Below are 111,988 nucleotides of genomic sequence, written 5' to 3'. Positions count from 1 at the left end.
CGACCCCTCTGCCCCGGCTACGGGACAGATCCTTTGCGAGTTCTTCCGTGACCGCCAGATTGCGATCACGCCCGACCAGGCCGCCAATCTTTATGCGGCGATCTCTACGGATACCGGTTCCTTTCAATACGCAGGCACGGGCCCGCGCACCTTCCAGGCCGCAATGGAGCTCGTCGCCGCCGGAGTGAACGTCGCGCAAATCTCGCGTGACATGTATGAGAACCAGCCCCGCCGCCGTCTGGAGCTGCTGCGCCACGCGCTGAACGGCGCGGAGTTTTCCTGCGAGGGGCGCGTCGCCTGTTTTTCCCTCACCCTGGCCGATGTCGACCGCCTCGGCGTATTGCCCGAGGACAACGAGGGCATCATCGATCACCTGCGCTCCGTCGAGGGCGTGATCGCGGCAGTTTTCTTCGAGGAACTGCCCGAGGCCAAGGTACGCGTGAGCGCAAGGTCCAAGGACCCGAGCGTCGACGTGTGCAAAATCTGCGCCCTTTTCAAGGGGGGCGGTCACCCTCTCGCCGCTGGCGCGCGCGTGCGCGGCGGACTCGAGGAAGTCAAAGAACGTTTTTTAGAAGCTGTTTGTCATGAAATCCGCAACCGAAATTGACGGCGTTCTCCTGGTCGACAAGGCCCAGGGAATGACGTCGCACGACGTTGTTGCCATCGCCCGCCGTGTCCTGAACACAAAGAAGGTGGGCCACTGCGGCACGCTCGACCCGATGGCCACCGGCCTGCTCATCATCACGGTGGGCCGAGGCACCAAGATCCAGGACCTCCTCATGAGCGAGGACAAGGAATACTACGGCACACTCAAGCTGGGCGAGACCACGAACAGCCAGGACGCCGAGGGCGAAACGATCGAAACGCGCCCGGTGCCGGATCTTTCGCGTTTCGACATCGACGAGGCGTTTGCCAAGTTCCGCGGCGATTTCTACCAGACGCCGCCCATGGTGAGCGCGATCAAGAAGGACGGCGTGCCGCTCTACAAGCTCGCCCGCCAGGGCAAGGAGGTCGAGCGCGAGCCGCGGTTCGTGCGCGTCTACGCCTATGCGGTCAATGAAGTGCGCCTGCCGGAGATCGACTTCCGCGTCGTGTGCAGCAAGGGTTTTTATGTCCGCACCTACGCTCACGACATCGGCGAAAGCCTCGGCTGCGGAGCGCACCTCTCAGGTCTGCGCCGCACCAAGTCGGGCCGCTTCGTGGTCGACGGAGCGGTGACGGTCGACGAACTCAAGACGCTGCCGCGCGAGGAGCTGTATTCCCGCATCCTCACGCTGCCCCAGGTCTCGCGTCTGCGCGGGGCCTGATCGAGAAACCCACCTGATCTAGACCATGCGCCTCCTGCATTCCGTCGACGAACTGAGCGGAGTGCCGGGGCCGCATTGCATCGCGATCGGCGCGTTTGACGGCATCCATCTCGGCCATCAGGCCCTGATCGGACAGATGCTCAGCCGCGCACGAACGTTGCGCGCGACTCCGGTGGTATTGACTTTCGACCCCCACCCGAGCCGCATTCTGCGCCCGGACCACGCCCCTCGCCTGCTCACCTCGACGCCGCACAAGCTGCGCCTCATCGAGTCGCTGGGCTGCCCGAATATCCTGCTCATCCCCTTCAACTCCGCCTTCGCTGCGCAGGACCCGGAGGTTTTCGTGGATGACCTTGCCCGTCATGGACTCGCGCTCGTCTGCGTGGGGCGCGACTGGGCTTTTGGCCGCAACCGCTCGGGCAATGTCGCTCTGTTGCGTCAGCTGGGTGCGAAACTCGGGTTTGAGACAGTGGAAATCCCGCCAGTCTCCGTCGGTACGGAAATGGTGAGCAGCACGCGCATCCGCCGCGCCGTGGAGGAGGGGGACTTCGATACGGCCAAGCTCCTGCTCGGACGTGACTATACCATCCTTGGCACGGTCGAGCACGGGGCAAACCTCGGAGAGCGCATCGGCTTTCCCACCGCCAATCTCTCGGCTCACAACGAGCAGTTCCCGCCCAATGGCGTCTATGCCGTGCGCATCCTGCGGCAGGGCCGGTGGCTCGACGGCGTGGCCAATATCGGCGTGCGCCCCACGGTGGATCAGGCAGGCCAGCGCAAGCTGGAGGTGCACATCTTTGACTTCACGGAGGACTGCTACGGCGAGGACGTGGAGGTGCGCTTCGAGCACTTCCTGCGACCGGAGAAGAAATTCGATTCCCTGGACGAACTCGTGGCGCAAATCCGAAGCGATTCTGCCCGGGCTCGCGAGTTGCTTGCCTGCCATCCGTAGGATCGGCGTCCCGCCGATCTGCGCGCAGAGCAAACTCAACCAGATCGGACGCGATTCCGGGGTATTAGTTCCTAACTCGCAGGCCAGCGTGACGCCGGCCCTACGGGGAAAGCAGCGCGGCGCGCATCGCCTCGATCGGTGCGGGACGATTGAACCAGATCTCGAACGATAGTGCACCTTGATGCAGGAGCATCGACATGCCATTGGCCGTGCGGGCTCCGGCGGCCTGCGCATCCTCAAGCAGACGGCTGCGGCCTGCGGCGTAGACAGTATCGTAAACAAGCAGGTTGGCCGTGAGCAGGTGCGCAGGAATGACCGGCGGGTCGCTGCGCTTCATGCCGACGGAGGTGGCGTTGATCACGAGATCGACCTGTTCGATTTGCGAACGCAGCGCGGACTCGTCCAAAGAAATGGCCTGGATGCGCTCGGCGGGGCCGATGAGTCGGTCCGAGCGAAAATACGGGGAAAGCTCCGTGGCGAGTTCGCGCGCTTTTTCGACCGTGCGGTTGGCGAGCACAAGACGCTCGCAGCCCTCGCGAGCGCATTGCACCGCGATGGCACGGCCCGCTCCCCCGCCCGCTCCGAGCAGGAGCACGCGCAGGTCGCGCAGGTCGACAAAAAACTCCTCGCGCAGCGCACGCACCAGACCCGGGCCGTCGGTGTTGAAACCCAGCAGCTTTCCACCATCGACGACTACCGTATTGACCGCGCCCGACTGGCGGGCGTACTCATCCGCCTCGTCCACTGTGGCGAGCGCGATGGCCTTGTGCGGAATGGTGACATTGGTTCCGAGGAATCCGGCAGCCGGAAGGGCGCGGAAGGCCTCGGCTGCCTGGTCGGGCGTGACATGGATCTTCACATATTGCGCGGCGATGCCGCAGGCCTTGAGGGCTGCATTGTGAAAGCCGGGTGACTTCGAGTGAGCGACGGGATCGCCAAAGACGGACAGGCGCGCTGGCGGTTCCAGCTTTTGCAATGCGCCGGACTGGAGATCGGAAAGGGTGTAAATGTCTTGCGTCACGGTAGGATTCCCAAGGAGAGCGGGTAGTATTCCCTACCGGGGAACGGTCGACAACCCCCGTTTCAAATACGCCGAATCGTCGTCTCCTTCTGGAAACGCTTTTCGTCGGGATCGAGGTAGTCGAGAGTGTAATGGAGACCGCGGCTCTCGCGGCGCTTCATCGCACAATCCACGATGAGCGAGGCCACATCGACGAGGTTGCGGAGCTCCAATACCTCCTCGGTGATGGTGAAGTTCCAGTAAAACTCCTGAATTTCCGCGTGGAGATTGCGCAGGCGGGCGGCAGCTCGCTGAAGGCGCTTCGTCGTGCGCACGATGCCGACGTAATCCCACATGAGGCGGCGAATCTCATCCCAATTGTGATAGACGACGACCATCTCGTCGACATCCTGCACCTGGCCGGGCCGCCACTCAGGGAGATTGAAATCGACGCGCTTCGGGCGGGGCCGTTTGGTCTTTTCGTAGGCGCGATGAGCGAGAACGAGTCCCTCGAGGAGCGAATTGCTTGCGAGGCGATTGGCTCCATGGAGTCCAGTGCAGGCAACCTCCCCAATGGCATAAAGTCCGCGCACGGAGGTCTCGCCGTAGAGGTCCGTCTTCACTCCGCCGCATTGGTAATGCGCCGCCGGGACGACCGGGATCGGCTGTTTGGTAATGTCGATGCCGAACTTCAGGCAGGTCTCGTAAATCTTGGGGAAACGGTGCTGGATGAAATCCGCGGGCTTGTGCGTGATATCGAGGTATACGCATTTGCTGCCCGTGCGCTTCATCTCGGCGTCGATGGCGCGAGCCACGATGTCGCGGGGAGCGAGCTCCTTGCGGGCATGGTGGCGCTCCATGAACCGGCGGCCCTTTTCATCGCGCAGGATCGCGCCCTCGCCACGCACGGCCTCGGAAATCAGGAAGGACTTCGCCTCAGGATGATACAGGCAGGTGGGGTGAAACTGGACGAACTCCATGTTCGCGATCATCGCGCCCGCGCGCCAGGCCATGGCCACGCCGTCGCCAGTGGCGACATCAGGATTCGTCGTGTAGAGGTAGACCTTTCCGCATCCTCCGGTGGCGAGCACCGTCACGTCGCTACGGAATGTATGCACCTGCCCGGTCTTTTCATCGAGGACATAGACGCCCACGCAGGCATTCTGCATGGCGTAGCCGAGCTTGCCGGTGGTGATGAAATCCACCGCCATGTGGTGCTCGAAGACGGTGATATTCGGATGATCGTGGATGCGGGCGACGAGCGTGTTCTCGATCTGCCAGCCGGTGGAATCCTGGAAATGGAGCACGCGGCGCTTGGAGTGGCCACCCTCGCGTCCGAGGTCGAGTTCGCGCTCGCCGTTCTCCAGCTCACGCTCATCAAAATGCATGCCGAGATCGATGAGTTCCTTGATGCGAGCGGGACCTTCCGTCACGACGACGCGCACGGCATCCTCGTCGCACAGACCAGCTCCGGCCACGAGCGTGTCCTGGATATGGAGATCAAAGGAATCCTCGTTGCTGATGACACAGGCCACCCCGCCCTGCGCCCAGGCAGTATTGGAATCAAACAGTTCGCGCTTGGTGATCAGCGCGACGGTTCCCTTCTGCGCGGCCTTGAGGGCAAAAGATATGCCCGCGATGCCGCTGCCGATGACGATATAGTCGAATTCCTTCATGGACGCGGAAGCACCGCGATATTGTCGATGAGACGGGCCTTGCCGAGGAAGACAGCCGCTGCGAGACGGGCTGGTCGGCTGAGGGATTTTGCATCCTGCAACGTCTCGGCGTCGACGAGCTTGAGATAGTCGACGCGGGCGCCCGGGATACGGGAAATGAGCTTCAGCCCCGTGTTGAGGATGGCTACGGGCGTCTTGCGCTGCGCCGCCTCCTGGAGTGCAGCTTGAATGCCGGGCGCTACGGCGCGCTCGTCCGGCGTGAGGTAGGCATTGCGCGAGCTCGTAGCCAGGCCATCGGCCTCCCGTATAGTGGGATGGCCTACGATCTCGATAGGAAAATTCAGATCACGCACCATGCGCCGGAGGATGGCGAGTTGCTGGTAGTCCTTTTCGCCAAAGATCGCGATGTCGGGCTGAACGATGAGGAAGAGCTTCGCCACGACCGTGCAGACACCACGGAAGTGCCCCGGGCGCGATGCGCCGCAGAGGTGGGCGGACAGGCTGCCTTCGTCGACGATGATGGAGCGATCCTCGACGTACATTTCCTCCGGGGCGGGAGCGAAAACGAGATCCGCCCCGCTTTCCCGGCAGACCTTCACGTCACGAGCAAAGGGACGCGGATAGGAGGCGAAGTCCTCCTTGGGGCCGAACTGGATCGGATTGACGAAAATCGAGACGACGACCGTGCCCTTGCGGCCCGCAAGCTGGCGAGCCTTGCGAATGAGAGCGGCGTGACCGTGATGGAGAGCGCCCATGGTGGGCACGAGGACGACCGGAGCGTTACGCGTCGCTCGCAGGGAGCGACGGGCCACGGCTACAGTCTTGGCGATTTTCACGGAAACCGCAGGAAACTACGGGGTCGCCACCGGCGAAGCGGCAGGAGCTGCGCTGGCAGCCGGGGAAGCCGAAGCCTCAGGAGCAGGCGTGGCGACAGTCTCAACCACTGGGGCGGCAGGAACCGGTGAAGCCGAGGGCTCTGCGGCAGGCGTACCAGCCACAGCGGGAGCCGTGACAGCCGGAGCAGCCGCGGCAGCTTTGAGCTGACGCTGAACGGCGGTATCACCAGCATCCTTGCGGGCGTAGGCCATGGCCAGGATCAAGGTCAGAACAAAAAAGGCGATTCCTAGCCAGACGGTGAACTTTGCCAGGACGTTGGTCGTCTGGGCGCCAAAGATATCCTGAGTCACAGACCCGCCGAATGCGGCGCCGAGACCTTCGCTACGGGGGAGTTGCATGAGCACCGCCAGCACGAGGAGCAGGCACACGATCACGTGCACGGTGAGCAGGAAAGAAATGAGCAACGACATAACTAGAGTAGCGAAAAATGAGGGAAGTTCGCCTGTTTGTAAAGGCCCTTCCCTCGAAACTCTTGACCCCAGGAAATCCGCATGAGAACCTCCCCGTTCCTCAAATCTTACCAAACGTGGACCTTAAAGAGATTCGCACATTGATCGACCTCATGAAGAAGAACGGCCTCGCCGTCTTCAAAATGGAGCGTGAAGGATTCAAAATCACCCTGAAGACCGCTGGCGCCGAAGGTCCCACGCAGATCATCACGAGCGGCGTCGCGCCCGCTCCCATGGCAGTCGCTGCGACAGCTCCCGCCGCCCCGGCTGCGGCCGCTGCGGAAAACCCGTCGAATCTCACGGAGATCAAGAGCCCGATGGTCGGCACGTTTTACGCCTCGCCCTCGCCCGACTCCCCCGCCTACGTTTCCGTCGGCCAGGCCGTCACCCCCGATACCGTCGTCTGCATCGTCGAGGCGATGAAGGTGATGAATGAGATCAAGGCTGAAGTCTCCGGCGTCATCGCCGAGATCGCGGCCGAGAACGGCAAGCCGGTGCAGTTTGGACAGGCGCTCTTCCGCGTCAAATAACCTCCCGTCCGGCCACGTCGCCGTCCGCCCATGTTTAAAAAAATCCTGATCGCCAACCGCGGCGAAATCGCGCTGCGCATTATCCGCGCCTGCAAGGAACTCGGCATCCAGACGGTCGCCGTCTATTCCGAGCCCGACATCGAGAGTCTCCACGTCCAGCTCGCCGACGAGGCCATCTGCATCGGCAAGGCCCCGAGCTCCGAGAGCTATCTCAAGATCGACCGCATCATCAGCGCGGCTGAGATCGCCGACGCCGACGCGATTCACCCCGGTTACGGATTCCTGGCGGAGAACGCCCATTTCGCCGACGTCTGCGCGAGCTGCAACATCAAATTCATCGGACCCCCGGCGAACGCGATCCGCCTCATGGGCGACAAAAACAGCGCCCGCGAATGCGCCCGCAAGGCTGGCGTGCCGGTTTCCCCGGGCAGCGACGGCACGGTAGACACCGAGGCCGAGGCGCTCAAGATCGCCAAGAAGATCGGATTCCCGGTCATGATCAAGGCGGTGGCTGGCGGCGGCGGACGCGGCATGCGCATCGCCACCGACGAAGCCACGCTGATCAACGGCTATCACTCGGCACGTCACGAGGCCGAGAAGGCCTTCGGCAATGCGGCGGTGTACATCGAGAAGTTCATCGTCAACCCGCACCACATTGAGTTTCAGGTCTTCGGCGACGAGCATGGCCGCATCGTTCACCTCGGTGAGCGCGACTGCTCACTCCAGCGCCGCAACCAGAAGATCGTCGAGGAATGCCCCTCCCCGCTCATGCGGCAGGAACTCCGCGACATCATGGGCAACGCCTCGATCCGCCTCGCCGAGACGGTCGGCTACGCCAACGCGGGCACCATGGAGTTCCTCGTCGATGATGACGGGAATTTCTACTTCATGGAGATGAACACCCGCATCCAGGTCGAACACCCGATCACCGAGGAGGTGTATGGTTGCGACCTCGTGAAGCAGCAGATCCAGGTCGCCACGGGCGAGCACCTCTCCGAGCACGTGATCAACGCCAAGCCGCGCCATCACGCCATCGAGTGCCGCATCAACGCTGAAGACCCGGAGCGCAATTTCATGCCCTGCCCCGGCCTCATCGAGCTCTACTACGCCCCGGGCGGCCGCGGCGTCCGCATCGATTCCCACGCCTACGCAGGCTACCCGATCCCGCCAAACTACGACTCCATGATCGCGAAGGTCATCACGACCGCGTCGACCCGCAAGGCCTGCATCGCCCGCATGTCCCGCTCGCTCAACGAGTATATGATCACCGGAGTGAAAACGACTATCCCCTTCCAGCAGCAGATCATGCAAAATGCGGACTTCCTCGCTGGCAAGTACAACACGGGATTCGTCGAAAAACTGCTCCAGGCAGGCCGCTAAGGGGTCAAAACCCGCCATTTCGAGGGGAGTTGCCGCCTGTTTCGGTTTGACAGAAACGGGCAACTCTCCACTATCACCGTTTCCTCTTTTCATGCGTCATACCATATCCATCCTCGTTGAGAACAAGACCGGCGCTCTGGCGCGCATCGCCGGCATGTTCAGCGGCCGCGGCTTCAACATCGACACGTTGAACGTCGGCCCCACCCTCGACTCCTCCGCCTCCCGCATGACGATCGTCGTGCGTGGCGATGACAAGGTTCTCGAGCAGGTCACCAAGCAGCTCAACAAACTGGTGGATGTCATCGACGTCCAGGATTTCCAGGATGAGGAATACGTCGATCGCGAGCTCGTGCTCCTGCGTGTGACGGCGACCTCAAAGACCCGCCCCGAGGTCATGCAAATCTGCGACATCTTCCGCGCAAAGATCATCGACGTGCAGGCCGAAACGCTCGCCATCGAGCTCACTGGCAGCGACAACAAGATCCGCAAGTTCCTCGCGCTGATGGATCGCTTCGGCATCAAGGAACTCACCCGCACCGGCAAGGTCGCCCTGCCGCGCTCCAACGACTAATTTCCCCTCCAATCAATCCATTCCATGGCTAAAATCTACACCGACAAAGACGCAGACCTGAAAGTATTCAAAGGCAAGACCCTCGCCGTACTCGGCTTCGGCTCGCAGGGACACGCCCACGCCCTCAACCTCAAAGAGAGCGGCGCCAAGGTCATCATCGGTCTCTATCCCGGCAGCAAGAGCCGCAAGGTCGCCGAAGACTACGGTTTCAAGGTCTATGACACCGCCGAGGCGGTGAAGCTCGCCGACGTCATCTTTGTCGCCCTGCCCGACACCAAGCAGGCCTCCGTTTACAAGAAGGACATCGAGCCCAACCTGACCAAGGGCAAGACCCTCCTCTTCAGCCACGGCTTCGCCATCCATTTCAAGACCATCGTTCCGCCGAAAGACGTGAACGTGATCATGGTCGCCCCGAAGGGCCCGGGCCACATCGTCCGCCGCCAGTTCACCGAGGGCAAGGGCGTTCCGGCGCTCATCGCCATCTACCAAAACCCCGGCAAGGACGCGAAGAAGATCGCTCTCGCCTGGGCCAAGGGCGTCGGCGGCACCCGCGGCGGTGTGATCGAGACCTCCTTCAAGGAGGAGACCGAGACCGACCTCTTCGGCGAGCAGACCGTGCTCTGCGGCGGCGCTGCAGCGCTCGTCCAGGCTGGATTCGAGACCCTCGTCGAGGCGGGATACTCGCCCGAGATGGCGTACTTTGAGTGCCTGCATGAGCTCAAGCTCATCGTTGACCTCATGAACGAGGCTGGCATCGCCGGCATGCGCTTCTCCATCAGCGAGACGGCCAAGTGGGGCGACGTGACCGTCGGCCCGAAGATCATCGACGCCTCCGTCAAGAAGCGCATGAAAGCAGCCCTCAAGGACATCCAGACTGGCAAATTCGCCAAGGATTGGGTCAAGGAGTACGAAGGCGGCTACAAAAAGTACAACGCCCTCCTCAAGGCTGGCGAGAAGCACCCGATCGAGAAGACGGGCACCAAGCTCCGCTCGCTCATGCCGTGGATCAAGAAGCGCGACATCAAGGGCGCCCAGGCTTCCTACAAATAAGCGTTTCGTAAAACCCTTCAAAACCCCGCGATGGAGTCCCTCTGTCGCGGGGTTTTTCCGTTGATAGACTGATTGATGACGCGACGACCGGAATAGGCCAGAACTCTCAGCAATAAGCGAACGGCACTTGAAAATTCCCCAGAGCGACCGATATTGGGCAAACCAGTCGCCTGCCTCGAAAGTGGCTTCAATCTACCGATTTCCGGTATTCCCCTCGAAAAACAGGGGAAATCCAGCCCAAGACTCGCGACAAGCCACCCTAATGCCTCGAAATGAGGCATTTGAAATTTCCCATGACACGCCGCCAAGCGTGTGCTAGACTAAAAACTCGTATTTATGCAAAGAAAAAGTGCGTTCTCTCGTCGTCTTCCGGATCTGGTGACTGAAGAGTTGGTAGCCGCTCTATCAAAGAAGGGAGCTTCCTTCGAATTCAAGCAACTCTTTGACGTCGTTCATGAGCGCCTGCGTGCCCGCAATGCCGCCAGTGGAGGTGAAGAAATGCTTCGCCTGCGCGCTTATGAAAAACTTCAAAATCTCGTCTCGCGCGGCATGGTGAAAAAGACCGGCAAGAAGTACCGCGGTCTGGCTTCGCTCGCCAAAGCGCTCACGCCTCCCGATGCTGCTCCTGCAGCGGCTCCGGCCGCCGCAGCGACCGCGAAGTAGTCGCTTCCGGAATTTCGTTTTCCAACACAGCAAAAGGCGGACCTGTCGGTTCGCCTTTTGTTTTTCCTGAACTCGCACTCCAAAAGACACACAGACAGAGGAGAGCCAGGTTCGTTGGAGTTTAGCCCTGCGCGATGAGCCGAGTTGGGCACAAGTCTCCCGACTCTCCCTTGTCTCTATCCTTGGAGCGACTTTGGTTTGCCCAGGATTTCGCTCAGAATGATGGCATCGCGAACGGATTCCGGCTGTCGGAGCATCTGACGTGCTCGCGAGGGCTTTACCGTCCGTGCTGCCTCTGCCGCGGCTGACGCCTCGAGAGCTTTCGCAGCCTTGCGCTGCCAGTCATGAAGCTTTGCCCGCTGGGGTTGAGCCGTTACGACAGGCGGAGGGGTCGGCTGACGATGCCCCGGCATCTCGCCGCGCTCCTCCATTTCGCGCACAGTGCGCACGAGCGGCGGCGGTTGCATCATCTCGCGCGGCTGGGCCGGCAGCGGCGGCGGCTCGGCTTGCTGCCGCTGCACGCGCTGCGGCGGCGCATCCTCCAATGGCAGGCCGAGAGCCTCCATGAGACGCCGCATGTTCTCTGCGGGATCGCCATCGGTTTCCGACGCCGCGTCATCACTGTCGTAACTACGCGCTGTCACAGGCTGCGAGGGTTCCACCTCGCCGCGATCGACACGTTCCTGGATCTGCCGCTTTTTCCGAGCCTCGGCAGATTTTTGAATCATCCAGTTGACCAGACTGATAAGCCCGATCACCAAAAGGAGGATGACTTGTTCCATGGCTCGGGCGGCTTATGCGCCGGGCTGGGATTTCTCAGGACCGGCAATGGACTCTCGCATGCTGGTGTCGGACTGGAGATTCTTCATCTTCAGGTAATCCATGATGCCAAGATTGCCACTGCGGAAGGCCTCGGCCATGGCCATGGGGACCTGCGCCTCGGACTCAACGACCTTGGCACGCATTTCCTGCGTGCGGGCCTTCATTTCCTGCTCGCTGGCGACGGCGGCGGCACGGCGCATCTCCGCTTTCGCCTGGGCGACAACCTTGTCGGCCTCCGCCTGCTCGGCCTGGAGCTTGGCGCCTACGTTGTCGCCGATATCGACATCCGCGATGTCGACGGAAAGGATTTCGAAGGCGGTGCCGCTATCGAGGCCCTTCTGGAGCACGACCTTGGAAATGCGGTCAGGATTCTCCAACACGTCCTTGTACGAAACCGCAGAGCCGATCGAGGTCACGATACCCTCGCCGACACGGGCGATGATCGTTTCCTCCGTCGCACCACCGACGAAGCGGTCAAGGTTCGAACGCACCGTCACTCGGGCTCGGACTTTCACACCGATACCGTCGCGCGCCACGGCGTCGATGGTTGTGCGGCCGCCGCTCTGCTGCGGATTCGGGCAATCGATCACCTTGGGATTGATACTGGTACGCACGGCTTCAAGCACGGTCTTGCTGGTGCCTTTGATGGCGAGATCGATCGCGCAGGCGCGGTCAAAGTCGAGCACGATGCCCGCCTTGTGCGCCGCGATGAGGGCGAGAACCACGTTGGTGACGTTGCCGCCCGAGAGATAGTGAGCCTCCAGTGCATCCGTCTGGAGCGGAATGCCCGCCTGGACCGAGGTAATACGGTTGTCAACGATGAGCGCAACCGGGACGCGGCGCAGCCGCATGCCGATGAGCTTTGAGAATGGCACCGGCGACCCGGCGATCTTGGCGCGCAGCCACACTCCGAAGAAGTTGGCGAGTATGAGCACCAAAACGAGGAAGACAACTACGGCGGCTCCGGCGATGAGATAGGTGACGAGGGGTAACATAAGCGTGGTTGGCTAAGTTCGGGCGGCAGCTTATGCAGATTCGCCAACTGCGCCAGCGGTTTTTCTCACAATCGTCCTCAACCCCTCGTGCCGGATGATCTCTACGGCATCCCCGGCCTCAACCAATTCCCCCTCGGAAATCACGTCCAGCTTGCGTCCGTCGAGCAGGATGGTTCCGGCGGGACGAAGCGGCGTGAGCGCCTCACCGATCTGCCCGAGCAGGCAGTCGGCCTTAAGTTCCGAGGATGAGCCAGAGTCTGTGGATAGGATCATTTTCCTCCCGATGGATGTGCGAGGGAAGAGTGCCATCCAGATAAAAAAACCCGCGATGGAACCGACGATCACAATCACCAGAGTAATCGAACCCACAAAAGTGCCATGTTTGAGAAAAGCGATGACTATTGACGCCACGAGGCTGAGCGTGCCGAGGATGCCCAGCACCATACCGGGGATGAAGACCTCGGCCGCGAGGAGCAAAAACCCCGCGACCCCGAGTACGATGATCCACTCAATGCCTGCCATGACTAGTTATTGTCGTCATCGTCCTTCGGACCGATGGTGCGTTCTCCAGTCAATACCTCCTGCACGGTCCCTACGGTGCGCAGAGTGACGTTTTTCACATTGTTGGCTGTCCGCTCGACGATACCGGTCGCCGTGCCGAGGACGCCGCCGAGACGGCGAGTTGGTCCGTTCGAATCACCATCCTGCGAAGAATGCCGCACGACAGGGGTTCCCTCCAGCGGCTGAATCACCGAGCCATCCTGGGCGGAGACCTTGAGAGTGCCGACCGGAGCGCCCATGTGATCAAACAGCTTCAGCGTCCAGACCGGAGCGCCGGAGACGTTTTCCGACTGAAGGCTGTAGTCGATCCAGTTGAACCCAATACCCTGGTTGCGCGCCTGCTGATTCGCGATATTGAATGCCGCGTCGGAGTCGGTATTCAGCTGGGTGAGTTTGACAGGCGGCAGGGACGACACACCGCTGACGCCGCGTAGAGGCGTGCGCTGGGAGACAACGACATCGCCCGAGACTACGACCTCGCGTATACCGCCCCGGGCCTGTGAGTCGCTGAAAAGGACTGTCCACTCCGATGGGCGCGGCTCGCCGCGTGTACCTGTCATCTGCACCAGCGAACCCGAGGGAGCCACCTTCTGCGCCGTACGCAGCGCCGTGAAGGCATTACCGCCATCTGCAGCGGAAAGGGAAACGAGGGACATTGCGAAGACCGACAGGATGACAAGACTGCGCAGCATGCGGCGAATATCCCGCAGGCACGGAAGTTTTCCAATGGAAATTCGACACTGGAAAGCGGACGCTCGAAGTGCCAAGGTGCCGCATGCCGACGTCTGAGGTCGATTCTCTCCGCCGCTCTGTCCAAATCTACAAGGGGCTGGTCGAAGTGAGCGGACTGATCAATTCCATCACCGACTACGACGAACTGCTGCGCGCCGTGCTGAATGTCGCGCGTCGTGTCATGCGCGCCGAGGCCGCGTCACTGTTCTTCTGCGAGGAGAACGAGGATTGCATGGAACTTGCCATTTCCTCCTCCGCTGACGGTGAGTACGTAGCGCCAAAGATCCGCGTACCTCGTGGACGAGGCATTGCAGGCTGGGTGGTAGAGCATGGCCAAAGCCTGCTCATTCCCGACGCCTACGCGGACGACCGTTTTTACAAAGAGGCCGACAAGCAGACAGGATTCCGCACCCGGTCCATCCTGTGCGCTCCACTCAAGCAAGACTCCAAGATCATCGGGGTCCTCCAGGTGCTCAATCCCACGGACAAGGAGAGCTTTGACGAGCACGATCTGGAGGGCTTCACCGCCTACTCCGACCTCACCGCCACGGCGATCGAAAAGCTGCGAACCCTCGAGCGTTCCCGTACCCAGGAGCGCATGGAGCGCGACCTCTCGATCGCTGCGGAAATCCAGCATGAACTCCTCTCTCGGGCGTTGCCAAGCAAGCTGCCCGGGGCGCTCTTTGCCGCCCACGCCACGCCCGCTTCAAATGTGGGAGGAGATTTCTATAACTTCTTCGTACGCAAGGGCGAAGACATCTATTTTGCCATCGGAGATGTTTCCGGAAAAGGCATTCCGGCCTCCCTCCTGATGGCCCAGACGCTGAGTGCGATGCAGTTTGTTTTCGCCGCCGCCACGTCGCCCAACGAAGCCCTCTCCACCCTCAACTCCACCCTTCACGACCAAATCGTTCGCGGCATGTTTATCACCACGCTGATCGGACGCCTCACCCCTGCCGAGCAGCGACTGGAACTCGCCAGCGCAGGACATTGCAAACCGATCCTCATCCACGGCAATGGTAAAGCGGAGGAAATCGCCGTGGAACCCGCCCTGCCGATGGGGATTCTCCCCTCGGTGAACTATCGCCAACTCACGTTGGATTTGCACAAAGGCGATTGGTTGGTTTGTTATACGGATGGTCTATCGGAGTCCCGTGATGAACAGAATGGCCAGTTTTTCGGAGACACGATCGTGGAGCGCCTCAGCGCCGCGTCCTATTTCAACCCGCAGCAAATCGTGGATCGCCTGGTCGACCTCGAGGCAACCCATCGCGGAGATGGAGGGCGCCTTGATGACCTGACGATCATTGCCGGAGGAATTGCATGAAAAACACGATGGCGTTTGAGAGCGATACCTGCCGACTGGCGGAGGTGCGTCACTCCGCCCGGGCCTTCCTCGAAAAGTGCGGATTTGAGGAATGCGCCACAGAATTGCTCGTACTGGCCATTGACGAGGCATGCACCAACGTCATTCGCTACGCCTACGCCAACCAATGTCGCCCAGTGCGCCTCGAGATGGAATGCCTCAATGACCGGGTCCGATTTACGCTGCGCGATTACGGGCAGCAATGCGACCCAAAGTTGATCCGCGGTCGTGAGCTCGAGGACGTGCGCCCTGGGGGCCTCGGAGTCCACATCATCAAAAACGTCTTCGATTTTGTGGAATATCAGCCCTGCGCCAAGGGCACGCGACTCGTCATGGAGAAGCATCTCCCCCAGCCAGAGGACGGCAACTGCTGCTAGGCGTCGATCTGCCCGGGGGCCAGCCCGAGCGGCAGAGGAGCAGGTCGCACCATGGCGCTCTTCATATCCACATGGCGACCGCTTTCGGATGCGTCGATGATGGAATGCATGAGATCGAGCACGTGATAGGCCACGCGTTCATTGGCTCGATGCTCACGGCCCGAAACAAGCGCAGCGGCCATGTCAGCCACGCCCAGACCGCGGCTGTTTTCCGCGTATCCAAACTCAAGCGGCACGGAGCGCCAGTCCGTGTCACCCCGCCGACGCAGCCAGACCTCGCCGCCGAAGGTATTCGGGTCCGGCACACTCAACGTTCCTTCGGATCCATAAATTTCGATCCGCGGGAGACGTGAAGCCTCCACATCAAAGCTCGTCGTGAGGGTAACGACCGGCCCGGATTCAAAATCCATCACCGCCGAGACATGGGTGGGCACTTCGACATCGATCATTTGTCCAGCAAGCGGCTGGCTGGTGATCTCGCGCCTTTGGAAACTCACCCGAGCCGACGCCGTGACGCGCCGCACGGGACCGAGCAGCGTCGTGAGCGCCGTAAGATAATACGGCCCCATGTCGAAAAGCGGACCCGCACCCTTCTGATAGAAAAAGGCTGGATTTGGGTGCCAGGATTCCGGCCCGCTGCTCAACATGAAGGCGGAACCTGCGACCGGGACTCCTATCGCGCCTTCGTCAATCAAATGCCGGCAGGTTTGCAGCCCCGCGCCGAGAAACGTATCTGGCGCGCAGCCAACGCGGAGTTCCTTGTCACGCGCCAATCCCATGAGATTGCGGGCCTCCCGGCGGCGGAGAGCCAGCGGCTTCTCGTTGTAGACATGCTTGCCCTTCTTCAGTGCCGCCCAGGCGACCTCGGCGTGGGCGGCGGGCACGGTGAGATTGATGACGAGGGCGACATCCGGCGAAGCCAGCAACTCGTCGACCTCCAGAACCTTCGGAATGCCGTACTCCTGCGCAAGCGCCTCGGCTCGTGACCGATCGAGATCGGCACAGGCAACGATGGCGATATTGTCAAATTTCGCCCCTGCCTGTGCGTAGATCTTGCTGATATTCCCACACCCGACGATGCCAACCGGTAGCCTGCTCATGAAGTCGCCAAAAGTTTGTCTCAGGGCTAAATAAATTCCCTCGGCCGTGGCGAGCGTATTTTGATGACAGGCTCGACAAATTCTCCAAACGCGCTAAGCTAAGAATTGCAGTGTCCCCTCCCCTCGCAGAATTCCTGGGCACAATGCTGCTCGTCCTCCTGGGCGACGGCGTCGTTGCGAACGTATTACTCGAGAAATCCAAAGGCCAGAACTCCGGCTGGATCGTGATCACAGCAGGCTGGGCTTTCGCTGTGTTTGTGGCAGTGGGTGTGGTCGGCCGTATCAGCGGCGGCCACCTGAATCCCGCCGTGACCATCGCGCTCGCCACCGCTGGGGCATTTCCATGGAGCAGTGTGCTCGCCTATATCGTGGCCCAGATGGCAGGTGCTTTCGTCGGCGCTGCGCTCGTCTGGATCATGTACTACCCACATTGGGCAGGCACCCCTTCCGGCGAACTGAAACGGGCGATCTTCTGCACGGCTCCCGCCATCCGCAATACTCCGGCAAATTTCACGGCTGAGGTGATCGGCACGTTCGTCCTGCTCTTCGGCGTACTCGCCTTTCCCAAAAACGCCTTCGTCACACCTCCTAGCGGGTCGGTGATGATTGTCGACCTCGGCGCTCTCGGCGCTCTGCCCGTCGCCCTCCTCGTCTGGGTGATCGGCCTTTCGCTCGGCGGACCCACAGGGTGCGCCATCAATCCCGCCCGCGACCTCGGCCCCCGCCTGGCGCATGCCTTATTGCCTATTCCAGGCAAGACCGACAGCGACTGGGGCTATGCCTGGATACCTGTCATCGGTCCCATCGTTGGCGGCGTGCTGGCAGCAGTCCTCTACATGGCCCTGGGTAAATACTAACCTCTCCAACTCTCCCCCATGAAATACATCCTCTCCCTCGACCAGGGCACGACCAGCTCGCGAGCCATTGTGTACGACCAGAACTGCAAGGCCGTGGCAGTCGCGCAACAGGAGTTCACCCAGCATTTCCCCCAATCTGGCTGGGTCGAGCATGATGCCAATGAAATCTGGGACTCCGTAGTCAAAACCTCGCGCGAGGCCATCAAGAAGGCGGGTATCGAAGCGAAGGACATCGCGGGCCTCGGCATCACGAATCAGCGCGAGACCGTCGTCCTGTGGGATCGCAAGACAGGCGAACCAGTGGCCCGCGCCATCGTGTGGCAGGATCGGCGCACGAGCGACTACATGTCCGCCCTGCGCGAGGCAGGCAAGGAGCCGCTCATTCAGCAAAAGAGCGGCCTGCTGCTCGACTCGTACTTTTCCGCCAGCAAGCTGCATTGGCTGCTCCGTCAGGTGCCCAACGGCCACGCCCGTGCCGACGCCGGGGAGCTCGCCGCCGGCACGATCGACTCCTGGCTGATCTACAAGCTCACTGGCGGCAAAACGCACGTCACTGATGTAACAAACGCCTGCCGCACGATGCTGATGAACATCCGCACGGGCGAGTGGGATCCCGAACTCATGCAGCTCTTTGCCGTCAACCCCTCGCTACTTCCGAAGATCCTTCCGAGCAGCGGTCTTTTCGGCGTGTGCGACGCAAGCCTGTATGGGCATGAAATTCCCATCACCGGCGTGGCGGGCGACCAGCAGGCGGCGCTCTTTGGCCAGCTCTGCGCAAAACCCGGCCTCGTGAAATGCACGTACGGCACGGGCTGCTTCATGCTGCAATTCACCGGCACCGACCCTATGGCCAGCCACAACCGGCTCCTGACCACCGTGGCCTGGAAGATTGGCGACGGCCCGCTGGAGTATGCCCTTGAGGGCAGCGTCTTCGTCGGCGGTGCGGCGATCCAGTGGCTCCGTGATGGATTGAAAATCATCCGCACTGCGCCCGAGGTGAATGAACTCGCTGAGCAGGTCGCGGATACCGGAGGCGTGTATCTCGTGCCAGCCTTCACCGGCCTCGGCGCGCCCTATTGGGATTCCACCGCTCGAGGAGCCTTGCTTGGCATCACACGCGGCACGACGGCGGCGCATCTCGCCCGCGCTACACTCGAGGGCATCGCCTTTGAAGTGACAGACCTCCTTTCCGCCATGGAGAAGGATTCCGGCCGGAAGATCACGACTCTGCGCGTGGACGGCGGAGCGAGCGCAAGCAACCTCCTTATGCAAATGCAGGCCGACTCGATCGGCGTGAAAGTCGAGCGCCCGAAAAATGTCGAAACCACCGCCCTCGGTGCGGCCATGATGGCGGGCCTCGGCTGCAAGCTCTGGAAGGACGTCGACGAACTCAACGCCATCCGCGAGGTCGATCGTCTCTTCACCCCCATGACCGATGCACGCCAGCGCAAAGCCAGGCTGTCCACATGGCGCAAGGCCGTGAAACGCGCGCGCGGCTGGGAAACCTCACATACTTTATGAACCGGAATCACCTGATCAGCCGCCTCTCGGCGGAACCCGAATGGGATGTAGCCATCGTCGGCGGTGGCGCGACGGGCCTGGGCGTGGCCGTCGATGCAGCAACCCGAGGTCTACGTACCCTGCTGCTGGAAGCGGACGATTTTGCCAAGGGTACATCCAGCCGCAGCACCAAACTCGTCCACGGCGGCGTGCGCTATCTGGAGCAGGGCGACATCCCGCTCGTGCTGGAGGCCCTGCGCGAGCGCGGCCTGCTGCACCGCAATGCTCCGCAACTCGTTCATCACCTGTCCTTCATCGTTCCCCGCTACCAGTGGTGGGAAGGGCCGTTCTTCGGCATCGGGCTGAAGGTCTATGACGCCCTCGCTGGACGGCTGAATCTCGCGCCCTCGAAGCTCCTTTCCCGCGAGGAAACTCTGTCACGCATCCCCAACATCGAGCCCGATCACCTGCTCGGTGGCGTCGAGTATTTCGACGGACAGTTCGATGATTCGCGTCTCGCCGTGAGCCTAGCCCAGTCGGCAGTGGATCATGGCGCATGCGTGCTGAATTATTTCCGCGTCACCGGCCTCCTCAAGGAGAAGGACATGGTCAGCGGCCTCGTCTGCGAGGATCAGGAAACACGCTCGCGCTATGAAATCCGGGCGAAGGTCGTGATCAACGCGACCGGCATCTTTGCCGATTCCATTCGCAAGATGGACGACTCTGCCGCCATTCCCGCCATCCAGCCCAGCCAGGGCGTGCATCTTGTCTTTGAACGAGATTTCCTCCAGGGCGACTCGGCCATCATGGTGCCGCACACGGACGACGGTCGCGTGCTCTTCGTCATCCCCTGGCATGGCAAGGTGCTCGTCGGCACGACCGATACGGCCATGCAGACACCCGAGCTGGAGCCCAAGGCGCTTGACGAGGAAATCGGCTTCATCCTGCGCAATGCCGCTCGCTACCTCGCCCGCGATCCCCAACGTTCCGACATCCTGAGCGTCTTCGCGGGGCAGCGCCCGCTGGTGCGGCCTCCCGGCAAGGACGGCTCGGCCACCAAGGCCATTTCGCGCAACCACGAGGTGCTGGTCTCGGATTCCGGCCTCGTCACCATCGTGGGCGGCAAATGGACGACCTATCGCAAGATGGCGGAGGACACGCTGAACCACGCGTCGCTGATCGGCGGCTTCGACAATCGCCCGTGCGTGACGGAAAACCTGCACCTCCACGGCTGGCGCAGCCCGCACGCCGAGGCGCTCCCGATGCACCTCGAGGTCTACGGTTCCGACGCTACCAAAATCGAACAACTCGTGGCCGCCGAACCCGCGCTGGGTGAAAAGATCCACCCAAGACTCCCGTACATCCTCGCCAATGTCGCTTGGGCAGCTCGCAATGAGTCGGCCCGCACGCTGGAAGACGTGCTTTCCCGCCGCACCCGAGCATTGCTGCTCGATGCGCAGGCGTCCAGCGAAGCCGCGCCCGCCGTGGCGAAGCTCCTCGCCGCCGAACTCGGCAAGGACGATGCCTGGGCTGCGGAGCAGGTGGCGATCTTCCAAAAGCTGGCGGCGGATTACCTTCCCAAGGCGGCCTGATTTGCTCTCCCGGGAGAGCGGGCCGCAAACCCGCCTCCCGCTTGGGCTTGTGCGAAAGCGTCCCGGCCTTTACACGAGGGGCGGATGATTGCTTTTTTCCTGCGCAGACTGGTCTCCGCCGTGGCGGTGCTCTTCTGCGTGGTGACCATCACGTTTCTGCTCATCCGCATCGCTCCCGGCAGCCCCTTCGATGCGGAGCGCAAGCTGTCGCCCGCCGTCGAGAAGCAGTTGATGGCCAAGTACAACCTCGACGGCTCGCTCTGGGATCAATACCGCAGCTATCTCGGCAAACTCCTGAGCGGTGATCTGGGGGATTCGCTCAAATACCGCAACCGCACCGTGGCGGAAATCCTCGGGCAGACACTCCCGGCCACCATGATTCTCGGCAGCGTGGCTCTCGTCATTGCGGTGACGGGCGGCGTGGTCCTCGGCGTGACGGCTGCTGCAGGACAGCACACGTGGAGGGATGCCGTGGCGATGCTCATCGCGCTGGGGGGAATTTCCCTGCCGACCTTTATCATCGGGCCGATCCTCGTGCTGATCTTCGGCCTGTGGCTGAAATGGCTGCCCGTGGGCGGCTGGGGTTCGCTGGCGGCGTTGATCCTGCCAGCAGTGACGCTCGCCATTCCCTACATCGCCTATGTTGCACGGCTCCTGCGCGGCAGCATGATCGAAACGCTGGGGCAGGATTTTGTCCGCACCGCCCGGGCCAAGGGTCTGCGCGAGTACGTGGTGCTCTACAAGCACGCCCTGCGCGTGGCCATCCTGCCCGTCGTCTCGTACCTCGGGCCGCTCGCCGCGCATCTGCTCACGGGCTCGATCGTGGTGGAAACCATCTTCAACATCCCGGGTGCGGGGGGATTTTTCGTAAACTCGATCCTGAACCGTGACGGCTTCCTGCTGGGCGGCGTGGTGATCGTGTATTGCGCGCTGCTCGTGGCGTTCAACCTGATCGTCGACTGCCTGTATTCCCTACTGGATCGGAGGATTCGTCTCGATGGCTGACGCGATTCGCTTTTTCCGCCAAAAGCCCCTCGCCGCCGTCGCCACTGGCGTGCTGGTCGTGATCGCCCTGGCGTCCTTCCTTGGGCCCTGGCTGCTCCCGCCGTCGTACGCCATGACCAGTCCGGAGTCGTTTGCTTCACCAAGCTGGCGGCATCCCTTTGGCACCGACCTGCTCGGGCGCGACATGTTTTACCGCGTGCTCTCAGGCGGACAGATCTCGCTCATCGTGGGCATGGCGGGGGCGCTCGTTTCGCTCGTCATCGGCACAGCCTACGGACTCGTCGCCGGATATATGGGCGGGCGCATCGACAACATGATGATGCGCATCGTCGACGTGCTCTATTCGGTGCCTCGCCTGATCTTCATCCTCGTCTGCATCAATGCCTTCAATGCCAAGCTCCAGGGCCTGGCCGAGACGCTGGGTTTGGACTGGATCGTCGGCTCCTCGCGCATCGTAATCCTCGTCCTTTCGCTTGGCGTGATCGAGTGGCTCACCCTGGCCCGCATCGTGCGGGGGCAGACGCTGGCTCTGAAAAACCGCGCATTTGTCACCGCCGCCGTGGCTCTCGGACAGACGACGCCAGTCATCATGTGGCGGCACATCCTGCCCAACCTCATCGGCGTGGTGCTGGTTTATCTCACGCTCACCATTCCCGCCGTCATCATTGACGAGTCATTCCTGAGCTTCCTCGGTCTCGGAGTCCAGTCTCCGCAGGCGAGCTGGGGTTCCCTCCTTGCGGATGGCGCGGGCGCGCTCAATCCGCTCCGCATCCGATGGTGGCTCATCGTATTTCCCGCAGGAATGATGGCCCTCACCTTGCTCTCGCTGAATCTCCTCGGCGATGCCCTCAGGGATTCCACCGATCCCAAAGCCCTGAAGCACAAATAGCTCCGCTCGCCCTCATGCAACCAGTTACAAAAACTGTTGCAACTGGTCGCTTTAAGCGGCAGAGTGAAGAGTGGGCATGGATAAAGCGTTAAAGCACCGACGCGAAACCGCGGCCCGGGCCTCCCTGCGCGAACAAATCCCGAGTTTCGTTAGGGATTCCGTTGTCTGGAGCCTGGTCCTGTTTCTGTTGGTGGGCGGAATCACCTTCATGGTCTTCGCCCGGCAGAGCGACTCCCGGATCACGGAGCGGCTCGAGCAGCTTCGCGCCCAAGGGCAGTATGCCTCCTCGCTCATCGATCTGCGGGCACACTCGTGGCTGCGGGAAGCCAGCCAGACAACATCCCAGCCTTTCACCGCGCTAACCGAAAGACTGCAACGCATTCGCGACTTTTATCCGGGCATCGGGAATCTCTTCACAGGTCGTCTGGAAAACGGCCAGGTGCATGTGATCCTGAAAACCTACGATCCCTCCAGCGGGCCGGATCGCGAGCACGTTGTCGGGAAACCACTGGAACCCTCACTCTCATCCGACAGCCCGGAGTATCAGGCGATCGCCGACAAGCAGGTCTATACGACAGCGACCCCAACTCTCCACGCCGGCTCCCACTGGCTCACGGTGATCATCCCCTTGCAAAATCCGGAAACCGGAAGCCGCGACTTTGTGTATCTCGATGTCAATATGGCCGACATCGACACACAGGTGGCCGCCGCCCGCAAACAGCGGGACATTGCGATCCTTCTCGCAGCGGTGCTGGCCTCAATCGCCGGCACAGCGGCTTTCTGCTGGCGGTCCCAGTCTTTTTACCGTCAGGCGCTGGCCACTGCGGGCCTGCGCGAAAACGAGGAGCTCTTCCGCAGCACCTACGAGCTTTCCCCAGTGGCGATGTATCTCACTCAAAAGGACGGCAGGATCATCCGCGCCAATGCGGCCTTTTGCCAGCTCACGGGCTACACCGAGGAGGAATTGACAGACCTCGACCTCGCCAAGCTCCTTCCCAAGGAGGATCTGAAAAAGGAAGCCATGAAGCTCCTCGACATGGAGACGCACCAGATCTCCCAATACCAGATCGAGCGTCGCTATGTTCGCAAGGATGGCAGTTGTGTCTGGGGTCTTGCGAGCGTGGCGATCGTGCGCGACAGCGACCTGAATATCTCCCACTACATGGCCCAGGTGGTCGACATCTCCGAGCGCATTGAAGCCGAGGAAATCCTGCGCCTGAGCGAGGAACGCCTGCTCCTCGCCACGGAAGCAGGCAGCGTTGGCACGTGGGACTACGATCCGCGCAAACGCACCTTTGTCTGGAATGCAGTGATGCACGAGATCTACCGGACCGACGCAGCCGAAAAGCCGCCGACGTTCGACAAATTCCTGCTTTACGTACATCCCGAGGACCGCAATGCGGTCGAAGCCCGGTTCCTGCACTGTCTGAACTCCGGCGAACCCTACCGGCAGGAGTTTCGTATCATGGTAAAGGACAAGGTCCGCCACCTCCGAGAGCATGCCGTGATCTTCCGGGACAACGAAGGGCGCGCCATCCGCGCCGTCGGTACAGCCATCGACATCACCGATGAGAAGGAAGAATCCGAGGAGCTCATCCGCGCCAAGGAAGCGGCCATGGCCGCGGACAAGGCCAAGAGTGAATTCCTTGCCGTGATGAGCCATGAAATCCGCACCCCGCTCAACGGTGTACTCGGATTTGTCTCGATGCTGAAAAACACTCCGCTCGACAGCGAACAGCAGAGCTATGTCGAAACGATGGAATCCAGTGGCCAGGGCCTTCTTTCCCTCGTGAATGACATCCTCGACCTCTCCAAGATCGAGTCGAAGGAGATTCACGTTGAGAGCTCGACCTTCGAGATTCGCCCGTTTATTCGCCGCATCCATCAGCAGTTGCAGGCTCAGGCCATGCAGCGCGGGCTGAAATACGACTACTTCGTCGAATATGCGGTACCGAAAAACATCCACACGGACCAGATGCGACTCGGCCAGATCCTTACGAATATCCTCGGCAATGCACTGAAATTCACCGAGGAAGGCTCCGTCGACCTCTCCGTCACCGCCAAGCCCCTGGGCGTCTTTCAAAAGAACTGGGAGTGGCGCTTTACCATCCGCGACACCGGCCCAGGCATCCCGCAGGAGGGCCTGAATAATCTCTTTAAGCTTTTCTACCAGGTCGATAGCTCGGCCACCCGCCGCCACGGCGGAACCGGCTTGGGACTCGCCATCTCGCAGCGTCTCGTCAAGCTCCTCGGCGGCGACATCGAGGTGCGCAGCGAGTTGGGCTACGGCTCGGAGTTTACCATCGTGCTGACTGCCCCACGCGGTGCCAGCACCAATGCCCTCGAGGTTCTCGCCCCTCCGGCCAAGATTCGCGAACCCGTCAGGGCGACCAACATCGCGGGCAAACGCATCCTCGTCGTCGAGGACAACCCGGTAAACCGCAAGCTGTGCGCTCTTCAACTCAAGCGCCTCGGCTGCGACGTGGAATTCGCGGAGACCGGCCTCGAGGCGCTGGAGAAAGTACGTCACTCCAGCTACGACGCCGTGCTCATGGACATGCAGCTTCCCGACCTCGACGGCTGCGGCACCACCCGGCGCATCCGCCGCGAAATCCTCGGAGGTGACCGCCTCAGCATTATCGCCCTGACTGCCAATGCCATGCCCGAGGACCGAAAGCGCTGCCTCGATGCCGGCATGGATGATTTCCTCAGCAAGCCATTGCAATACGAGACCCTCGCCTCGACGCTGTCGAAGTGGGTGAAGTAATTCCCCGCTTTCACACCGGGGTAAAAAAGAAGCGTCTCGTCCGATCCACCGGATCCCGACGAGACGCTGCCGTGCATGAAGAGTGAGGACGTAGCGTGGCCCAATCCGTCATTTTCGTCTATCGGGAGAGGCCCTGAATGGGGAATCAGTGCCCCTTGCCGCCCCATGGTAACACCTGATCCTCCGACCAAACCCACCGCCCCGCCGGAAACCCGGTCTAGAAAATGCCTACTCCTCCCGAGCGAGCGAGGCAGGACGCGTATTGCCTGCTCTATCAATGAAACGCCCGTCGAGGCGGAGGTCCCGGCCCTCACCTTCCACGTGGAAGACACCCACGCCACCCGAGACGGCTGTGGCAAAACTGTCCGCCAACAGCAGACCCCGGCCCTGAACCACCGTACCGTCGGTGGTGACCCTGACCGATTTCAAGGAGTCGTCGCCCGTCACGGCCACCCTGACCGCGATCTTGACACCCGGTTGGCCCTGCAACGTGCCAACGTAGTTCCCATTGATCCCGGCGGCAGGAAGGCGGGAGCCAGATTGATCTGGAGACCCGATGCGGATGGTTTCCGCCCCGGCGCGCTCAGAGTGTTCTGACGACCAGACGCCAACGAGCATCTTTCCTTCGGCCTGAGGGATGATCTGGTACAATGCCAGGCCCCCATCGCGGGACACCCCCAGCGCGGTTCCAACGAGCAACCCCCGCCCTTGGGAAATCTGGCCGCCGCGATTCCACTCCATCGTCACCGTGCTGCCAGTTGCAGTGATGCGGGCCGTCCCCTGATAACTTCCGCCATCGGCAGGATCCACCCCCCAGCAGGGATACTCTCCCTCAAGCGAAGTGGCATCGATAGGAACGCTTCGACTTTCACCATTCTCGTCTCCTGCCTCAGGCTTGCGCTCGGAGACGCTGGTTACCTTGGCCAGAAGGGCGTCCACCTCGAGATTGGCAGAGAGATCCACCGGGGCGGAATCTGAATGCAGCGGATCCAGGCTGGACGCCCACACGCGTAACTCCAAAGAACGGTCCGCAGTCCATCCCACCGCCTCAATGCCATCCGCAACGATGTTACCACGCAATTTTTCAATGGCCGCCATCTGCCTCTTTGTCATTGGCTGAATGGTTACCGCATCAATATCGCGCTTCGACGCCCGGTAAATAAAAAGCTGCCGGTCATGGGCGGATCCGCCATTAACCGCCAGATAAGCGTGATCCGGCGACCAGAAAAACTCCGGAGCAACGTCGTTCTCGGCGAAATACCCATATTCACTCTCACGAGCCTTTTCGTCCCAAAGAAGCCCGATGGCACGATGGGGGCTTCCGTTATCGATGATGTAATAGCGCCGCTCTCCGGGGGCTCCAGAGGTCTGAATATCCAGGCAGGCGAAAAGCGTCGTCGTGCTGACGGCGGCAAATCCTGCGATGATCCAGCGAGCAAATCTCATCGTTCTCCCCATTCCTCCCGGTAAGTGCCGGGACTTGATTACTAGTCGCAGCTCGCTTGACGGGAGGATGCCGTTTAGTTAAGCACGGCGCCACGGCAAAGCAAGGATACCACGCAAAACCCTCTCTACCAGTCGCTTAGAATTTCCTGCTTCGTCGGAAATAAAAAAATCCCCAAGGCGGCCGAAACCGCTTTGGGGATTTAAAGTGAGGTAACTGAGTCGTCTTAGGCGGCGACGGGCTCGACGTTCACGCGACGACCTTCACGGTCGAAGGAAACGCGGCCGTCGACGAGCGCCCAGATCGTGTAGTCACGTCCGAGACCGACGTTGCGGCCGGGGATGAACTTCGTGCCGCGCTGACGGAGAATGATGTTGCCAGCGGTCACAGCCTGACCACCGAACTTCTTCACGCCAAGACGCTTGCTGATGCTGTCGCGTCCGTTCTTGACGGAGCCTTGTCCTTTTTTATGGGCCATAAGCCTGGATTAAGCGGTGATGGTTTTGATTTTGAGTTTCGTAAGCTGCCGGCGATGGCCCACGGTGCGGTGGTAGCCTTTGCGGCGCTTGTATTTGAATGCGATGACCTTGTCGTCTTTGATCTGTTCGACCACTTCAGCGACTACGGCTGCGCCCTGGACGAGCGGTGTGCCAATGGAGAGGTTCGAGCCGTTGGAAACCAAAAGCACTTCCTCGAACTTCGCCTCCGCGCCCGCGTCGAAATCGAGCTTCTCGACTTCGATCACGTCACCTTCCGCGACGCGGTATTGTTTGCCACCTGTTTGAATGACTGCGTATGCCATGAAATAACCTCCTCTGTAGGAACTGGCGAAAGTCTCATACCGAACTTTTTGCAGCAAGCGAAATTTTTACCTTGCGAAAAGTTTCCCAAAACGCAACATTGCCACCCCTTTCCCGCTCGGGTGGTGAAATGGCAGACACGTACGTTTGAGGGGCGTATGCCGCAAGGCATGGGGGTTCAAGTCCCCCCCCGAGCACTTTTTTCCTTTTATGACTCTCCTCCTTCGAGGGAGTCGGGCGACCAAGACCAACGAAATAATCGCCAGTTTTCACACCTGCTCCCCACCGTGCCGGGATATCGTCTTTGTTCGCATTTCCCCCCATGATGTGGGATTTTGAGAAAGTTTCTCTCTTATGGCTCAGCAACTCGACGGCGTCCTTTTTCAGGTCAAATTCCGCTCGGCTCCGGGCATTCCGGCGCATGCGGTGCGGAATTTCATCGTGGCGGCCAAGCAGTTACCTGCCTCGGGCACGGCGGGATTCTTTCAGGCGGCGGTGGCGGTGCTGGATAAATCCGGCGCGCTGACGGATGCGAATAATTCGCTCGCGGTGGACATCGACCATCTCCAGCGCATCCACGTGATCATCGAAGATTACTCCGCCGTCTCAAACATGTACGAAGACGAGAATTGGATCTGCATCGACCGGGACAAAATGCCCGCGTAATTCCGCAAGAACGTAGGGCCAGCGGCTCGCTGGCCGACGCGGTCGGGCAGCAAGTTTCTGGATTCGCCGCCTATCTGTTTTTCGACTAGCCCTGCGAGCGGGGCGGCGGAACGCCACCCCTCCGGCTTTCTGGCTAAACCAGCAGAACCTCCCACTCGATCGACCCGTCGTCGTGGACGGTCAGCCAGGCCCAGGAGCAGGGGGCTCCGTGGTTGGGCTTGCCGATGGTGCCGGGGTTGAGGACGCGGGTGGTGTTCACCATTTCGTCGCGCGGGACGTGGGTGTGGCCGTGGAGAAGGAAATCCGCTCCGCCAATGCGCGTGGGAGCGGGCGGGATGTGGATGAGCAGAAAGGTGCGGCCATGGCGCTCAAGGAGGAGTTTCTCCGGCAGGTCCAGTGTGTAGTCGTTGTTGCCTAGCACGCCGTAAAAGGGGCGGCCGAGGTCCTTGACGGCGTTGAGGGCATTGAGGTCGCAAAAATCCCCCAGGTGCCAGATTTCGTCGGCGGTGGAGATGGCCTCGGCGACGTGGGCGGGGAATTTTCCGTGGGTATCGGCGATGACGGCGATTTTCATCAGCGCTGGTAAATTACCCCGCCGCCCCGTAATGTGAAGTTTTGTATGTGGAATACTGCCCATGAGCATGTGTTGAAGCTCGTCGCCTACGAACCCGGCAAGCCGGTGGAGGAATTGGCGCGCGAGATGGGCCTGCAGCCCTCCGACATCATCAAACTCGCCTCGAACGAAAATCCGCTCGGCCCCTCGCCCAAGGCGCTCGGCGCCATGCGCGACGCGCTGGAGCGCGCCCATTTTTACCCGGATGGCGGCGGCTGGGCGCTACGCGGGGCGATCGCCGACAAGCTCGGCCTGGATCGCTCCAATGTCATTCTCGGCAATGGCTCGAACGAGATCATCGAATTCATCGGCCACGCCTTCCTGCGTCCCGGCGACGAGGTGATCACGGCTCGCCACGCCTTTGCGGTTTACAGCCTGATGTCGCAGCTCTTCGGCGCTCGTTCCGTCGAGGTGCCGGACCCGGGCTACACCCACGACCTCGAGGCCATGGCGGCAGCGATCACGCCGCGCACGCGCCAGATTTTCATCACGAACCCGAACAACCCGACCGGCACGATGGTCGGCCAGGAGGAGATCGACCGCTTCATGGCGAAGGTGCCGGATCACGTGCTGGTGATCTTTGACGAGGCGTACTACGAGTTCGTCGATAATCCTCCGGATGTTCTGAAGTACGTCCGCGAGGGCCGTAACGTCGTGGTGATGCGCACGTTTTCCAAGATCCAGGGTCTCGCCAATCTCCGCATCGGCTACGGCCTCGCGCCGAAGGAAGTCGCGGAGGTGCTGCAAAAGACCCGTCAGCCGTTCAACGCCAATGGCATCGCCCAGGCGGGAGCCGAGGCCGGGTTGCGCGACGACGACCACATGCGCCGCACCCGCGAGCTGACCCACGAGGGACGGGCGTATTTCCAGGAGGAGTTTGAAAAACTCGGGCTGGAGTACGTGCCGAGCTTTGCGAATTTCGTCCTCGTGCGCGTGGGCGATGGCGACGCCGTTTTCCAGTCGCTCCTGCGCAAGGGCATCATCGTGCGCGCCATGCGCAGCTACAAGCTGCCCGAGTGGGTACGCGTTTCCGTCGGAACAAAGGAGCAGAACGAGCGGTTCATCGCGGAGTTGAAAAACCTCGCCGCTCAGGGACAGCTCGCGCAGAAGCAGCCGGCGACCGCGTAACGTGCTGGCCGACGACACCATCGCCGCGATCTCGACGCCTCCCGGAGAGGGAGCCATCGCGGTGATCCGTGTCTCGGGACCGGACGCCATTCGCGTGGCGGAGCGCATCTTCCGCCCGCGCAAGGCCGGAGCCGTGCTCAGCGAGCGTGTGCTGCATTTCGGCTCGTTTCATCGCGATAGCGAAAAGCTCGACGAGGGCCTGCTCGCCGTTTTTGCCGCGCCCCGCAGTTACACGGGGGAAAACATGGCCGAGATTCACGGCCATGGCGGCGCACTGGTCAGTTCCCGTCTCTACGAGGCGGTGCTGGAGGCCGGTGCGCGCGCGGCGGAGCCCGGGGAGTTCACCCAGCGCGCCTTTATCAACGGCAAGATGGACCTCACCCAGGCCGAGGCCGTGATGGACGTGATCCGCGCCAGCACGCCCCGCGCGCTGAAGGCGGCTCAGGAACAGCTTCGAGGCCGGCTCGGCGATGAGATCGAGGCCATTCGCGCCCGGGTGCTCGCCGTGGTGGCGCATCTCGAGGCGTATATTGACTTTCCCGAGGAAGGCATCAACCCGCATGTCGGGGCCGACCTGCTGCGCGATATCGCAGCGATCCAGGAACGCATCACCGCGCTGCTCGACACGGCGGAGGAAGGCCGCATCCTGCGCGAAGGCGTGCGCCTCGTGCTCTGCGGCGCGCCGAATGCCGGCAAATCCAGCCTGCTCAACCGCCTGCTCGGCTTTGAACGGGCCATCGTGAGCGCGATTCCGGGCACGACGCGCGACACCATCGAGGAATTCGCCAGCCTGCACGGCCTGCCCTTCCGTATCACCGACACGGCGGGCCTGCGCGAGACGGACGATGTGATCGAGCGCGAGGGCGTCGAACGCGCCCGCCGCGCCATCGAAAACGCCGACGTAATCGTGCGCGTGATCGATGCGACAGAAACCTACGACCTCGCCAGAACGGAAAACGAACTGATCGTCCTCAACAAAGTCGACCTCCTCGCCAGCCGCGACAGCCTTCCCGCCCAGGCGCTGCCAGTTTCCTGCACCACGGGCGAGGGCATACGTTCCCTCGTCGACGCGATCGTGGCGCGAACGCGCGGCGCGAACATCGAATCCCCCACCCTCGCCGCCATCAACGCCCGGCACCAGAGTTGCCTCGTTCGCGCCCAGAAGGCGCTGGCCCAGGCCACGGAAGATCTCGCCGCCGGACGCGATCCCGAGCTGGTCGCGCTCCCGCTCCGCGAGGCCCTGCAGGCCGTGGGCGAGGTCGTCGGACTCGCCGATACCGAGGAAATCCTCGGCGAAATTTTCAGCACCTTTTGCATCGGAAAATGAATATCTACGAATCGGTCCTGCGCCCCGTCATGTTCCGGATGGACCCGGAAACGGCGCACCATTTCGCCCTCGACCAGCTCGCCACCATCCCGCCGCAGGTCCTGCGGCTCATCTTTGGTCCCGCCCCGGCCCAGCCGCGCGAGGTCTTCGGCATCACCTTCCCGAATCCCGTCGGCCTCGCCGCTGGCATGGACAAAAACGCCACCTCGCTCGCAGGCTGGGAGGCACTCGGGTTTGGCTTCGTCGAGATCGGAACGATCACCGCACACGCCCAGCCCGGCAACCCAAAGCCGCGCATTTTCCGCTATCCGCCGCTCGGCGCTCTGGTGAACCGGATGGGGTTCAACAACGATGGCTCCGAGGAGGTCGCCCGCCGTCTCACCCGCCTGAAGGAAGCGGGCGAGTGGCCGCGCATTCCGGTCGGCGTGAACATCGGCAAGTCAAAGATCACCCCGCTCGAGGGAGCGCCCGAGGACTATCTGACGAGCTTCCGGCGGCTGCGCGCCTTCGGCGATTATTTCGTCATCAACGTCAGCTCACCCAACACGCCCGGCCTGCGCAATCTCCAGGAGACCGGCCTGCTGCGCGACATCGTGCGGGCCATTCGCTCCGAGGACGCAAAAATTCCGCTGCTGGTAAAAATCGCCCCCGACCTCGCGGACGAGCAGGCCTTTGAAATCGCCGCCATGGCCGAGGAAGAAAATGTCTCCGGCCTCATCGCGACTAACACGACCATCGACCACAGCGCTCTCGCTGGCCTCCGCGACGAAACCGGCGGACTGAGCGGCAAGCCATTGCGCACCCGTGCCAGCCAGCTCCTGCGGGACCTGAAGAAGAAAACCCGGCTCCCGATCATCGCCTCCGGCGGCGTGATGGACGGAGAATCCGGCAAGGAGAAGTTTGACGCTGGGGCCAGCCTCGTTCAAATCTACACCGGCTTTATTTACCGCGGGCCGCAATTGATCCGCGCCATTTGCCGCGCGGCTGCGTAACGTCTCCACCACATCACTTTATGACGACAGACTGGAAATCGATCACCCTCACGCTGGGCCACTCCCCCGACCCGGACGACGCCTTCATGTTCTACGCGATGAAGGAGAACAAAATCGACCAGCATGGCTACAAGTTTGAGCACATCCTGCAGGACATCCAGACGCTCAACGAACGCGCGACCCGCGGCGAACTGAACATCACCGCCGTCTCCATCCACGCGCTGGCCTACGTGCTCGACAAATACGCTCTCCTGCCCAGCGGCGCGAGCATGGGCGACGGCTACGGCCCGATGTTTGTCACGCCCTCGACCGAGGGACTGGCTGACGACGCCGATGACGAGGCCCGCAAGCAGTGGCTCCTCGGCAAGAAGATCGCCATCCCCGGCCTGATGACGAGCGCCTTCCTTGCCGCTCAGCTGTATCTCGGCAAGGGCTTCGATTACGTCGTGGTTCCCTTTGATGAAATCTTTGACGCCGTGAAATCCGGCAAGGCCGACGTGGGTCTCATCATCCACGAGGGCCAGCTCACCTTTGCCAACGAGGGGCTCAAGCTTGTTCTCGACCTCGGCGAATGGTGGAAACGCACGCGCGGCGGCATCCCGCTCCCGCTCGGCGGCAACGTCGTCCGCAAGGATTTCCCGCCGGAAGTTCGCCACGAGCTGAGCGACATCCTGCGCGAAAGCATTGCCTACGGCCTGAAGCATCGCCACCCGGCGGTCGTTCACAGTATGGAGCACGCCCGCGGCATGGACGTCCCGCTCGCGGACAAGTTCATCGGCATGTACGTCAACGACTTCACGCTCGATTACGGCGACCTCGGCCGCAAGGCCGTGCACCAGTTCCTCAAGGAAGCTGCTGATGCGGGATTGATCCCGACGATCGAGCACCTCGAGTTTGTCGAGTAGGCGAAGCCGAACGAAAGACTCCTTACCGACCAGTCGGCTGCTGACCTAGTGGCCGACTGGTTTTTTTTCGGGCTGCTCGGCGACCTTTTTGGAGGCTTCGTCGAGCTTGGCGATGAACTCCTTGTTCTCCGGGTCGAGCGCCAGCGCCTTCTGCCAATACAGGACGGCCTCGGCGGTCTTGCCGAGCTTGTGATAGGCGTCGGCCACGTGACCGTAAACGGTCGGGTCCGGCTCAGGCAACGCCTCAGCCGCGCGGAGGAGTTCAGTGAGAGCTTCCTGGTATTTGCCCTGGTGGTAGTAAAGCCAGCCAAGGCTATCGATGTAGGCTCCATTGGACGGCTCCATGGCGAGGGCGCGACGAATCAAAAGCTCGGCCTCATCGAGATTCTTACCCTGATCAGCCCACATGTAACCGAGATAATTGTACGCTTCGCCGGCATTGGCTGGATCCAGATCGATGCTCTTCTTGAGCATCGCGGCAGCCAGATCATGCTGGCCGGCACGTTCAGCGGCTCCGCCGTAGTCAAAATAAAACCGCGCATCGAGCAGATCGGGCTGGCTGTTTTCCGCCTCCTTCTCCGCGTCGGCAAAGGCTTTCACCGCCTGATCATGCTTCCCCGCCTGGCTGAGAGAAACCGCATACAGATGGGTGATGCGTGCGACACGTGGGAAATTCCGACGAGCCTCTGCGAGAGTGGCAGCCATTTCGTCATACCGCTTCATGCGATAGAGCAGATCTACGACGATGGAATAGCGATCGATGTTACCCGGTTCGATCACCACCGCCTGGCGGGCATTGACAAGGGCCTTGGAGAGGTCCCCATTTTTAACGTAAAGCTCCGACAGTGTCACATAGGTATCGAGGCTGAGCGGATTGGCGGCGACGATTGCCTCAAACTGCTCGATGGCTGGATCCACTTGACCCACATCGAGATAGCAACGGGCTAGCTTTTCGCGGGTAGCGAGAGATTCCGAGCGCAGCTCGATCACCCTCTTATAATACGGGATCGCCTTTTCCGTCTGGCGGGATACGGCGTAAAGGTCGCCCAGCTTGGCAGCGACATCGAACTTTTCCCCTCCGAGAGAGGCCGCCTGATCGAGAAAGCGGTTCATTTGCGCTACTGTCGCGCCATCCGGTGGCACGTTGTCACGCACGGCTCCGCGGGCCGTCATCTCCGCAAGGGAGAGCCAGAAATCGGGATCGGTGCTTTTGGACTTCGCCGCGCGATCGAGGACAAGCTGAGCCTTCGCGGACATGCCCTGGCTCTGGTACGTCTCCCACAGGAGCTCGTAGCCGTCGGCGTTATCGGGCGCAATGTCGATGGCTTGCTGCGCGTAGCGCGCGGCAAGCTCCGGCTTTTGCAAATGACGCAGATAAATCGTCGACAGGGCAAGGTACGGGGCGACGACCTTGCGCTTCGCGGCGATGGCATCCTTGAGCACGTTGGTGGCCTCGGCCGTTTCCCCGCGACGCAGATACTCATAAGCCACCTCAATGGCGAGTTCCGAACAGCCGGGATCGAGGTCGAGGACCTTCCGTTTGCTTTCGAGAGCCTTTTCAGGACCGGCGCTCTCCTCTTCGAAGATGCCGGACATGAAATACGCAAGCGCGTCGGCCTGCCGCTTGCCCTTCTCGTTCAGATCGGGCGCCGTATGAGGCACATCCGTCGGAACGAGATCGGCATCGGCAGCCCGAACCGGGCCCGCGACGAGAATAAAGCCTCCTAAAACAAGGGAGGATGCCAGCCAAAGCACTCTTTGTGAGGCCTTGGGACATCCACACCTGTTCATGGCGGAGACTTTATCCGCTAGGACTTGTAGCGCAACCGCTTCTTGTGACGATTTTCGCGCATGCGCTTGCGACGCTTGTGCTTCGCGATCTTCGCCTTTCTTTTCTTTTTAAGTGAACCCATGAACAGTGATGTACTTCTAAACTAGTAGACTACCTTGTTGAGCGGATATTCGATAATCCCCTCCGCACCAAGGGCTTTGAGTCTGGGAATGATCTCGCGAACGACCTTTTCTTCAATGATCGTTTCGACAGCAACCCATCCAGACTGGGCCAAGGGCGAAACTGTAGGATTTCGCAACGCAGGCAGCGCCTCAAGCAAATTCTTCAAATTTGCTTCGGGTAAATTCATCTTGAGCCCGACGAGGTCGCGCGCATTGAGGGCGCCCTTGAGGAGAAGCGCGATATTTTCGAGCTTCGCACGCTTCACCGGGTCCGCCCATGCCTGCTTGTTGACGATGAGGACAGGGAAGGACTCCATGAGCGTCTCGACGATGCGGAGCTTGTTGGCGCGGAGCGAGGAACCGGTCTCGGTGATGTCGACGATGGCGTCGACGAGGTCGGGTACCTTCACCTCGGTGGCGCCCCAGGAGAACTCGATCTCGACATTCACCCCGGCCTTTTCAAAGAACCGGCGAGTGAGACCGACGGCCTCGGTGGCGACGCGCTTGCCCTCGAGGTCCTTCACGGAATGAATCTCGGAGGCTTCCGGCACGACGAGGACCCAGCGGGTCGGGCGGGCGGTGGCTTTGCTGAAAGGCAGTTCGATGATCTCGTGGACGTCGGAGGCGTTTTCGGCCACCCAGTCGCGGCCGGTGAGACCCGCGTCCAGATACCCATGCTCGACGTAGCGGCTGATTTCCTGCGCGCGGAGCAGGCGTAGCCCGAGCTCAGGGTCGTCGACGGACGGTCGGTAAGACCGCTTGGAAGTGGAAATCGAGAAACCGGCCTTGTCGAAAAGGTCGATCGTCGACTCCATCAGGCTGCCAGACGGCAGGCCAAGTGTAAGGATCTGTGACATGAAAGGGGCGATAATTAGGGCCAAGCGCCCCCCTCACGGCAAGGGAAAAGGAGCAAGCCGGGGAAGCGACGTCAGTCCTCGCGAAAGACTTCCGGGTCTTTGTCGGACTCGGTTTCGAGCTTTTTCTGCGCCTCGCGCTCCCTCTCCCGGCGTACGCGACGTTCGAGCAAACCGAGGGTGATGCCGTAGCTGATCGCAGCCGCCGGAGCGGCCAGAAAGAGCGACCCCACCAGAAGCGGCAGGCCCACGTTGAGAAAGGTCGTCCACTCCAGCATCTGTCCCAGCTTCAAATGCAATCCATGGGTCTTGGTCGGAATGTTGTGAAAATTACCGAAGTGACTGAGGACGAAGACGCCAATGTCGTATTCCACTTTCAGCAACACAGGCCAGAGTGGCGTCACGATATCGTGAAGCGAAACCGCAATGACGGCGGCAATGGGATTGACGCGAAGGACATAGGCCAGCCCCAGGCTGAGCACAGTCTTCAACCCAAAGAGCGGAGTGAATCCCATGAACATCCCGATCGCCACACCACCGGCGATGGCATGCGGCTTGTCCTTCAGGGCGATGATCTTGCCGGGCATCGCCTTGAATTCGCCCAGCACTTTCCTACCCCAATCGGACAACTTCATTGGCCGAAGTCCTAAATGACCTGGAGCCTTCGTTCCAGATTGAATTCGCCACGGGGCGAATCTATCCTGAAGGGCTATGACCATGGCGGAGGATTATCGGGAGGAAGATTCGCCTTCCAGTTTCCAGCGGTGGATCATTCCGGCGTTGATCCTGTCGATCCTTCTGCATGCCGGTTTGCTCTACTGGGCGCGCCTCACTCCCGTGGTAAAATCCGAGAAGGAAGTTTACGAAAAAGTGGTACCGCGCACCTTCCGTATCGAGCGGGCGCAGATCGACGAGGAACTCCTCAAACCCGAGCCCGCCGAGAAAAAGCAGGTCGCCATGGCTCCGGATGCCGTGAAGCTGCCCGACGAGGCCCCGGCCTTTGAAAAGATGATGTCGCAAAATCCCGGGCAGCCTGCTGCGCCGAAGATCGACCAGCAGATTCTCTCCGAGAAGCCCACCGCCGCCGCAACCACGATGGAGCGCACCCTGGCCGAGGCGCAAAAGAACGGCACCCAGAGCGCACTGGAAGACCCGAAAGCTCTCCAGCAGGCCCTCCTTAATGAAAAGCCCGCGGGCGGCGCGGCAGTGAGCGACCTGCTTGCTCCCGATACCCTGACGGGCCGATCCATTGCCAAAACAGGCGCCGAAGCCGGGCGCAACGCACCGGGTTTCAGCAATCTCGATTCCCTCCTGGCCCAGACCGGTCCGCTCACGGCGGAGACCGCCCCGATCCTCATGCCGACGGACCTGCTCTTTGGCTACAACGAGTCCGACCTCCGGCCCGAGTCGCTGGCCAGCCTGGAGAAACTCGGCGAACTCATCCGCCGCAACCCCCAGGCCGTCTTTCAAATCGAGGGGCACTCGGACACCTTCGGGTCCGACTCCTACAACATGGATCTCAGCCAACGCCGCGCGGATAGCGTGAAGGCGTGGCTCATCGCGAGGATGAACATCCCGGCCGACCGCGTGACGGCGCAGGGATTTGGGAAAACGAGGCTCATCGTGCCCGGTGGCTCGATCGAGGAACAGCAGATCAACCGCCGAGTGGAAATCGTAATCCGAACGAAATGATCACCCCGAAGGAACGGGCCTTGGAGCAGGCCGCAAAGTCTCTCCAGGAGAAGGCCCGAAAGAAGAAGGACGACTCCATCGAAATCTTCCGCGGATTCCGCAAGATCGAGGAACACCGGCTGCGCATCTGGCACAAGTCCGGCGGCGGCGGCCGCGAGGTGGCCCGCCAGCGCTCCGACCTCGTCGACATCCTCTTCCGCGAGCTCTTCGACGGCATCGTGCGCTCTGTTGCCCCCAAGGGACTTCCCGACAGCGTCGTCGTCGCGGCCTTCGGCGGCTACGGTCGTCGCGAGCTGACCCCGAGCAGCGACATCGACATCATGTTTCTGCTGCCTCGCGCCCAAGTCTCCAAGGTGACGGAGGAGGCAATACGAATGACGCTCACGGCGCTGTGGGACATCGGCTACAAGGTCGGGCACTCGACGCGCTCGATCCCGCAGGCCATCAAGCAGGCCAACTCCGATCTCGTAACCAAGACCTCAATGCTCGAGTGCCGCTACCTCACGGGCAACCGCGAGCTTTTCAACGAGTTCAAGGAGCGTTTCGTCGCCGAATGCGTAGAGGGTAAGGAGGCCGAGTACTTCGCCTGGCGCCTGGCCAACCAGACGGAAGTCCACGATAAGAACGGCAACAGCGTCTTCATGCAGGAGCCCAACGTGAAAAACGGCATCGGCGGTCTGCGCGATTACCAGAACATCCTCTGGATCGGATACTTCAAGGAGCGCGTGATGACGACGGCCAAGCTCGTCGAGCACAAGTACCTGCGCGAGCCCGAACGCCGCGCGCTGGAAAAGGCCTACGACTTCCTGCTCCGCGTCCGTACGGAAATGCACTATGTGACGGGCCGCCCGCAGGACAGCCTTACGCTCCAGCTCCAGGGCCGCGTCGCGTCGGACTTCAACTACCCGCAGCGCCACATCCTCCGCCGCGTGGAGGCGTTCATGCGCGAGTATTATACCAAGACCCGCGACATCCATCTGATCACCGACTCGGCCATCGAGCGAATGAAGCTCGTGCCGGAAAAGGGACCCGCCCTGCTCGGTCTGCTCAAGCCAAAGGTCGAGAGATTCGATGGTTTCATTTCCCGCAATGGCAAGTTGTACGCGGAAAATCGCGAGACCTTTGCCGAGGATGTGTTTCGCATCATCCGCGCCTTTCTGCACATGCAGGTTCGCAAACTCGACCTGAGTCCCGAGTTGAGCGATTCGCTTCGCCGGAGACTGCGCCTGGTCGATCGGACATTCCAGTACTCGCGGGCGGCACGCGAAACCTTCCTCGCCATCCTCTCCCGCAAGGGTGAGGTGGGCCGCATCCTGCGCGAGATGCACGATCTCGGATTCCTTGCGCGGCTGGTTCCGGAGTTCGCTCCCCTCACCTGTCTGGTACAGCACGAGTTTTACCATCGATACACGGCGGACGAGCACACGCTCGTATGCATCGAGAAGCTCGATGGCGTACTCTTCGCCGAGGAGGAAAAATTCCGAGGCTATCGCTCGCTTTTCCAGAAGCTGGAAGATCCCGGCATGCTTTACCTCGCAATCCTGCTGCATGACGTAGGCAAGGCCGCCAACCAGCGCCACCACGAGGATGCTAGCGCGATCCTGGCCCAGAAGGTGGCCCGCCGCCTCCAGCTCTCCTCCGAGCGCCGCCGCATGCTCATCACCTTGGTGAACTCGCACTACGAGCTCTCGTCCACCGCGCAAAATCGCAACCTGGACGACCCGGCGACGATCGAGGAATTTGCCCGCATCGTCGGCAACCGTGCCAATCTCGACGCCCTCATGCTCCTCACCCTTGCCGACGGCATGGGCACGAGCGACCAAAACTGGTCCGACTGGAAAGAAGGCCTCGTGTGGATTCTCTACCGCCGGACGAGCGATTACCTCGAGGGCGGCCATGAGGCGCTGGAGCGCCTGAAGAAGGATCGCGGCGAGTTGCAGATCGCGGTGAAAGCCAAGCTGCCGAAGGACTATGGCGAGGAAATCCTCGCGCACTTCGCCCACATGCCCGACCGGTATTTGCAGATGTTCGACGCGGACCAGATCGCGCAACACCTCAAGATTTTCCGCTCATTCATCGAGACGCATCTCAAGAAGGATGGCGTTGACGCCCTCGCCCCATGCTTCAAGTGGATTCCCAAACCCGATCTCGGCCATAGCGAGGTATGGGTGTGCGGATGGGACCGCCCGCGACTGCTCGAGCGCATCGCGGGTGCGTTTCTCTCGGCGCAGTTGAACATCCTGAGCGCTGACATCTTCACGCGAGGAGACAACCTCGCCATCGACATCTTCCGCGTCTGCACAACCCAGCTCACGCCGGTGACGAACCCCAAGGATTACGCCCGGGTGGAAAGTTGCCTGCAGGATTCGCTCGCGGTGGAGGACTACGATTTCTCCTCGCTGATCCGCAAGGATACGCGCATGCGCAGTTACCGGATGTCGCAGGAGGCCGAGCTCCCGAGCAAGATCAACATCGATAATATCTCGCATCCTAACTACACGCTCATCGACATCCAGACGCCCGACCGACTCGGTCTCCTTTATGATCTACTCCGTGCCTTTGGCGAAGCCGGGGTTAACATCGAGCTCTCCCGGGTCACCACGGAGATGGAGGTCGCCATCGACAGCTTTTACGTGACGGTGAAGGATGGTCTGAAGCTGACCGATGAAAACGCCCTGAAGCGCATCATGAAGCTGCTGCGTCGCGCGGCGATCCGGCCCATCGGATGACATCCCGTTTCGGAGCGCTGTTCTGGAGACAGATCGTGCGCCCGTCCTGGCGACGCCCGGCGCTGACGCTGCTGAATGTCTTCAGCATCGCTCTCGGCGTCGCGGTCTTCCTGGCCATCCAGGCGGCGAATCGCAATGCGCTCCAGAGTTTTCGCAGTGCGGCCGAGCTGACCACAGGCAAGGCCGACCTGGAGATTCGCGGGAACATCCCAGAGGAAATCTTTCCCAAGGTGCAGACTGTTCCCGGGGTTCTCAGCGCCACGCCGATCGTGGAAGGGCTGGTCGTCGTTCCCGACCTGCCGGGAGAGTATCTCCGCATCCTGGGGGTCGATCCTTTCACTGGCCGCGACCTGTTTGCCTTCGATCTCCAGGGAGCAAATCGTGAACCGCTGGATTTTGGCAAATGGCTGGCTGATCCCGAGGCCATTGCCCTCCAGCAGGATCAACTCGCCGTGCTCGCACCTGCCATTCGCGATGGAAAGCTTCCCGTGCTGGCAGGCAGTGCACGGCGCAAACTCCAGCCCGCGTTCCTCTTCACTACGGGCCATAATCTTGCCGGAGCCGATCCCCGCGTGGCGGCGATGGACATCGGCTGGGCGCAGGAACTCCTCGGCAAATCCGGGCACCTTTCCTCGATCCAGATACTCCTCGAGTCACCGAAGGACGAGGCCCCCGTCACGGCAGCGCTCAAGGCGCTCGTACCTGCCGATGTGATCGTGGCCCCGCCAGTCACGCGTACTCGCGAGGTCGAGTCGCTCCTGGGTTCCTTTCAGCTCAATCTCACGGCGATGAGCCTCGTCTCGCTCTTCGTCGGCATGCTCCTGATCTACAACAGCGTGAGCGCATCCGTCGTGCGCCGCCGCCCGGAGATAGCCATCCTGCGCGCCTGCGGAGCCACCCGCGCGGAGGTACGCCTGCTTTTCCTCGGCGAGGCGGCCTACGAGGCACTACTCGGCTCGGCTCTTGGCATCGTGCTCGGCCCGGTGCTCGCCAGCCTTGTCGCCTCTCCCATCGAGCAAAGCGTCTCCAGCCTTTACGAGGTCGTCCGCCTCGGCACGAACTCCCTCGCTCCCAGCCAGGTCGTACTCGGTTTTGCCGTCGGTATTGGCGCGTCCCTCGTGGCCGCGTGGCGTCCTGCCTCCGAGGCCGCGACCTGCGATCCCGCCAAGGTGCTCCATCCCGGCGCAGCCGTTGAGCAGCTTGCGCCCCGGCGCCCGTGGCATCTCGTGGCCGCCGCGGTCATCCTGCTCGTCGCCTTCCTTTCCGGCGCTCTCTCCCTCGCCCTGGGTTCGCGCTGGCTACCCTTCGTCAGCGCGGGTGCGGTGCTCACCGGCTTTGCCCTGGTCGTTCCGTGGCTCGCGGCAGGCGTGGCCGCCACTTTCCGCGGTCGCGGCGTGTACCTGCGCCTCGCCTCCGATCACCTCGTGCGCACGATGCATCGCAACGCCGTGACGATCGCCTCGCTGGCCTCGGCGGTGGCGCTGACCATCAGCGTTTCGGTGATGATCCACTCCTTCCGCGCCAGCGTGGCCAAGTGGATCAGCCACACGCTCCAGGCCGACCTCTACATTTCTCCGGCAGCCAACGATGTCGGCGGCTTCGAGTCCTACCTGCCTGCCAATGCCCTCGCCTGGGCCCGCTCGCAACCTGAGACGGTGGAAATCTCCGCCTTCCGCGAAATGACCGTGCGCTGGCAGGGCCACCAGATCGGCTTGACCGTTCTCGATGGCAAAGGACGCGGCGACCTGGAGTTCCTCCCCGGCTCGTGGCCGGACGCGAAGGAAAAATTTCTCACCGGTCAGGCCGTCGCCGTCTCGGAAAGCCTGTACACGCGCTACCGCATCAGCACGGGCGACACCATCACTCTGCCCACGCCCTCCGGCGACCAGCAGTTCACCGTCTGCGGCGTGTTCCGAGATTTCACCAACGAACGTGGCGTCATCATGATGCAAAGCTCGCTCTTTCAGAAATACTGGCACGATGCGCGCTGGCACTCGATGGGTATTCGCGTGAAAGAAAACCGCGACGCAGTCGCCCAGCGGTTCCGCGCCACATTTGGGGACGAGGGTCAGTTCGTTGTTTACAACAACCAGTCCCTCCGCCAGCGCGTCTTCGAGATTTTTGACCAGACCTTTGCCGTGACCTCAGTGCTGCGCGGCATCGCGGTGATTGTGGCTATCATCGGCGTGCTCTTCTCCCTCAGCGTCCTCGTGATGGAGCGCGAACGCGAGGTCGGCGTACTCCGCGCCATCGGCGCGTCCCGCCCGCAGGTGCTGGGGATATTCCTCGGCGAGGCGGGCTTGATCGGCATCGCGGCCACGATCTCAGGCATCATCTCGGGAATGGCGCTCGCCATGGTGCTGACCTGGGTGGTGAACAAGGCTTTCTTCGGCTGGTCGATCGAGCTGACCTATCCGCTCGGTCCCATCATCACCACGCCATTGTGGCTGATTCCCGCCGCGCTCATTGCGGCGCTCTTTCCCGCCTGGCGTGCGGCGAATATCCGCCCGGCTATCGCAGTGCGTTTCGAGTAACTCCTATTCCGCCCCGGTGTGGCAAAGGGCGGTCCAGAGGTTCCCGCCAAAGTATTCCCTCACCCGCGCATCGAGCGCCGGGCCGTCGGCGGCGTCCTTGAGGATGGCGAAAACGGTCGAACCCGATCCCGACATCGCCGCCGCGCGCACCTCCGGCTGCTCCGTGAGCCAGCGGCGCAGGATGGGGAGGAAGAGGAACTTCTCAAACACCGGCCGCTCGAGTGAATTCACGATGCGAACCCACCCCAGGTCGGCTTCCGTCTCCCATTCTCCTGGCAGCGATTGCGAGTCGCGCCAGTTTTTATAAGCCCATGGAGTGGGCACGCCAAAGGGCGGCTTGATCAGCAAAAGCGGGAGCGTCTCGGGAATCTCCGTCGGCTCGATGATCTCGCCCCGTCCCCGGCACCAGGCCGGCAAGGTACGGACAAAAAACGGAATGTCCGACCCGATGCGGCTGGCGAGCTGCTCCAGATCGGGAGCGCTCATGTGGGTCTCAAAAAGGGTATCCAGTGCGACCAGCACGGCGGCGGCATCACTGCTACCTCCACCAAGACCAGCGCCCATCGGGACGCGCTTCTCGATCTCGATATGGGCGGCGAATTTCAGCCCCGTGGCCTCGGAGAAAATCTGGGCCGCCTTGACCGCAAGATTGGAATCCCCCGTCGGCAGCGCCGGATCATTGCTCCGAACCTTCACTGTGCGCCCGATGGCGGTCTCTATGGTAATCTCATCCGCGAGGGAAATCGGGACCATGAGAGTCTCGATATCATGGAACCCGTCCTCGCGGCGACCGAGGATACGGAGTTGCAGGTTGACTTTCGCCGGTGCTCGCAGCTTCATGGCGCGCGCATCCTGTGCCAATGTCTGCTTCCGCTAAAGAAAAATTCATCGTCGCTCTGGACGCCCCAGACGCCTCCTCCACGTACCAACTCCTCGACCGCCTGGGCGATTCGGTCTCCTGGATCAAGGTCGGCCTCCAGCTTTTCACCGCCGAAGGACCGTCCATCGTGCGGGAACTCAAGGCACGAGGCTACCGCGTGTTCCTCGACCTGAAGTTTCACGATATTCCCAACACCGCCAAGGAAGCCGTCGCTTCCGCCGCCAAACTGGGCGTCGATATGACCACCATCCACCTCGGAGGCGGAGCCAAGATGATCGCCGCTGCACAATCGGCCGTCGGCGACTCCGGCATGCTCATCCTGGGCGTGACGGTGCTGACCAGCTTTGACCAGGCCCAACTCGAGGGCGTCGGAGTACACGATCCCGTGGAATCTCAGGTCAGCCGCCTCGTGCGCCTCGGCTACGACAACGGAGCACGCGGCATCGTGTGCAGCCCGCTGGAGCTGCCTGTCCTGCGCGCCACCTATGGCGATGAACTCACCATCGTGACGCCCGGCGTACGCCCCGCAGGCGGGGACAAGGGCGACCAGCAGCGCGTGATGACCCCGGCGGAGGCAATTCGCGCCGGAGCGAGTTATCTCGTGATCGGCCGTCCTATCACGGGAGCAGCCGATCCCCGGGCCGCGGCCCTGGCTATCACCGAGGAAATCGCCTCGGCGTAATCAATCGCGGAAATTCTTGAAGGCGAGGGCGACGCCATAGTCGCCAGCGCGCAAGGCGGCGATGACCTTCTGGAGATCGTCGCGCTTGCCGCCCGTCACGCGGATCTGGCGATCCTGCAATGAGGCTTGCACCTTGAGATTGAGAGCCTTGATCGCCTTGTTGATCTCCTTGGCCTTGTCGCCGTCGAGACCCTGCTTGATCACGAGCTCCTGCCGGGAGTGGCCGAGCGGCGAGATGTCGGGGTCTTTCTGCTCGATGTTGCGCAGGTCGATATTGCGCTTGGCCAGCTTGCCGATCACGATCTCGCGCAGAGCCTTCATCTGGGCTCCATCGTCGACACTGAGCAGGATCGAGCCGGTCTTGGCGTCGATCTCGATCGAGGTGGTGAGGCCTTTGAAATCAAACCGCGAGGAAAGCTCGCGCAGCGATTGATCAACCGCGTTTTTGACCTCCATGCGGTCAACTTCGGAAACTACGTCAAATGAGGGCATGTCGTCAGGATGCCATCGGGGAGCGCGCGCTGCAATATTTCGCCAACGCGGCAGCGAGGTCCGTCGTGCGGATGGGTTTGGCGAGATAATCATTCATCCCGGCCCGGATGCACTTTTCGGCATCCCCTTGCAGAGCCTCGGCTGTCAGCGCGATGATGTAGCAGGGTTTACGCTTGTTTTCTCTCTCACTTTCGCGGATTCGAGCCGTCGCCTCGAGACCATCGAGCTCAGGCATCTGGATATCCATGAACACGAGATCGACGTCGGTCTCGGTAACCGCCTCATACGCCATGACGCCATTGGAAACGCACCGGGCATCGATGCCAAACTTGCGCAGCAGCGTGGCGATGAGCGCGGCATTGACCTTGTTATCCTCCGCCACGAGCACCCGCGATCCGGCCAGGATCTCATCCACTCCGGGCGTGCAGGACACGGTGACCTTGCCACCCGATCGCTGCGGTAGCTCTCCACCAGCGGCGAGCTTGACCATGAAAACAAATTCCGACCCGGAGGCGCGCTCCGGATTAACCCAGATGTCGCCTCCCATGAGCTGGCACAACCGCCGACAGATGGTCAGCCCCAGACCGCTGCCTCCGAACTTGCGCGCCGTCGAAGGGTCCAGTTGATCAAAGCTCTTGAAGAGCAACGGTATCTTCTCAGATGGAATGCCTATGCCGCTATCAGACACGCTCACGCGCAGGAAGAAAGCCGCATCCCCCGGCCCGGTAAAAAACCGGTCGGTCGCTTTGGTGATCTCGCGAGGATCACCAAGGGAGGCAATGATCTGAATATTGCCCGAGCGGGTAAACTTCACGGCATTCGACACCAGGTTCGAAATCACCTGCCTCAGGCGCATGGAATCGCCTACCGCAGTAGTGGGCAGAGTCGGCGCGACGTCCCAGGTGAGCGTCGTCCCATTGTCCCGCGCCTTGGGAACGAAAAGCTCGCTCGCCTCGCGGATACACTGCCCGATGTTGAAGCCCACGTTTTCAATGGTCAGCTTGCCGGCCTCGATCTTGGAAAAGTCGAGCACGTCATTGATGACGGTAAGCAGTGACCGTCCGCTGGAACGGATCGTTTCGACGAACCCCTTTTGCTCCTCATCCAGCGTCGTCTCGGCCAGCAAGTCGGAAAATCCGAGCACCCCATTGAGCGGAGTACGGATTTCGTGGCTCATCATGGCCAGAAACTCCGATTTGGCTCGCGTCGCGACCTCCAGCTTCTGGTTGAGCGAGATGAGCGCGGTATTGGAATCCAACAATTCGCGCTGGCTCTCGCGCAACGCATGCATGGCCTCATCGCGATCGAGCTGGGCCAGGTAGGCGGAGGAATGGTACCTCACACGAGCAAGCAGTTCCACACGATCGGGGAGTTTGACGAGATAGTCGTTGGCTCCTGCGGCAAAGGCATCGCGCTTGGTTTCCGGCTCCTCCCGTACCGAAAGGACGATGACCGGCACCTGGCGGAGCGTGGAATCGGCACGATAAAGCCGCACCAGATCGAGACCACTCACTCCAGGCATCACGAGATCCTGCAGAATGACGGTCGGGCGGATCTTTCGCGCCTGATCCAGGGCGGACGCTGCATCCGCGCAAAAATGGAAGTCGATATCGTCCTCTATGGCGAGGGCTCGGCGGAGAGATTCTCCGACCAGTGCCTGGTCGTCCACGAGCAGGACCATTGCGCGACTAGGGTTGATAAATTCGTTCATGGGATTGGCGAGTTGCTCCAGGCTTCAATGCGGCTGGCGATACGATCAAGTGGCAGGACTTCCCGGGCGGCCCCATTCTCTGTGGCGGCGCGAGGCATTCCATAAATGGCGGCCGTCGCCTCATCCTGGGCGATGGTCAGGTGGCCCGCTGTACGGAGGCACATGAGTCCCCGGGCGCCATCACGCCCCATCCCGGTGAGAACGACCCCCATGAGGTGCGCCGTTCCCTGCGTCACAGCGCTTTCGAAAAGCACATCGACCGAAGGCTGGTAGGAGAGATCGGGGACGCTGGTATAGCGAAGACGCCGATGGCTAAAAGTCAGGTGCCGCCCACCCCGGGACACCACCACCTCGCCCGGCGGCGGCTCCTCGCCTTCCTCAGCAAGACGCACGGGGAGCTGCGTTTTCGCATCGAGCCAGGAGGCGAGTTCGGCATCGAATCTCGCATCAATATGTTGCACTATGATCACAGCAGCCCGCAGTGAGGCAGGCAGCTGCTCGAGAATGGTCATGAGGGCGGCGGGGCCTCCCGCGGAGGAGCCAATAAGCACACAGGCGTCGGCAACGCCCTCCTTTCGCGTCCTGGAGCCGCCCTTTCGAAAAATCGCGGAAGGGGCCGCAATGGAAGCGACCGAACGGATCTTGTCCACCAGGATGCGCCGCGCCTCCGAGGACCCGAATGCAGGTGTGGTTACTGCATCGACAGCACCTGCTCCCATCGCTTCAAAGACAGCGGAGACATTTCCCTCGACCGATCCCGTAACAACCAGAATCGGACAGGGCGTCTCCCTCATGATCTGCCGGGTGGCCTCGACTCCGCCAAGCACTGGCATGACCAGATCCATAAGAATGATGTCCGGCACGTCATCCCGGCATTTCTGAACGGCTTCCGAACCGTCGACCGCCACCCAGGCCTCAGCAAAACCCTCCTCGGCCGCGATCACCTCTTTCAACAGCGCGACTGCGGTGAGCGAATCATTGACGATGGCGATTCTCATCACGCCACCGACGGCTGCCCGAGCAACTCGCGCACCGCTCCCAGGATCGACTCGTCCTGATAACTCGATTTCGTCAGATAGTAGTCTGCTCCGGCTTCCAGGCCGCGGGCGCGATCCTCATCCCGCTCCTTGTAGGACATGACGATGACAGGAAGGTCGCGGAGCTGGGCATTGTTGCGAACGAGCTTTACGAGCTCGATGCCATCGAGCCGGGGCATGTCAATATCCGTCACGAGAAGATCGTATTTCCCGCTGCGTAGCGCATTCCAGGCATCCGCTCCATCCACGGCAGTATCGACTTCATAGCCTTGGCTGACGAGGAGCTTGCGCTCGAGCTCACGTACCGTGAGCGAGTCGTCTGCCACGAGGATGCGGTAACCCGGGCCGGTCTTGTCCTCTGGGAAAATCGCACGGTGCTGGGAGGCGGCGGAGAAATTCGCGGCAGTCACGGAGAGATCATTGATGTCTAGCACGATGACGACTTCCCCGTCCTCCAGCAAGGCGGCAGAGCTGACATCCTGCGTGCGGCCCAGCCGTCCATCGAGACGCTGCAACGACAACTCCTTCATCCCAAGCAGGCGGTCGACTGCCAGACCGATACGGCCCTGCCCCGAGGGAATGATCACGAGGTTGATTCCATCGTTGGAAACGTCTCCCTCCCCCACCTCCAGGACTTGCGCCGCACTGAATATCTCCACCTTTTCCCCTTCGAGGAATGCATGCTGAATGCCGCCGATGAGATGCACATCGGCCCGAGTGACCTCCACGATGCGCTCGATCCTCGCCAGCGGAAAGGCGTACCGCTCTCCCGAGACCTCGACCACCACGGCGCGGAGCAGGGAGAGCGCCACGGGGAGAATGATCTCGCAAAGGAAGCCTCCCATTGCGCTTTGACCCAGCCGGATCGATCCCCCAACCTCGTAAGCCATCGAGCGTACGGCATCGAGCCCGACTCCTCGCCCGGAAATTTCCGTAACGCGCTCACTGAGCGAGAAACCGGGCAGGAGGAGAAACTCGGAAAGCTCCTGGTCGCTCATCTGGCGGGCGTGCTCCTCGGCGGAGAACCCCCGTCGAATGACCGTCTGGCGGATGGTTTCGACATTCATTCCACGGCCATCATCGGCCACGGAAACACTCAGCCATCCCGCATGATGATGAGCAGTGATCTCCAGCCTTCCACACGGGGGCTTCCCGGCAGCGAGACGCTCCGCGGGAGTTTCCAGACCATGGTCGAGAGCATTGCGGATCAAATGGGAAAGCGCACCCTCAAAGCGGTCGATCATATCGCGATCCACCTCGGTATCTTCGCCCTGGATGACCAGATCGACCTCCTTGCCCAAGTCGCGAGCCAGATCTCGGACAAGGCGGCGCAACGCCCCGGCGACATCACCAAACGGGCGCATGCGGCAGGAGAGCGTCTCCCGATAAATACGGCCGCAGAGTTGCAGCAGACGTCGATCATGCAGGTCTCGTCGTTCGCTCTCCTCGGCTGCCAGAGACTGGCAGGATGAAGTCAATGCACCCGCCTGCCGCAGCAACTGTCGCTGCCTCGGTGTCAGATCGGAGTTGCGGAGCTCGCTCAGTACGGTCTGCAGAGAACGTAACGCGGCGCGTACCGCCGTCACTCCCGCACCGGTCTCTGCGGCGGAGACGACAGCCTGTCCCGCAAGAGCCAGCAGATTATCCAGGCGCTCAGCATCGAGGCGGACATCTTTCTTTCCATGCTCCGGTTCCGGAGCAGGCACGGGCTCCATCACCGCGGCAGGAACCGGCGCCGGCATGACTGGAATCGGAGCCGGCCGCAAGTCCGAACACTCGGCCAGGAAACGCTCGATACGGGACGCGCTTTCGGCGTGATCGGGAGTGATGCTCAGGTCGCGGAGAAGGTCGACTCCACTCAGAAGCACATCGACCGTTTGCGCCACAGGCGCTACGTTTTCCTTCTGCGCCTTGACGAAAAGATCCTCCATCGCATGGGCCACCCGTACAGCGCCATCATTACCCACGATGCGAGCCGCACCTTTCAGCGAATGCGCTGCTCGCATGAGAATCTCGAGAAGAGGCGCCACATCGCTGGCTTTTTCCAATCGGAGAAGAGTGTCCGACAGAATCGCGCACTGCTGCTCCGCCTCCGCGCGGAACAGCTCGTCCATGGAATATCCGCTCAGGTCATCGCCCTTCATTCGATCGCCTCCTGCAAGCTTGCAACCAGACGCTCTGCATCAAGGCACACCACTGGCTGATTGATATGAATGGCGACACCACGGCTCACTCCCGCCAGCGATGCGCTGGCGCCCTCACGCAATTTCTGGAGTGCTGACAGGTCAATCTCCTCCAACCCCCAGGCGGAACTCACCCTCACGGCGACCTGCGTATGCCGCCACTGGAGGATCAACATCCGTGCGGCAGACGCATCCTCGGAAAGCGCAGCGGAAGTTTGAAGGAGACGCTCAAGGTTCACACATACCACGACGCGTCCATCGGCATTGAAGAGACCCTCGATGTTTCCCGAGACTCGATGAGGTATTCGCCGGATCGAACCGACCGGCAAAGTCGACGCGATCAAATCCGGCGGGAAGCCGAGCCAGTCGCCTCCCACCCGGGCCACGAGGAGACGCAGCCTTCCCTCACGGCTCGCCTCGACTACAGGAGGCCGGGCGATCTCCGCAGCCCACTCCACGCGAAGATCCGCAGGAAGGGAACGGACCAGACGCGGCCCGTTCACGAAGGCATCCTCCGTGAGACTCGGCGTTCAAATCGCCCGGCAGCGTCGGTGCGACCCTGCTTGCGCAGGAGCAAGGCCATATGGTGCATCGCCTCCTGGTGCGCAGGCTCCAGATAGAGCGTCTGCCGGTATTGGGCCTCGGCCTCGACGATATTCCCCAGGGATTCCTCGATCAGCCCGAGGAGGAACCTGCCTGCAGCGTCGTCCGGTCTCACCGCAAGCACTCGACGCAGCATATCCCGAGCCTCCTGGACCCGGCCTTGGTCGGCCAGCTTCCGCGCATCCTCGACCGTCATCTCCGGCGGAGCCGCATCTGGCATGAAGCGTGGTGCAGAATACCCGATGGCCCGGCGGCGAGGGGCAAGAGTGATCGGCTTGGGCTTGATCACCGAGGGTGCCATCGCCGGATCGGTCGATGCCTGCACAGTGAAGCTCATTTCCAGTCCGGTCGTCCGCCACCCGTAAACCGACATCGCCGCAGGCTCCGCGGGCCCGAGAAAAAGCATTCCACCCGGCAACAGCGCGCGATGAAGCAGATCGGATACACGCTGCCGGCTGGGATTATCGAAGTAGATCATCACATTGCGGCAAAAGATCGCATCCCAGCAGGCCACATCCTCCATGAGCAGGAGATTCGAGCGGCGAAAGTCGATCAAATCAAGGTATTGACTACGCACTCTCCAACCTTCACCTGCATTTTCGAAAAATCGTTCCTGCCAAGGCCCGATCTCTCCGCGGAAGGAATTTGACCGATAGACGCCCGCACGTGCCGTCTGGATCGCAGGTTCGCTCAGGTCAAACGCCTCGATATGGAAATCCCTGGGCTTCCATCCCGCCTCGAGGAGGGAAAAGGCAATAGAATACGGCTCCTCTCCCGTCGAGCAAGCCGCGCTCAGGATGCGCAGGGGACGCTTCTTGTGCTGGCGGGCCCACTGCGTCAAGGCGCGAAAGGATTCCTCGTAGCGAAAGAAGAACGTCTCCGGCACCACGAAATCTTCCAGGAGAGAACGAAGTTCCGCAGGGGAGGATCTCAGCTTCAACAGATAATCCTCCAGCGGACTTCCTGGGTCTGTGCGACGCTCAATAGCCTTGATCAATTGCTGCCGGCCCGTCCCGGAGGTTTCAAACCCGGCATGCTCGTTCACAAACCCGGCGATCTGGTCGATCACGTTCATGCCACCTCCCCTGCCTCATACCAGTCGAGACTTTCGAGGACGTTATCTGGCAATACCGATGGAAGCTCAATTCGCTGGATGAAGGAACCACCCACAGGTGAAACCTCTCCCAGGCAGGGATCCGCCGTTGCCCCCGGAGAAATGAAGGAGTCCTCCGAAATAGCCGATACTCCATCAACGCAGCCAACGAGGATTCCCACCCGACCGGAACGAAGCCCCGGCACCTGGCACAGGACGATGCGGGAGCCAAAGGCTTCCGGCGTATAAACTCCCTGAAAAAGCAGCCCGAGATCAACCACGGGAACAGACTGCCCCTGATAGTTCAGCACGCCGACGAGCCCCCGTACTGCGCCGGGCAGGGGCTTGAGGACGGCATACGGCAATACCTTGTCGACCGCTGTGGCCGGCAAGGCGTAGGCGTCGTCTCCGATGCGGCAAACGACGTAGAGCATATTACCGCAGTTTGAACCGGGAGACGGCTTTTTGAAGCCCCCCGGTCGCCTCGTTGAGCTGCTCCACTGCCCTGTTGGAATCGCGGATGGCGTCCGCCGTCTGCCGCGCGGCATCACCAAGCTGGACGAGCGCCTCGCTGATCTGGGCCGACCCCTGGGTCTGGGTGCGCATGCCCTCGTAAACAGATTCCACGCCGGGCGCGAGCAACTGGACCTGCTCAATCATGCCATCGATCTGGCGGGTGACATCAGTCACCTCGTGGGCATTGCGGCGCACCTCCTCCGAAAACTTGTCCATCCCCATCACGCCGGCAGACACCGAGGCGAGCATCTCCTTGACCATCTGCTCAATGTCGAGTGTAGAGGCCGCAGTCTGATCGGCCAGCCGGCGGATCTCGGCGGCAACCACGGAAAAGCCGCGTCCGTATTCCCCCGCTTTCTCAGCCTCGATGGCGGCATTGAGCGAGAGGAGGTTGGTCTGGTCGGCGACCTTGGTGATGGTGGTGACGACCGAACTGATGGTCCCGGCGCGATCATTCATTTCTCCAAACCGCGCGGTGATTGCGGCTGAGGCGTCGATGATATGCCGCATGACCTGATCCATTCGTTGCAGCCCCTCTTTGCCATCAACAGCGAGGCCCGCCAGTCTCTGGCACACCTCATTCATATTATCGGCAGCCTTCAGCAACTCGGCCGCCGTCACGCTGATCTCCTTTGATGTGGCGCTGATCTCGGTGGTCGTGGATGCCATCTCGCTGGCAGTGCTTTGTTGCTCCTTCGACGCGGCCGCGATCTGCACTGCGGACGAGTTGACCTGCACGCCCGAGCGCTGCACCTGCTCGATCAGGTCGGAAAGCTTGGTCACCATATCGGCCTGCGATTTGCCGACCACGTCCTTGTCGGAGAGAGGCTTCACCTCGACCGTCAGGTCGCCGGAAGCAAGACGCTCGCTCAGTTTCGCCGATTGCCGCAGGGACGACACCATGCTCCCGAAAGAACGCGTAAGGGCATGAATCTCCTCGAGCTTGGACTTCTCGGGAAGCTTTACCTCAAGATCCCCTTCCGAGACCGAACGAGCCGCCTCGGTAATCTCCGCGACGGGTCGGAGAATGCGACGCGAGGTCACGATGCCCGAGAAGATCATGACAATCACAGAGACCGGAATGCCGATGACGAGTACATCGAGCAGGAACGCGGCGGCGCTCTGCGCCTCCTCGTTGCGGGCGCCCTGTTCATTGAGCTGAGCCTGCTTGATGACATCCAGCCGCTGTCGGATGCGATCCATTGCTTCCTTTCCCGCCCCCTGATTGACAATCTCAAGGGCGGCGGCACCCTGCGCGCCACGCCTCAGGTCGATCGTATGGGCGAGCTCCGCAAGCTTGTCATTTACCGCTGTCTGCAATTCCGCCAGCCCATCCTGCCCCAGAGCTGATTTTCCTACCAGCAGCTTCAGGGTATCTACTGCGGAGGGAAGACGGGATATCGCCGACCGATAGGGTTCCAGATAAGGCTCGGACCCGGTGAGCAAATAGCCGCGCTGCCCGCCTTCCGCATCCTGGACCAGGTTCAGAACCTGATCCGAGGCGAGAATAATCTGCGTCGCATTCCGCCGCTGGTCAAAGGCGTCGAGCATCTGATGAGAGGTCCAATACGCGGTACCGCCCAGTGCGATGACGAAGAGAAGGGAAATCGCATAACCCGCAGCGATCTGGCGGCTGATAGTCCAACGCATAGCTATCTGGCCACCCTAACGATTCCGCCAGATCGACGCAACGTTGCAGTCTATTTCAGGCGAAAAAACCCTTCCGCTGTCTGGGTGGTGGCAGAAGCGAGGTCTTGTAGTGAAATCCCCCGCTCGGCGGCGATCTTTTCCGCAACGAGGCGGGTATGGGCAGGCTCGCAGCGTTTCCCTCGAAACGGCACCGGCGCGAGGTAGGGGCAATCCGTCTCCACCATGAATTTGTCCAATGGCAACGTGACAGCGCATTCGCGCGCCAGCCCTGCGTTCTTGAATGTCACGATACCCGTGAAAGAGACGAGATGGCCGAGGTCGAGAATCTGGCGGGCCTGGTCGGGGAAATTGCCAAAGCAATGGTACACTCCACGCACCTTGCCGGTATAAGGCTTGAGAAGATCGAGCGTATCGTCCCATGCGTCACGTTGATGGATGACGACATTCAGCCCGAGTTCCACCGCGAGATCGAGCTGGGCGCGGAAAGCATCCGCCTGGGCCGACTTATACGCTCCATCCATCACGGCAGCCTGGGCGTCCTCGGGACTTTCCGCCTGGAGAGCCGCCAGAGCCGGAGAAGTCTGCAAGGTTTCGCTGGGTAGATGATGGTAATCGAGGCCCGTCTCGCCGATGGCAGCCACCTTGGGATGCCGGGCCAGCTCACGGAGGGCGGGCAGGAAATCCGCTTCCTCCTCGAGGACATTGGTAGGATGCACCCCGACAACAGCGTAGACCTGCGGATACTTTTCCGCGAGCGCGATGGCCCGGGCACTGCTATCCAGGCCAGTGCCGATCGTGATGACCCGCGTCACCCCTTCGTTTGCGGCACGAGCCAGCACCTCGTCAAGGTCCTGCTGGAAGTCCGGATAATCGAGATGCGCGTGGGTGTCGATGAGCATGGCTTAAAGCTGGCACATCTTCCGACGGGAAGCGAGGGCGGAAAGCCCCTGCCCTACCACTGGACGACAGAACTGGCGTAGGTCAGACCGCCGCCAAAGACCACCATGAGAATATAATCGCCGACCTTGAACCGGCCGAGTCGATTGGCCTCGTCGAGGGCGATCGCGACCGCCGCCGCGGAGGTATTACCGTATTTGTCGAGGTTCATGTGGAATCGCTCGAGCGGCAGGTCCATACGATCGGCCAGGGCCTCGATGATGCGGAGATTGGCCTGGTGAGGAATCACGCAGGTAAGATCCTCCACCTTGAGACCGGCGCGATCCAGCGCCGTGTTGGCCGCAGCCATCATGGAAATGACAGCCTGCTTGAAGGTCTCACGACCGTTCATGTGCAGGGTGTTCAGGCGTTGGTCGACATTCTCTGCGGTGATCGGCACGGCGCAACCGCCACCCGGCATGTGCAGGATGTCGCCGTAGTTGCCATCGCTCCCCATAAAGGTATTGATAACACCATGGGATTCAGCGCGATAGCGCAGGATGGCAGCTCCCGCTCCGTCGCCGAAGAGCACGCAGGTATTGCGGTCATTCCAGTTGACGATGGAGCTGAGACGATCCGCACCGATGACGAGAATGGTCTCGTAGGTGTGATTGCTGATGAACTGCTGCGCAACCTCGATGCCGTAGAGAAATCCCGAACAAGCCGCGGAAATATCGAAACAGGCCGCATTCTTTGCCCCCAGCTGACGCTGGACATGGCAGGCGGTCGAAGGAAAAAAGGTGTCCGGAGTGACCGTGGCCACGACGATGAGCTGAATCTCCTCTGCCGTCACTCCCGCCTGCTCCATGGCGCGCTGGGCGGCCTTGGTCGCCATGTGGCTGGTGAATTCTCCCTCGGCAGCGATGCGGCGCTCCTTGATGCCCGTACGGGAGACGATCCACTCATCCGTGGTATCGACCATCTTTTCCAGTTCTGCGTTGGTGAGAACCTTCTCGGGAACATAGCTGCCGGTTCCGACGATGGAAACGGCGCGGGAGGGCTTGCGCACTTTACTGCGCGGCGAGTTTTTCATGATGGGTATCGATGGCCTCTACTATGCGCTCATTGACCCGTTGGGCAACAAATTCGCGCGCAACGCGCACCGCATTCTTGATGGCCGTCGGAGAGGAGTTGCCGTGGGCCTTGATGCAAACGCCGTTCACTCCGAGCAGCGGGCTGCCGCCATACTCGTCGGTGCTGGTCTGCTTGCGAATCGCCTGGAACGCGCCTTTGGTCAGCCACGCGCCCAGCATGCGGACGGGAGATTTCACGATCTCCTTCTTGATCCACTGGAAGAGCGACTTGGCCAGCCCTTCCACGGTCTTGAGGAGGATGTTGCCCACAAAGCCGTCGCATACGACGACCTCGACAGGGTCTTTAAAAAGCCCATGCCCCTCGACGTTGCCGGCGAAATTAATGGGCGCCTGCTCGAGGAGTTCGTAGCAGGACTTGGTAAATTCGTTGCCTTTGCTCGCCTCGGTGCCGATGGACATCAGCCCGACGCGGGGCTCCTTGTACCCCAGGATCTCGCGCACGTAGATGCTGCCCATGATCGAGTAGCCTACGATATGCTCGGGAGCCGGATCGATATTGGCCCCTGCATCGATGAGCAGAAACCCTTTGGGATCGGCCGGGATCACGACAGCAAGCCCGGGGCGGTGAATCCCGCTCAGGGTTCTCAGCTTGATCGTCGCGGCGGCGACGAGCGCGCCGGTATGTCCGGCGGATACCACGGCATCCGCCTTCCCTTCCTTGATGAGATCAATCGCACGACTGACCGAGGAATCCTTCTTCTTCCGTACACTCTCGAGTCCGCTCTCGCCCATCTCCACGACCTGCGAGGCATGATGGTACGAGACGCGATCGGCGACTCCGCTCAGGTCGTGCTTCGCTACCTCCGCACGGACCTTGGCTTCGTCGCCGACGAGAATGACGGTGAAATCGGGATACTGGCGCAGCGCCTGGACGACGCCCGCAACGGGGTTCGCGGGGGCATAATCACCCCCCATGGCATCCAGAGCCAGCCTCATTGAAAGAGGAAGGGCCGACAAGCGGCCCCTTGATCTATTTTTGCGACTGTGCTGAACAAACCAGCCATGGCGCGCCGGGAACTACTTATTCAGCAGCGTCGACGGTCAGGACCTGGCGTCCCTTGTAATATCCGCAAGCCGGGCAAGCGGTATGCGAGCGCGCGGCGGCGCCGCACTGCGGGCACTTCGAAAGCTTCGGCGCATGCCAGCGGTTGGCCGCCTTGCGGGTGCGAAGGCGCATCTTAGAGGTTTTACGTTTAGGAACTCCCATAATCAGTCTTTATTTTTCAGTTTGTCCAAGGCATCCCAAGCAACAGCGCCTGACGACTCGGTTGCAGACGCCCGCGGAAAGCTGGCTGGACACGCCCTTTCCCCCTCGGCATCACATCGTGGGTACGAGGGAAGGGCAAGATGAATATCTTCTCGAATCTCCTCCGTCAAGTCAACCAACTCTCGTCCATCCAACTCTTTTTGGAGGGCAAAAGGGTCGATTCGGACCTTCGTGGGAAAGGTTTCGAGACAGGCGACGCAACGAAGCTCGACCTCGACTTCCAGCCACCCGGTGGCAAAAAGCCCGCCATCGGACAAGCCGACATCGAGCGCGTAACGGACGGGCGACAGCGCTTTGGCATCCGCCTCCTCGAGGCCGAGGAACGATGCGTCCTCCTCCCCCTCGATCAGCAAAGTACCGCCCTGGGGGATCTGGTGCAGATGGACTTTCATTCCCTAGAATACTTCTCCTTGAGCAGACGCACAACGTTAGGCGGCACAAAAGGGCGTACATCGCCCCCGAGCTTGGCCACTTCCTTGACGATGCGGGAGCTGAGATAAGTGTAATCCTCCTTCGGCGTGAGGAAAATGGTCTCGAGCCGGGGTTCCAGCCGCCGGTTCATCAACGCCATTTGGAACTCAAACTCAAAGTCCGACACCGCCCGTAATCCGCGCACGATGACATACGCCTCCTGATCACGTGCAAAATCCACAAGCAGCCCATCGAGCAGACGCACCTCGATACCGGGAGCGCCCCCAAGGGCTTCCTCGACCATTTCGATACGTTCCTGCTCGGTGAAAAGGGGCTTTTTCGCCTCATTGAAGGCGACCGCCACGATCACGGAGTCAAACATCCGACGCGCCCGGAGGATGATATCCAGATGGCCGAGCGTGATCGGATCGAAGCTGCCGGGATAGATGGCTCGGGTTACTCCCATTCGATGGTGGCCGGCGGTTTGCTGGAAATATCGTAGCAGACGCGATTCACGCCATCGACCTCGTTGATGATGCGGGTCGAAATACGGGCAAGGATGTCGTAGGGGACGCGCACCCAGTCGGCGGTCATTCCGTCACGGCTCTCCACCACGCGCAGGGCGATGGTGTTTTCGTAGGTGCGTTCGTCCCCCATCACGCCCACGGAACGAACCGGGAGCAGGACGGCGAAGGACTGCCATACCTTGTAGTACCAGCCGCTGGCCTTCATCTCCTCGAGTACGACGGCGTCGGCCTCGCGTACCATGCGGAGCTTTTCCTCCGTGATGTCCCCGAGGACACGGACAGCGAGACCCGGGCCCGGGAATGGCTGACGGTGCACGACCTCCTTGGGCAGGCCGAGCTCAGTGCCAACCTCGCGCACCTCGTCCTTGAAGAGCTGGCGGAGGGGTTCCACGAGTTCAAACTTCATGCGCTCGGGCAGGCCGCCGACGTTGTGGTGGCTCTTGATCAAGGCCGCCGGATTGCCGGAAATCGAGACACTCTCGATCACGTCGGGGTAAAGTGTGCCCTGGGCGAGGAAGCGGTACTTGCCGGGCGACGACTTCTTGAGATCGCGGGCTGCAGCCTCGAAGACCTTGATGAACTCGTTGCCGATGATCTTGCGCTTTTTCTCGGGATCGGTGACGCCCTTGAGCTTCTTGAGGAAGATCGCCGAGGCATCAACGGTCTTCATGCGGATGTGGAAATTGTCACGGAAGAGCTTCTCCACCGCCGCCGTCTCACGGGCGCGCAGCAGACCATTGTCGACAAAGATGCAGATGAGCTGGTCGCCGATGGCCTTGTGAATGAGAGCCGCAGCGACCGAGGAGTCCACCCCGCCGCTGAGGCCGAGGATCACCTGCCCGTCGCCCACCTGCTCACGGATCTGCTGGCAGATGCGCTCGATGAAGGAGCCCATCGTCCAGCTCGGTTTGCAGCCTGCGATGCGATGGACAAAGTTCTGGATGATCTCCTTGCCCTTTGGCGTATGCGCCACCTCGGGGTGAAACTGGAGGCAGAAAATCTTGCGCTTCGGATCGGCAATGACGGCATGAGGAGAGTTCTCCGTCTTGCCGATGGCCCGGAAGCCCTCGGGCATCTTCGTCACCTTGTCGCCATGGCTGTTCCAGACGTCCAGGGTGGCTGGAAGATCGTGGAAGAGATCAGAACGACGATCCACCTTCAAGCTGCCCGGGCCGTACTCGCGGCGGGCGGAGCGCTCCACCTGGCCGCCGAGATCACGCGAAACGAGCTGCATGCCGTAGCAGATGCCGAGGATCGGGATGCCCAGCTTGTAAATCCCCTTGTCCGCCTTGGGCGCGCCCTTGGCATAAACACTGGCCGGGCCGCCGGAGAGAATGATGCCCTTCGGGGCGAGTTTCTTGATCTGCGCGGCGCTGGTGGTGAACGGAACGATCTCCGAGTAAACGTGACACTCGCGGATGCGGCGGGCGATGACTTGCGTGTATTGGGACCCGAAATCGAGAATGACGATCTTGTCCTCGGGCGTGGAGGATGAAACGGACATGAGAGTTGTGGAGCGGAGATGCTTGGTTACTGGTAGTCGGAGCCGAAGCTGTCGGCAGTGGGATTATTTGGCACGATACGTCCCTGGCCCTGAATGCCTTGCTGGAATCGCTGACCCACGTCGCTCACGTCCTGTTCCGCTACGGAACAGCCGCCAACGAGGAGCAGGGACATAATGCCCATTAAAATTGTCACGCATCTCACGCGCGGATATTAGAAAGGACGACCCTCTTATGGCAACTATCATTCCGTCGGAGCAGCTTCTTGGTTTGTATGCTTCCGGATGGTTCCCCATGGCCATGGCCGATGGGTCGATCCGCTGCTTCTCCCCCGACCCTCGAGGCATCGTCCCGCTGGAAGACTTTCACATCCCCCATGGAACCCTCAAAACCCTGGACGACCCAGCCTGGGAAATCCGGATCGATACCTGCTTCGAGACCGTGATGAGAGCCTGCGGACAACGGGAGGAAACCTGGATCGACGAGACTCTCATCCGCAGCTACCTCGCCCTGCACCGCAATGGCGCCGCGCACTCGGTGGAAGTCTGGCGCGATGGCAAGCTCGCTGGGGGGCTTTATGGCGTGCGGCTGGGTGCAGCATTTTTTGGAGAGTCGATGTTCCATTACGTATCGGGCGCATCCAAGGTCGCTCTGGTACGCCTGGTGGAGCGGCTTCGAAGCGGCGGTTTTCTCCTCCTCGATACGCAGTGGGTGACACCTCACCTGAAACGATTCGGCGCCCGGGAGATTGCTCGCTCCAAGTACCTCAAACTCCTTGCAAAGAGTCTGGCCGCCAAAGCTCTATGGACATAGAAGAGATCCCAGCCACACCCGAGTTAATCTCCTTGAGCCACAACGCATCCCATTGCATAATCCCACCACGATGTCTGCGCTGATCGATTGGGAACAACTCGACATGATCGCCGACGGTTTCACCCCCGATTTTGTGGAGATCTACCGGGAGTTCGTCTCGGAAATGCCAACCCTCCTCTCGCAGTTGCGGGATAAAGTATTGGCAGGAGACGCCTCAGCCGCCGCCAAGGTCGCACATCAGATCAAGGGAAGTTCCGCGAACTTTGGGTTCGTCGGCGTGAGCCGTGCTGCGGCAACCCTGGAGCAAAATGCAAAAACCGGCTCGCTCATCGACGCCACCGCCTTGTTGGGCGATGCGACGCTGAGCTTTGAGAAGGCCGTAGCCGAGGTGCGCATCCAACGAAACGCCTGAGCGTTACCAAGGGTAAACCTCGCCATCGCGCCCGAAGAAACCTCCGCTTTTCTCCAATTCGAGCCGGGTCGTCGTCTGGAAAAGAGATCCGGCGGATTCCTCCACGCTCAACGGCGCGGCGGAGCCGCCCATATCTGTTTTTACCCATCCCGGGCTGAGAGCAAACACTGGGATTTTCTCCTCCCGGTACTCAGCCGCCATTGCACGCGTCAGCATGTTCAGCGCTGCCTTTGAGACGCTATAGGGATAGTAGGCCGAATCGGTCTTTTCCGAAACCGTGCCCGCTCCGGAGGAGATGTTGATGATACGGGCGGAGGCGGATTTCCGTAGCAACGGCAGAAACGCCCGGGTCACCCGGATCACCCCGACAACATTGGTGGCAAAGGCGTCCTCAAACCACTCCGCGGGAATGTCCTCCAACCGCTCATTGCCCTCACCTGGGAAAACCGCTGTATTGTTGATCAACATGTCGATGCAGGGATAGCCCGCCGCTATCGTAGCCGCTGCACTGCTCACGGAATCGTCGGAAAGCACATCCAGGGGAATCGCGTGAATGGCCGGATCGAGCGAGACATCGGTCGTGCGTCGCGCAGCGGCCAGCACCAGCCAGCCTTCCGCCGCAAATTTCTTCGCCAGTCCCCGACCGATGCCGCGCGCGGCGCCTGTGATGAGAACAATGCCCGCCATGATCAATCAGGAATCTTGATGCCATCCTGCAGGAGTGCGGCATCGTAGAAGTTGGCCTGGAAGCAGGTGCGATTGAGAAAGACCGAAATCACCGCCGCGATCATGAGGGCAGGCAATACATGAATCTGCCATGTCATCTCCATCACGATAAGGATGGACGTGATGGGCGCGCGAACGACTGCTCCGAGAGCTCCCGTGATGCCGACGAGAGCGAGAAGCACCTGGTCATCGGGCGTGAGCGCCAGGAAGGGAGTGGCCACCCCTCCAACCACCAGCCCCGCCATCGCGCCAAAGAAGACGATGGGGGCAAAGATGCCGCCGCAGCCGCCCGTGCCATAGCAAAGGCTCGTCGCGATGATCTTGCCTATGAGCAGCACTAGGGCCGCCTGCCAGATGACCTCATGGTTGAGCGCCTTTTGCAAGGTCACCTCGCCCAGTGCAAAAACCCCCACGTACCCTACGAGGCGGAAACAGAGCAGCGCCACCAGACCGGCCAGGAAGGCCCCCAGCGCCAGCTTGAAGGGCATCGGCAGCTTGATGTGCTTCATGCGATTGCGCAGCCGCAAGGTGAAATACTGAAAAGTCAGCCCGCAGAACCCGGAGAAAATCGCCACCACCGGGGCGAGCGCCATCACTTTCCACGACAACAGCAGATCCTTCCCGATGGGCAGACATGCCTGGTCATGGCTCAGGAAAAACACCACGCTGGCCGCGAGGGCGGCGGCGAGCAGCGACCGCCCGGCGAATTTATGCTGGTTCTTGCCTCCGGCGATTTCCTCCAGCACGAGGGTGACACCCGCCAGCGGACTGTTGAAGGCAGCCGAGAGTCCAGCTGCCGAGCCTGCGCACACCGCATTGGCCTTGGCCGCCTTGTCCTCACCGAGAATGTTCGCCACCTTGCTCGCGATGGCTGCGCCGATGTGGATCGTGGGGCCTTCACGGCCCAGACTGGAACCCGTACCGATCGAGAGCACGCCCCCGAGGAATTTCACCCAGATCAGGTTCCAGGAAAAATCGAGTCGCCCGGAGTGATAGGCCGCCTTGACCTGCGGAATTCCGCTGCCCGGCGCATCCGGAGCGAAACGGGAAATGAGGAACCCCGTCAAGGCCGCGCCTGCGACCATCAGGAAGATCGTCGTGTAGCCAAACCACCAGTGGTTTTGAGTCGAGGGTGTTCGGATCAGATAGTCAAAGGTCCGTTCCATCGCGATGTGGAAAAAGACCGCCACGAGACCGGCGCAGAGGCCGATCAACGCGGTTCCGGCGATCTGGGAGAGATTGCGCCGCACTTCGAGTTTCACGGAAATAGAAGCGCAGGAACCACCAGACGCGGCAACGAAAAATATATCCGCCCCCAGCGCCCTAGATCAGATTGAGCTGATCGAGCCCGTTCTGAATCGCCGCCTTTTTCCGGCGGGAGCGGGCAATAACCGGCTCGCCCTCGGCGTTAAGTTCTGCTTTTTCCAGGTTGTTGAGGATTTCCTTGGCACGGTTCAGCACGACATCAGGCAATCCTGCCAGCCGGGCGACCTGGATGCCGTAGCTCTGGTCCGCGCGACCCTCGAGGATCTTGCGCAGGAAGATGACCTGATCGTTCCACTCGCGTACGGCGACATTGAGATTCAGCACCCCAGAGCGAGTGCGCTCGAGATCGGTGATCTCATGATAGTGGGTGGCAAAGAGCGTGCGGCAGCCGATCACATCGTGCAGATGCTCGGCCACGCTCCAGGCGATGGAGAGACCGTCGAAGGTCGACGTGCCGCGCCCGATTTCATCCAGGATGACAAGGCTGCTGCCGGTGGCGTTGTTGAGGATGTTCGCCGTCTCGTTCATCTCGACCATGAAGGTGCTCTGCCCCTTGGTGAGATCGTCGCTCGCACCCACGCGCGTGAAGATACGATCGACCAGCCCGACGTGGGCGGATTGCGCGGGCAGGTAGCTGCCGATCTGGGCCATGAGCGTGAGTAGGGCCACCTGCCGGATGTAGGTGGATTTACCCGCCATATTCGGACCCGTGATGATGGCGAAACGGTGGCCGTCGGTGTCCAGCGAGGTGTCGTTCGGAACAAACCGCTCGCCGGTGGATTGAAAGTCGAGGATCGGGTGGCGTCCCTCCACGATCTCCAGCACCCCGGAATCATCCACCACCGGGCGGCAGTAATGCAGTTGGCGCGCCGTCTCGGCCAGCGAACCGAGGGCATCGAGGGAAGCCAGCGAGGCGGCGGTCTCCTGGATCGCGGCAAGATGCCCTACCACGAGGGCGCGGAGTTCCTGGAAAATTTCGGCCTCGCGAGCCTTGGCGCGTTCGTCGGCGCCGAGGATCTTGTTTTCGATCTCCTTGAGCTCGGGGGTGATGAATCGCTCGCCGTTTACTGTCGTCTGCTTGCGCACATAATCCTCGGGGACGGACGGGAGATTGGCCTTCGTGATCTCGATGAAATAGCCGAAGACCGAGGTGAAGCGCACCTTGAGCGACTTGATCCCCGTGCGGGTGATCTCGCGCTCCTGGAGATTGGCGATCCAGTCCTTGCCCTCTCGGGAAGCGGAGCGTAACTCATCCAGCGCGGGATCAAAGCCGTCGCGGACAAATCCACCCTCCCGCAAAAGAGCCGGGGGCTCATCCACCACAGCGCGGGCGATACTTTCCACCAGCTCGGGCAGAGGCGAAAGACGTTCGGCAAGCGAATCGATCAACGGGCTGCCAATCGCACGTGCGGCGTCCGCCACGGCGGGAACGAGGGAAAGCGATGCCCCGAGCGCGGCAAGGTCGCGTGCATTGCCGGACGAGCCATTGAGCCGCGAGGCGGCCCGCTCAAGGTCGCGGATCGAGCCGAGATGCTCCCGGAGTTTGCCAAGTTGAATTGAATCCTCCAGCAGCCGGGCGATGGCCTGCTGGCGGGCGACGATGGACTCCACATCGCGCAGGGGGTGGAGAATCCATTCCCGGATCATGCGCGCGCCCATCGGCGTCACGGCACGGTCCAGCACGCCGAGGAGCGTCATGCCTCTCCCGCCGCGCGACTCGACCAGGTCGAGGTGGGCTTGCGTGACGGCGTCGAGCACAAGGTATTGGCTTGTCTGGTAGGACTGGAGCCGCCGGAGGTGCGAGACGCTGCGCCGCATCTGGCGGGTCAGATAATGCAGGAGCGCCCCAGCCGCGCCCACTGCTGCGCGCATTTCCGCTACGCCGAAGCCATCAAGCGAGTGCACCTTGAAGTGCTCCAGCAGCACCTCCGCCGCGGGCTCGGGCTCAAAGATATAGCCGTCGAGAAAGTTCACTCCGGCCACGCCGCGAAAGAACTCCTCCTGATGCGATGGCGCGATGGTTTCCGCCGGAGAGACGCGAGCCAGTTCGTTGAGAACAGCGGCGAGGTCCGGCAACTCCGCCACGCGAAATTCGCCCGTGCTCAGCTCGCAATACGCCAGGCCGATGCCGTCCTTGCGCTGGCAGATGGCGGCGAGATAGTTCGGCTTGCGGTCATCGAGGCCAAAGTCATCCAGCGTACCCGCGCTGAGCACCTGGGTCAGTTCGCGGCGGACGAGCTTGCCCGCCTGCACCTCGCCCACCTGATCGCACAGGGCAACGCGCCAGCCGCTTTTGACCAGCTTTTCAATGTAACCACGGGCCGAATGCGAAGGCACCCCGCACATGGGCATCTCGCCGCGCTTGGTCAGCGCGACATTGAGAATGGCCGACGCCTCCTTCGCGTCCTCGCCGAACATCTCGTAGAAATCCCCGAGCCGGAACAGGAGGATCGTGCGCGGCGGCAGTTCCCGCCGGGCGGCGAGATACTGCTTCATCATGGGGGTTTGCTTGTCTTCGGCCACGGGCGTGGAGGGCTCGCGATTTATTTAAGCACTTTTCAGGAAAGTCGAGAGCGGACTCGTCGCCTCGGCATGGTCGAGTTGGGTGGGCAATCCCGCCTCGACCGCCTCGCGGGCGGCCTCGACCGCCTTGCGAAAGGCGCGCGCCATGGCCACCGGGTCACCGGCAGCCGCGACGGCGGTATTGACGAGCACGGCATCCGCTCCGAGCTCCAGCGCCTCGGCGGCATGGCTGGGAGCGCCGATGCCGGCATCCACCACGACCGGCACGGTGGCCTGGCTGATGATGATCTCGATCTGGGCGCGAGTCTCGATGCCCCGGTTGCTGCCGATGGGAGCGCCGAGCGGCATGACCGTGGCGGTGCCGACGTCCTGGAGGCGCTTGGCCAGCACGGGGTCGGCGTTGATATAGGGCAGGACTGTGAAGCCCTCCTTCACCAGCACCTCGGCGGCTTTCAGCGTCTCGATGGGATCGGGCAGGAGGTAATGCGGGTCGGGGTGAATCTCAAGCTTCACCCACTTCGGCAGCCCGGCGGCGGCAGCGAGGCGGGCGAGCCGGATCGCCTCCTCGGCGGTGTTCGCTCCGCTGGTATTGGGCAGGAGCAGGTAGCGCTTCGGGTCGATGAATTCCAGGATATTGGCGAAGGGATCGTTTTTGCCCGTCAGGTCGGCGCGCCGGAGGGCGACCGTCACGATCTCACATCCGCTGGCGTCGAGGGCGTCGCGCATGACCTCGTTGGAGGAAAACTTCCCCGTCCCCATGAGGAGACGTGAGTTGAATTCCCGGTCTGCGATTTTCAGTGTGCCACTCATCCGCCCGTTTTAGTGCCGACGGGCTTCCTTCGCAAGTAGGGCGTCAATCGAGAATGATACGATTGCGCTCCAGGGTCGATCCCGTGAGCCTCGCGTACCGGGCCACCGCGATGATAAAATCGGCCCGCGCGCGCAATTCATTCACCTGCGCCGTGGCGAAATCCCGTTGGAATTGCAGGACCTCGAAGGTCGTCGACGTCCCGCTGGCGAGACGGGCCTGGGCGGCATCGAGCGTCATCTGGGCAAATTCCCGCGCCACGCGGCTGGCCTCGATGCGCTTGCGGGTGGTGTCGATTTCCCCAGCAGCATTGTCGGCCTCGACGATGATGGCCTGCTCGAGCCGCTTGAGGTCGACCAAAGCCTGAAGGCTTTGCAGTTTGGCTACTTCCAGGTCGCCCTTGGCTTCTCGGTTCGGGATCGGGAGGCTGAAGATCGCCCCGATGTCCCAGGCGGTATTGCGGTTGGTACCATTCACACCGCTGGCGCGCTGCACGCTGGAGAGGAAATTCGTGTCGATTCCGTTAAGTCCGAGGCTGCCCGTGAGATCGAGCTGCGGCAGGGACTGGTTGCGGGTGAAGACCACATTGATCTGCCTTTTCTGGATGCTGAGCAGGAGCTGTCGGTAGTCCGGGCGGAGCTCGAAAGCGCGAGCGATGTCCTTTTTCCGATTGATGTCTCCGACCTCGGGCAGCGGCGGTTGCGCTACCTGGACATTCGTGTCGAGGAGACCGGAGATCTCATCGGTGACGAGTTGTTTGAGGAAATTCTCGTTGTTCTTCACCTCGCGCTCCGCCATGAGCACACGCTCCTCCCGAGCAGCGAGGTCGGCCTTGGCCTGCATCACATCCAGCGGTGACATCACGCCGATCTCGGCGCGTTTTTCGTTATCCTGGACCAGTTGGGCGGAAAGCCCGCGCGACCGTTCCTCGACCCCGAGGTTTTCGATGGAAAAATAGAGTTCTGTGTAGGTCGTGATCGTGTCGGTGACGACATCCATGACCTGCTGGCGCAGTTGCCACTGGGAGATGGCCTGGTCGGCCCGGGCCACGCGCACGCTGGCGAGATTTACGTCCGTACCAAAGTTCTTCAGAAGCGGCTGGGTAACGGAAAAGCCGAGAAACGTGTTGTAGCTCGTATACTGCGGATCGCGTTGCGTGTTGTCGTTGATCGTCAACGACGGCCCGATGTCATAGGTGAGCCCGGTCGGCGTGAGACCCGCCACCGAAATGTCCGCCTCCTGCCCGGTCGTGCGGGCAAACAGCGACGGATCCTCGCCACCCGGCAACGACACCGGGTCGACGAGATTGTTGCTCAGGGTTCGCAGCTCCTGCTCGCTATGGCTGTAGGTGTAGGACGCCTCCAGCACAGGATCGAATTTCCCCGTGGAACTCAGCTCCCGGGCCTTGGCGATCTTGGGTGAAAACTCCTCCACCTTGATCCGGAAATTCTTCGCCAGCGCGAGCTGCACCGCCTTTTGCAACGACACGTCCAGCGTCTCGGCTTGCGCCAGACCTGCGTGGCAGGCCAAGACGGCCGCGATGAGGGTTGCCTGGGGGAGTTTCATGGAACGCGCTAGTCTAGGCAGGAACGGGTGAGGTTCAAGCGAATCGAAACTCCTCCGGCGGCGGTGCCTCGAAAGAAAGCCGCTCGCCGGTCACCGGATGGTCGAATGAAAGTTTCCAAGCATGGAGGAGGTGCCTTTCCCAGTTGCCGCGCTTGCCGTAAACCGGATCACCTGCCACGGGATTGCCGAGGAACTTCAGGTGGACGCGGATCTGGTGGGTGCGGCCCGTCTTGGGATGGCACTCGACCAGCGAGACGTTGTCCCGCTTGCCCAGCACCTTGTATTCGGTGAGGGCGAGACGGCCCCGGCCATTTCTCGCGATGGCCATCATCTGGCGGTTCACCGGATGGCGGCGGATCGGCTGGTCGATGGTGCCAAAGGTGCGCTTCGGCACGCCGTCGACCACGGCGAGGTAGACCTTCTCCACTCCGCGATCGGCGAATTGCTCAGCCAGCACACGGTGGGCGACGTCGTTCTTGGCCACCACAAGGCACCCGCTCGTCTCCTTGTCGAGACGATGGACGATGCCCGGCCTCTCCTCGCCCCCGATAACGGACAGGCTGCCGCAGTGATGCAGCAAGGCGGAAACCAGAGTGCCGTCGACATGCCCTGCGCCAGGGTGAACGACCATGCCCGGCGGCTTGTTGACCACGATGATGTCGTCGTCCTCATAGAGGATCTCCAGAGCGATCTCCTCCGGCTGGGCCGATTGACACTCGATCGCCGCGGGCGCCTTCCAAACGATGCGATCACCCATCCGCAGGGTCTCCGACGGCCGGGCTATCCCGCCGTTCAGCAGGACGTACCCCGTCTTGATGAGGGCCTGCAGTCGCGAGCGCGAATACTCGGGCAATCGCAAGGCCAGAAATACGTCCAACCGCAGCCCGGCGTCCCCGCCTTCGATCAGATATTCCGGTTCTGTGCCGTCAAAGACGATTTCCGGGGGAGAATTTTTTTGCTGATTGCCCATGAAAGGTATTAAGTGGAAGGTTAAATCACCCACCCCAGGAGCGAATGTTAAGCGAAAAAAGTGGCGAATCGCAGGGCGAACAGGCCGACACCCCCCAGGAAGAGGGCGAAAACCTAGCCGGAGAAGGCACTCTACCGGAAGCGGAAACTGCTCCCGAAACCCAAGACGCTCCCGTGGAGGAGTCCGCCCCCGAGGCCGTGCCTCCCGCCGAGCCGCCCATCCTGGAGACCGTACCGGTCGAGGAACAGGTGCCTGGCCAGTTGCTGGAAGCCTGCCCGAGCTGCGGTACGCTGATGGATGTCACATCGCAGGAACCCTTCGCCAAGATCTACTGCCCGAGCTGCGGCCAGAACCTCCGTGCCCGCCGCCAATTCAATAACTTCCAGCTCATCGAGCACATCGGCGAAGGCGGCATGGGCGCCGTATTTCGCTCCCTCGATTGCAACCTCCACCGGCAGGTCGCGCTCAAGATTCTCAAGAAGGAATGCGCCGCCAACGCCGAAGAACAGGCAAAACTCGAGCAGGAAGCCCGCATCACCGCCTCGATCAACCACCCCCACGTGGTAAAGATCTTTTCCTTCGGTCAGGACCATGGGCAGTTCTACCTTGCCATGGAACTGGTCGAGAAGGGATCGCTGGACCAGCTCATGACCCTCCAGCACCGCGTGCCGGAATTGCAGGTGCTCAATGTCGGCATCCAGATCGCGGAAGGCCTTGAGGCGGGACTTGAAAAAGGTCTCATTCATCGCGACATCAAGCCGGGCAACATTCTGTTCTCCGATCCACATACGGCCAAGCTGGTGGACTTCGGTCTCGCCGTGGTCATGGACGAAGCAGCATCTGTAAAGGGCGAGATCTGGGGTACGCCATATTACATCGCTCCGGAAAAGCTCGATAATCAGCCCGAGGATTTTCGCAGCGACATTTACAGCCTCGGCGGCACGTTGTTTCATGCTTTGGCAGGACGCCCGCCATACGAGGCGGAGACCGCTTCGATGGTCGCTCTCAAGCAGCTCAAGAGCCAGCCGGTCAGCCTGCAATCCTTTGCCCCCGACGTCTCCAGCGAGACCGCCTACGTCATCAATCGCATGCTGGCCAAGGATCGGGAGGATCGCTATCCGTCCTACAGGGAGCTCATCGACCACCTTTCCTACGCCCGCCACAAGCTGGTCGAGCGCACGCAAAAACCCCAGCAGCCCAAGGCGCGCGTGGTCCTGGAAACTCAGGAAACCCGCAACCTCGCCGCCTACATCAGCCTCGGCCTCATCGCCACGATCCTTATCGTCGGCGTATTGCTCTGGGTCTTCCGGGACAAACTCTTCGGCGACAGGCTGGCCGCTGTCGGCGCCACAAGCAGCCAGACGGCCGGATCGAAATTTGACGAGGCGGAGGGTTGGAAAACCCTGCGTGAAGGCGTGAAGCTGATGAACAACCGGCAATTCACCGAGGCCGGGGAAGAGTTCCAACGTCTGTCCGGTGCAAGCGGCGTCCCTCAGCCTCTCAAGAACTGGGCCTTGATGAACCAGGGACTCGCCCTGCTCGCAAATGATGACGCCGACGGCGCCGCCGCGGTTTTCAACCAGATCGCCAAGGCTGGGCAATACAGCTCCGAGTCGGAACAGGCTCCATTGGCCAGCTTCTTCGTGGAGGCAGCCCGTACTCTGGCCAATCCCAAGTCGACCATCCCCAGCGAAATCGACCGCGTCTATTCCAGCCAGGGGTATGAGGCCTTTGGCTTGCTCGCATTTGCCATGCACGACTGGGTCCTTGGTGAATTCGATGACGGCGGGCCGCTCTTCCGCACCTTCTCACGCAGCGGAGGATTCACTCCTCGTATGGACTGGATTTCCGACTACAAGAAATTCGCCGAACCTTTCCTTAAGGACTACACGACACTTGCCAGCATTCAGACTGCCCTCGACAAGGTGAAGACCGCGGACGATGCGCAGAAGGTCCTCGCCAAGGTCAAGGAAGCCGAGTCGACCGTCACCACAGGGAATAAAATCGCAGAGCGTTTGCAGGAGATCAAAAGTCAGCTGAAGGTGAAAGGCGCAAAACCGTAATTTTCCCGCCTTTCCATGAGCGAACCCAATCTTCCGTCACCAGAACAACTCCAGCAGAAGCTTCAGGAATTTCTCCGCGCCAGCCTCGGGGGAAACCCCGCCAGTGCCGGCATCCAGTCCGAACCCGTGCCAAACGGTGAAGGCGGGGAGGTCGACACGGAAAAGGTGGAGTTTGACTTCAACCACCGGCCCCGGGACATCAAGCAGCATCTCGACCGCTTCGTCATCCAGCAGGCGGAAGCCAAAAAGGCCCTGGCGATCGCTGTCTGCGACCACTACAACCATGCCAAGCATGTCGCCTCCCTCCCTCCCGAGGAAGCCGCAAAAATCGAGTATGCGAAGCAAAACGTGGTCATCATCGGCCCGACCGGCGTGGGCAAAACCTACCTGGTCAAGCACATCGCCGACCTCATCGGCGTGCCCTTTGTAAAGGCGGACGCGACGAAATTCAGCGAGACCGGCTACGTCGGCGGCGACGTGGAGGACCTCATCCGCGAGCTCGTCCACAAGGCGGACGGCAACGTCTCACTCGCCCAATATGGCATCGTCTACATCGACGAGATCGACAAGATCGCCAGCAGCGGCGAATCCATGGGACGCGACGTGAGCGGTCGGGGCGTGCAAACCGCCCTGCTCAAGCTCATGGAGGAGACCGAGGTGCCCCTCCGCAGCGCCAACGACCTCCAGGCCCAGTTGCAGGCCGCCATGGAGTTTCAGCGCAAGGGCAAGGTCGCCCGCGACTCGATCAATACCCGGCATGTCCTTTTCATCGTCTCCGGGGCTTTTGATAAACTCGGCGACAGGGTGGCCCGCAGGCTCCGCCATGCTCATATCGGCTTCGCCGCAGAGCCTGCCGTGCAGCCCGAGGGATCCGATCTCCTACGCGCTGCCGAGACTCGCGATCTCGTGGATTATGGCATGGAACCCGAGTTCGTCGGTCGTCTCCCCGTCCGTGTCATCTGCGATCACCTTAGCGAGGACGACCTATTTGAGATCCTCAAGAGGTCCGAGGGCAGCATTATCCGACAGTACGAACGGGCCTTCCACGCCTACGGGCTGGAAGTGTATTTTGAGGACGACGCGCTGCGGCGCATCGCTGCCCGGGCCGCCCATGAGGGGACGGGAGCGCGTGGATTACTGACCGTTTGCGAACGCATTTTCCGCGATTTTAAATTTGAACTGCCTGGTTCCGGCGTGCGGTCTTTCACCGTGACCGCCGCGCTGATCGATGATCCCAAGGCCGTCCTGGCAGAGCTTTTGCGCGCAGGGCATGCCGAACGCGAAAAGGCCCTGCAAGCCATTGTCATCGAGTTTGCCGACCGGTTTTCCTCCGAGCATGGGCTGCACCTGACCTTTGAAGAAGAAGCCATCTCGCGCATCATCGCCCGTGCCGGGGAGGAGAACATCGGGGTGCGGGAGTTTTGCGAGCGCGCTTTTAAGGACTACCAATTTGGCCTTACTCTGATAAAGAGAAACAGCGGTCGCATCGAATTCTCCGTGCCGTCACGGGCGGTGGACCATCCCGACGGCGTGTTGAGCGAGTGGGTGGTGGCATCCTACCGGCAGCCGCAACCTGATTCCGCAACATGAGATATCTTAAGGCAACCATTCTTATCGGCACCATCAGTACGGCCATCGTGACCGTGCTCTTCGCTGCCGGCTGGGTTTCCACCACCCCCGACCTCATCCTCGATAAAATTTACGCCCTGAAGCATGCAACCACCGTCCCGGTGCTCGCCCAGATCCTGCTCATGGCATTCTTCAGCTATGCCATTGCCTGGACGACGGTCGACATCACGCGCCCTTCCCTCAAGACGGTCGTGGCGGTCGCCACGATCCTGCTCCTGCTCACGGGATCGAAGGTTCTCTCGCTCTACAATGTCTTTTTCTCTCCCTTCCCGAGCGTCTTCGCGGTGCTCATCGCGTATATCGTGGGCCTGATCTACGGCCGGAGCGGGAGTGGATCGCGGAAAAAAATCCTCGAGCGACTCTTTGGTCAGCGAATCTCGCGCTCGGTCTTCAACCAGCTCGTCAACGGATACGAGCCCGTCAGCTTCCCCGGCGCCCTGGCCGAGGGTACAGTGATCGTCTGCGAGGTGCAAAACCATCGCGAGTTGATGGAACTCCTTTCGCCCGAGGATTATGCGGCAATGACCAACCTGTATCTCCAAACCGCTTCCGACTACCTCGTCGAGGTGGGCGGCTATCTGGATGAATGCACGGGGGAAAGCCTGCGTGTGGTCTTCGGCACTCCGCTACCGGATGAGAAACACGCCTCCCGAGCCTGCCGTGCCGCTCTCGACCTCATGATCCGCCTGGATAACCTGAACCGCGAGTGCGACGCCACCTGGCAGCGCCGGTTCGACTTCCGCATCGGCGTGAACTCGGGAGAAATGATCGCCGCCGCCTACGGGGGCAGCCGCCTCGCGAACTTCAGCGTGGCCGGTCCCGCCGTGGAATTTGCCCGCCGCCTTTGCGCCGCCTGCGCCACCTACGGCTGCCGCATCCTGGTCGGCCCGGAGACCTTCGAGCAAGCCTCCGACACCTTTGAAGCCCGCCCGATCGAGGTGCTCAAGGCCGCCGGCGAGCGTCGCCGCGTGGAGCTTTACGAAATCCTCGCTCCGAAGCACAGCCTGTCTCCCGAACGCGAGCGCAGCCGCGATCATTTCTGGCGCGGTGTCATCTACGTCCGCGACAAGAAATGGGAAAAGGCCATCGAGGAATTCTCCAAAGCCCGCATCACTGGCATTCCCGATCCGGCGCTCGACTACTACATCCAGCGCGTGGAGCGTTCCCGCCGTGGCGAGGACGAGTCCGCCAAGGACGAGATGAGCCTCTTCGGAGCCTGATCCGGCCTCGCCGTATCCGTTTCACATGCGGCCGGTTGATTACCCTGAACCTTTCCGCCAGCTCGCCCGGCAGCTCCGGCTCCTGCCCGGCATCGGGCCACGCAGCGCAGAGCGCATCGCCCTATGGCTCACCGCCGCCAAGGACGCCAAGCCGATCGAGCTGGCTGAGAGCCTGCGCGAAGCCGCCGAACACCTGAAGCCCTGCTCGCAATGCGGATTCTTCGCCACGGAGGAACTTTGCGAAATCTGCCGCGACGAGACGCGCCAGCCGGAAATTTGCGTGGTGGAAAATGCCACCGACATCCTGCCCATCGAGCGTACGGGATTTTTCCGAGGTCGATACCATGTCCTGGGCGGACGTCTCGCCCCGCTCGACAACGTGGGGCCGGAGGATCTGCGCATCGCCGAACTCCTCAAGCGTATCGCGGAGGAGATCCCGACTGAAATCATCCTGGCACTGAGCGCCGATGTGGAGGGTGAGGCCACGACGAATTACGTCGCCGAAATCCTTTCCGGTCTTCAGGTGAAACTCACCCGCATCGCCCACGGATTGCCCGCCGGCGGCGGTCTGGAACACGCCGATCCACTTACCCTGCAACGAGCCCTCGCGGGAAGAAATTCCCTCAGAGTTTGACACCCCCGCCGATTGCACCGATTCTTTGCACCCTATGCCAGCACCCAAGATTAATCCCGAGCTTCACCAAGCCAAAAAGCCGGATTGGATCAAGGTGCGATTGCCTTCGAACCCGGTCTTTTTCTCGACGAAGACACTCGTTTCCGACCTGAAGCTGCACACGGTCTGCGAGAGCGCCCAGTGCCCGAATCGCTGGGAATGCTGGAGCCATGGCACCGCCACTTTCATGATCGCCGGTGAACGCTGCACCCGCGCCTGCGGATTCTGCGCCGTCGCCACAGCCAAACCCCTTCCTCTTGAGGAAGATGAACCGCAGCGCGTCGCCGAGGCGATCCGACGCCTGAAGCTCAAGCACGTGGTCATTACCGCCGTCGCCCGCGACGACGTGGCCGATGGAGGAGCGCTCCATTTTGCCCGCACCATCGAGGCCATTCGCGGCGTCGACCCCGACATCATCGTCGAAGTGCTCACGCCGGACTTTAACGGCAAGGACGACCCTATCCGCACCGTGGTCGAGGCGAAGCCGAATATCTTTAACCATAACCTCGAGACCGTGGAGCGCCTGACCCCGATGGTCCGCTCCCGTGCCAAATACCGCCTCTCGCTCGACGTCCTGCGTCGCGTCCGCGAAATGGACCCGGAGGCCATTACCAAGAGCGGCCTCATGCTCGGCCTCGGCGAAACGGAATCTGAGATTTTCCAGGCCATGGACGACCTCCGCGAGGCCAATGTCACCGTGCTTACGCTCGGCCAGTACCTCCGTCCGACCCCTCAGCATCTGCCAGTGGTCGAGTATGTCAGCCCGGAGACCTTTCAGCTCTACGGCGACATCGCCCGCAACAAGGGCTTTGAGTTCGTCGCCAGCGGCCCGCTCGTGCGCAGTTCCTACCACGCCGCCGACTTCAACCCGGTCCAGGCCAAGAAGAAATAGCCGCCATGCGCTGGCGCATCGTGGCCGTGGGCAAGCCGCGTCTTTCCTATGCCCGCGACGGCATTGATGAGTACCTCGCCCGGCTCCGGAACTTCGGAACGATCGAGGTCGAGACGGTCAAAGCCTCGACCCAGGATAAGGAAGGCAAAGCCCTGCTGGAAAAGAGCGAGGGATGTTTCCGGCTTGTTATGGACGAACGAGGCAAGATGTTCACCAGCCGGGCTTTTTCCACGGAACTGGAAAAAATCGAACTGCACCCGAAAAAGCCCTGCGCGCTTATCGTAGGGGGAGCAGATGGATTAATTCCTGCCGTGCGGGAAAAAGCCGATCTGATCTGGTCGCTCACCACCGGCACTCTCCAGCATGAACTGGCGTTAGTCGTTGCGCTGGAACAGATTTATCGCGCCTGCACGATCAAAGCCGGGCTACCCTACCACCGAGATTGACGCCATGACGATCGCCGACCCGGTTGACTTGACTGCATCCATCTGCCATTCCCACACGTTACGTCTCCGATGATCTCCGTCTCATCTTTCCTCAATGAAGCCCATGGAGCGAGCCACGGTACGTCCAACAAGGGCCTGGCACGCCTGGCCAGCGATCTGAGGGACCCGGCCAATCCCATTCCGCCCCCCTCCACTCTGCGCTCCCGGGTGCTGGAGCGCATTGATGCTGAGCCGGCTCGGGTGGAAACGGATTCCGCAGGCCGCATCGTCGCGATCAACCCCGCCTTCACCGGTCTATGCGGCTATACCTTTCCCGAGATCCGGGGAAAAAAACCCGGGAGCCTGTTGCAGGGACCAGAGACAGATCCCGCTGTCGTCGACATCCTGCGCCAGGCGATTCGCCAGGGAGAAGCCTGCGTCGTGCGGTTGGTAAACTACCACAAGGATGGTTCGACCTACCACGTCGAGATTTCCCTCGAGCCGATCCATGATGAAGCGGGGAAGATCACGGGCTTCCGCGCCGCGGAGCGCAAGCTCGCCTAGGCGATCTACTCGAGACAGCAGATAAGGGCATTCGTCAGGCTGGGATGCCTGTAGCGATAGCCTCCTTCCTTCAACGCTCGGGGCAGGACGCGTGAGCTGTCCAGAAGCAGGCTCGAAAGACGCCCCAGGATCAGTCGCATGGCAAATGCCGGGACAGGTAGAAAGGCGGGGCGGTGCAGGGCGTGAGCGAGTTGCCGGGTGAACTCCCCATTGCGAAACGGCTCAGGGATTACGGCATTGACCGGTCCCGTGACTCCATCATTTTCCGTCGCCCAGAGAAACGCCCCGGCGACATCCTCGACATGCACGCCGCTCATCCATTGGCGACCGGAGCCGAGATTACCCCCGAGACCGAGGGAAAAAACCGGCTTGATGAGCTTCATCGCCCCGCCCTTTCCCAGGACAAATCCGATCCGCACCCGGACAACGCGGACGCCATACTCCTCCGCCTTGAGAGCCTCGGCTTCCCAGCGCTGGCAAACTTCCGCGAGGAAACCACTCCCCGCCGGGGAGGTTTCATCCACCTTGTGCTCTCCGGTATCCCCGTAAAAACCGATGGCCGATGCGTTCACCAGGGTTTTCACGGTATTCCCTTTTTCCCCAAGGGCTTCCACCAAACGGCGGGTTCCCATTACCCGACTGTCGGAAATCCTCTGTCGTTTGTCCGGCGTCCAGAGCCCCATGATCGACTCGCCTGCAAGATTGATAAAGGCGTCGAGACCCGAGAGGTCCGGCTTGCTGGCGATCGACCAGAGCCGATTGCCTCCTTTTTCTCGCCGGGAGAATTTCACCACCTCATGGCGATTGACCATCTGCTTGCAAAGCTCGCTTCCGACGAATCCCGAAGCCCCTGAAATCCCGATTTTCATTTATTCTAGTACGTCACGAGCCGAACTTCTGTTTCAGCCATTTGTAATCAAACTTGTCACCAGGGCAGTCGGTCGGCTTGGGGTTGATTCCCTTGTGCGGGAGGACGATGGCAGGCTTGCCCTTGACCTTGCCCACGCGGCCGCGCAGGTACACGATGAGTTCGTCGAGCGCCGCCATCTGGGCCTTGGTGGCCCGGTCACGATTCAAGTCACCCACGAGACAGATGCCGATCGAGATGTCGTTGAGATAATCGCTGGCGACGTGGCCGCCATTGATCTGCCTGCGCCAGCGATCGCCGATCTCGATCTCGCCATCGCCGGAGGATGAGCCATTACCAATGACAAAATGATAGGCGAGACCATTTTGCATCTTGCGGACGCGGCGGTGATAAAGGTCGAAGATGCGGGCATTGCCCTGTCGTGTACCGCTGTTGTGCACGATGATGTATTTCCAGCGCCCTTTCTTCACGCGAGCCTGGTCAATGGCCCGGCGTACGGAGGGAGTCAGGTATTTCCATCGTTTGAACCAGCCGCCGATATTCTTGGCAGGTGGCTGCTCGCCCTGGTCGGCCTCAAGGCCGGATTTTTCGATAACGATGGGCGCATTGAGCGGTACTCCGCCAGGGGTCTTGCCCTGCGGCACCTGCCCGCCGGCAGCGGGCTTCATATCCTCGTCCGACGGCTTCGCCGGGGCAGGCGTCGACTCTTCACGTGCCGTTTGCTGCGGTTGCAAGGGAGGCTCTGCTTCCTCGCGGGAGATCTTTTTCGGCGTGGGGGTTGGAGTGCTCTCATCCTTCTCCGGCTCGCTCCTCGATGGTCTGGCAGGCTCCTCATCCTCCTTCACATGCTTTTTCGGAGTCGGAGTCGGCTCTTCCTCCTCGGGTGCCGGAGTGGGTTTCGGTTTGGGAGTCGGGGTCGGACGCGGCGTACTCGTGGCGCGAGGCTTCGGACGCGGCGTCGAAGACGCGGCGGGAACGGGGCGGATATCCTCCCGCGCCTGGAGGAAGAGCTGGCGCTTCTGCTCCTCGGTCATCTGGGCACGGGCGGAGGGGGCCAGCGCGGCCAGGGCAAAAAACAACAAGCCGCAGACAGTTACGATGCTCCGCATTACCCGCGCACGGTAGCAGATGAGCACGGTCAATCAAGGATGCCTGTGCGTTGATCTTTGGGAATTTCCGCAGTACACTCCCGCCTATGAAACGAGGCCTCATTGCGGTCCTCCTCGCCCTCCAGTGTTCCTTTGCCCAGACCCCTCAGAATCCCATGGTGACCGAGGGCATAGCGGCCTTCAAAAAAGGCGATTACGAGAACGCCCGCATGCTCTTTGATGCCGCTCTGGCACAGAACCCGAAAGATACCACCGCACAGAACTATGCGCGCATGATCGCCCTAAAGGCAAAATCCGGCAACAGCGGGCTGCAGGAGTCGCTTAAAAAAGTGATCATCCCCAAGATCGAGCTTGCCGACGCAACGCCCCGGGAATGCGTGGACTACGTAGTGCAACGCATCGAAAAGCTGACCGAGGGAAAGCAGAAGGTCAGCGTGGTGTGGCTGGTTCCGACCGACCTCACCGACCATATCACGCTTTCGCTGCAAAATGTCCCCGCCACCGAGGCCCTGAAATACATTGCGGAGTTAGCCTCGCTGCAAATCGACTACGACAATTACGCTCTGAAAATCAAACCGGCTCCGACGGTAAAACCTGCGGGGACTTAGTGCCGGAGTAGAGCACCTTCTCAAGGTACAGGCCCTCGGCGGGCGCGACGTGGTTCCACTTCGGCGAGCCATTGCGCAGGATGCCGCGAAGATCGTCGAGCGAGGCCTTGCCCAGCGCGTGACGTACCAGTGCAGCCGTAAGCATGCGCACCATCTTGTAAAGAAATCCTCCTCCCTCGAAGCGTAGCGAAAAAAGGCCCGCCTCCTCCGTGATCGTGATCGACGTAATCCGGCGTACCGTGCTGTGAATCGGCCCGCCGCGATTGGCGGCAAAAGCGGCGAAGTCGTGCTCGCCCACGAAGATTTCCGCAGCCGAGCGAAGGTCGCCCAAGGCCAGCGGCGAAGCCACATGCCAGACGCGACCGAGCTCCAGCGGAGGCAGCACCTGACCGTTGCGAATGCGATAACGATAGACCTTGCCCGTGGCGGAGAAGCGGGCGTGAAAGTCTCGCGCGGCGCGCGTGACACGCATGATGCGAACCCCGGGAGGCAGGTTGGCATTGAGCGCGCGAAGCCATGCGTCGAGCGGGAGCGAATCGTCGGGCACTTCGGCATGGGCGACCTGCGCCAGCGCGTGAACGCCCGCATCGGTGCGTCCCGATCCCTGCACGACCACGCGGTCGCCGACGATCTTGCGGAACGCTGCCTCGATCACGTCCTGCACGGCATCGCCTCCGGCCTGGCTTTGCCAGCCCGCGAAGGGCGCACCGTCGTACGAAATGATCAGCTTCAGCCGCATGCGGCCTGAGAATCCAGCCATCCCTGGAGGATGATTTGCGCGGCAGCCTGGTCGATGATCTTTTTCTGGTCCTTTGCCTTGCGGCCCGATTCGCGGAGCGCGCGCTGGGCAGAGACGGTGGTGAGGCGTTCATCCCACGCGATGACGCGGCAGGAGACCTTCTCCTTCAGCGCGGCGATGAAGACGCGGGACTTCTCGGCGGCGGGGCCGAAACTGCCGTCCATATTACGCGGGACTCCCACGACGACGCCGGCGATGGAGCGTTCATTGACGATCTCAGCGACGCGGACCACAGGGTCGCCCTTGCGGACATCGATGGTTTCCAGCGGGTGAGCCAGCATGGCGAGATCGTCGCTGATCGCCACGCCGCAGCGCGCGTCACCGGGGTCCACACCGAGATATTTCTTCGTTTCCATTTCCAGTTGAAAATCCGATACCACAATCCTACGTTGCGCAAGCACGTACCATGTCTTCCATCTCTCTTAACAAATTCGGGGAAAATGTCCCCGTGACCAGCATCGTCGCCATTTCCCAGGCGGCGGTAGGCTTTGGCGTCGGCCTGCTCCTGGCCGACAAGCTGGGCCGCACGGCCCGTCAACGCACGGCTCTCGCGCTCATCGGAGCGGGTGCGGCGACGATCCTGCCCTTCGTGGCCGGGATCATCAGCAATGCCTCTCCGGAATCCAGCCGGAGTATGCAACGCCGCCTCGCGAGCATCCGCCGCGACACCGGGCTCTCCAATGGAGAGGAAGCCTATTAGGCTCATCCTCGCCTCCGGTTCCCCCCGCCGCAAGGACCTCCTCAACGAGGCCGGTCTTGCCTTTTCCATCGAGAGCGCCCAGGTCGAGGAGCTCTCGGGCATCGAATGGACTGCGCGTGAACTTTGCCTCGCCAACGCCGAACTCAAGGCGGGCGAGGTGGCAATCCGTATTCCCGATGCCGTGGTACTCGGGGCTGATACCGTCGTGGCCCTGGATGATCGCGTCTTTGGCAAACCCGCCGATCTCGACGAGGCTCGAGCCATGCTCTCAACGCTCTGCGGTCGCGTCCACGAGGTTTTCACCGGCGTATGTCTCATGCACCGGGAAAGCAATCGCGTGTGCCGTTTTCTCGAAGCTACCCGCGTGCAGTTTCGCCCGTTGGAGGACGTCGATCTCGACGACTACCTCGCCACCGTCCATACCCTGGATAAAGCCGGGGCCTACGCCGCCCAGGAGGACAACGGTCGCCTCATCACCTGCATCGAAGGCCTGATGAGCAACGTCATCGGCCTCCCCATCGAGCGCGTCCTCGACGCCCTGACAGAACATTTCCCCCAGACCCTCACGCCGAAACCGCAGGACTGACGGAAGACCAGAAGGCTTTCAACAGAAGGAAACATAGGATCGGGCTGCATGAGTAGCCATCCCGGACAGAGGCTTTCAGCCACCCAGCGAGACGTCCTGAATCCTCTAGCTTGGAAAAAATCTTGGAATCTTGATACGGTCCCGCCATGCGAATCCCCCTTTCGCTTTTTGCCTGCCTCCTTCTCTCCGTCTCGTCCGCCCGCCCCAATAGTTGGGCGTCCGGCCCGCCGCTCGATAAGATTCCCTCCCCCGACGACCTCTTTGCCTTCGCTTCCGATCCGCCGTACGGATCATCCAAAATCCTCCCCCGAGAGGAGTTCTTGCGCTTTCTTAAGGATGGCGTGATCGAACCCGATCCAGCTGCCATCGAGAATGCGTCCGATGACAGTTGGTGTACGGGTTATTTCTTCACCAGGGACGGAACTCCGTACCACTGGGTTTTATGCAGCCGTCATCTCCTTGGCATTTCCATAGGTGATCGAAGTTGCCTGATTCGCCTAAAGGATTCGGAGGCAAAAAGCGTTCCTTCACCCATGAATGCGAATGAAGCTCCGCCTCTTACCAAGGCTCCGCAGGAGAGCGACCTCTTCACCTTTACTTCAAATCTTCGTCCAGCCACCGGTTCCGCATTCCCGTTATCCGAAAAAAATCTACGCCACTTTCTCCGGGATGGAAAAAGCGTAGAACCTCAATCGCTGTATGAAATTCGCAACATTGAGGAGGCGAAAGGCATTCAGATCGCCCCCGAAACACTGAACCGAGCGCCAAAATGGTTCATCGATCATCTGAATTTGAAACCGGCAGGAGGCCCTTATTCTTTTCAAGACTACGATTTGTATTGTGAAGGAGTCCTCGTAACACGTGACCGCCACGTATTTTTTTGGGCACTTCTGAGCGACACTGCCCTCGAACTCACCAGTCCCTCCGGGGAAACAGGCATCCTTCTCCTTCCCAAATCATCTCCGATCGAACCACTTTAGCAGTATCCTGAGAGGTCGAATTGCCAGAACTATCCGCAGACATCAGGATGACTCACGGAAGGTTCTTTCCTTCCCCTTTGCTTCCTTCTGTTGAAAGCCTTGGAAAAAGGGTGCCTCAGTGGCAGCAGGCGGCGGCTCCCGGCGTGGGAGAGGGAAAGACGTTTTGTGCTTTCACCGGCTGGCGCTCGCAGCCGACGAGAAGGACAATGAGAAACGCGAGTGAAGCCCCCAACAGCGGGTTCACTCGACGATCTCCAGCGTGGCTTTCACGCCACGCTTGTGCCCTGCTGCACTGAGCAGGGTACGGATGGCCTGGATGGTGTGACCACCCTTGCCGATAATCTTGGGCACGTCGGTCTTGCGGAGCGCCAAGTGGTAGACCACCCGGTCCTCGGCTTCCGTCTTGGTAAGGACGATCGCCTCGGGGGCCTCCACGAGGTTGCCAATGACGAAGCGCAGGAATTCCTCCATGCGACCGACGATGACAGGGCCGCAGCTTAGGCTGCGACCGTGCTGCTCTTGCGGGCCTTGTTGATCAGGCTGCCAACGGTCTGCGAAGGACGGGCGCCAACACCCACCCAGTATTCCGCGCGATCGAGCGAAAGGGAGAAGTTCTCACCCTCTTTTTTCGGGTCGTAGGTGCCGATGATCTCGATGAATTTTCCGTCACGCGGGCTACGCTGATCGGTCACCACGATCTTGTAATACGGGTGATTGCGGGCGCCTTCGCGCTTGAGTCGGATTGCAACTGCCATGATGTCTCTGTTGGTTTAAATGGTTATTTTTTGGTCCGCGGGGGCGGTTTAGTTCATTCCCAGCATTCCGCCCTTCCGGGCCTGGGCCATCAGTTTTTTCATCTGGCCCATATTTTTCATCATCTTGCGCATCTGGGTGAAACGCAGGATGAGGTTGTTTACCTCGGTCACGGTGGTGCCGCTGCCACGGGCTACCCGCTGGCGGCGTCGTGCGTTCAGGATATCCGGACGCGTTCGCTCCTGCGGTGTCATGGAGAGAATAATCGCCTCCACCCGTTTCAACTGACCTTCGTCAATCGAGGAACCTTTTAAATTAGCCATTCCCGGCAGCATGCCAAGGACATTTTGCAGGGGGCCCATTCGTTTGAGCATCCGGAACTGCTGGAGGAAGTCCTCAAGGTCGAAGCTCGCCTTTCGCAGTTTCTCCTCCATCCGGCGCGCATCGTCCTCGTTGATGACCTCGGCGGCCTTCTCCACGAGGCTGACCACGTCGCCCATGCCGAGGATGCGCCCGGCGAGGCGATCGGGGTAAAACTGCTCAAACTGCTCGATCTTCTCACCGACACCGGCGAACTTGATCGGCTGCTTGGTTACCTCTCGGAGCGACAGAGCAGCACCGCCACGGGCATCGCCGTCGAGCTTGGTCAGGATAATGCCCGTGAGGCCGAGGGCGGCGTGGAACTTCTCGGCCACGTTGACCGCCTGCTGGCCAGTAGCGGCGTCACAAACGATCAGAATCTCCTGAGGCTGAAGGAATTCCTTCAAGCGACGCAGTTCCTCTATGAGCGGTTCATCGAGATCCTGGCGACCGGCGGTATCGTAAATCTGCACGTCGCCAGGGGTCTGGTCGCACCACGCCACGGCCTCGCGACCGACCTTGAGCACATCGGTTTCACCGGCTTGGGGCTGGTAAACCGGCACGCCGACCTGCTCGGCCAGGGTGGCGAGCTGGGCGATGGCTGCGGGGCGATGCAAGTCGCAGGCGATGAGTTGCGGAGCGCGGCCCTGGGATTTCAAGAGCCGGGCGAGCTTGGCGGAGGATGTCGTTTTACCGGCACCGTTCAAACCGACCACGAGGATGCGGGCGGGTTTGGTGAGATTCAGCGGAGCGGCATCGCCGCCGAGGAGCGTGGTCAGCTCGTCGTGGAAGATTTTAACGATCTGCTGGCCGGGAGTGACGCTGCGGAGCACCTCCTCGCCCATCGCCTTGTCCTTGACCCGGGCGATGAAGTCCTTGGCGACCTGGAAGTGGACGTCGGCGTCGAGCAGGGCCATCCGGACATCGCGCAACGCATCGGTGATATTCTTCTCACTGATGCGCCCATGTCCGCGGAGGTCCTTGAAGACGTCCTGCAGTTTGTCGGAAAGACGGGAAAACATAATTCAAGACAGGACTGAACAGAAGGAAGCGAAGGAAGCAAAGGAATTATGCGCGCCGGGCAAAAGGCGGGGCGCCGTATTGGGACTCAAACCAAGGCAGGATGGAACAGAAGGAAACGAAGGAAGCAAAGGGTTTGGGGCGTCGTAGCTCAACGGTTCGTCGCGAGAGAACTCAGGAAGGAATGGACGCGCGGGCTCGGTTCATTTTCCCGAAGAACCCGGGAGCATCATGCGGTGGATGCCGCTGGTGAGTTTGGGTTCGTGGAAGTTGATCAGCAGGCCGAGCGGGACGTTGAGCAGCTTCATGTAGCTGAAGAGCTGGGCCTTGTGGACGGGAAGGATGTCCTGGACAGATTTGAGTTCGATTAAAAGGCAGCCTTCCACCAGTAGGTCAAGGCGGAGAGTTTCCTCAAGTTTGAGGCCTTTGTACTCAATGACAACGGGAGCCTGCTGAACCACGGATATTCCGCGAAGGGAGAGCTCATGCACGAGGCATCTTTCATAGATGCTCTCAAGCAATCCGCTCCCCCGTTTCGCGGTGAACCTCGATCGCCGCCCCGATCACCTCGTGACTGAGCCGGTCGGCTTTCAAAAACAAAGGATGCACTCCCGTCTGCCTTCCCCTTCGTTTTCTTCGCTTCCTTCTGTTTAAATTTCCTTACTTCACGGCGGCCCAGACGCGGTGGACGTCGTCGTGATCGTCGAGGGCTTGGAGGAATTCGCCGACTTCGGCGGCCTGGTCGTCGGTGAGGGTTGGGAATTGCTTGGCGATGTGGCCGAGTTCGCTGGTCACAACGGTCCAGCCGTTTTCGGTGAGCCACTTGGTGGCGGCACCGGTGGCGGTGCGGTCGGTGATGAAGCGCGCGCCGAGCTTGTCGGCGGGAATGTCGTCGTTTTGCGAGTGGGTCAGCGGCTCGAAATCATTGGCTCCGGCCTCGATGGCCGCAGTCTCGATGTCCGCACTGGTGTCGGAATGGTAGGCTTCGACGAGACCGACGTGGTCGAAGAGGAACTTGTTGCTGCCAGAGGTTCCGAGCTGGCCCTTCTTGAAAAGAACGCGAATCTCCGGGGCAGTGCGGTTGTTATTGTCGGTGTAGACCTCGACAATGACGGGCACCTTGTGCGGGGCGTAGCCCTCGAAAAGGATGTGCTCCATCACGAGCTTTTCGTCGCCGACGCCCGCGCCCTTCTTAATCGCACGCTCGATGACGTCGCGGGAGACGGACTCCTTGCGCGCCTTTTCCACCGCGGTGGCGAGGCGGGCGTTTCCCTCGGGATCAGCGCCTCCGACCTTCGCGGCGACCATGATTTCTTTGACGAGTTTTCCGGTGGCCTGCGACTTTTTCAGCGAGGCGACGGCACGTTTAGCGTGAAGCCATTGGCGACCCATAAGTCGCTCTCGTTTAGCAAGGCAGGCCGTGCCTGACAAGGGAGGGAATCCGCCCGCCCTCGGGAAGCGCATGCTGTTTCGCATTTGGCACGCGCAATTACTGGACAGGGAGCATGGGGTGGAGTAGCGGGGGAAGGGTCAACCCTTCACAACACATGAACACCAAAATCACGGAGTATCTCGGGGACAAGGCGGACTATCTGCTCAATCATGAATGCAAGACGATCTCGAAGGACTTGCTCCACCTGCCCGGCGGAGACTTCGTGGACCGGATTTTTGCCTCCACGGACCGCAACCAGCGCGTCCTGAACAACCTGAACTGGATCTACAACACCGGCCGCCTCGCGGGCACCGGGTACGTCTCGATCCTTCCGGTCGACCAGGGCATCGAACACTCGGCGGGCGCGAGTTTTGCCAAGAACCCGATCTATTTTGACTCCGAGAACATCGTGAAGCTCGCCATCGAGGGCGGGTGCAACGCGGTGGCGTCGACCTTCGGCGTACTCGGCTCCGTGTCGCGCAAGTACGCGCACAAGATCCCCTTCCTGGTGAAGATCAACCACAACGAACTCCTCACCTACCCCAACCAGCACAAGGAAATCCTCTTTGGCAAAATCGACCAGGCTTACGACATGGGCGCGGCTGCGGTGGGCGCGACGATTTACTTCGGCTCCGAGGACGCGAGCCATGAAATCGTGGAAATCGCCGAGGCCTTCGCCTACGCACACGAACTGGGCATGGCGACGGTGCTGTGGTGCTACCTGCGCAATTCCGCCTTCAACAAGGACAAGGATTACCATCTCTCCGCCGACCTCACCGGCCAGGCGAACCACCTCGGCGTAACGATCCAGGCCGACATCATCAAGCAGAAGCTCCCGGAGAACAACGGCGGCTTCAAGGCGCTGAATACCGGCAGTTCCAGCTACGGCAAGCTCGACGAGCGCATCTACACGCAGTTGACCACCGATCACCCGATCGACCTCTGCCGCTACCAGGTAGCAAACTGCTACATGGGCCGGGCCGGATTGATCAACTCGGGCGGCGCGAGCGGAGCGCACGACTTTGCCGACGCGACCTTCACCGCCGTGGTAAACAAGCGCGCGGGCGGCACGGGCCTTATCTCGGGCCGCAAGGCCTTCCAGCGTCCCATGGCCGAGGGCGTCGAGCTCCTCAACACCATCCAGGACGTCTATCTCGCCAAGGAGATCACGGTCGCGTGATTTGACAACGAGCCGGAGCGTAGTAGGAGGGGAACACGCATGCGTGTCCTCCCCTTCCGGCTTCTCTTCGGCTTTGTCCTGCTGTTGCTGGTCGGAACGCTCGCGGCGGTCTTTTTCTCCCGCCACGAGTGGGCCTGGGCGATCGGCATTCTTTTTCTGACCTACGACGCGGTGCTGCTCACCGCGATTACGACCCTAGCCTGGCGCGGAGTGGTGCGTTCCGAGGCACCTAAGACATGCCATGTCTCACCCCCGGAACTGGCGGTGCTCGTGCCCTGCCGGAATGAGAAAAGCGTCATCTCTGCCTGCCTCGATGCGCTCATTCCACAGATGCGCACCGGGGAAACCATCTGGGTCATCGATGATGGCTCGACGGATGGCACGGTCTCTTTTCTCACCGAGAGGTACGGCGTGGTAATGGACGGCCATTTCGGCGAATCCTCCATCCTCCCTATCCTGCGCGTCTGGACCAAACCCTCCTCGGGCAAGGCGAATTCCCTCAACGAACTCATCCCCCGCTGTGGCGGCGAGGTGATCGTGACCATCGACGCCGACACCGTGCCGACGCGGGATTCGCTCAAGGCCATCCGCGAGGAATTCCGCGACCCGGAGATGGCGGCTGCGTGCGGGGTGTTGATTCCCTCCTGCCGGGGCGGACTGCTGGCGCGGGCCTTTGAATACTTCCAGCGGTCCGAGTACATGCGCGCCTATCTGTGGCGGCTGGCGTGGAGCCGGATCGATGCGATGGAAATGGTCTCCGGAGCCTTCGGCGCATACCGCCGCGAGGTGATCGAGAAGGTCGGCTTCTTCGATCCGTCGAGCTGGGTGGAGGATTACGAGTTGATCTTCCGAATCTACCGTGAGGCGGGAGATTCCGGCAAAAAATGGCGCATCGGGGTGATCGGCACAGCTCAGGCGGTGACAGACGCCCCCGCCACGGTGTCGCTTTTCTGGAAGCAGCGGTCGCGGTGGTTCGGCGGCTTCCTCGCCACGCTTTTCGGCAATCAGGACATGGTGGCCAATCCCCGCTACGGCGCGATGGGCGGCGTATTGCTGCCCGCCAAGACGGTCGACACCCTGCTGCCCTTTTTCTCGGCGGGCGCGCAGCTCACTTTCATCGTCCTGCTGCTCGACTCCCCGCACGTCGCCTGGGGGCTGGTCGGCTTCATTGCGGCCAAGCTGGTCTTTGACCTCTGCCTTCAAAGCCTGTCCTTCTTTCTTTACGCCCGCTGGCTGCGTCGGCCCGTGACGCCTGACTGGGCGTTTCGTATCATCTCGGCCTCGCTGCTGGAGCCGTTTTTCTTTCAGCCGCTGCGCTACAGCGGAGCCATCCTGGGCTGGGTCGCGCTGCTGCGGAATCGCATGACGTGGGCGCCCCAGCGGGCGGCGGGGACGGAACTTCCCGATGCCGAGCAGGGATAATCTCTTTGCAAGGCGCGGAAATTGCTTTTAGTTCGCTCACGATGTCGTTGGAACGCTCCCTATTAGCCGCGCAAGGTTACATCGAGCTCGAGATGCCGGAAAGCGCACTCCGTGAGCTCAACGAACTGTCTCCCAACGACCAGGATCGCGAGGAGGTGCTACAGATGAGGCTTTTTGTCCTCATGCGCCACAAGCAGTGGGACGCCGCCCTCGACGTTTGCACCCGCCTGCGCGAAGTGTGGCCGGAGTGCACCACCGGATACATTCACAGCGCCTTTTGCCTGCATGAAATGGGGCGCACCCGCGAGGCCAAGGACATGCTGCTCGGCGGGCCGGCCATTCTGCTCAAGGAGCCGACCTATCATTACAATCTCGGCTGCTACGATGCCGTGCTCGGCAACCTCGAGGAGGCCTCGCGGCACCTGGAGAAGAGCTTCGAGCTGGACAAGAAATTCCGCGAGATCGCCAAGTACGATCCGGATCTGAAGGCCGTGCAGGATTTGCTCAGCGAGTGAATACGGCGGTTTTGGACAGGGTTCGCGAGGCCTTTGCGCGAAATGAATCACTCGGTTACGACGTCGGCGCCTCGGTGGCGATCTGGCAGGGCGGGGAGGAAGTCCTCTGCCTGAGCCATGGCTGGCGCGATGGCGCAAAGACACTGCCCTGGGAGTCGGACACGCTATGTCTGATCTGGTCGGCGACGAAGGGACTGGCCAGCGCCTGCGTGCTCCACGCCCTCGATCAGGAGGGTATCGATCTCGAAACGCGCGTCGCCTTCGTCTGGCCGGAGTTTGGCCAGAACGGCAAGGAGGACATTACTCTCGCCGAGGCGCTCTCGCATCGCGCGGGGTTGTCGGCGCTGGAAGATCGCGGTGTGCAGCTCCTGGATTACCCCGGAGTGATCGCGGCGATCGAGAAGCAGGCTCCGGTCATTCCGCCCGGAATGTCCCATGCCTACGGCCCGCGTACGTTTGGCTTCGTTGCCGATGAAATCCTGCGCCGGGTGACCGGCATCCCCGTGAGCGTGTACTGGCGAACGCATTTCGCCGATCCGCTCGGGCTCGATGCCTGGATCGGACTGCCGGAGGAGTACCATTCCCGCGTGGCCCAGATGCTGCCGCCCCGGGCGCACAGCGATGGCGGCACGGAGGAAGCCTTCAACAAGGCGCTGGCCGATCTGAACTCCCTCACCCGCCGGGCCTTCAGCACCCCGGCCTCCACCCTTTCCCCGACGGCGATGAACGCCCCGGCGGTTCGTTCCGCGCAACTCCCCTCCCTCGGCGGGATCGCGAGTGCGCGGGCTCTGGCAAAGTTTTACAGCTTCCTCGCCAACGGAGCCGTGCGACCGGACGGGCCGATGTACTCTGACAAGGCGCTGGCGTGGTTCCGGACGCCGCTGGCCAATGGCGTCGACCAGACGCTGCTGCGGGAAACCGCCTTTTCCGCCGGGTTCATGATGGACCCGCGCGACGAGACCGGGCGCAAGACGCGTGCGATCTATGGACCGTCGATGACGGCCTTTGGGCATCCGGGGGCGGGCGGCAGCCTGGCCTTTGCCGATCCGGAGACGGGAATCGGTTTTGCCTACGTGATGAACCAGATGGAGTTAGGCGTGCTGCCGAGGACGCGGGCGCAGCGGCTGGTGCAGGCGCTCTACGATTTCGCGTGATTTCGGGTTGACTCCCCTGCTGGAGGCGGTAGGCTCCCCCTCCCGCTTTAACTCTCGGGCACCTATGGCAAACGCAGAAATCATTCTTACAGCAAACATCCCCAATCTCGGTGCGGAAGCCGATATCGTGAAGGTCCGCCGCGGGTATGCTCGTAATTTTCTTATTCCTCAGGGCAAAGCTCTCGAAGTGACGCCCACCGCGCTTCGCAAGATCAACCACCTCCGCGCGATCCGCGCCGAGCGTGAAGCTCGCGAAGTCACCGCCGCCGAAGAACTCGCCAGCAAGATCGGCAAGCTGAATCTTTCTTTCACCCTCGAGACCGGCGAGACCGGCAAGGCTTTCGGTTCCGTCACCTCCAAGGACATCCACGACCGCCTGGTCAAGGAGCTCGGCATCGAACTGCCGAAGCACGCTGTCGACCTCGATCGTTCGATCAAGGAGAGCGGCGACCACGAGGTGCCCGTGAAGCTCCACCCCGACGTGACCGGCAAGCTGCGCATCAGCATCGTCACACCGAAGGTTGAGACGGAAGACGCCGAAGGTGCCGAAGAAGGCGCCAAGGCTCGCAAGCGCACCGCCAAGAGCTAATCACTCATCAGGACGATGGCCCAAGGTTCTCCGGCAATGTCCGCCGAGAACCCCGTCACCAGCAACGGGGCCGCCTCAGGAAAAGGCCGTCAAAAAGGACGGTCTTTTTCGCAAAAAGAGGCAGGTTACTTACCAGATATTCACAGGGCCCTGCCGCAAAGCATTGATGCGGAGAAGGGCTTGCTGGGATCGATGATGCTCGCCCCTGCGCGAGTCATCGATGAGGTGATTCAGCAGCAAGTGGGGGAGAAATACTTCCATCACCCCGCTCACGCGCGCATTTTTACCGTACTGGTGGAGATGCGAGAGGCGAACAAGCCGGTCGACCTTATTTCCCTCACCCAACTCCTGGCCGATCGTCACATGCTCGACGAGGTCGGCGGAGCAGCGGCGATCTCGGAGTTATTCACATTCGTTCCGACACCCGCCAACGCGGCGTATTATCTCGAGATTCTGCGGGAGAAATTTCTCCTGCGGGAGATCATCGGGACGTGCACGGAATACACCACCCGGGCCTATGACGAGCAGGGCACGGTGGAGATCCTCCTGGATGAAGCCGAGGCCCGTATCCTGGCCATCGGGGACGACCGTTTCAAAGCCAAGGTTCCCGAGATGAAGGAACTGGCGATGGAGGCACTCGACGGCATCGAGAAGATGTTTCAGAACCGGGGAGCGCTCACTGGACTGCCCTCGGGTTTCCGGGGGCTGGACCAGATGACGAATGGACTACATCCCGGAGAAATGATCGTCGTCGCCGCGCGTCCCTCAATGGGCAAGACAGCCTTCGCCATGAATATCGCCGAGCACGTGGCGACCGAAGCCGGAAAGGCCGTGGCCGTGTACAGCCTGGAAATGAGTACCCAGCAGCTCATGCAACGTCTGCTGTGCTCGCTGGCGCGGGTCGACTTGAACAAGATCCGCAACGGCTTCATCGGGAAGCACGACATGCAGAACCTGATCCAGGCCACGACGAAGCTGGCGGAGTGCAAGATGTTCATCGACGACACGCCGGGCCTGAGCATTCTCGAGTTGCGCGCGCGTTCCCGCCGCTTGAAGGACCGACACAATATCGAACTGATCGTCATCGACTATCTCCAGCTCCTCAAGTCGCCCTCCAAGCGAGGCCAGGAAAACCGTCAGATCGAGGTGGCGGAGATTTCCTCCGGCATCAAGGCACTGGCCAAGGAACTCAAGATTCCGATCATCGTGCTGGCCCAGCTCAACCGTAATCCGGAATCCCGTACGGGCGAAGGCAAGGGTCGCCCCCGACTGAGCGATCTTCGTGAATCCGGCTCCATCGAACAGGATGCCGACCTCGTCGGCCTGCTCTGGCGTGAAGACTACTACGCCGACGATGACGAGGAACGCAAGGAACTGGAAGGCCACGCCGAGTTCATCATCGCCAAGCAGCGTAACGGCCCGGTAGGCGGCGTCCCCCTCTCCTTTATCCGCCAGATCACGCGATTCGAGGATCGCGCGCAGAGCCCGGAAGAGGGCAAGTAGGGGGCTTCGGGAATTTTTACAGAAGGAAGCGAAGGCAACAAAGGGTTGGCGGTACGTGACGTTCACGGGACGCCACCAGTTTCGGGGGCACGTCGGGAAGACCCGAAAAAAGACAGGTTTTTACAGAAGGTCACAAAGGACGCGAAGAAGGACATTGCGTGTTTGCGACCCGGCGTTTTGTTGAAGAAACAACGACGAGAAAAGTCCCGGATCTTTAAAAAACCGGATCTATATGACGCGCGTGAAGTTCACACGGTCCCAGCCCTTGCCGAGAGGCTGAGCGTGCTTGGGAGCTGGCGGTGGCGGCGCTGCGTTGGCAGCCGGGTCACCGAATTTTTCCCGATAGAGCGGGAGCAGCAGGTCAAAGTAGCGGAAAGCAAAATCGTCCGCATACGCCTCCAGCCCCTTCATGCGACCGCCGCGTCGACGTTTCCAGTCCTGATGATGCCCCAGCTCGTGCATGAAGACATGGAGGAGGCTGAAAGCGCGAGCCTGCGTCATGGTGAATCGGCACAGTATGGGCGTTTCCTCCAGGGAATACGTAACTCCGAGAGCGTCCAGGTACGGCTGATGCTGCCGGAAATAGCGGAGGGACATCGGAGCCCAGATATCTTTCGTCCAGGCGCAAAGCTCGATGGTGGCGACTTTCCGCCTCCAGAGATCCCGATGCCATCCGTAAACACTCTCCGAGCCGCCGGAGAGGACGATCTTTTCCACACCCTGTAAAAGCTGATCCGCCTCGGGAATGAGATGGATGAACTGCTCCAGCTGCCGAGCCGAAACGACATGCCTGAAGCCCCGGCCAGCGGGTTCGCGGATGATCTGGTAGGAGCGCGGATCGGTGGCGTCCTCGCGGTTCTTGGGCGAGACGACGCCGTTGATCACCTTGGTGCTGGTGCGGCGAACGATCCGGGGCATGGGCTTTTATGGCAAAACCCACGCCTCGCGGCCAAGGCGGGAATGTCGCCGACTAGACGATCCGGTTTCCCGTAATGACCTTGGAGTACCAGTGGGCGCTGAGCTTGGGAGTGCGCTTCTGGGTCTTGTAGTCGACGTGCGTGATGCCGAAGCGGGTCTTGTAGCCGTCCTGCCACTCGAAGTTGTCCATGAACGACCAGAGGAAGTAGCCACGCACGGGCACTCCGTCCTGGATGGCGCGATGGAGTTCCACGAGGTAGTTGCGGACGAGGTCGCGGCGGTGCAGGTCGAAGACCTCTCCGTTTTCCACCTTGTCGTCGTAGTAGCCGCAGCCGTTCTCGGTGATGTAGATGTCCTTCACGCCGTAGACCTCGTGCGGCAGGCGGGTGCCCCAATAGGTGGCCTGCGGAGTGTGCTTGAGCCAGGTGCAACTGGCGCTCGGGTAGCTCTCGGAGAAAGGCAGCTTCTCGTAGCCCGAACGCTTCGCACGAACGAAGGTACCGCAGTAGATATTCAGACCGAGGAAGTCGGTCGGCACGCTGATGAGCTCCATATCGCCCTTGGCGACAATGGGACGGTCCTTGCCCTCGCTACGCAAGTACGAAGCGGGATAGGCCCCGGTATAGATGGGAGCGAGGATACGGGCATTGTGGTCCGCGTAGCAGCGCTTGGTGGCCTCGATGTCTGCTTCTGTTTCCGACACGGGAATGAAGACTGGCGAGTTATCCGTGATGCCGGCGCGGGCGCGACGTCCGCCGTATTCCCTCACAGCCTGCATGCCGACGCCATGGCAGAGGAGAGCGTTGTGATAGGTCTGGTTGATGACCTGCTGGGATTCCTTCGCGCCCGGGGCTTTATCACCCTGACCGTAGCCAAGAGCAGTGAAGCAGATGATCTCGTTGAGGGTGATCCAGTCCTTCACGCGATCGCCAAAGGCCTTCACGATGGTCTGCGAGTAGCCACGGAAGGCGTCGACCGTCACGCGGGAGCGCCAGCCTCCGCGATCCTCAAGCGCCTGAGGGAGATCCCAGTGAAACATTGTAACCCAGGGTGTGATCTCCTGATCGAGCATGGAGTCGATGAGGCGATTGTAGAAATCGAGACCCTTCTGATTGAGCGCGCCGTCGCCGTCGGGATAGATGCGCGGCCAGGCAATCGACAGACGGTAGTTTTTGATGCCCAGCTTGCGCATGAGCTTAAAGTCCTGCTTGTAGAGGTGATAGTGATCGCAGGCGACATCGAGGGTCTCGCCGTTATCCACGGCGCCGGGCACTCGCGCAAAGCGATCCCATACCGATTCCCCCTTCCCATCGACAAATGCTGCGCCTTCAATCTGCGGGGCGGCGGCGGCAACGCCCCAGACGAACTTCTTGGGAAAGGTAAGTGCTTTGCTCATTTTCTGGAAACGAAACGGGTAGACTCTCCACAGGGTCGAGGGCGAGCAAATACCTTCGCACTCTTTCAGTAGAATTATTGAACGGTAAATCTGAAGGATGATCCCGGATGAGGAGCGATGCCTTGCGGCAGCCGGTCTCTTGGCGTAACTAACCCGGATGATCAAGAAGGCATTCATTGCACTGGCCGTAATCGCGGTGCTGATTGGCGCGACCGCCATCTGGTTTTGGCGAAGCATGGGATTCATGGAAGCTGCCCGGCTCGTACCAGGAGATGCGATCGCGCTTGTCGAATTGCCCGATCTCCCGCGTACGGCGTTTCGATGGCCGCAAACTGCCATCTCCAAGATCACGGGGGAACCCGAGGTCAAAGCCTTCCTGGAAAAACCACTCAGCGGATTTTTCGGCGCCCCTGAACCCAAGAATGGCAAAGGCAGCAAGGGTCCCAAGAAAAGCGACGGCAACAGCCCGGCCGAGGTTTTGATCCGCCTGAAGCCAGGGCATATCTTCGCGGCGGTACTCTCCGTATCGTCCTCGGACAGTTCGCTGTTGGTTGGCTTTCAGTTCTGGGGCGGCAAGGGGGATTGTGACCATGCCATCGCCCGCATCCGCAAAGAGATCGAACGCTCCCAGAAGGCCTCCGAGCAAAAATCGGAATCCTACCAGGGTGATGAGATCCTCTCGACGAACTACGGCAACTTCACGCTCTACAGCGCGAGCCACGGACACTGGGGCTTCCTGGCCAACAACCCCGACGGCATCAAACAGGCGCTCGACCGGGCGGCAGGCCGGACAAAAGGCGGTTCCCTGGCGGAAAACACCAAGTTCCAGACTGCGACAAAGCGGCTCCTGCCCGACCCCGACTTCCTGTTCTTTAGCCAGCCCGAGAGGTTCATCGACACCCTGCTGGCCGTCGGCGCCACGGCAGGGGCCACAGTGAACCCGGAGCAGGTCGAACAGATCCGAAAGGTGCAGGCGATCGGCGCCTCAATCAAGCTGGACGGTCTCGACCTGCGCGACAGCATTTTCATCCTGCATGAGAATCCACCCAAGCTCGGCAAGCTCGCACACGCGGGCATCCAACTCACCGAGGAAACCACGGCGGGATACGTCGACTTCCTCCTGAACTTCCAGCAGCTGGCGACAGTCAACAATCTCAAGCCGCTCCTCAACCTTCCCTCCATCCAGAGTTCCCAACTGCCGGTGTTGCTGCCGGAGGCCTATGGCCCCGAGTGCGCCATCGTCATGAACTGGGCCGAGGGACAGATGAAGCCCGATGGGTTTGTCGCTGCGCAGATCCGCGACAAGGCCAAGGCCGAGGCGAGCATCCAGGAGCTGACGACGATCTTTCCCCAATACACCGTCTCCGACATCGGTGGATTCAAAGCTTACAACTTCACCAACCTTAACGGTGTGATGAGCAGCCCGACATTTGCACTCATCGATGGATTTCTCGTCGTGGGACTCAACCCCACTGATGTCGAGCGCGCCATAGCAGCGCAGAAAGCGGGCAAACCGTTGATCAAGTCGGCTGCCTTCGCTTATGCGCGGAGCGAATTCCAGTCAGCCAACGAGGTCTTCGGGTATCTTGACATCCGTGCTGCTTTCAACCGCTTCTACCCTCTGGCTCGACAGATCGCCGTCTTTAGCGCGGCGATCAATCCCAGCAGCACTTCGGCGATCGACGTCAACAAGCTCCCGTCGACCGAGGCGGTGGCCAAACATCTTAATCCCATCGTTTACGCGCAATCGCGTTACGACGACGGCTACCTGCTCCAGTCACGCGGCCCGGTTTCCCTCAGCCAGGCGGGATTCCTCGGCGCCTTCGGTGCAGCGCCCTTGCTCAAAAATCTCCGGTAGCCAAAAAAAGAAATGAGTTGCCATCCGCGCTTCCTTCATGCCTTGTTTACCCTGCATCTATGAAATTCTCGCTCTGGATTGTAGGCGGCCTGACGATTTTGACAGCTCTCGCAGCTTGCGAAAGCGGTACGAACTCCCGGACGCCCCGTCACACGAACCAAAACCGGTTCGGCTCTGACTCGGCGGGAACTCAGTTTGCCCAGCCGACGCCGCCTGCCGAGGTGAGTCCCACTCCGGACCCGCTCGCTGTCGTGCCGCCGACTCCGACCCCAACCCCAACGCCCGAGACTACCGTAAACACTGCGGCTCCATCCCGTGAAGTCGCCTACGGCACCCCGGTACCTGGCAAGCCCGGCTTCGTCACCAGCCCGTACGCTCCGGCGGCCGGGTATGTCGACGTGCGCGGAATCCCGCCGGGAGTGGAAGTGAAGTGCCCTTACTCGGGTAAAATCTTCCTCGTCCCCTGAGCACCGCCGCCATTTTTGGCCCCGGTCTCATTGGCGGTTCGCTAGCTCTTGCGCTACGGTCGAAACGACCGGGATGCAATGTTCGTCTCTGGACACGCTCTGAGAAGTCCGCCGCGGTGGCAGCCCAGAGCTTTGAACACGTCTTTACCGACCCGGCTGCCGCTGCCGAGGGGGCGGACATCTGTGTCTTCTGCACGCCCATCGGTGCGATGGAAACCATAGCCAAAGTCATCGCTCCCGTGATGGCATCCCATGGCATTGTAACGGATGCCGGCAGCGTGAAGGGTAGCGTGGTCCACACCCTGGAGCCGATCTTTGGCGGCCGGTTTGTTGGCTCCCATCCGATGGCAGGCTCCGAGAGGAGCGGAATCTCCGCCGCGCGACCCGATCTTTTTGAAGGAGCCACAGCCGTGGTGACCCCCACGGAAAAATCCGACCCGAGAGCCGTCTCCGAGGTTGAGTCGCTATGGCGGGACGTGGGATGCCGAATCGTGACGATGAGTCCCGACGAGCACGATGAATCCGTGGCCCGGATCTCCCACCTGCCTCATGCCGCCGCCGCCGCCCTCGTCAACGCGATCAACCGCCGACTGCCCGAGGCGCAGAAGATCGCCGGGGGCGGGTATCGCGACACAACCCGTATCGCAGCGGGGCCGCCAGCGATGTGGAGTGAGATTTTGCTTGAGAACAAGGCCGCTCTCATAGCGGGATTGGAGGACTTCACCCATACTCTCGAAGAGTTGAAAGCCCTCCTCCACTCCCACGATGCCGCCGCTCTCGAGGCCTACCTTTCCCGCGCCAAGGAAGTGCGCGACAACCTGCCATGAGTAAGAAAGAGACCTTCCGCGTCAAACGCGCCCCCACCATCGAAACCGAGATCACCGTTCCCGGCGACAAGAGCATTTCGCACCGCTCGATCATGCTGGCTGCGCTTTCCAACGGCGTGTGCAAGATCACGAATTTCCTGGAGGGAGAGGACTGCCTCGCGACGGCTGAGGCATTTCGCCAGCTCGGCGTGACGATCGAGCATCCGGAACCCCAGACCATGGTGGTGCACGGGTCCAAGGGCGTCTTCAAGCAGCCCGAAGGCGACATTTACTGCGGCAACTCCGGCACCACGATGCGCCTGATCTCGGGCATCCTCGCCGCCCAGCCTTTCACCTGTCGGCTCACCGGCGATCCTTCACTGACGAAGCGCCCCATGCGCCGTGTGATCGAGCCTTTGTCCCGCATGGGAGCAAAGATCAACGCCGAGGGACCCGGCGATACCCCACCGCTTCGCATCGAAGGCGGTCCGCTCACGCCGATCACCTACAACTCCCCGGTGGCCAGTGCGCAGGTCAAAAGTGCCATCCTGCTGGCAGGCATGTTTTCCAAGGGCGTAACGACCGTGATCGAACCGGCACTGAGCCGCGACCACACGGAGCGAATGCTCGAGTATTTCCAGGTCCAGTTGCGCCGGGACGAGGTACGTCCCGAGCGAAATCGCGAACCCAAGGAATACAAGGTATCCCTGGTGGGCTTGCAAACGATCGAGTCGAGAGACTTTGAGGTGCCGGGAGATATCTCGAGCGCGGCCTTCTGGCTCGTGGCAGCCGCAGCGCAGCCGGGATCGCGCCTGCTGGTCAAGAATGTCGGTCTCAACCCGAGCCGTACCGGCCTGCTGGACGTGCTCGTGCGCATGGGAGCGCGTATTCGCGAAGTAGTCGAGGTCGTCGAGCAGGGAGAACCCTCCGGCGTGATCGACATCAAGGGATGCTCCCTCCATGGCACCGTGATCGAAGGTGCGGAAATCCCCAACGTGATCGATGAAATCCCGATCCTGGCCGTAGCCGCAGCGCTGGCCAAGGGCGAAACGGTCATCCGTGACGCCAAGGAACTACGCGTGAAGGAAACCGACCGGATCGCAGCCATCGCGACCAATCTCCGCGCCATGGGCGTCGAGGTTACCGAGGCCCCGGACGGCATGACCATCAAGGGCGGATCGAAGCTGAAAGGTGCCAAGCTCCCGAGCTACGGTGACCATCGTATCGCCATGGCCTTTGCCATCGCCGGGCTCTTCGCCACGGGTGAGACAGTGATCGAGGATGTCGAGTGCGTTGCCACGTCATATCCCGGCTTTGATGTCACGTTGAAGCAAATCCAGAAAGGTTCCGGCTTGCTGTCGCGCACGACACCAGTCATTTCCTCTCTGGGCCGCTAACGCCGAAGTCTTCATGCATACGATCATCGCCATCGATGGCCCGGCCGCATCGGGAAAGAGCAGCGTCGCCCGCAAGCTCGCCAGGACCATTGGATTTTCCTATGTGAACTCCGGCTCGTTTTACCGCACGGCGACCTGGTACATGCTGGTCCGAGGCGTCGACGTGCAAAATGCCGGAGCGGTCGCCACGGCGGTAAAGGCGGGACAGTTCCGTAGCGGGTTTGAAAATGGAGAGTCTTTCTTCGAGGTCGATGGCCAGCGCGCCAATATCACCGACGACGCAGTAAATCGCAGCGTCTCCGCCGTGGCCCGGGTACCCGCCGTGCGGGAGGTGGTAAACGCTCACCTGCACGCTCTCGCCGGAGTGGCAGACAGCATCGTGGAAGGGCGGGACATCGGTTCCGCGGTCTTCCCCGAGACGCCTTACAAATTTTACATCGACGCCTCGCCCGAGGTGCGCCAGCAGCGCCGCTCGGCCCAGGGGCAGGCGGATGAAGTCGCTGCTCGCGACAAGCAGGACTCGTCCCGAGCCACGGCTCCCCTCACCATTCCCGAAGGTTCCACCGTCGTCGACAGTACCCACCTTTCCATTGACCAAGTGGTCGATACCATCGTGTCTGCCCTCGAGAACCGGGGGTTGTCCCCCGCCCCATGACACTCGTCTACTGCATCTTTTACAACCTCGCCAAGATCCTCGCCAAAACGCTCTTCCGGATGCGCGTCGTGCACCCCGAGCGCATGATCGAGACGGGACCGCTCATCCTCGCCGTCAACCACTCAAGCTACTTCGATCCGCCGCTGGCGGGAATCTGTTCGAGGCGCGCAGTATATTACCTCGCCCGCAAGAGCCTGCTGAAGTGGCCGTTTTTCGGCCCGCTCTTTCCCGACATGAACGTGATCCCGGTCGAGCGTGACGGCAATGACATGTCGGCATTGCGCGAAGTGATCAAAAAGGTGAAGGAAGGCAACGGTATCGTGCTCTTCCCGGAAGGCACCCGATCCAAGGATGGCAACCTCCAGAAGGCCAAGGCAGGCATCGGACTGGTCATCGCCAAAACCCAGGCGCCCGTGGTGCCAATGCGGATATTTGGAGCCTACGAAGCATTTCCCAAGGGGACGAAGCGGATGCGATTCACCAAGATCACGGTGGTGATCGGCGAGCCGATCTATTTCACGAAAGATGAACTCTCCGATAACTCCCGGGAAACCTACCAACGCCTTAGCGACCGGGTGATGGAAGGCATTTCCAAACTGACAATCGCCGGATAGCGCCCGTATCCCGCCTCCCGGCGGGCGGCCTCGCTGGCCCCTGACCGCCCGGCAAATCTTTACAAGAGAGGGCGAGACGTTTAGTCTTAACCTCATGAATCCCTTAGAGTGGGATCTCCCCGGCAGTCTGCTCCATGCATGGAAAGAACATTCATGAAGCCCATCTCCCCCCGTAGTTGACTCGGCCTGAGTCATCCCCTTCTCCCCCGGAATGCCAACTGATGCCCCCATACCGAGCCAGAGCGACGGTCTGCTGAGAGCGAGACTGGCCGCCATAACGGAGGCTTCGGAAAATGCCGTGATCACGTGCGATCTGCAGGGCAATGTGCTGGACTGGAGTCCCGCAGCCGAAATGATCTACGGTTTCGCGGCCGTCGAGATGATCGGGCGACCGCTGTCCACGATCATCCCGGACGACAAGATCGAAAAGGAAACTCATATCCTGAACCGGGTGGCAAACAACGAAGCGGTCCATCGATTTGAAACCTCCCGGCTATCGAAAAAGGGAGGATTGGTCAGCGTCTCGGTGTCGGTGAAGCCGTTGTGTGACGGGACCGGTACGGTAGCCGGTCTCTTGCGGATCGAGCGGGACGTGACGCTCCAGAAGGAGCGGGACCGGGAATTTTGCAGGCTCAACAAGCTCTATGCGGCAATGGGTCAGGTCAACCACGCCATTGTCTTCTCCAAATCGCGTGAAGAGCTCCTCGACCGGGTGTGCCGAGCTCTAGTCGAGGACGGTGGATTTCACATGGCCTGGATCGGCTGGGTGGAGGAGTCGACGTGCCGGCTTTTACCGGCAGCGGTGGCGGGGGAAGGGGCTGACTACGTCAACTCGGTCATGGTCTACGGCGACGATCGTGCCGAGGGCCGGGGGCCGGCAGGCACGGCGTTCCGCACAGGGAGACCGTGCAAATGCGAGGACATCGAAAAGGAAGCCAACATGGAACCATGGCGCAGAGCGTTACGGGAATTTGGCTTCCGGTCCGTGGCAAGCTTTCCCATTCGCGTCCAGGGAACGCCGCGTGGGGCGCTTTCCATGTATGCCTCGGAGTTGAATTTCTTCCGGGACAAGGAAATGGCGCTACTGGAGGAGGCGGCCAACGACTTGTCCTATGCCCTCACCGGATTGGAAGAGCGGAGAGAACGCCGAGTGGCGGAGATCACGGCCAGGGAGGAGCAGAGCTTCTCAACGGCCATGATCGAGACGATCCCGGGCATACTTTATCTGTATGACGACCGGCTTCGCTTCCTGCGGTGGAATCGGCATTTCGAGGAGGTCTCGGGATATACTCCCGAGGAAATCGCCCGCATCAGCCCCCTCGACCTCTTTCGAAAAGAAGACCGGCCAGGCATCCTTGAGCGAATCGGGGAGGTCTTTGAAAAAGGATCGTCGTGGGCAGAGGCGGCGTTTTTATCTAAGAACGGGAAGGAAACGCCGTATTACCTGACCGGAAGCCGTATTATTTACAATGGCGCCACCTGCCTCATCGGTGTGGGGGTGGATATCTCCCAGAGAGTTCACGCCGAGCAGCGTTACCGCACGCTCTTTGAACATGCGCCGGACGGGTTGCTCATAGCCGATGCAAACTCGCACTACATCGACGCCAACCCGAGCATCTGCCGCATGCTCGGGTACTCCCACGAGGAAATGATCACTCTCCATCGGTCTCAAATCGTGAGCGCATCCGAGTTGGAGCACGTCCCCCGGGCTCTGGAAGACCTTCGTCGGGAGGGCATCTTTCGCCGCGAATGGAGGCTGCGCCGCAAGGACGGCTCGGAGTTCTTTGCCGACACCATCACGACTCTCATGCCAGATGGAGGCACGTTATCCATCACCAGAGACGTCACGGAAAAGCAGCGACGCGAAGCGGTACTCGCCCAGGCGCTGGAGCATGAGAAGGAACTCACCGAGGAGGCCCGGGCCGGAGAGCGGGCGAAAGGGGAATTCCTGGCGGTGATGAGCCACGAGATACGCACTCCGCTCAATGGCATCCTGGGATTTTCCGAGCTCCTTGCCCATACTCCGAGCCTGCCGGAGGAGGCGCTCTGCCATGCACGGACCATCGTCAACAGCGGCGAAGCGCTTCTGCATCTGCTCGATGATGTTCTCGACTTCAGCCGGATCGAGGCCGGGCGGATGCCGATCGAGCACGAAGCATTTTCACCGGCGCAAATCCTGGAGAGCACACGTTCACTGCTCGCCTCCCTGGCCACGGAGAAGAGGCTGGATATGCGCGTCTCGGTCGAGCCGGATGTCCCGCACTTTGTCATCGGCGATGCGGGCCGCATCCGCCAGATCCTGCTCAACCTCGCAGGCAATGCCGTGAAGTTCACCCAGCGGGGAGGCGTAACGCTATCCCTCCGGCGAGGAAAGGAAACTCGCAGGCTCGAGTTTTCGGTCTCGGATACCGGCCCGGGCATCGCTCCAGAAAAGATCGCGAGCATCTTTCAACCCTTTACCCAAGCCGACTCAAGCCTGACGCGACGCCACGGAGGCACCGGGCTAGGCCTAACCATTTCCCTGCGATTGGCCGAGCTGATGGGCGGTACGTTAACGGTGGAAAGCCACCCCGGCGAAGGAGCGGAGTTTCTTCTCGCACTCCCGCTCGCAGAGGCAGCCTCCGGCAATACTGGCACCCCGACGGACTCTCCAGTGACGCTCGATCCGGAATTTGCCACCAAACATCCCCTGCGGGTCCTCGTGGTGGAGGACGACAAGGTCAACCTGCGCCTGATCCAGACGATCCTGAAGCGCCTCGGCTACGAGACGCATGCCGCCTCGAACGGAGCCGAAGCCGTGGAGGTATTCCGCGAGATCAAGCCGGATTGCATCCTCATGGATCTCCAGATGCCGGAACTGGATGGCATCGAGGCGACGCGAGCAATACGTGAGATCGAAAAAGCGAGCGGGAGAAAAAAGAGCGCCTATATCGCCGCATTGACGGCGGACATCATTCCCGTGGACCGCAAGCACTGCTTCGAGGCTGGAATGAACACCTATCTCAGCAAGCCGGTGAAAATCGCAGCCATCGCCGCAACACTGGTCGAGGCGTCGAGCCGTTAATCAAGCACCCGCTCGATAGCCTTCAGCACATCCGTCACGGCAATGTCTGTCATCGGCCCGCCTTTTTGATCCGGGGTGAAAGGTTCCGCCGTATCGGCCCGCACCACGGCGCTACGCAGACTGCGGGGCCGCCATTGAAAAGGATTCGTCGGGCCAAAAAGAGCCACGCTGGAAACATGGAAGGCATCGGCGAGATGCATGGCCGCCGTATCGACTCCCCCGAAAAACCGCGCTCCGGAAATCAGAGTGGCCAGCTCGATGAGATCGGTTTCGCCAGAAAGGTCGACACAGGGAACCTTGAGAGCGGCCTTGATGTCGGCGAGGTGCTGCTGCTCGGCGGGATCGACGGAACCCGTGAGAATGGTGGTGAGGCCGTACTGCGAACGAAGGAACTCGATGACATGCGCCCATCGGGCGGCCTCCCAGTATTTCTCGAGGCGAGCCGTTCCCGCATGAATGACTGCATACGCGCCCTCAATCTCGTGATTTTCCAGCTTTGCCCGCACCTCGGCATGAACAAGCTCCGGAAGATGAAGTTCCATCGGGACATTCTCGACCTCGATACCAAGAGGGCGAAGCAGGTCGGTGTGATGGTCGGCGGTGTGACGAAGCCGGACGGAAGAGTCAACGAACTGCTGGTATATCTGCGGGCGAAGGAATTTTTTGCGAAACCGCTCGTAGGTTACGCGCTTCGATCCTCCCGCCAGCACGGAAACGAGGGCGGACCGGTCGGTGCCGGTGAAGTCGAGGCAGTAGGCAAATTCCGAAAACGGCAGGTCGCTCTTTATCCAGGGATTGATGGAGGGACGAAAGAGATTCGCAAGCAAACCGGCGCGCTCGAAGGTCCAGGTCTGGTCAGCACCTAGAGCAGGCAGGAGCGAAGCAGCAGAGGAATCGGCGATGACGGTGATGTGACAATGGGGTTTGGCTGCGCGAAGAGCCTTGATCACCGGCGTGGTGAGGATGAGGTCGCCGATGCGTTTGACTTGGACGAGGAGGACTTTCATTGGGTGCGTCGGATCGCGAGATCGTAGGCGTCGAGCAGACGCTCGCGGAAATGATCCCAGGTGAAATGGTTTACCACACGCTCGCGACCGGCCTTTCCGTATCGCAGGAGCCGGTCGTGGTCGGCATGAGCCGCGTGGAGAGCTTCAACAAGCGCGTCGACATCATTGGGCGGAATGATCCAGCCATTCTTCCCGTCGATCACGACGTCGCCGGACTCCCGCGTGGCAATCTGGGCAAGACCACAGGCGGCAGCCTCGTAGGTGGCCTTGGCGCTGCCCTCGAGTTCGGAGGGGAAAACGTGCAACGAAGCCTGTCGCAAGAGACCGGGCACATCGCGGGTGAACCCGGCCACCTTCACATCGTCGCCGCCGTACTGTTTGAGAAAGGATTCCATCTCCGGCTGCACCTGACCAATGAGGATCAACTCGGCCTCGGGAAGTGCTGCCTTTCGCCAGGCCTCAAGGAGGATATGGACGCCTTTGCGCTTGATCACGGCACCGAGGAAGACGGCGCGAAACTTATCCGGCAACCGCTCGGCAGGCGTAAAGCGGTCGACATCAACCCCTCGATGCATGGTGAAGAGCTTTTCATCCGGGATGCCCGCGATGCGAAAAGTCTCCCGGGCCTTTTCTGAAAGGACAAAAATGAGGGTTGCGCGGTCGTACTCCTCCATCACCTGCTGGCGGGAGACAAGCATGCGATTGAAGACACTATGGGGAAATCCGGCGGCCGCGCGCTCACGCTCGCTCTTGGTGACGTTGGGCTTCACCTTGCCTTTGTTGCGGTGCCAGGTGGGAATCTCCAGTACGCTCGGTATGTTGCGTCGGTTGGCCACGCGGAGGGACTCCAGACAATCGCCCGACCAGGAGTGCAGAAAATCGAACCCGCCGCGGGTAAGCAGCCGGGCCGCGATGGCGTCGATGGCATGCTTTTTTGCTCCCATGTAATGTTGCCGGGAGAGCAACGAGAGAAGCTTAACGGGATGAATATCCAGCGTCGTGATGCGATCGACGGGAATGTCCTTCTGATCGCTCGAAAATGCGACGGCCCGGCCAAGAAATGGCTTTGCTCCGCGCAACGTCTCCAGGGCAACGGCATCGAGTCCGCTGCCTCCGATGCCCGCCGCAATGGAGTACAACAGGGATTTCGGCAACCGGCGCGCGGTGGCTTGCAAGTCCCCGGCGGGTATGGACGTATGGCTCGGCATCGATTAACCTACCCAGCTTTTCCAACACGTGCATACAAGGCAATGAAGATCGGTCTCGTTCGCAGGGGATTCTCCGGCACAGGAGGGGCGGAAGCCTACCTGATGCGGCTCGCCCACGGCCTCACGCAGGCTGGGCACGAGGCCATTCTCATCACGTCCAGCGAATGGCCCGCCGAGCGCTGGCCTGGGCGGGGAATTATTCGCCTGCCAGGACGCACTCCGGATGAATTTGCCGCCGCTTTTGCTGCGTCAAAGGCGCCGGTGGACATCACGTTCAGCCTCGAGCGGGTGCCGGGCTGCGACGTATACCGGGCGGGGGACGGCGTGCATGCGGCGTGGATTCAGCGCCGGTCGAAATTCGAGCCGTGGTGGAAGGCGATGTTTCACCGTTACAACCCGAAGCACCTGGCCCTGATGCGCCTGGAGCGCGGCGTGTTCCAGACGGCGCGGGCGGTGATTGCAAATTCCCGCATGGTGGCGGAGGAGATCGTTCGCTGGCACGAGTATCCGCAGGAGAAAATCCACATCGTGCCCAATGGCATCGGCGGCGCGCTCGCGGCAGCCGATCGGGTGGAATCCCGCTCCGCCCTTGGGCTGGATGAGGGTTATCTCGCGCTTTTTGCCGGGAGCGGCTGGGAACGCAAGGGGCTGGCTTTTGCGCTGGCGGCAGCGGAAAAGGCGGACGCGAAAGTGCTCGTGGCGGGACGCGGTAAAAAGGCGGCGTATTCGTCCCCGTCGGCGATTTTCCTCGGGCCGGTAAGCGATCTGCCCCCGGTCTTCGCAGCAGCGGATGTGTTCATCCTGCCGACGATCTACGATCCGTTTTCCAATGCCTGCCTGGAGGGGCTGGCGGCGGGGCTGCCCGTCATCACGACCACGGCGAATGGGTTTTCCGAAATCATCACGCCGGGCGTGCATGGCTCGGTCGTCGAGCCCGGTGACGTAGAAGGACTGGCGGAGGCGTTGCGCTACTGGCGCTCACAGGATCGTGCGGCGACGGGGAAGGCCTGCCGAGAGCTGGCGGCGCAGTATTCCATCGAGCGGAATGTGAACGAGACGCTCGCAGTGCTCGGCAAAGTACTCTGAAAACGCAAACAGCGGGGAGGACGAATCCACCCCGCTGCGCGTAAAGGTCTTTGGGACTAAGGGCGCTTAGGCGGCCTTGAAGTAGGCGAGGTTGCCCGCCACGTTCTTGATGTCGTCAACGCTCTCGAGGAGGTCGGCGATGGCGTCCCATTTGCCCTGAACGAGAGCTTCCTTCGCATGCGGAGGAAGCGTGGCCGGGAAGTCCATGTCGGCGGCCGTCACCTTGCCCTCGAGCAGGTCGAGAGTGATGAGGATGGCGGGATCGCTTTCGATGAGACCGGCAAGGGCCTGGATATCGTCGTGGGCCATGACGGCGCAGGGCATACCGAGCGTGATCGAGTTGCCGAAGAAAATCTCGGCAAAGCTCTCGGCAATGACAGCGCGGAAGCCGTAGCGGTAGAGGGCCTGCGGAGCGTGCTCACGCGAGCTGCCGCAGCCGAAGTTCGACCCGGAGAGGAGGAACTTCGCGCCAACATAGCGTTCTTCGTTGAGCGGATGCGGCTTGAGCGAGCCGTCGGCGGCCTTGCGTTCGTCGTAGAAGGCGAACTCGCCGAGACCGTCGAAGGTGATGCACTTCATGAAACGGGCCGGGATGATGCGGTCCGTGTCGATGTCTTCACCGGGGACGTAGACGCCGCGGCCGGTGACCTGGGTGATTTTTTCGAGAGCCATAAACGAGTTATTTGATGTCGAAGACTTCGCGGGCGTCGGTGATCTCGCCGGTGAGGGCGGCGGCGGCGACCATGATCGGGCTCATGAGCACTGTCCGACCGGTCGGGCTACCCTGGCGGCCCTTGAAGTTACGGTTGCTGGAGCTGGCGCAGAGCTGATGGCCGACGAGCTTGTCGGGGTTCATGCCGAGGCACATCGAGCAGCCCGCACCGCGCCACTCGAAACCGGCGTCGCGGAAGATTTCCGCAAGGCCCATTTTCTCGGCGATCTGCGAGACGCCCTGGGAACCGGGCACGACGATGGCCTTCACGCCGTCTTTGACCTTGCGGCCCTTGACGAAGCGCGCCACCTCGGTGAGGTCGCTCAGGCGGCCGTTAGTACAGCTGCCGAGGAAAGCAACGTCGACCTTGGTGCCCTTGATGGGCTTGCCGGGCGCGAGATTCATGTGCACGAGAGCCTCTTCGGCGGTCGCGCGATCCTTCTCGGGCAGTTCGGCGGGAGTCGGGACGTTCTCGTCGATGAAAATGGCCTGGCCGGGGTTGATGCCCCAGGTGATCGTGGGTCCGATGTCCTCGGCTCGGAAGTTCACCACGTCGTCGTAGGTGGCATCCGGGTCGGAAGCAAAGGAACGCCAGCGGGCGATCGCGGCATCCCACTCCTCGGCCTTGGGCGCGTAGGGACGGCCCTTGAGGTAATCGAAGGTGGTGTCGTCCGGATTCACATATCCCACGCGGGCGCCGCCCTCGATGGACATGTTGCAGACGGTCATGCGCTCTTCCTGCGTGAAATTGTCAAAGGTCGAGCCGCCGTATTCGTAGGCGTAGCCGATGCCGCCATTCACCCCGAGCTTGCGGATGATGTGGAGGATGACGTCCTTGGCATAGACGCCGGGGGCGAGCTTGCCGTCGACATTGATGCGGCGGACCTTGGGCTTGTGCAGCGCCATGGTCTGGGTCGCGAGCACGTCGCGGACCTGGCTGGTGCCGATGCCGAAGGCGATCGCGCCGAAAGCGCCGTGGGTCGAGGTGTGCGAGTCGCCGCAGGCGATGGTGGTGCCGGGCTGGGTGATGCCCTGCTCGGGACCGACGATGTGCACGATACCCTGCGCGCCAGTCGGCAGGTCGAAGAACTTGATGCCGAATTCGTCGCAGTTGGCACGGAGGGCCTTGATCATTTCGTCCGCCAGCGGATCAGAAAACGGCTCCTCGCGCTCGTCGGTGGGCACGATGTGGTCGACGGTGGCGAAGGTGCGCTGCGGATAGAGGACCTTGAGGCCCAGATCACGCAGCATGCCGAAAGCCTGAGGGCTGGTCACCTCATGAATAAGGTGGGTGCCGATCAACAGTTGAGTTGCTCCGTTCGGCAGTTTGCGCACGGTGTGCGCCTCCCAGACTTTATCCAATAATGTTTTGCTCATAGCGTTCGTTAACCCCGGTTTCGGGGGAACTTGACAGTGTGCCCGTGATTGGGCCTGGGCGCAAGTTCGATGTCGGACTCGATTGTGAGTCCCCGATATCGGGATCGGGCGGTTTCGCGCCCCAACAAATCTTGTCTTTCGAGGCGGATTCGCGCATTGTTGCATCAACCCTCCCCTTCTCCCAGAGACTCCCTATGCCGCAGACCGATAATCCCGTTAATTGGTACCTGAAAAAGCACGAGAACGGCGAGGTCTTCGGACCGATCCACCTCTCGAAAATCCAGGAATGGGCGCGCTCCGCGCATGTGAATCCGCAGGACATGCTGTCGCCGGACAATGTCGTGTGGACGAAGGCTCCCATGGTGGCCGACATGAAAATGGACTGGCTGGTCGTGGTGGGCGAGGATCTGCTGTACGGCCCGACGACGGCCGGAGCTCTGATCGAGTTTTACCGCATGGAGGAGATCACGCCGGACACGCTGCTGATCAACTCGTGCACGGGCGAATGGGTGGCATTGCGCGACACGGCGTTTTTCCAGGAGGCCATGGCCGCGCCCAAGGAGGAAGAAGTTCCTGCCGGCACCTTCTTTGACAAGCTGGAGCTGCCGACCAAGGGCAACATTCGCTTCAACCTCCAGAAACGAGTGCGCGAGCTGGAGACTTCCCTTCTCGACAAACGGCGTCGCCTGATGGCAGCAGAGGAGACCATCGCCAAGATGGAGGTGCGGATCAAGGAACTGGAAGACCGCATCAAGGACTTCAGCGGCCTCCGCACCAAGAACTAGCCCCGCTCCATCAATCCCGTCGCCGAGCGACGAGGAGGTAGCTATTGAAGGGTGTGCAACCCCACATCGGCTCCATTGTGACCTCGCATCCTGCAGCGACGAATGCTCGGGTCATTTCTTCGGCCGTGGGGAAATTATGCCCCGTCGTGGGAATCCAGCCACTGCGATGAACAAACCATTCCTCCGCCCGGGTAAGAGCGAAGCGCCAGTGACGTTCATTGAGTGTGAACCGAATGGCGGCGACACCGCCGGGAGCGAGACTTTGCGCGATGCGAGTGAGGAGCGCCTGCTGCTGTGCATCATCGAAGTAATGGATCACGTCGAGCATGACCACATCGCCAAGATGGGGTGGGAAGGAAAACGCGTCGCCAGGATGGAACTCGGCCCCGGCCTCGCCAAGAACCTCTCGGGCGACGCTAACCTTTTCAGCATCCAGCTCAATGCCAATGACATGCGAGCCATGACCCGAGGCGCGCAGATAAGCAGTGAGAAGTCCCATCCCGCAACCGAGATCGAGTAGCGGGAGAGTCGAATTGCGGAAAAGCCGGGCGACGGCAGGATAGGCTGGGTCGAGGAAGGCCTTCCCGAGCGAGTAATAGTACAGATTTTTCCAGCGTCGATAGCGCTGGGCGGCCTGGCGAACGGGCGAACTCATGCGGTCTCAGTTTCCTCCCGGACGACGCGGCGATACGAGGGCAGCATGGCGAGGCCGAGAAGCCCCCAAATCAGAGACATGAAAGCCCCGCAAAGCGAGATCGAGACCGCCTGTGCGACGGGGATGCCGTACAGATCGCCCATGATGGTGGCAAAAAGCTGATCCCGGACCCCGAAGCCTCCCAGGCTCACTGGCATCGCGGCAATAATGTCGACCGCTGGCATGAAGGCGAGGAAGTCCACGAAAGGCTGGTTTACGCCGAAGGCCCGGGCCGCGCAATAAAAGGTGCCGATATACGACACCAGAATGACGCAGGAGATAAGCGAGGCTGCCAGAGTCGAGCGCCAGTGCGAAACGAACTTGAAATAGGCTGAGGTGAAATTCACCAACTGTCCGCGGCCGGGAATACGAGCGGGGAGCCGATCCGTCACCCCTCGCATGGCCAGGACAAATGTGATGCCGAGGAAAACAAGGACCGCTACCAGATACACAAGGACGACATGGCTCACCCCGGCAACAACAGGGCTGCGCGAGAGCCAGTCAAGCCGACCAGCGATGAACACGAGCGAACAAACGACCAACGCCCCCAGCCCGCTCATTCGATCCATGAGCACCGATACCAAAGCGGAGACTTTCGAATGCCCCTTCGCACCCAGCCACACGACCTTCACGGCATCGCCTCCGACTGCGCCGACAAGGAAGTTATTAAAAAACAACCCCACCATCGAGATGCGAAAGAGCTCCCAACCGGAGAGGCGGATGCCCATGACACGCAAAAAAATCTCCCAGCGATAAACACCAAGGATGATCCCCACCCCGGCGGAAGCCACCCCTGTCACGAGCCAGAAGATATCCGCCTCACGAACAAACTGCATCACCTCGCGCCGTGTCGAGGCATCGCGGAAGATCCAGGCGAGCAGAGCCACGCTGACCAGTGTCTGAAGGATGATGGTGAGCCACTTGCGCATGGGGCGAGGAGTGTGTGTCGCCCGAAGAGAGTCCGAGGGCAAGCAACAACGCACTCGAAATCTCACCAAACCCGCGATAGCGTATCCTGCACATGTCCACAGTGAGAGCCCACTCTCCCTCTCCCATCTATGTGCGCGGGCGACGCCGCGTGTTTTTTTCCGTACGGGGAATCTGGGATTACGTGCGCCAGGTCACGGCGATCTTTCTCTTCATAGGCAGTGGTATCGTGGTGTGTCCTGCCTGCATCCTGCTGCGCAGGCTGGCGGGAAACTCGATTCGACCGTCCACGGGCCAGCACCTGATCCATTGGCTCTTTCGCAACTGGCTCAAGATCTCCACGGCCCTTGGCGCCTTTGACATCCAGATCGATGACGTGGAAAAACTCCGCAGCCTGCGAGGCACGATCATCGCTCCGAATCACCCGAGCGAGCTCGATGCAATTTACCTGCTGAGCTTCGTTCCCAACGCCATCTGCGTGATGCGCGCCAGCCTGATGAAACGCTCCTACCTCGGCGGTGCCGCGCGAATGGCGGGGTATATTACGAACGACCAGGGGCCAACCCTGGTACGCGAAGGCATCGAGAAGATCCGAGAAGGAGAGAATCTCCTCATCTTCCCCGAGGGCACGCGGACTAGGGCGCAGGCGGTGAATCCTTTCAAACATGGCTTTGCCCTCATCGCAACCAAGACCGGCGCTCCGATCCAGACAGTCCTCATCGAGCAGGAGGGACGATATCTTTCCAAGGAATTCCCCCTCTTTTCTCCCGCCCGGCTCCCGATCACAGTACGGATAACACTCGGCGAGGTCTTCACGCCGCAGGAGGGCGAAACCGCCCCGGCACTGGCGCAGCGGCTGGAGGATTACTTCCGCAGCAACCTCGAGTACACGGGCGAGAGCATTCTCCGCCGCAAGAAAGACGTCTCACTTTGAGTTTCGAGGACCGGGAGAGAATCGTCATCCTGCCGAGCTACAATAGTGGCCGGATGCTTGTGGAAACCGCACGCGCCGTGCTGAACGTGTGGCAGCCCGTGTGGGTGGTGCTCGATGGGAGCACGGATGAAAGCGTGGCAGAAATCCAGGAGCTAGCTCGCTCCGAGCCGGGGCTGAGCGTGATCCATCTTGGGGAAAACCGAGGCAAAGGCGGAGCCAGCCTCGTGGCGATGGAAGCCGCGGCCAAGGCAGGCTACACGCACGCGCTGCTGATGGATGCCGACGGCCAGCATCCGGTGCAGGATGTCACTGGCTTCATGGAGCTTTCACAAAGGCATCCCGGGGCCATGATTCTCGGAGAGCCGGTCTTCGGACCCGAGGCGCCGGCGGAGCGAGTAAAAGGACGGCGGGTCGGAAACTGGTTTGCCAATCTGGAAACACTCTGGGGTGGCATCCGTGACTCGCTTTTCGGCTTCCGATTATATCCGCTGCGACCCGCGATTGACGTCATGCGATCGATCACGACGGCGCGACGCTTCGATTTTGATACCGAACTGGCTGTACGGCTTTTTTGGGCGGGGGTGGAACCCATCAATCGTCCGGTACCAGTGAGGTATCCGGAGAAGGCGGATGGCGGGGTGACGCACTTTCGCTACCTGCGCGACAACCTGCTGCTTGCGGGCACCCACACGCGGC

General features: G+C 61.1%; 113 protein-coding genes and 1 tRNA gene (2 of these 114 only partly in view). 56 read left to right on the top strand and 58 right to left on the bottom strand.

Annotated elements, in window-relative coordinates:
* The 3 genes in view from TSACC_RS18445 to TSACC_RS18435 are tightly spaced (at most 25 nt apart) and all read left to right on the top strand, a layout consistent with a single transcriptional unit that may run on beyond the window.
* A protein-coding gene (locus TSACC_RS18445; RefSeq protein ID WP_075080946.1) for a DHH family phosphoesterase crosses the window boundary here: on the top strand, positions 1 to 607 show its 3' portion. Its footprint begins 371 nt before the window's first position; 607 of the gene's 978 nt are visible here — the last part of the coding sequence; its start codon lies beyond the left edge, outside the window; its stop codon occupies positions 605 to 607.
* Entirely contained in the window at positions 585 to 1,307 is a 723-nt protein-coding gene (truB, locus tag TSACC_RS18440) for a tRNA pseudouridine(55) synthase TruB (RefSeq protein WP_075080945.1), read from the top strand. The genes TSACC_RS18445 and truB overlap by 23 nt, the downstream gene beginning before the upstream one ends.
* A gap of 25 nt (positions 1,308 to 1,332) precedes the next feature.
* A complete protein-coding gene (locus tag TSACC_RS18435) occupies positions 1,333 to 2,259 on the top strand; it encodes a bifunctional riboflavin kinase/FAD synthetase (RefSeq protein ID WP_075080944.1) in 927 nt (308 codons plus the stop codon).
* Between the two features lie 100 nt (positions 2,260 to 2,359).
* Here TSACC_RS18435 and aroE read toward each other — a convergent pair whose 3' ends face one another.
* The 4 genes from aroE to secG all read right to left on the bottom strand — a co-directional run bounded on the left by aroE (position 2,360) and on the right by secG (position 6,242).
* Positions 2,360 to 3,280, bottom strand: a complete 921-nt coding sequence (gene aroE, locus TSACC_RS18430) for a shikimate dehydrogenase (protein ID WP_169809700.1) — start codon at positions 3,278 to 3,280, stop codon at positions 2,360 to 2,362.
* Between the two features lie 62 nt (positions 3,281 to 3,342).
* A complete protein-coding gene (nadB, locus tag TSACC_RS18425; RefSeq protein ID WP_075080943.1) occupies positions 3,343 to 4,935 on the bottom strand; it encodes an L-aspartate oxidase in 1,593 nt (530 codons plus the stop codon).
* Positions 4,932 to 5,771 (bottom strand): pantoate--beta-alanine ligase, encoded by an 840-nt coding sequence (gene panC, locus TSACC_RS18420; protein ID WP_075080942.1) that lies wholly within the window; start codon positions 5,769 to 5,771, stop codon positions 4,932 to 4,934. The genes nadB and panC overlap by 4 nt, the downstream gene beginning before the upstream one ends.
* Before the next feature lie 15 nt (positions 5,772 to 5,786).
* Positions 5,787 to 6,242 carry a preprotein translocase subunit SecG gene (gene secG, locus TSACC_RS18415; RefSeq protein WP_075080941.1) on the bottom strand — a complete coding sequence of 152 codons (456 nt, stop codon included), beginning with the start codon at positions 6,240 to 6,242 and terminating at the stop codon, positions 5,787 to 5,789.
* A 116-nt stretch (positions 6,243 to 6,358) separates the two neighbouring features.
* Between secG and accB the strand changes: the two genes are divergently transcribed.
* The 5 genes from accB to TSACC_RS18390 all read left to right on the top strand — a co-directional run bounded on the left by accB (position 6,359) and on the right by TSACC_RS18390 (position 10,475).
* On the top strand, positions 6,359 to 6,811 hold the full coding sequence (gene accB, locus TSACC_RS18410) for an acetyl-CoA carboxylase biotin carboxyl carrier protein (RefSeq protein WP_075081433.1): 453 nt from the start codon (positions 6,359 to 6,361) through the stop codon (positions 6,809 to 6,811).
* A 30-nt stretch (positions 6,812 to 6,841) separates the two neighbouring features.
* Complete coding sequence (gene accC, locus TSACC_RS18405) at positions 6,842 to 8,191, top strand: acetyl-CoA carboxylase biotin carboxylase subunit (RefSeq protein WP_075080940.1); 1,350 nt, start codon at positions 6,842 to 6,844, stop codon at positions 8,189 to 8,191.
* Positions 8,192 to 8,282: 91 nt separating this feature from the next.
* Entirely contained in the window at positions 8,283 to 8,762 is a 480-nt protein-coding gene (ilvN, locus tag TSACC_RS18400) for an acetolactate synthase small subunit (protein ID WP_075080939.1), read from the top strand.
* A 24-nt stretch (positions 8,763 to 8,786) separates the two neighbouring features.
* Entirely contained in the window at positions 8,787 to 9,812 is a 1,026-nt protein-coding gene (gene ilvC, locus TSACC_RS18395; RefSeq protein ID WP_075080938.1) for a ketol-acid reductoisomerase, read from the top strand.
* Between the two features lie 378 nt (positions 9,813 to 10,190).
* Positions 10,191 to 10,475, top strand: coding sequence for a hypothetical protein (locus TSACC_RS18390; RefSeq protein ID WP_237764024.1), 285 nt, complete (start codon positions 10,191 to 10,193; stop codon positions 10,473 to 10,475).
* A gap of 176 nt (positions 10,476 to 10,651) precedes the next feature.
* Here the strand turns inward: TSACC_RS18390 and TSACC_RS18385 are convergent, their stop codons facing one another.
* Genes TSACC_RS18385 through TSACC_RS18370 form a run of 4 tightly spaced genes read right to left on the bottom strand, consistent with a single transcriptional unit; the run spans position 10,652 to position 13,545 of the window.
* Positions 10,652 to 11,257 (bottom strand): hypothetical protein, encoded by a 606-nt coding sequence (locus TSACC_RS18385; protein ID WP_075080936.1) that lies wholly within the window; start codon positions 11,255 to 11,257, stop codon positions 10,652 to 10,654.
* Positions 11,258 to 11,269: 12 nt separating this feature from the next.
* Complete coding sequence (gene floA, locus TSACC_RS18380) at positions 11,270 to 12,292, bottom strand: flotillin-like protein FloA (RefSeq protein ID WP_075080935.1); 1,023 nt, start codon at positions 12,290 to 12,292, stop codon at positions 11,270 to 11,272.
* A gap of 30 nt (positions 12,293 to 12,322) precedes the next feature.
* Positions 12,323 to 12,814, bottom strand: a complete 492-nt coding sequence (locus TSACC_RS18375; RefSeq protein WP_075080934.1) for an NfeD family protein — start codon at positions 12,812 to 12,814, stop codon at positions 12,323 to 12,325.
* A gap of 2 nt (positions 12,815 to 12,816) precedes the next feature.
* Complete coding sequence (locus TSACC_RS18370) at positions 12,817 to 13,545, bottom strand: hypothetical protein (protein ID WP_075080933.1); 729 nt, start codon at positions 13,543 to 13,545, stop codon at positions 12,817 to 12,819.
* A gap of 83 nt (positions 13,546 to 13,628) precedes the next feature.
* On the opposite strand from TSACC_RS18370, the gene TSACC_RS18365 reads away from it, so the two are divergent.
* Together TSACC_RS18365 and TSACC_RS18360 are read left to right on the top strand one after the other, a co-directional pair.
* Complete coding sequence (locus TSACC_RS18365) at positions 13,629 to 14,912, top strand: PP2C family protein-serine/threonine phosphatase (RefSeq protein ID WP_075080932.1); 1,284 nt, start codon at positions 13,629 to 13,631, stop codon at positions 14,910 to 14,912.
* Entirely contained in the window at positions 14,909 to 15,328 is a 420-nt protein-coding gene (locus TSACC_RS18360) for an ATP-binding protein (protein ID WP_075080931.1), read from the top strand. Before TSACC_RS18365 ends, TSACC_RS18360 begins: the two co-directional genes overlap by 4 nt.
* Here TSACC_RS18360 and TSACC_RS18355 read toward each other — a convergent pair.
* Positions 15,325 to 16,428 (bottom strand): Gfo/Idh/MocA family protein, encoded by a 1,104-nt coding sequence (locus TSACC_RS18355; RefSeq protein ID WP_075080930.1) that lies wholly within the window; start codon positions 16,426 to 16,428, stop codon positions 15,325 to 15,327. The two genes, TSACC_RS18360 and TSACC_RS18355, sit on opposite strands and share 4 nt — an antisense overlap.
* A 110-nt stretch (positions 16,429 to 16,538) precedes the next feature.
* Between TSACC_RS18355 and TSACC_RS18350 the strand changes: the two genes are divergently transcribed.
* The 6 genes from TSACC_RS18350 (at position 16,539) to TSACC_RS18325 (ending at position 25,038) form a co-directional block, all read left to right on the top strand.
* Positions 16,539 to 17,285: an MIP/aquaporin family protein gene (locus tag TSACC_RS18350; RefSeq protein ID WP_075080929.1), complete on the top strand. Its 747-nt coding sequence runs from the start codon at positions 16,539 to 16,541 to the stop codon at positions 17,283 to 17,285.
* An 18-nt stretch (positions 17,286 to 17,303) separates the two neighbouring features.
* Positions 17,304 to 18,806: a glycerol kinase GlpK gene (glpK, locus tag TSACC_RS18345; protein ID WP_075080928.1), complete on the top strand. Its 1,503-nt coding sequence runs from the start codon at positions 17,304 to 17,306 to the stop codon at positions 18,804 to 18,806.
* The gene (locus tag TSACC_RS18340) at positions 18,803 to 20,377 is read left to right on the top strand and encodes a glycerol-3-phosphate dehydrogenase/oxidase (RefSeq protein ID WP_075080927.1); all 1,575 of its coding nucleotides are present in this window, start codon (positions 18,803 to 18,805) and stop codon (positions 20,375 to 20,377) included. The genes glpK and TSACC_RS18340 overlap by 4 nt, the downstream gene beginning before the upstream one ends.
* Before the next feature lie 84 nt (positions 20,378 to 20,461).
* Entirely contained in the window at positions 20,462 to 21,382 is a 921-nt protein-coding gene (locus tag TSACC_RS18335) for an ABC transporter permease (RefSeq protein WP_075080926.1), read from the top strand.
* Positions 21,375 to 22,271, top strand: a complete 897-nt coding sequence (locus TSACC_RS18330) for an ABC transporter permease (protein ID WP_075080925.1) — start codon at positions 21,375 to 21,377, stop codon at positions 22,269 to 22,271. Before TSACC_RS18335 ends, TSACC_RS18330 begins: the two co-directional genes overlap by 8 nt.
* 76 nt (positions 22,272 to 22,347) lie before the next feature.
* Positions 22,348 to 25,038, top strand: coding sequence for a PAS domain S-box protein (locus TSACC_RS18325; RefSeq protein ID WP_075080924.1), 2,691 nt, complete (start codon positions 22,348 to 22,350; stop codon positions 25,036 to 25,038).
* Between the two features lie 228 nt (positions 25,039 to 25,266).
* Here TSACC_RS18325 and TSACC_RS18320 read toward each other — a convergent pair whose 3' ends face one another.
* The 3 genes from TSACC_RS18320 to rplU form a co-directional block, all read right to left on the bottom strand.
* A complete protein-coding gene (locus TSACC_RS18320; RefSeq protein ID WP_075080923.1) occupies positions 25,267 to 26,484 on the bottom strand; it encodes a hypothetical protein in 1,218 nt (405 codons plus the stop codon).
* A gap of 224 nt (positions 26,485 to 26,708) precedes the next feature.
* Positions 26,709 to 26,960: a 50S ribosomal protein L27 gene (gene rpmA / locus TSACC_RS18315; RefSeq protein ID WP_075080922.1), complete on the bottom strand. Its 252-nt coding sequence runs from the start codon at positions 26,958 to 26,960 to the stop codon at positions 26,709 to 26,711.
* A 9-nt stretch (positions 26,961 to 26,969) separates the two neighbouring features.
* Positions 26,970 to 27,284, bottom strand: a complete 315-nt coding sequence (rplU, locus tag TSACC_RS18310) for a 50S ribosomal protein L21 (protein ID WP_075081432.1) — start codon at positions 27,282 to 27,284, stop codon at positions 26,970 to 26,972.
* A gap of 114 nt (positions 27,285 to 27,398) precedes the next feature.
* Between rplU and TSACC_RS18305 the strand changes: the two genes are divergently transcribed.
* A tRNA-Leu gene (locus TSACC_RS18305) sits at positions 27,399 to 27,479 on the top strand.
* Positions 27,480 to 27,636: 157 nt separating this feature from the next.
* Positions 27,637 to 27,948, top strand: coding sequence for a hypothetical protein (locus TSACC_RS18300; protein WP_075080921.1), 312 nt, complete (start codon positions 27,637 to 27,639; stop codon positions 27,946 to 27,948).
* A 133-nt stretch (positions 27,949 to 28,081) separates the two neighbouring features.
* On the opposite strand, the gene TSACC_RS18295 is transcribed toward TSACC_RS18300, so the two are convergent.
* Positions 28,082 to 28,522, bottom strand: coding sequence for a metallophosphoesterase family protein (locus TSACC_RS18295; protein WP_075080920.1), 441 nt, complete (start codon positions 28,520 to 28,522; stop codon positions 28,082 to 28,084).
* A 45-nt stretch (positions 28,523 to 28,567) separates the two neighbouring features.
* Here TSACC_RS18295 and hisC point away from each other — a divergent pair, with 45 nt between their 5' ends.
* Genes hisC through TSACC_RS18275 form a run of 4 tightly spaced genes read left to right on the top strand, consistent with a single transcriptional unit; the run spans position 28,568 to position 32,913 of the window.
* Positions 28,568 to 29,689: a histidinol-phosphate transaminase gene (gene hisC, locus TSACC_RS18290; protein WP_075080919.1), complete on the top strand. Its 1,122-nt coding sequence runs from the start codon at positions 28,568 to 28,570 to the stop codon at positions 29,687 to 29,689.
* Between the two features lies 1 nt (position 29,690).
* Positions 29,691 to 31,016 carry a tRNA uridine-5-carboxymethylaminomethyl(34) synthesis GTPase MnmE gene (gene mnmE, locus TSACC_RS18285; protein WP_202816005.1) on the top strand — a complete coding sequence of 442 codons (1,326 nt, stop codon included), beginning with the start codon at positions 29,691 to 29,693 and terminating at the stop codon, positions 31,014 to 31,016.
* Positions 31,013 to 32,008, top strand: coding sequence for a quinone-dependent dihydroorotate dehydrogenase (locus TSACC_RS18280; RefSeq protein ID WP_075080918.1), 996 nt, complete (start codon positions 31,013 to 31,015; stop codon positions 32,006 to 32,008). The genes mnmE and TSACC_RS18280 overlap by 4 nt, the downstream gene beginning before the upstream one ends.
* 20 nt (positions 32,009 to 32,028) lie before the next feature.
* Entirely contained in the window at positions 32,029 to 32,913 is an 885-nt protein-coding gene (locus tag TSACC_RS18275) for a menaquinone biosynthesis family protein (protein ID WP_084400656.1), read from the top strand.
* Between the two features lie 45 nt (positions 32,914 to 32,958).
* Here the strand turns inward: TSACC_RS18275 and TSACC_RS18270 are convergent, their stop codons facing one another.
* From TSACC_RS18270 to TSACC_RS18260, 4 genes are all read right to left on the bottom strand, one after another.
* A complete protein-coding gene (locus tag TSACC_RS18270; RefSeq protein ID WP_084400655.1) occupies positions 32,959 to 34,704 on the bottom strand; it encodes a tetratricopeptide repeat protein in 1,746 nt (581 codons plus the stop codon).
* Between the two features lie 17 nt (positions 34,705 to 34,721).
* On the bottom strand, positions 34,722 to 34,826 hold the full coding sequence (locus tag TSACC_RS22790; protein WP_101927876.1) for an AURKAIP1/COX24 domain-containing protein: 105 nt from the start codon (positions 34,824 to 34,826) through the stop codon (positions 34,722 to 34,724).
* A gap of 21 nt (positions 34,827 to 34,847) precedes the next feature.
* Positions 34,848 to 35,723 (bottom strand): ATP phosphoribosyltransferase, encoded by an 876-nt coding sequence (gene hisG, locus TSACC_RS18265; RefSeq protein ID WP_075080916.1) that lies wholly within the window; start codon positions 35,721 to 35,723, stop codon positions 34,848 to 34,850.
* Between the two features lie 71 nt (positions 35,724 to 35,794).
* Complete coding sequence (locus TSACC_RS18260; RefSeq protein ID WP_169809699.1) at positions 35,795 to 36,355, bottom strand: DUF2062 domain-containing protein; 561 nt, start codon at positions 36,353 to 36,355, stop codon at positions 35,795 to 35,797.
* 82 nt (positions 36,356 to 36,437) lie between these two features.
* Between TSACC_RS18260 and TSACC_RS18255 the strand changes: the two genes are divergently transcribed.
* The 3 genes from TSACC_RS18255 to TSACC_RS18245 are packed head-to-tail and all read left to right on the top strand — an operon-like array spanning position 36,438 to position 42,675.
* The gene (locus TSACC_RS18255) at positions 36,438 to 37,412 is read left to right on the top strand and encodes an OmpA family protein (RefSeq protein ID WP_169809698.1); all 975 of its coding nucleotides are present in this window, start codon (positions 36,438 to 36,440) and stop codon (positions 37,410 to 37,412) included.
* The gene (glnD, locus tag TSACC_RS18250; RefSeq protein WP_084400654.1) at positions 37,409 to 40,141 is read left to right on the top strand and encodes a [protein-PII] uridylyltransferase; all 2,733 of its coding nucleotides are present in this window, start codon (positions 37,409 to 37,411) and stop codon (positions 40,139 to 40,141) included. The genes TSACC_RS18255 and glnD overlap by 4 nt, the downstream gene beginning before the upstream one ends.
* Positions 40,138 to 42,675, top strand: coding sequence for an FtsX-like permease family protein (locus tag TSACC_RS18245; RefSeq protein WP_075080913.1), 2,538 nt, complete (start codon positions 40,138 to 40,140; stop codon positions 42,673 to 42,675). Before glnD ends, TSACC_RS18245 begins: the two co-directional genes overlap by 4 nt.
* A 3-nt stretch (positions 42,676 to 42,678) precedes the next feature.
* On the opposite strand, the gene ispE is transcribed toward TSACC_RS18245, so the two are convergent.
* Positions 42,679 to 43,515 (bottom strand): 4-(cytidine 5'-diphospho)-2-C-methyl-D-erythritol kinase, encoded by an 837-nt coding sequence (ispE, locus tag TSACC_RS18240; protein ID WP_075080912.1) that lies wholly within the window; start codon positions 43,513 to 43,515, stop codon positions 42,679 to 42,681.
* 20 nt (positions 43,516 to 43,535) lie between these two features.
* Between ispE and pyrF the strand changes: the two genes are divergently transcribed.
* The gene (gene pyrF, locus TSACC_RS18235) at positions 43,536 to 44,237 is read left to right on the top strand and encodes an orotidine-5'-phosphate decarboxylase (protein WP_075080911.1); all 702 of its coding nucleotides are present in this window, start codon (positions 43,536 to 43,538) and stop codon (positions 44,235 to 44,237) included.
* On the opposite strand, the gene TSACC_RS18230 is transcribed toward pyrF, so the two are convergent.
* The 16 genes from TSACC_RS18230 to TSACC_RS21955 form a co-directional block, all read right to left on the bottom strand.
* Positions 44,238 to 44,729, bottom strand: a complete 492-nt coding sequence (locus TSACC_RS18230; protein WP_075080910.1) for a YajQ family cyclic di-GMP-binding protein — start codon at positions 44,727 to 44,729, stop codon at positions 44,238 to 44,240.
* 4 nt (positions 44,730 to 44,733) lie between these two features.
* Entirely contained in the window at positions 44,734 to 46,440 is a 1,707-nt protein-coding gene (locus tag TSACC_RS18225) for a response regulator (protein ID WP_084400653.1), read from the bottom strand.
* The gene (gene cheB / locus TSACC_RS18220) at positions 46,437 to 47,438 is read right to left on the bottom strand and encodes a chemotaxis-specific protein-glutamate methyltransferase CheB (RefSeq protein ID WP_075080908.1); all 1,002 of its coding nucleotides are present in this window, start codon (positions 47,436 to 47,438) and stop codon (positions 46,437 to 46,439) included. Before cheB ends, TSACC_RS18225 begins: the two co-directional genes overlap by 4 nt.
* Positions 47,438 to 49,621 (bottom strand): hybrid sensor histidine kinase/response regulator, encoded by a 2,184-nt coding sequence (locus tag TSACC_RS18215; RefSeq protein ID WP_075080907.1) that lies wholly within the window; start codon positions 49,619 to 49,621, stop codon positions 47,438 to 47,440. The genes cheB and TSACC_RS18215 overlap by 1 nt, the downstream gene beginning before the upstream one ends.
* Positions 49,618 to 50,163: a chemotaxis protein CheW gene (locus TSACC_RS18210; RefSeq protein WP_075080906.1), complete on the bottom strand. Its 546-nt coding sequence runs from the start codon at positions 50,161 to 50,163 to the stop codon at positions 49,618 to 49,620. The genes TSACC_RS18215 and TSACC_RS18210 overlap by 4 nt, the downstream gene beginning before the upstream one ends.
* Complete coding sequence (locus TSACC_RS18205; protein WP_075080905.1) at positions 50,160 to 51,338, bottom strand: CheR family methyltransferase; 1,179 nt, start codon at positions 51,336 to 51,338, stop codon at positions 50,160 to 50,162. Before TSACC_RS18205 ends, TSACC_RS18210 begins: the two co-directional genes overlap by 4 nt.
* Positions 51,335 to 51,790, bottom strand: coding sequence for a chemotaxis protein CheW (locus TSACC_RS18200; protein ID WP_075080904.1), 456 nt, complete (start codon positions 51,788 to 51,790; stop codon positions 51,335 to 51,337). Before TSACC_RS18200 ends, TSACC_RS18205 begins: the two co-directional genes overlap by 4 nt.
* 1 nt (position 51,791) lies before the next feature.
* Positions 51,792 to 53,522, bottom strand: coding sequence for a methyl-accepting chemotaxis protein (locus TSACC_RS18195; RefSeq protein ID WP_075080903.1), 1,731 nt, complete (start codon positions 53,520 to 53,522; stop codon positions 51,792 to 51,794).
* A 50-nt stretch (positions 53,523 to 53,572) separates the two neighbouring features.
* On the bottom strand, positions 53,573 to 54,421 hold the full coding sequence (locus TSACC_RS18190) for a TatD family hydrolase (protein WP_075080902.1): 849 nt from the start codon (positions 54,419 to 54,421) through the stop codon (positions 53,573 to 53,575).
* Positions 54,422 to 54,474: 53 nt separating this feature from the next.
* The gene (locus TSACC_RS18185; protein ID WP_075080901.1) at positions 54,475 to 55,491 is read right to left on the bottom strand and encodes a beta-ketoacyl-ACP synthase III; all 1,017 of its coding nucleotides are present in this window, start codon (positions 55,489 to 55,491) and stop codon (positions 54,475 to 54,477) included.
* Positions 55,469 to 56,488, bottom strand: a complete 1,020-nt coding sequence (plsX, locus tag TSACC_RS18180; RefSeq protein WP_075081428.1) for a phosphate acyltransferase PlsX — start codon at positions 56,486 to 56,488, stop codon at positions 55,469 to 55,471. Before plsX ends, TSACC_RS18185 begins: the two co-directional genes overlap by 23 nt.
* Positions 56,489 to 56,573: 85 nt before the next feature.
* Positions 56,574 to 56,759, bottom strand: a complete 186-nt coding sequence (gene rpmF / locus TSACC_RS22640; protein WP_075080900.1) for a 50S ribosomal protein L32 — start codon at positions 56,757 to 56,759, stop codon at positions 56,574 to 56,576.
* A gap of 2 nt (positions 56,760 to 56,761) precedes the next feature.
* The gene (locus tag TSACC_RS18170) at positions 56,762 to 57,211 is read right to left on the bottom strand and encodes a YceD family protein (RefSeq protein ID WP_075080899.1); all 450 of its coding nucleotides are present in this window, start codon (positions 57,209 to 57,211) and stop codon (positions 56,762 to 56,764) included.
* Positions 57,208 to 57,696, bottom strand: coding sequence for a pantetheine-phosphate adenylyltransferase (gene coaD / locus TSACC_RS18165; protein ID WP_075080898.1), 489 nt, complete (start codon positions 57,694 to 57,696; stop codon positions 57,208 to 57,210). Before coaD ends, TSACC_RS18170 begins: the two co-directional genes overlap by 4 nt.
* Complete coding sequence (gene guaA / locus TSACC_RS18160) at positions 57,687 to 59,261, bottom strand: glutamine-hydrolyzing GMP synthase (protein WP_075080897.1); 1,575 nt, start codon at positions 59,259 to 59,261, stop codon at positions 57,687 to 57,689. The genes coaD and guaA overlap by 10 nt, the downstream gene beginning before the upstream one ends.
* Positions 59,262 to 59,287: 26 nt before the next feature.
* Positions 59,288 to 59,434: a hypothetical protein gene (locus TSACC_RS21955; protein ID WP_153811519.1), complete on the bottom strand. Its 147-nt coding sequence runs from the start codon at positions 59,432 to 59,434 to the stop codon at positions 59,288 to 59,290.
* 59 nt (positions 59,435 to 59,493) lie between these two features.
* On the opposite strand from TSACC_RS21955, the gene aat reads away from it, so the two are divergent.
* Positions 59,494 to 60,072: a leucyl/phenylalanyl-tRNA--protein transferase gene (gene aat, locus TSACC_RS18155; protein WP_075080896.1), complete on the top strand. Its 579-nt coding sequence runs from the start codon at positions 59,494 to 59,496 to the stop codon at positions 60,070 to 60,072.
* Positions 60,073 to 60,142: 70 nt separating this feature from the next.
* Positions 60,143 to 60,484, top strand: a complete 342-nt coding sequence (locus tag TSACC_RS18150; RefSeq protein ID WP_075080895.1) for an Hpt domain-containing protein — start codon at positions 60,143 to 60,145, stop codon at positions 60,482 to 60,484.
* Between the two features lie 3 nt (positions 60,485 to 60,487).
* Here the strand turns inward: TSACC_RS18150 and TSACC_RS18145 are convergent, their stop codons facing one another.
* The 6 genes from TSACC_RS18145 to TSACC_RS18120 all read right to left on the bottom strand — a co-directional run bounded on the left by TSACC_RS18145 (position 60,488) and on the right by TSACC_RS18120 (position 68,343).
* Entirely contained in the window at positions 60,488 to 61,171 is a 684-nt protein-coding gene (locus TSACC_RS18145; protein ID WP_075080894.1) for an SDR family oxidoreductase, read from the bottom strand.
* Between the two features lie 2 nt (positions 61,172 to 61,173).
* On the bottom strand, positions 61,174 to 62,472 hold the full coding sequence (locus TSACC_RS18140; protein WP_153811518.1) for a chloride channel protein: 1,299 nt from the start codon (positions 62,470 to 62,472) through the stop codon (positions 61,174 to 61,176).
* A 61-nt stretch (positions 62,473 to 62,533) separates the two neighbouring features.
* Entirely contained in the window at positions 62,534 to 64,999 is a 2,466-nt protein-coding gene (gene mutS / locus TSACC_RS18135; protein ID WP_237764021.1) for a DNA mismatch repair protein MutS, read from the bottom strand.
* 24 nt (positions 65,000 to 65,023) lie between these two features.
* Positions 65,024 to 65,809, bottom strand: a complete 786-nt coding sequence (locus tag TSACC_RS18130; RefSeq protein WP_075080892.1) for a thiazole synthase — start codon at positions 65,807 to 65,809, stop codon at positions 65,024 to 65,026.
* Positions 65,810 to 65,852: 43 nt separating this feature from the next.
* Positions 65,853 to 67,373, bottom strand: coding sequence for a TolC family protein (locus TSACC_RS18125; RefSeq protein ID WP_075080891.1), 1,521 nt, complete (start codon positions 67,371 to 67,373; stop codon positions 65,853 to 65,855).
* A 34-nt stretch (positions 67,374 to 67,407) separates the two neighbouring features.
* The gene (locus tag TSACC_RS18120; RefSeq protein ID WP_075080890.1) at positions 67,408 to 68,343 is read right to left on the bottom strand and encodes an RluA family pseudouridine synthase; all 936 of its coding nucleotides are present in this window, start codon (positions 68,341 to 68,343) and stop codon (positions 67,408 to 67,410) included.
* A 44-nt stretch (positions 68,344 to 68,387) separates the two neighbouring features.
* Between TSACC_RS18120 and TSACC_RS18115 the strand changes: the two genes are divergently transcribed.
* From TSACC_RS18115 to TSACC_RS18085, 7 genes are all read left to right on the top strand, one after another.
* On the top strand, positions 68,388 to 70,406 hold the full coding sequence (locus tag TSACC_RS18115; protein WP_075080889.1) for a serine/threonine-protein kinase: 2,019 nt from the start codon (positions 68,388 to 68,390) through the stop codon (positions 70,404 to 70,406).
* A 15-nt stretch (positions 70,407 to 70,421) separates the two neighbouring features.
* Complete coding sequence (locus TSACC_RS18110; protein WP_075080888.1) at positions 70,422 to 71,996, top strand: AAA family ATPase; 1,575 nt, start codon at positions 70,422 to 70,424, stop codon at positions 71,994 to 71,996.
* On the top strand, positions 71,993 to 73,255 hold the full coding sequence (locus TSACC_RS18105; protein WP_075080887.1) for an adenylate/guanylate cyclase domain-containing protein: 1,263 nt from the start codon (positions 71,993 to 71,995) through the stop codon (positions 73,253 to 73,255). Before TSACC_RS18110 ends, TSACC_RS18105 begins: the two co-directional genes overlap by 4 nt.
* A 25-nt stretch (positions 73,256 to 73,280) precedes the next feature.
* Entirely contained in the window at positions 73,281 to 73,889 is a 609-nt protein-coding gene (gene recR / locus TSACC_RS18100) for a recombination mediator RecR (protein WP_075080886.1), read from the top strand.
* A gap of 34 nt (positions 73,890 to 73,923) precedes the next feature.
* Positions 73,924 to 74,820, top strand: a complete 897-nt coding sequence (gene lipA, locus TSACC_RS18095; RefSeq protein WP_075080885.1) for a lipoyl synthase — start codon at positions 73,924 to 73,926, stop codon at positions 74,818 to 74,820.
* Positions 74,821 to 74,825: 5 nt separating this feature from the next.
* A complete protein-coding gene (locus TSACC_RS18090; RefSeq protein WP_075080884.1) occupies positions 74,826 to 75,266 on the top strand; it encodes a 23S rRNA (pseudouridine(1915)-N(3))-methyltransferase RlmH in 441 nt (146 codons plus the stop codon).
* Positions 75,267 to 75,335: 69 nt separating this feature from the next.
* Positions 75,336 to 75,809, top strand: a complete 474-nt coding sequence (locus TSACC_RS18085; RefSeq protein ID WP_075080883.1) for a PAS domain-containing protein — start codon at positions 75,336 to 75,338, stop codon at positions 75,807 to 75,809.
* Positions 75,810 to 75,814: 5 nt separating this feature from the next.
* Here TSACC_RS18085 and TSACC_RS18080 read toward each other — a convergent pair whose 3' ends face one another.
* Positions 75,815 to 76,678 (bottom strand): TIGR01777 family oxidoreductase, encoded by an 864-nt coding sequence (locus tag TSACC_RS18080; RefSeq protein ID WP_075080882.1) that lies wholly within the window; start codon positions 76,676 to 76,678, stop codon positions 75,815 to 75,817.
* 13 nt (positions 76,679 to 76,691) lie between these two features.
* On the bottom strand, positions 76,692 to 77,786 hold the full coding sequence (locus tag TSACC_RS22585) for an N-acetylmuramoyl-L-alanine amidase (RefSeq protein WP_153811517.1): 1,095 nt from the start codon (positions 77,784 to 77,786) through the stop codon (positions 76,692 to 76,694).
* A gap of 86 nt (positions 77,787 to 77,872) precedes the next feature.
* Here TSACC_RS22585 and TSACC_RS18070 point away from each other — a divergent pair, with 86 nt between their 5' ends.
* The gene (locus TSACC_RS18070) at positions 77,873 to 78,394 is read left to right on the top strand and encodes a tetratricopeptide repeat protein (RefSeq protein ID WP_075080880.1); all 522 of its coding nucleotides are present in this window, start codon (positions 77,873 to 77,875) and stop codon (positions 78,392 to 78,394) included.
* On the opposite strand, the gene truA is transcribed toward TSACC_RS18070, so the two are convergent.
* Both truA and ruvX read right to left on the bottom strand, forming a co-directional pair.
* Positions 78,357 to 79,154 carry a tRNA pseudouridine(38-40) synthase TruA gene (gene truA / locus TSACC_RS18065; protein WP_084400651.1) on the bottom strand — a complete coding sequence of 266 codons (798 nt, stop codon included), beginning with the start codon at positions 79,152 to 79,154 and terminating at the stop codon, positions 78,357 to 78,359. The two genes, TSACC_RS18070 and truA, sit on opposite strands and share 38 nt — an antisense overlap.
* Entirely contained in the window at positions 79,124 to 79,549 is a 426-nt protein-coding gene (gene ruvX, locus TSACC_RS18060) for a Holliday junction resolvase RuvX (RefSeq protein ID WP_075081426.1), read from the bottom strand. The genes truA and ruvX overlap by 31 nt, the downstream gene beginning before the upstream one ends.
* Before the next feature lie 50 nt (positions 79,550 to 79,599).
* Between ruvX and TSACC_RS18055 the strand changes: the two genes are divergently transcribed.
* From TSACC_RS18055 to TSACC_RS18045, 3 genes are all read left to right on the top strand, one after another.
* A complete protein-coding gene (locus TSACC_RS18055; RefSeq protein ID WP_075080878.1) occupies positions 79,600 to 79,893 on the top strand; it encodes a hypothetical protein in 294 nt (97 codons plus the stop codon).
* The gene (locus tag TSACC_RS18050) at positions 79,874 to 80,479 is read left to right on the top strand and encodes a Maf family protein (protein ID WP_075080877.1); all 606 of its coding nucleotides are present in this window, start codon (positions 79,874 to 79,876) and stop codon (positions 80,477 to 80,479) included. The genes TSACC_RS18055 and TSACC_RS18050 overlap by 20 nt, the downstream gene beginning before the upstream one ends.
* Positions 80,480 to 80,625: 146 nt before the next feature.
* Positions 80,626 to 81,459, top strand: a complete 834-nt coding sequence (locus tag TSACC_RS18045) for a hypothetical protein (RefSeq protein ID WP_075080876.1) — start codon at positions 80,626 to 80,628, stop codon at positions 81,457 to 81,459.
* 115 nt (positions 81,460 to 81,574) lie between these two features.
* On the opposite strand, the gene TSACC_RS22580 is transcribed toward TSACC_RS18045, so the two are convergent.
* From TSACC_RS22580 to TSACC_RS18020, 6 genes are all read right to left on the bottom strand, one after another.
* Positions 81,575 to 81,703: a hypothetical protein gene (locus TSACC_RS22580; RefSeq protein ID WP_269084891.1), complete on the bottom strand. Its 129-nt coding sequence runs from the start codon at positions 81,701 to 81,703 to the stop codon at positions 81,575 to 81,577.
* Positions 81,700 to 81,930: a KH domain-containing protein gene (locus tag TSACC_RS18040; protein ID WP_075080875.1), complete on the bottom strand. Its 231-nt coding sequence runs from the start codon at positions 81,928 to 81,930 to the stop codon at positions 81,700 to 81,702. The genes TSACC_RS22580 and TSACC_RS18040 overlap by 4 nt, the downstream gene beginning before the upstream one ends.
* Before the next feature lie 26 nt (positions 81,931 to 81,956).
* Positions 81,957 to 82,214, bottom strand: coding sequence for a 30S ribosomal protein S16 (rpsP, locus tag TSACC_RS18035; protein WP_075080874.1), 258 nt, complete (start codon positions 82,212 to 82,214; stop codon positions 81,957 to 81,959).
* Positions 82,215 to 82,262: 48 nt separating this feature from the next.
* On the bottom strand, positions 82,263 to 83,594 hold the full coding sequence (gene ffh / locus TSACC_RS18030) for a signal recognition particle protein (protein WP_174548595.1): 1,332 nt from the start codon (positions 83,592 to 83,594) through the stop codon (positions 82,263 to 82,265).
* A 201-nt stretch (positions 83,595 to 83,795) separates the two neighbouring features.
* A complete protein-coding gene (locus TSACC_RS18025; protein WP_237764020.1) occupies positions 83,796 to 84,083 on the bottom strand; it encodes a GxxExxY protein in 288 nt (95 codons plus the stop codon).
* A gap of 169 nt (positions 84,084 to 84,252) precedes the next feature.
* The gene (locus TSACC_RS18020) at positions 84,253 to 84,984 is read right to left on the bottom strand and encodes a YebC/PmpR family DNA-binding transcriptional regulator (protein ID WP_075080872.1); all 732 of its coding nucleotides are present in this window, start codon (positions 84,982 to 84,984) and stop codon (positions 84,253 to 84,255) included.
* Positions 84,985 to 85,139: 155 nt separating this feature from the next.
* Between TSACC_RS18020 and TSACC_RS18015 the strand changes: the two genes are divergently transcribed.
* The 6 genes from TSACC_RS18015 to dnaB all read left to right on the top strand — a co-directional run bounded on the left by TSACC_RS18015 (position 85,140) and on the right by dnaB (position 91,387).
* The gene (locus tag TSACC_RS18015; protein WP_075080871.1) at positions 85,140 to 86,204 is read left to right on the top strand and encodes a class I fructose-bisphosphate aldolase; all 1,065 of its coding nucleotides are present in this window, start codon (positions 85,140 to 85,142) and stop codon (positions 86,202 to 86,204) included.
* 39 nt (positions 86,205 to 86,243) lie between these two features.
* Positions 86,244 to 87,626, top strand: a complete 1,383-nt coding sequence (locus tag TSACC_RS18010; protein ID WP_075080870.1) for a glycosyltransferase family 2 protein — start codon at positions 86,244 to 86,246, stop codon at positions 87,624 to 87,626.
* Positions 87,627 to 87,667: 41 nt separating this feature from the next.
* Positions 87,668 to 88,141: a TPR end-of-group domain-containing protein gene (locus TSACC_RS22170; RefSeq protein WP_075080869.1), complete on the top strand. Its 474-nt coding sequence runs from the start codon at positions 87,668 to 87,670 to the stop codon at positions 88,139 to 88,141.
* Positions 88,138 to 89,295, top strand: a complete 1,158-nt coding sequence (locus TSACC_RS18000; protein ID WP_075080868.1) for a serine hydrolase domain-containing protein — start codon at positions 88,138 to 88,140, stop codon at positions 89,293 to 89,295. Before TSACC_RS22170 ends, TSACC_RS18000 begins: the two co-directional genes overlap by 4 nt.
* A gap of 64 nt (positions 89,296 to 89,359) precedes the next feature.
* Entirely contained in the window at positions 89,360 to 89,884 is a 525-nt protein-coding gene (rplI, locus tag TSACC_RS17995; RefSeq protein WP_075080867.1) for a 50S ribosomal protein L9, read from the top strand.
* Positions 89,885 to 89,899: 15 nt separating this feature from the next.
* A complete protein-coding gene (gene dnaB, locus TSACC_RS17990; protein ID WP_202816002.1) occupies positions 89,900 to 91,387 on the top strand; it encodes a replicative DNA helicase in 1,488 nt (495 codons plus the stop codon).
* Between the two features lie 228 nt (positions 91,388 to 91,615).
* Here dnaB and TSACC_RS17985 read toward each other — a convergent pair whose 3' ends face one another.
* Together TSACC_RS17985 and TSACC_RS17980 are read right to left on the bottom strand one after the other, a co-directional pair.
* Complete coding sequence (locus tag TSACC_RS17985) at positions 91,616 to 92,305, bottom strand: hypothetical protein (protein ID WP_075080866.1); 690 nt, start codon at positions 92,303 to 92,305, stop codon at positions 91,616 to 91,618.
* Positions 92,306 to 92,357: 52 nt separating this feature from the next.
* Positions 92,358 to 93,701, bottom strand: a complete 1,344-nt coding sequence (locus tag TSACC_RS17980; RefSeq protein WP_075080865.1) for a GH1 family beta-glucosidase — start codon at positions 93,699 to 93,701, stop codon at positions 92,358 to 92,360.
* Positions 93,702 to 93,858: 157 nt separating this feature from the next.
* Here TSACC_RS17980 and TSACC_RS17975 point away from each other — a divergent pair, with 157 nt between their 5' ends.
* The 7 genes from TSACC_RS17975 (at position 93,859) to TSACC_RS17945 (ending at position 102,562) form a co-directional block, all read left to right on the top strand.
* Entirely contained in the window at positions 93,859 to 95,559 is a 1,701-nt protein-coding gene (locus TSACC_RS17975; protein WP_075080864.1) for a DUF3352 domain-containing protein, read from the top strand.
* A 59-nt stretch (positions 95,560 to 95,618) separates the two neighbouring features.
* Positions 95,619 to 96,026, top strand: coding sequence for a hypothetical protein (locus tag TSACC_RS17970; RefSeq protein ID WP_075080863.1), 408 nt, complete (start codon positions 95,619 to 95,621; stop codon positions 96,024 to 96,026).
* Positions 96,023 to 96,853: a prephenate dehydrogenase gene (locus TSACC_RS17965; protein ID WP_075080862.1), complete on the top strand. Its 831-nt coding sequence runs from the start codon at positions 96,023 to 96,025 to the stop codon at positions 96,851 to 96,853. The genes TSACC_RS17970 and TSACC_RS17965 overlap by 4 nt, the downstream gene beginning before the upstream one ends.
* Complete coding sequence (gene aroA, locus TSACC_RS17960; RefSeq protein ID WP_075080861.1) at positions 96,850 to 98,229, top strand: 3-phosphoshikimate 1-carboxyvinyltransferase; 1,380 nt, start codon at positions 96,850 to 96,852, stop codon at positions 98,227 to 98,229. The genes TSACC_RS17965 and aroA overlap by 4 nt, the downstream gene beginning before the upstream one ends.
* Before the next feature lie 13 nt (positions 98,230 to 98,242).
* Positions 98,243 to 98,884 (top strand): (d)CMP kinase, encoded by a 642-nt coding sequence (gene cmk / locus TSACC_RS17955; RefSeq protein ID WP_075080860.1) that lies wholly within the window; start codon positions 98,243 to 98,245, stop codon positions 98,882 to 98,884.
* Positions 98,881 to 99,498: a lysophospholipid acyltransferase family protein gene (locus TSACC_RS17950; protein ID WP_075080859.1), complete on the top strand. Its 618-nt coding sequence runs from the start codon at positions 98,881 to 98,883 to the stop codon at positions 99,496 to 99,498. The genes cmk and TSACC_RS17950 overlap by 4 nt, the downstream gene beginning before the upstream one ends.
* A 211-nt stretch (positions 99,499 to 99,709) precedes the next feature.
* Positions 99,710 to 102,562, top strand: a complete 2,853-nt coding sequence (locus TSACC_RS17945) for a PAS domain S-box protein (protein WP_075080858.1) — start codon at positions 99,710 to 99,712, stop codon at positions 102,560 to 102,562.
* Here the strand turns inward: TSACC_RS17945 and TSACC_RS17940 are convergent.
* Both TSACC_RS17940 and TSACC_RS17935 read right to left on the bottom strand, forming a co-directional pair.
* Positions 102,559 to 103,569, bottom strand: a complete 1,011-nt coding sequence (locus tag TSACC_RS17940) for a glycosyltransferase family 9 protein (protein WP_075080857.1) — start codon at positions 103,567 to 103,569, stop codon at positions 102,559 to 102,561. The genes TSACC_RS17945 and TSACC_RS17940 overlap by 4 nt on opposite strands.
* Complete coding sequence (locus TSACC_RS17935; RefSeq protein WP_075080856.1) at positions 103,566 to 104,777, bottom strand: glycosyltransferase family 4 protein; 1,212 nt, start codon at positions 104,775 to 104,777, stop codon at positions 103,566 to 103,568. The genes TSACC_RS17940 and TSACC_RS17935 overlap by 4 nt, the downstream gene beginning before the upstream one ends.
* Before the next feature lie 42 nt (positions 104,778 to 104,819).
* Here TSACC_RS17935 and TSACC_RS17930 point away from each other — a divergent pair, with 42 nt between their 5' ends.
* Positions 104,820 to 105,863 (top strand): glycosyltransferase family 4 protein, encoded by a 1,044-nt coding sequence (locus TSACC_RS17930; protein ID WP_075080855.1) that lies wholly within the window; start codon positions 104,820 to 104,822, stop codon positions 105,861 to 105,863.
* A gap of 66 nt (positions 105,864 to 105,929) precedes the next feature.
* On the opposite strand, the gene leuD is transcribed toward TSACC_RS17930, so the two are convergent.
* Both leuD and leuC read right to left on the bottom strand, forming a co-directional pair.
* A complete protein-coding gene (gene leuD / locus TSACC_RS17925) occupies positions 105,930 to 106,535 on the bottom strand; it encodes a 3-isopropylmalate dehydratase small subunit (protein ID WP_075080854.1) in 606 nt (201 codons plus the stop codon).
* Between the two features lie 7 nt (positions 106,536 to 106,542).
* Positions 106,543 to 107,952, bottom strand: a complete 1,410-nt coding sequence (gene leuC / locus TSACC_RS17920; RefSeq protein ID WP_075080853.1) for a 3-isopropylmalate dehydratase large subunit — start codon at positions 107,950 to 107,952, stop codon at positions 106,543 to 106,545.
* 194 nt (positions 107,953 to 108,146) lie between these two features.
* Between leuC and TSACC_RS17915 the strand changes: the two genes are divergently transcribed.
* Positions 108,147 to 108,737 carry a hypothetical protein gene (locus TSACC_RS17915; protein ID WP_075080852.1) on the top strand — a complete coding sequence of 197 codons (591 nt, stop codon included), beginning with the start codon at positions 108,147 to 108,149 and terminating at the stop codon, positions 108,735 to 108,737.
* 10 nt (positions 108,738 to 108,747) lie between these two features.
* Here the strand turns inward: TSACC_RS17915 and TSACC_RS17910 are convergent, their stop codons facing one another.
* Positions 108,748 to 109,392: a class I SAM-dependent methyltransferase gene (locus TSACC_RS17910; RefSeq protein ID WP_075080851.1), complete on the bottom strand. Its 645-nt coding sequence runs from the start codon at positions 109,390 to 109,392 to the stop codon at positions 108,748 to 108,750.
* Positions 109,389 to 110,360, bottom strand: coding sequence for a lysylphosphatidylglycerol synthase transmembrane domain-containing protein (locus TSACC_RS17905; RefSeq protein ID WP_075080850.1), 972 nt, complete (start codon positions 110,358 to 110,360; stop codon positions 109,389 to 109,391). The genes TSACC_RS17910 and TSACC_RS17905 overlap by 4 nt, the downstream gene beginning before the upstream one ends.
* A 92-nt stretch (positions 110,361 to 110,452) precedes the next feature.
* On the opposite strand from TSACC_RS17905, the gene TSACC_RS17900 reads away from it, so the two are divergent.
* Positions 110,453 to 111,292 (top strand): lysophospholipid acyltransferase family protein, encoded by an 840-nt coding sequence (locus TSACC_RS17900; protein ID WP_075080849.1) that lies wholly within the window; start codon positions 110,453 to 110,455, stop codon positions 111,290 to 111,292.
* Positions 111,289 to 111,988: the 5' portion of a glycosyltransferase family 2 protein gene (locus tag TSACC_RS17895; protein ID WP_075080848.1), read on the top strand. The gene runs 77 nt beyond the window's last position; only the first 700 of its 777 coding nucleotides appear in the window; it begins with the start codon at positions 111,289 to 111,291; its stop codon lies beyond the right edge, outside the window. Before TSACC_RS17900 ends, TSACC_RS17895 begins: the two co-directional genes overlap by 4 nt.

The organism is Terrimicrobium sacchariphilum (genome assembly GCF_001613545.1).
Taxonomy (GTDB): domain Bacteria; phylum Verrucomicrobiota; class Verrucomicrobiia; order Chthoniobacterales; family Terrimicrobiaceae; genus Terrimicrobium; species Terrimicrobium sacchariphilum.
The sequence above is the reverse complement of the archived record's forward strand: the minus strand, read 5'-3'. Positions and strand labels throughout refer to the sequence as shown.

Excerpts from the sequence above, each read along its gene's own strand:
- truB (WP_075080945.1), top strand. The coding sequence starts at position 585 with ATGAAATCCGCAACCGAAATTGACGGCGTTCTCCTGGTCGACAAGGCC.
- TSACC_RS18115 (WP_075080889.1), top strand. The coding sequence starts at position 68,388 with ATGTTAAGCGAAAAAAGTGGCGAATCGCAGGGCGAACAGGCCGACACC.
- TSACC_RS18110 (WP_075080888.1), top strand. The coding sequence starts at position 70,422 with ATGAGCGAACCCAATCTTCCGTCACCAGAACAACTCCAGCAGAAGCTT.
- TSACC_RS18295 (WP_075080920.1), bottom strand. The coding sequence starts at position 28,522 with ATGAAAATCGCCGTCATCGCCGATACCCACGGAAAATTCCCCGCCCAC.
- TSACC_RS18270 (WP_084400655.1), bottom strand. The coding sequence starts at position 34,704 with ATGAACAGGTGTGGATGTCCCAAGGCCTCACAAAGAGTGCTTTGGCTG.
- TSACC_RS18255 (WP_169809698.1), top strand. The coding sequence starts at position 36,438 with ATGGCGGAGGATTATCGGGAGGAAGATTCGCCTTCCAGTTTCCAGCGG.
- TSACC_RS18050 (WP_075080877.1), top strand. The coding sequence starts at position 79,874 with ATGGAGAGGAAGCCTATTAGGCTCATCCTCGCCTCCGGTTCCCCCCGC.
- TSACC_RS18360 (WP_075080931.1), top strand. The coding sequence starts at position 14,909 with ATGAAAAACACGATGGCGTTTGAGAGCGATACCTGCCGACTGGCGGAG.
- secG (WP_075080941.1), bottom strand. The coding sequence starts at position 6,242 with ATGTCGTTGCTCATTTCTTTCCTGCTCACCGTGCACGTGATCGTGTGC.
- TSACC_RS18230 (WP_075080910.1), bottom strand. The coding sequence starts at position 44,729 with ATGCCCTCATTTGACGTAGTTTCCGAAGTTGACCGCATGGAGGTCAAA.
- TSACC_RS18080 (WP_075080882.1), bottom strand. The coding sequence starts at position 76,678 with ATGAAAATCGGGATTTCAGGGGCTTCGGGATTCGTCGGAAGCGAGCTT.
- guaA (WP_075080897.1), bottom strand. The coding sequence starts at position 59,261 with ATGTCCGTTTCATCCTCCACGCCCGAGGACAAGATCGTCATTCTCGAT.
- TSACC_RS18200 (WP_075080904.1), bottom strand. The coding sequence starts at position 51,790 with ATGCTCTACGTCGTTTGCCGCATCGGAGACGACGCCTACGCCTTGCCG.
- TSACC_RS18280 (WP_075080918.1), top strand. The coding sequence starts at position 31,013 with ATGAATATCTACGAATCGGTCCTGCGCCCCGTCATGTTCCGGATGGAC.
- TSACC_RS18015 (WP_075080871.1), top strand. The coding sequence starts at position 85,140 with ATGAACACCAAAATCACGGAGTATCTCGGGGACAAGGCGGACTATCTG.
- TSACC_RS18130 (WP_075080892.1), bottom strand. The coding sequence starts at position 65,809 with ATGAGTGGCACACTGAAAATCGCAGACCGGGAATTCAACTCACGTCTC.
- ispE (WP_075080912.1), bottom strand. The coding sequence starts at position 43,515 with ATGAAGCTGCGAGCACCGGCGAAAGTCAACCTGCAACTCCGTATCCTC.
- aat (WP_075080896.1), top strand. The coding sequence starts at position 59,494 with ATGGCAACTATCATTCCGTCGGAGCAGCTTCTTGGTTTGTATGCTTCC.
- TSACC_RS18105 (WP_075080887.1), top strand. The coding sequence starts at position 71,993 with ATGAGATATCTTAAGGCAACCATTCTTATCGGCACCATCAGTACGGCC.
- glpK (WP_075080928.1), top strand. The coding sequence starts at position 17,304 with ATGAAATACATCCTCTCCCTCGACCAGGGCACGACCAGCTCGCGAGCC.
- TSACC_RS18370 (WP_075080933.1), bottom strand. The coding sequence starts at position 13,545 with ATGCTGCGCAGTCTTGTCATCCTGTCGGTCTTCGCAATGTCCCTCGTT.
- TSACC_RS18085 (WP_075080883.1), top strand. The coding sequence starts at position 75,336 with ATGATCTCCGTCTCATCTTTCCTCAATGAAGCCCATGGAGCGAGCCAC.
- cmk (WP_075080860.1), top strand. The coding sequence starts at position 98,243 with ATGCATACGATCATCGCCATCGATGGCCCGGCCGCATCGGGAAAGAGC.
- TSACC_RS17970 (WP_075080863.1), top strand. The coding sequence starts at position 95,619 with ATGAAATTCTCGCTCTGGATTGTAGGCGGCCTGACGATTTTGACAGCT.
- ilvC (WP_075080938.1), top strand. The coding sequence starts at position 8,787 with ATGGCTAAAATCTACACCGACAAAGACGCAGACCTGAAAGTATTCAAA.
- TSACC_RS18090 (WP_075080884.1), top strand. The coding sequence starts at position 74,826 with ATGCGCTGGCGCATCGTGGCCGTGGGCAAGCCGCGTCTTTCCTATGCC.
- rpmA (WP_075080922.1), bottom strand. The coding sequence starts at position 26,960 with ATGGCCCATAAAAAAGGACAAGGCTCCGTCAAGAACGGACGCGACAGC.
- TSACC_RS18145 (WP_075080894.1), bottom strand. The coding sequence starts at position 61,171 with ATGGCGGGCATTGTTCTCATCACAGGCGCCGCGCGCGGCATCGGTCGG.
- TSACC_RS18215 (WP_075080907.1), bottom strand. The coding sequence starts at position 49,621 with ATGAAGGGCGATGACCTGAGCGGATATTCCATGGACGAGCTGTTCCGC.
- TSACC_RS18365 (WP_075080932.1), top strand. The coding sequence starts at position 13,629 with ATGCCGACGTCTGAGGTCGATTCTCTCCGCCGCTCTGTCCAAATCTAC.
- rpmF (WP_075080900.1), bottom strand. The coding sequence starts at position 56,759 with ATGGGAGTTCCTAAACGTAAAACCTCTAAGATGCGCCTTCGCACCCGC.
- TSACC_RS18355 (WP_075080930.1), bottom strand. The coding sequence starts at position 16,428 with ATGAGCAGGCTACCGGTTGGCATCGTCGGGTGTGGGAATATCAGCAAG.
- TSACC_RS18435 (WP_075080944.1), top strand. The coding sequence starts at position 1,333 with ATGCGCCTCCTGCATTCCGTCGACGAACTGAGCGGAGTGCCGGGGCCG.
- TSACC_RS17935 (WP_075080856.1), bottom strand. The coding sequence starts at position 104,777 with ATGCCGAGCCATACGTCCATACCCGCCGGGGACTTGCAAGCCACCGCG.
- TSACC_RS18070 (WP_075080880.1), top strand. The coding sequence starts at position 77,873 with ATGAAACGAGGCCTCATTGCGGTCCTCCTCGCCCTCCAGTGTTCCTTT.
- TSACC_RS18275 (WP_084400656.1), top strand. The coding sequence starts at position 32,029 with ATGACGACAGACTGGAAATCGATCACCCTCACGCTGGGCCACTCCCCC.
- recR (WP_075080886.1), top strand. The coding sequence starts at position 73,281 with ATGCGGCCGGTTGATTACCCTGAACCTTTCCGCCAGCTCGCCCGGCAG.
- TSACC_RS17985 (WP_075080866.1), bottom strand. The coding sequence starts at position 92,305 with ATGCCCCGGATCGTTCGCCGCACCAGCACCAAGGTGATCAACGGCGTC.
- TSACC_RS17910 (WP_075080851.1), bottom strand. The coding sequence starts at position 109,392 with ATGAGTTCGCCCGTTCGCCAGGCCGCCCAGCGCTATCGACGCTGGAAA.
- hisG (WP_075080916.1), bottom strand. The coding sequence starts at position 35,723 with ATGTCACAGATCCTTACACTTGGCCTGCCGTCTGGCAGCCTGATGGAG.
- aroA (WP_075080861.1), top strand. The coding sequence starts at position 96,850 with ATGAGTAAGAAAGAGACCTTCCGCGTCAAACGCGCCCCCACCATCGAA.
- TSACC_RS18225 (WP_084400653.1), bottom strand. The coding sequence starts at position 46,440 with ATGAACGAATTTATCAACCCTAGTCGCGCAATGGTCCTGCTCGTGGAC.
- TSACC_RS17940 (WP_075080857.1), bottom strand. The coding sequence starts at position 103,569 with ATGAAAGTCCTCCTCGTCCAAGTCAAACGCATCGGCGACCTCATCCTC.
- TSACC_RS22170 (WP_075080869.1), top strand. The coding sequence starts at position 87,668 with ATGTCGTTGGAACGCTCCCTATTAGCCGCGCAAGGTTACATCGAGCTC.
- TSACC_RS18020 (WP_075080872.1), bottom strand. The coding sequence starts at position 84,984 with ATGGGTCGCCAATGGCTTCACGCTAAACGTGCCGTCGCCTCGCTGAAA.
- TSACC_RS18045 (WP_075080876.1), top strand. The coding sequence starts at position 80,626 with ATGCGAATCCCCCTTTCGCTTTTTGCCTGCCTCCTTCTCTCCGTCTCG.
- TSACC_RS18320 (WP_075080923.1), bottom strand. The coding sequence starts at position 26,484 with ATGAGATTTGCTCGCTGGATCATCGCAGGATTTGCCGCCGTCAGCACG.
- TSACC_RS17950 (WP_075080859.1), top strand. The coding sequence starts at position 98,881 with ATGACACTCGTCTACTGCATCTTTTACAACCTCGCCAAGATCCTCGCC.
- glnD (WP_084400654.1), top strand. The coding sequence starts at position 37,409 with ATGATCACCCCGAAGGAACGGGCCTTGGAGCAGGCCGCAAAGTCTCTC.
- pyrF (WP_075080911.1), top strand. The coding sequence starts at position 43,536 with ATGTCTGCTTCCGCTAAAGAAAAATTCATCGTCGCTCTGGACGCCCCA.
- TSACC_RS18195 (WP_075080903.1), bottom strand. The coding sequence starts at position 53,522 with ATGCGTTGGACTATCAGCCGCCAGATCGCTGCGGGTTATGCGATTTCC.
- TSACC_RS18385 (WP_075080936.1), bottom strand. The coding sequence starts at position 11,257 with ATGGAACAAGTCATCCTCCTTTTGGTGATCGGGCTTATCAGTCTGGTC.
- TSACC_RS18120 (WP_075080890.1), bottom strand. The coding sequence starts at position 68,343 with ATGGGCAATCAGCAAAAAAATTCTCCCCCGGAAATCGTCTTTGACGGC.
- TSACC_RS17900 (WP_075080849.1), top strand. The coding sequence starts at position 110,453 with ATGTCCACAGTGAGAGCCCACTCTCCCTCTCCCATCTATGTGCGCGGG.
- TSACC_RS17930 (WP_075080855.1), top strand. The coding sequence starts at position 104,820 with ATGAAGATCGGTCTCGTTCGCAGGGGATTCTCCGGCACAGGAGGGGCG.
- TSACC_RS17915 (WP_075080852.1), top strand. The coding sequence starts at position 108,147 with ATGCCGCAGACCGATAATCCCGTTAATTGGTACCTGAAAAAGCACGAG.
- dnaB (WP_202816002.1), top strand. The coding sequence starts at position 89,900 with ATGGCCCAAGGTTCTCCGGCAATGTCCGCCGAGAACCCCGTCACCAGC.
- rpsP (WP_075080874.1), bottom strand. The coding sequence starts at position 82,214 with ATGGCAGTTGCAATCCGACTCAAGCGCGAAGGCGCCCGCAATCACCCG.
- cheB (WP_075080908.1), bottom strand. The coding sequence starts at position 47,438 with ATGAGAATCGCCATCGTCAATGATTCGCTCACCGCAGTCGCGCTGTTG.
- TSACC_RS18375 (WP_075080934.1), bottom strand. The coding sequence starts at position 12,814 with ATGGCAGGCATTGAGTGGATCATCGTACTCGGGGTCGCGGGGTTTTTG.
- accC (WP_075080940.1), top strand. The coding sequence starts at position 6,842 with ATGTTTAAAAAAATCCTGATCGCCAACCGCGGCGAAATCGCGCTGCGC.
- leuC (WP_075080853.1), bottom strand. The coding sequence starts at position 107,952 with ATGAGCAAAACATTATTGGATAAAGTCTGGGAGGCGCACACCGTGCGC.
- truA (WP_084400651.1), bottom strand. The coding sequence starts at position 79,154 with ATGGCTGGATTCTCAGGCCGCATGCGGCTGAAGCTGATCATTTCGTAC.
- TSACC_RS17945 (WP_075080858.1), top strand. The coding sequence starts at position 99,710 with ATGCCAACTGATGCCCCCATACCGAGCCAGAGCGACGGTCTGCTGAGA.
- TSACC_RS18205 (WP_075080905.1), bottom strand. The coding sequence starts at position 51,338 with ATGAACGTGATCGACCAGATCGCCGGGTTTGTGAACGAGCATGCCGGG.
- TSACC_RS18330 (WP_075080925.1), top strand. The coding sequence starts at position 21,375 with ATGGCTGACGCGATTCGCTTTTTCCGCCAAAAGCCCCTCGCCGCCGTC.
- TSACC_RS17980 (WP_075080865.1), bottom strand. The coding sequence starts at position 93,701 with ATGAGCAAAGCACTTACCTTTCCCAAGAAGTTCGTCTGGGGCGTTGCC.
- TSACC_RS18245 (WP_075080913.1), top strand. The coding sequence starts at position 40,138 with ATGACATCCCGTTTCGGAGCGCTGTTCTGGAGACAGATCGTGCGCCCG.
- TSACC_RS17905 (WP_075080850.1), bottom strand. The coding sequence starts at position 110,360 with ATGCGCAAGTGGCTCACCATCATCCTTCAGACACTGGTCAGCGTGGCT.
- TSACC_RS22790 (WP_101927876.1), bottom strand. The coding sequence starts at position 34,826 with ATGGGTTCACTTAAAAAGAAAAGAAAGGCGAAGATCGCGAAGCACAAG.
- TSACC_RS18190 (WP_075080902.1), bottom strand. The coding sequence starts at position 54,421 with ATGCTCATCGACACCCACGCGCATCTCGATTATCCGGACTTCCAGCAG.
- plsX (WP_075081428.1), bottom strand. The coding sequence starts at position 56,488 with ATGAGGCTGGCTCTGGATGCCATGGGGGGTGATTATGCCCCCGCGAAC.
- ruvX (WP_075081426.1), bottom strand. The coding sequence starts at position 79,549 with ATGGAAACGAAGAAATATCTCGGTGTGGACCCCGGTGACGCGCGCTGC.
- TSACC_RS18010 (WP_075080870.1), top strand. The coding sequence starts at position 86,244 with ATGCGTGTCCTCCCCTTCCGGCTTCTCTTCGGCTTTGTCCTGCTGTTG.
- TSACC_RS22585 (WP_153811517.1), bottom strand. The coding sequence starts at position 77,786 with ATGCGGAGCATCGTAACTGTCTGCGGCTTGTTGTTTTTTGCCCTGGCC.
- TSACC_RS18325 (WP_075080924.1), top strand. The coding sequence starts at position 22,348 with ATGGATAAAGCGTTAAAGCACCGACGCGAAACCGCGGCCCGGGCCTCC.
- TSACC_RS18170 (WP_075080899.1), bottom strand. The coding sequence starts at position 57,211 with ATGAAAGTCCATCTGCACCAGATCCCCCAGGGCGGTACTTTGCTGATC.
- TSACC_RS18340 (WP_075080927.1), top strand. The coding sequence starts at position 18,803 with ATGAACCGGAATCACCTGATCAGCCGCCTCTCGGCGGAACCCGAATGG.
- hisC (WP_075080919.1), top strand. The coding sequence starts at position 28,568 with ATGTGGAATACTGCCCATGAGCATGTGTTGAAGCTCGTCGCCTACGAA.
- TSACC_RS18125 (WP_075080891.1), bottom strand. The coding sequence starts at position 67,373 with ATGAAACTCCCCCAGGCAACCCTCATCGCGGCCGTCTTGGCCTGCCAC.
- nadB (WP_075080943.1), bottom strand. The coding sequence starts at position 4,935 with ATGAAGGAATTCGACTATATCGTCATCGGCAGCGGCATCGCGGGCATA.
- ilvN (WP_075080939.1), top strand. The coding sequence starts at position 8,283 with ATGCGTCATACCATATCCATCCTCGTTGAGAACAAGACCGGCGCTCTG.
- TSACC_RS18055 (WP_075080878.1), top strand. The coding sequence starts at position 79,600 with ATGTCTTCCATCTCTCTTAACAAATTCGGGGAAAATGTCCCCGTGACC.
- leuD (WP_075080854.1), bottom strand. The coding sequence starts at position 106,535 with ATGGCTCTCGAAAAAATCACCCAGGTCACCGGCCGCGGCGTCTACGTC.
- TSACC_RS18185 (WP_075080901.1), bottom strand. The coding sequence starts at position 55,491 with ATGAAAAACTCGCCGCGCAGTAAAGTGCGCAAGCCCTCCCGCGCCGTT.
- floA (WP_075080935.1), bottom strand. The coding sequence starts at position 12,292 with ATGTTACCCCTCGTCACCTATCTCATCGCCGGAGCCGCCGTAGTTGTC.
- TSACC_RS18040 (WP_075080875.1), bottom strand. The coding sequence starts at position 81,930 with ATGGAGGAATTCCTGCGCTTCGTCATTGGCAACCTCGTGGAGGCCCCC.
- TSACC_RS18150 (WP_075080895.1), top strand. The coding sequence starts at position 60,143 with ATGTCTGCGCTGATCGATTGGGAACAACTCGACATGATCGCCGACGGT.
- rplI (WP_075080867.1), top strand. The coding sequence starts at position 89,360 with ATGGCAAACGCAGAAATCATTCTTACAGCAAACATCCCCAATCTCGGT.
- lipA (WP_075080885.1), top strand. The coding sequence starts at position 73,924 with ATGCCAGCACCCAAGATTAATCCCGAGCTTCACCAAGCCAAAAAGCCG.
- TSACC_RS18260 (WP_169809699.1), bottom strand. The coding sequence starts at position 36,355 with ATGAAGTTGTCCGATTGGGGTAGGAAAGTGCTGGGCGAATTCAAGGCG.
- TSACC_RS17975 (WP_075080864.1), top strand. The coding sequence starts at position 93,859 with ATGATCAAGAAGGCATTCATTGCACTGGCCGTAATCGCGGTGCTGATT.
- TSACC_RS18300 (WP_075080921.1), top strand. The coding sequence starts at position 27,637 with ATGGCTCAGCAACTCGACGGCGTCCTTTTTCAGGTCAAATTCCGCTCG.
- rplU (WP_075081432.1), bottom strand. The coding sequence starts at position 27,284 with ATGGCATACGCAGTCATTCAAACAGGTGGCAAACAATACCGCGTCGCG.
- ffh (WP_174548595.1), bottom strand. The coding sequence starts at position 83,594 with ATGTTTTCCCGTCTTTCCGACAAACTGCAGGACGTCTTCAAGGACCTC.
- TSACC_RS21955 (WP_153811519.1), bottom strand. The coding sequence starts at position 59,434 with ATGTCCCTGCTCCTCGTTGGCGGCTGTTCCGTAGCGGAACAGGACGTG.
- TSACC_RS18335 (WP_075080926.1), top strand. The coding sequence starts at position 20,462 with ATGATTGCTTTTTTCCTGCGCAGACTGGTCTCCGCCGTGGCGGTGCTC.
- coaD (WP_075080898.1), bottom strand. The coding sequence starts at position 57,696 with ATGGGAGTAACCCGAGCCATCTATCCCGGCAGCTTCGATCCGATCACG.